At 58.1% G+C, this 115,343-nt stretch carries 79 protein-coding genes, 1 tRNA gene and 6 pseudogenes (1 of these 86 cut by a window edge); 46 read left to right on the forward strand and 40 right to left on the reverse strand.

The annotated features are described in order from the left end of the window. Positions 1-209: 209 nt before the first annotated feature. A complete protein-coding gene (locus tag ACRQ5Q_RS08140) occupies positions 210-902 on the forward strand; it encodes a glycosyl hydrolase (protein ID WP_439399724.1) in 693 nt (230 codons plus the stop codon). A gap of 357 nt (positions 903-1,259) precedes the next feature. Further along, on the forward strand, positions 1,260-2,207 hold the full coding sequence (locus tag ACRQ5Q_RS08145; protein WP_439396967.1) for an IS630 family transposase: 948 nt from the start codon (positions 1,260-1,262) through the stop codon (positions 2,205-2,207). Between the two features lie 1,897 nt (positions 2,208-4,104). Here the strand turns inward: ACRQ5Q_RS08145 and ACRQ5Q_RS08150 are convergent. The 5 genes from ACRQ5Q_RS08150 to ACRQ5Q_RS08170 all read right to left on the reverse strand — a co-directional run bounded on the left by ACRQ5Q_RS08150 (position 4,105) and on the right by ACRQ5Q_RS08170 (position 9,786). Beyond that, entirely contained in the window at positions 4,105-6,288 is a 2,184-nt protein-coding gene (locus ACRQ5Q_RS08150; RefSeq protein ID WP_439396969.1) for a hypothetical protein, read from the reverse strand. Positions 6,289-6,332: 44 nt separating this feature from the next. After that, positions 6,333-6,701: a hypothetical protein gene (locus ACRQ5Q_RS08155; RefSeq protein ID WP_439396971.1), complete on the reverse strand. Its 369-nt coding sequence runs from the start codon at positions 6,699-6,701 to the stop codon at positions 6,333-6,335. 232 nt (positions 6,702-6,933) lie between these two features. Beyond that, entirely contained in the window at positions 6,934-7,596 is a 663-nt protein-coding gene (locus ACRQ5Q_RS08160) for a CpaD family pilus assembly lipoprotein (RefSeq protein ID WP_439396973.1), read from the reverse strand. Between the two features lie 10 nt (positions 7,597-7,606). Continuing rightward, complete coding sequence (locus tag ACRQ5Q_RS08165) at positions 7,607-9,070, reverse strand: type II and III secretion system protein family protein (RefSeq protein WP_439396975.1); 1,464 nt, start codon at positions 9,068-9,070, stop codon at positions 7,607-7,609. A 26-nt stretch (positions 9,071-9,096) separates the two neighbouring features. Next, positions 9,097-9,786: a winged helix-turn-helix domain-containing protein gene (locus ACRQ5Q_RS08170; RefSeq protein ID WP_439396977.1), complete on the reverse strand. Its 690-nt coding sequence runs from the start codon at positions 9,784-9,786 to the stop codon at positions 9,097-9,099. 1,929 nt (positions 9,787-11,715) lie between these two features. On the opposite strand from ACRQ5Q_RS08170, the pseudogene ACRQ5Q_RS08175 reads away from it, so the two are divergent. Then, positions 11,716-12,852 (forward strand): annotated as a pseudogene (locus ACRQ5Q_RS08175) (IS4 family transposase). 215 nt (positions 12,853-13,067) lie between these two features. On the opposite strand, the gene ACRQ5Q_RS08180 reads toward ACRQ5Q_RS08175, so the two are convergent. Next, positions 13,068-14,048, reverse strand: coding sequence for a hypothetical protein (locus ACRQ5Q_RS08180; RefSeq protein WP_439396979.1), 981 nt, complete (start codon positions 14,046-14,048; stop codon positions 13,068-13,070). 746 nt (positions 14,049-14,794) lie between these two features. Between ACRQ5Q_RS08180 and ACRQ5Q_RS08185 the strand changes: the two genes are divergently transcribed. Continuing rightward, on the forward strand, positions 14,795-15,235 hold the full coding sequence (locus tag ACRQ5Q_RS08185) for a VirK family protein (protein WP_439396981.1): 441 nt from the start codon (positions 14,795-14,797) through the stop codon (positions 15,233-15,235). Between the two features lie 445 nt (positions 15,236-15,680). On the opposite strand, the gene ACRQ5Q_RS08190 is transcribed toward ACRQ5Q_RS08185, so the two are convergent. Further along, complete coding sequence (locus ACRQ5Q_RS08190; protein WP_439396982.1) at positions 15,681-16,589, reverse strand: hypothetical protein; 909 nt, start codon at positions 16,587-16,589, stop codon at positions 15,681-15,683. Between the two features lie 1,412 nt (positions 16,590-18,001). Between ACRQ5Q_RS08190 and ACRQ5Q_RS08195 the strand changes: the two genes are divergently transcribed. The 4 genes from ACRQ5Q_RS08195 (at position 18,002) to ACRQ5Q_RS08210 (ending at position 24,846) form a co-directional block, all read left to right on the forward strand. Then, complete coding sequence (locus ACRQ5Q_RS08195; protein WP_439396984.1) at positions 18,002-19,447, forward strand: pentapeptide repeat-containing protein; 1,446 nt, start codon at positions 18,002-18,004, stop codon at positions 19,445-19,447. Between the two features lie 189 nt (positions 19,448-19,636). Next, a complete protein-coding gene (locus tag ACRQ5Q_RS08200; protein ID WP_439396986.1) occupies positions 19,637-20,518 on the forward strand; it encodes a pantoate--beta-alanine ligase in 882 nt (293 codons plus the stop codon). 254 nt (positions 20,519-20,772) lie between these two features. Continuing rightward, a complete protein-coding gene (locus ACRQ5Q_RS08205; protein ID WP_439396988.1) occupies positions 20,773-22,014 on the forward strand; it encodes a cytochrome P450 in 1,242 nt (413 codons plus the stop codon). Between the two features lie 606 nt (positions 22,015-22,620). After that, positions 22,621-24,846 (forward strand): hypothetical protein, encoded by a 2,226-nt coding sequence (locus ACRQ5Q_RS08210; protein ID WP_439396990.1) that lies wholly within the window; start codon positions 22,621-22,623, stop codon positions 24,844-24,846. Between the two features lie 183 nt (positions 24,847-25,029). On the opposite strand, the gene ACRQ5Q_RS08215 is transcribed toward ACRQ5Q_RS08210, so the two are convergent. From ACRQ5Q_RS08215 to ACRQ5Q_RS08225, 3 genes are all read right to left on the reverse strand, one after another. Continuing rightward, positions 25,030-25,848 carry an NEL-type E3 ubiquitin ligase domain-containing protein gene (locus ACRQ5Q_RS08215; RefSeq protein ID WP_439396991.1) on the reverse strand — a complete coding sequence of 273 codons (819 nt, stop codon included), beginning with the start codon at positions 25,846-25,848 and terminating at the stop codon, positions 25,030-25,032. Positions 25,849-25,995: 147 nt separating this feature from the next. Further along, the gene (locus ACRQ5Q_RS08220; protein WP_439396993.1) at positions 25,996-26,496 is read right to left on the reverse strand and encodes a hypothetical protein; all 501 of its coding nucleotides are present in this window, start codon (positions 26,494-26,496) and stop codon (positions 25,996-25,998) included. A 25-nt stretch (positions 26,497-26,521) separates the two neighbouring features. Beyond that, on the reverse strand, positions 26,522-26,800 hold the full coding sequence (locus tag ACRQ5Q_RS08225; RefSeq protein WP_439396995.1) for a hypothetical protein: 279 nt from the start codon (positions 26,798-26,800) through the stop codon (positions 26,522-26,524). Positions 26,801-28,121: 1,321 nt separating this feature from the next. On the opposite strand from ACRQ5Q_RS08225, the gene ACRQ5Q_RS08230 reads away from it, so the two are divergent. Continuing rightward, positions 28,122-28,328, forward strand: coding sequence for a hypothetical protein (locus ACRQ5Q_RS08230; protein ID WP_439396997.1), 207 nt, complete (start codon positions 28,122-28,124; stop codon positions 28,326-28,328). Between the two features lie 369 nt (positions 28,329-28,697). Here ACRQ5Q_RS08230 and ACRQ5Q_RS08235 read toward each other — a convergent pair. After that, positions 28,698-30,042 (reverse strand): annotated as a pseudogene (locus ACRQ5Q_RS08235) (MFS transporter). A 1,689-nt stretch (positions 30,043-31,731) separates the two neighbouring features. Here ACRQ5Q_RS08235 and ACRQ5Q_RS08240 point away from each other — a divergent pair. Continuing rightward, positions 31,732-32,307: a hypothetical protein gene (locus tag ACRQ5Q_RS08240; RefSeq protein WP_439396998.1), complete on the forward strand. Its 576-nt coding sequence runs from the start codon at positions 31,732-31,734 to the stop codon at positions 32,305-32,307. A 2,080-nt stretch (positions 32,308-34,387) separates the two neighbouring features. On the opposite strand, the gene ACRQ5Q_RS08245 is transcribed toward ACRQ5Q_RS08240, so the two are convergent. Continuing rightward, positions 34,388-35,122 carry an SET domain-containing protein gene (locus tag ACRQ5Q_RS08245; protein ID WP_439397000.1) on the reverse strand — a complete coding sequence of 245 codons (735 nt, stop codon included), beginning with the start codon at positions 35,120-35,122 and terminating at the stop codon, positions 34,388-34,390. Between the two features lie 71 nt (positions 35,123-35,193). Next, complete coding sequence (locus ACRQ5Q_RS08250) at positions 35,194-36,453, reverse strand: DUF418 domain-containing protein (protein WP_439397002.1); 1,260 nt, start codon at positions 36,451-36,453, stop codon at positions 35,194-35,196. A 254-nt stretch (positions 36,454-36,707) separates the two neighbouring features. Here ACRQ5Q_RS08250 and ACRQ5Q_RS08255 point away from each other — a divergent pair. Further along, positions 36,708-36,800: pseudogene (locus ACRQ5Q_RS08255) on the forward strand (IS5/IS1182 family transposase); the annotation flags it as partial. A gap of 958 nt (positions 36,801-37,758) precedes the next feature. Here the strand turns inward: ACRQ5Q_RS08255 and ACRQ5Q_RS08260 are convergent. After that, entirely contained in the window at positions 37,759-39,096 is a 1,338-nt protein-coding gene (locus ACRQ5Q_RS08260; RefSeq protein WP_439397004.1) for a hypothetical protein, read from the reverse strand. Positions 39,097-40,352: 1,256 nt separating this feature from the next. On the opposite strand from ACRQ5Q_RS08260, the gene ACRQ5Q_RS08265 reads away from it, so the two are divergent. From ACRQ5Q_RS08265 to rpoN, 3 genes are all read left to right on the forward strand, one after another. Further along, positions 40,353-40,976, forward strand: coding sequence for a J domain-containing protein (locus ACRQ5Q_RS08265; RefSeq protein ID WP_439397005.1), 624 nt, complete (start codon positions 40,353-40,355; stop codon positions 40,974-40,976). Positions 40,977-42,068: 1,092 nt separating this feature from the next. Then, positions 42,069-42,854, forward strand: a complete 786-nt coding sequence (locus tag ACRQ5Q_RS08270) for an autoinducer binding domain-containing protein (protein WP_439397007.1) — start codon at positions 42,069-42,071, stop codon at positions 42,852-42,854. 767 nt (positions 42,855-43,621) lie between these two features. After that, positions 43,622-45,124: an RNA polymerase factor sigma-54 gene (rpoN, locus tag ACRQ5Q_RS08275; RefSeq protein WP_439399726.1), complete on the forward strand. Its 1,503-nt coding sequence runs from the start codon at positions 43,622-43,624 to the stop codon at positions 45,122-45,124. 390 nt (positions 45,125-45,514) lie between these two features. Here rpoN and ACRQ5Q_RS08280 read toward each other — a convergent pair whose 3' ends face one another. Both ACRQ5Q_RS08280 and ACRQ5Q_RS08285 read right to left on the reverse strand, forming a co-directional pair. Next, positions 45,515-45,697 (reverse strand): hypothetical protein, encoded by a 183-nt coding sequence (locus ACRQ5Q_RS08280; protein ID WP_439397009.1) that lies wholly within the window; start codon positions 45,695-45,697, stop codon positions 45,515-45,517. A 952-nt stretch (positions 45,698-46,649) separates the two neighbouring features. Continuing rightward, on the reverse strand, positions 46,650-46,898 hold the full coding sequence (locus ACRQ5Q_RS08285) for a hypothetical protein (protein WP_439397011.1): 249 nt from the start codon (positions 46,896-46,898) through the stop codon (positions 46,650-46,652). Positions 46,899-50,034: 3,136 nt separating this feature from the next. On the opposite strand from ACRQ5Q_RS08285, the gene ACRQ5Q_RS08290 reads away from it, so the two are divergent. Beyond that, positions 50,035-50,913 carry a hypothetical protein gene (locus ACRQ5Q_RS08290; protein WP_439397012.1) on the forward strand — a complete coding sequence of 293 codons (879 nt, stop codon included), beginning with the start codon at positions 50,035-50,037 and terminating at the stop codon, positions 50,911-50,913. A 124-nt stretch (positions 50,914-51,037) separates the two neighbouring features. Here the strand turns inward: ACRQ5Q_RS08290 and ACRQ5Q_RS08295 are convergent, their stop codons facing one another. Continuing rightward, positions 51,038-52,477 (reverse strand): IS1182 family transposase, encoded by a 1,440-nt coding sequence (locus tag ACRQ5Q_RS08295; RefSeq protein ID WP_439397014.1) that lies wholly within the window; start codon positions 52,475-52,477, stop codon positions 51,038-51,040. Between the two features lie 153 nt (positions 52,478-52,630). Between ACRQ5Q_RS08295 and ACRQ5Q_RS08300 the strand changes: the two genes are divergently transcribed. Then, on the forward strand, positions 52,631-53,830 hold the full coding sequence (locus tag ACRQ5Q_RS08300; RefSeq protein WP_439397016.1) for a prolyl oligopeptidase family serine peptidase: 1,200 nt from the start codon (positions 52,631-52,633) through the stop codon (positions 53,828-53,830). 222 nt (positions 53,831-54,052) lie between these two features. On the opposite strand, the gene ACRQ5Q_RS08305 is transcribed toward ACRQ5Q_RS08300, so the two are convergent. After that, positions 54,053-55,001 (reverse strand): IS630 family transposase gene (locus tag ACRQ5Q_RS08305; RefSeq protein ID WP_439396285.1). Its coding sequence is split into 2 segments (ribosomal slippage): positions 54,053-54,664 and positions 54,666-55,001, totalling 948 coding nucleotides; the frame shifts between segments, so codons are not numbered across the junction. A gap of 773 nt (positions 55,002-55,774) precedes the next feature. On the opposite strand from ACRQ5Q_RS08305, the gene ACRQ5Q_RS08310 reads away from it, so the two are divergent. After that, positions 55,775-55,963: a zincin-like metallopeptidase domain-containing protein gene (locus ACRQ5Q_RS08310; RefSeq protein ID WP_439397018.1), complete on the forward strand. Its 189-nt coding sequence runs from the start codon at positions 55,775-55,777 to the stop codon at positions 55,961-55,963. A 212-nt stretch (positions 55,964-56,175) separates the two neighbouring features. On the opposite strand, the gene ACRQ5Q_RS08315 is transcribed toward ACRQ5Q_RS08310, so the two are convergent. The 5 genes from ACRQ5Q_RS08315 to ACRQ5Q_RS08335 all read right to left on the reverse strand — a co-directional run bounded on the left by ACRQ5Q_RS08315 (position 56,176) and on the right by ACRQ5Q_RS08335 (position 59,785). After that, positions 56,176-56,667, reverse strand: a complete 492-nt coding sequence (locus ACRQ5Q_RS08315) for a hypothetical protein (protein ID WP_439397020.1) — start codon at positions 56,665-56,667, stop codon at positions 56,176-56,178. A 295-nt stretch (positions 56,668-56,962) separates the two neighbouring features. Then, positions 56,963-57,514, reverse strand: coding sequence for a MarR family transcriptional regulator (locus tag ACRQ5Q_RS08320; protein ID WP_439397021.1), 552 nt, complete (start codon positions 57,512-57,514; stop codon positions 56,963-56,965). Between the two features lie 401 nt (positions 57,515-57,915). Next, positions 57,916-58,089: a DUF6899 family protein gene (locus tag ACRQ5Q_RS08325; protein WP_439397023.1), complete on the reverse strand. Its 174-nt coding sequence runs from the start codon at positions 58,087-58,089 to the stop codon at positions 57,916-57,918. Between the two features lie 91 nt (positions 58,090-58,180). Further along, positions 58,181-58,738 (reverse strand): hypothetical protein, encoded by a 558-nt coding sequence (locus tag ACRQ5Q_RS08330; protein ID WP_439397025.1) that lies wholly within the window; start codon positions 58,736-58,738, stop codon positions 58,181-58,183. Positions 58,739-59,458: 720 nt separating this feature from the next. After that, positions 59,459-59,785: a hypothetical protein gene (locus ACRQ5Q_RS08335; RefSeq protein ID WP_439397027.1), complete on the reverse strand. Its 327-nt coding sequence runs from the start codon at positions 59,783-59,785 to the stop codon at positions 59,459-59,461. Positions 59,786-61,503: 1,718 nt separating this feature from the next. On the opposite strand from ACRQ5Q_RS08335, the gene ACRQ5Q_RS08340 reads away from it, so the two are divergent. Then, positions 61,504-62,690, forward strand: a protein-coding gene (locus ACRQ5Q_RS08340) for an IS3 family transposase (protein ID WP_225145105.1) whose coding sequence is annotated in 2 segments (ribosomal slippage) — positions 61,504-61,756 and positions 61,756-62,690 — 1,188 coding nt in all. Because the reading frame shifts where the segments join, the coding sequence is not laid out codon by codon here. Positions 62,691-63,622: 932 nt separating this feature from the next. Here the strand turns inward: ACRQ5Q_RS08340 and ACRQ5Q_RS08345 are convergent. Further along, the gene (locus tag ACRQ5Q_RS08345; protein WP_439397029.1) at positions 63,623-63,886 is read right to left on the reverse strand and encodes a hypothetical protein; all 264 of its coding nucleotides are present in this window, start codon (positions 63,884-63,886) and stop codon (positions 63,623-63,625) included. Between the two features lie 1,189 nt (positions 63,887-65,075). Between ACRQ5Q_RS08345 and ACRQ5Q_RS08350 the strand changes: the two genes are divergently transcribed. Together ACRQ5Q_RS08350 and ACRQ5Q_RS08355 are read left to right on the forward strand one after the other, a co-directional pair. Beyond that, complete coding sequence (locus tag ACRQ5Q_RS08350; RefSeq protein ID WP_439399728.1) at positions 65,076-67,388, forward strand: DPP IV N-terminal domain-containing protein; 2,313 nt, start codon at positions 65,076-65,078, stop codon at positions 67,386-67,388. A gap of 697 nt (positions 67,389-68,085) precedes the next feature. Then, entirely contained in the window at positions 68,086-68,820 is a 735-nt protein-coding gene (locus ACRQ5Q_RS08355; protein WP_439397031.1) for an IS630 family transposase, read from the forward strand. A gap of 844 nt (positions 68,821-69,664) precedes the next feature. On the opposite strand, the gene ACRQ5Q_RS08360 is transcribed toward ACRQ5Q_RS08355, so the two are convergent. Then, positions 69,665-69,958, reverse strand: a complete 294-nt coding sequence (locus tag ACRQ5Q_RS08360) for a hypothetical protein (RefSeq protein WP_439397032.1) — start codon at positions 69,956-69,958, stop codon at positions 69,665-69,667. Between the two features lie 477 nt (positions 69,959-70,435). On the opposite strand from ACRQ5Q_RS08360, the pseudogene ACRQ5Q_RS08365 reads away from it, so the two are divergent. The 10 genes and pseudogenes from ACRQ5Q_RS08365 to ACRQ5Q_RS08410 all read left to right on the forward strand — a co-directional run. Beyond that, positions 70,436-70,626, forward strand: a pseudogene (locus ACRQ5Q_RS08365) (FAD-binding protein); the annotation flags it as partial. 331 nt (positions 70,627-70,957) lie between these two features. Continuing rightward, positions 70,958-71,455: an Lrp/AsnC family transcriptional regulator gene (locus ACRQ5Q_RS08370; protein ID WP_439399730.1), complete on the forward strand. Its 498-nt coding sequence runs from the start codon at positions 70,958-70,960 to the stop codon at positions 71,453-71,455. Positions 71,456-73,164: 1,709 nt separating this feature from the next. Beyond that, the gene (locus tag ACRQ5Q_RS08375; RefSeq protein WP_439397034.1) at positions 73,165-74,550 is read left to right on the forward strand and encodes an ABC transporter substrate-binding protein; all 1,386 of its coding nucleotides are present in this window, start codon (positions 73,165-73,167) and stop codon (positions 74,548-74,550) included. A 69-nt stretch (positions 74,551-74,619) separates the two neighbouring features. Continuing rightward, positions 74,620-75,582 carry a carbohydrate ABC transporter permease gene (locus tag ACRQ5Q_RS08380; protein ID WP_439397036.1) on the forward strand — a complete coding sequence of 321 codons (963 nt, stop codon included), beginning with the start codon at positions 74,620-74,622 and terminating at the stop codon, positions 75,580-75,582. A gap of 11 nt (positions 75,583-75,593) precedes the next feature. Continuing rightward, positions 75,594-76,451, forward strand: a complete 858-nt coding sequence (locus tag ACRQ5Q_RS08385) for a carbohydrate ABC transporter permease (RefSeq protein WP_439397037.1) — start codon at positions 75,594-75,596, stop codon at positions 76,449-76,451. 14 nt (positions 76,452-76,465) lie between these two features. Then, on the forward strand, positions 76,466-77,389 hold the full coding sequence (locus ACRQ5Q_RS08390; RefSeq protein ID WP_439397039.1) for a ribokinase: 924 nt from the start codon (positions 76,466-76,468) through the stop codon (positions 77,387-77,389). Then, positions 77,386-78,156 (forward strand): SDR family NAD(P)-dependent oxidoreductase, encoded by a 771-nt coding sequence (locus tag ACRQ5Q_RS08395; RefSeq protein WP_439397041.1) that lies wholly within the window; start codon positions 77,386-77,388, stop codon positions 78,154-78,156. The genes ACRQ5Q_RS08390 and ACRQ5Q_RS08395 overlap by 4 nt, the downstream gene beginning before the upstream one ends. Further along, positions 78,149-78,976 (forward strand): HAD-IIA family hydrolase, encoded by an 828-nt coding sequence (locus ACRQ5Q_RS08400; RefSeq protein ID WP_439397043.1) that lies wholly within the window; start codon positions 78,149-78,151, stop codon positions 78,974-78,976. The genes ACRQ5Q_RS08395 and ACRQ5Q_RS08400 overlap by 8 nt, the downstream gene beginning before the upstream one ends. Next, complete coding sequence (locus ACRQ5Q_RS08405) at positions 78,976-80,082, forward strand: ABC transporter ATP-binding protein (RefSeq protein ID WP_439397045.1); 1,107 nt, start codon at positions 78,976-78,978, stop codon at positions 80,080-80,082. Before ACRQ5Q_RS08400 ends, ACRQ5Q_RS08405 begins: the two co-directional genes overlap by 1 nt. 133 nt (positions 80,083-80,215) lie before the next feature. Beyond that, entirely contained in the window at positions 80,216-81,895 is a 1,680-nt protein-coding gene (locus ACRQ5Q_RS08410) for a phosphoenolpyruvate hydrolase family protein (protein WP_439397047.1), read from the forward strand. A 4-nt stretch (positions 81,896-81,899) separates the two neighbouring features. Here the strand turns inward: ACRQ5Q_RS08410 and ACRQ5Q_RS08415 are convergent, their stop codons facing one another. Both ACRQ5Q_RS08415 and ACRQ5Q_RS08420 read right to left on the reverse strand, forming a co-directional pair. After that, positions 81,900-82,451: a hypothetical protein gene (locus ACRQ5Q_RS08415; protein WP_439397049.1), complete on the reverse strand. Its 552-nt coding sequence runs from the start codon at positions 82,449-82,451 to the stop codon at positions 81,900-81,902. Between the two features lie 874 nt (positions 82,452-83,325). Further along, complete coding sequence (locus tag ACRQ5Q_RS08420) at positions 83,326-85,038, reverse strand: recombinase family protein (protein ID WP_439397051.1); 1,713 nt, start codon at positions 85,036-85,038, stop codon at positions 83,326-83,328. Between the two features lie 541 nt (positions 85,039-85,579). On the opposite strand from ACRQ5Q_RS08420, the gene ACRQ5Q_RS08425 reads away from it, so the two are divergent. The 4 genes from ACRQ5Q_RS08425 to ACRQ5Q_RS08440 all read left to right on the forward strand — a co-directional run bounded on the left by ACRQ5Q_RS08425 (position 85,580) and on the right by ACRQ5Q_RS08440 (position 88,119). Then, complete coding sequence (locus tag ACRQ5Q_RS08425; RefSeq protein ID WP_439397053.1) at positions 85,580-85,882, forward strand: hypothetical protein; 303 nt, start codon at positions 85,580-85,582, stop codon at positions 85,880-85,882. Further along, positions 85,882-86,310: a PIN domain-containing protein gene (locus ACRQ5Q_RS08430; protein WP_439397055.1), complete on the forward strand. Its 429-nt coding sequence runs from the start codon at positions 85,882-85,884 to the stop codon at positions 86,308-86,310. The genes ACRQ5Q_RS08425 and ACRQ5Q_RS08430 overlap by 1 nt, the downstream gene beginning before the upstream one ends. A 276-nt stretch (positions 86,311-86,586) precedes the next feature. After that, positions 86,587-86,715, forward strand: coding sequence for a WGR domain-containing protein (locus ACRQ5Q_RS08435; RefSeq protein WP_439399732.1), 129 nt, complete (start codon positions 86,587-86,589; stop codon positions 86,713-86,715). A gap of 582 nt (positions 86,716-87,297) precedes the next feature. Then, positions 87,298-88,119, forward strand: coding sequence for a hypothetical protein (locus ACRQ5Q_RS08440; RefSeq protein ID WP_439397057.1), 822 nt, complete (start codon positions 87,298-87,300; stop codon positions 88,117-88,119). 85 nt (positions 88,120-88,204) lie between these two features. On the opposite strand, the gene groL is transcribed toward ACRQ5Q_RS08440, so the two are convergent. The 3 genes from groL to ACRQ5Q_RS08455 all read right to left on the reverse strand — a co-directional run bounded on the left by groL (position 88,205) and on the right by ACRQ5Q_RS08455 (position 90,692). Continuing rightward, on the reverse strand, positions 88,205-89,845 hold the full coding sequence (gene groL / locus ACRQ5Q_RS08445) for a chaperonin GroEL (RefSeq protein WP_439397058.1): 1,641 nt from the start codon (positions 89,843-89,845) through the stop codon (positions 88,205-88,207). Between the two features lie 89 nt (positions 89,846-89,934). After that, a complete protein-coding gene (groES, locus tag ACRQ5Q_RS08450) occupies positions 89,935-90,249 on the reverse strand; it encodes a co-chaperone GroES (protein ID WP_439397060.1) in 315 nt (104 codons plus the stop codon). A 119-nt stretch (positions 90,250-90,368) separates the two neighbouring features. After that, positions 90,369-90,692, reverse strand: a complete 324-nt coding sequence (locus tag ACRQ5Q_RS08455) for a hypothetical protein (protein ID WP_439397062.1) — start codon at positions 90,690-90,692, stop codon at positions 90,369-90,371. Positions 90,693-91,681: 989 nt separating this feature from the next. Between ACRQ5Q_RS08455 and ACRQ5Q_RS08460 the strand changes: the two genes are divergently transcribed. Beyond that, positions 91,682-91,879, forward strand: a complete 198-nt coding sequence (locus ACRQ5Q_RS08460) for a hypothetical protein (protein ID WP_128931001.1) — start codon at positions 91,682-91,684, stop codon at positions 91,877-91,879. A 725-nt stretch (positions 91,880-92,604) separates the two neighbouring features. Further along, positions 92,605-92,769, forward strand: a complete 165-nt coding sequence (locus ACRQ5Q_RS08465; protein ID WP_439397064.1) for a hypothetical protein — start codon at positions 92,605-92,607, stop codon at positions 92,767-92,769. A gap of 397 nt (positions 92,770-93,166) precedes the next feature. Here ACRQ5Q_RS08465 and ACRQ5Q_RS08470 read toward each other — a convergent pair whose 3' ends face one another. Beyond that, entirely contained in the window at positions 93,167-93,805 is a 639-nt protein-coding gene (locus ACRQ5Q_RS08470; protein ID WP_439397066.1) for a hypothetical protein, read from the reverse strand. 38 nt (positions 93,806-93,843) lie between these two features. On the opposite strand from ACRQ5Q_RS08470, the gene ACRQ5Q_RS08475 reads away from it, so the two are divergent. From ACRQ5Q_RS08475 to ACRQ5Q_RS08485, 3 genes are read left to right on the forward strand one after another with little or no spacing between them, the layout of a single operon-like run. Further along, a complete protein-coding gene (locus ACRQ5Q_RS08475) occupies positions 93,844-95,493 on the forward strand; it encodes a recombinase family protein (RefSeq protein WP_439397068.1) in 1,650 nt (549 codons plus the stop codon). Next, positions 95,493-96,392, forward strand: a complete 900-nt coding sequence (locus ACRQ5Q_RS08480) for a plasmid partitioning protein RepB C-terminal domain-containing protein (RefSeq protein WP_439397070.1) — start codon at positions 95,493-95,495, stop codon at positions 96,390-96,392. The genes ACRQ5Q_RS08475 and ACRQ5Q_RS08480 overlap by 1 nt, the downstream gene beginning before the upstream one ends. Then, on the forward strand, positions 96,385-97,323 hold the full coding sequence (locus ACRQ5Q_RS08485) for a plasmid partitioning protein RepB C-terminal domain-containing protein (protein WP_439397071.1): 939 nt from the start codon (positions 96,385-96,387) through the stop codon (positions 97,321-97,323). The genes ACRQ5Q_RS08480 and ACRQ5Q_RS08485 overlap by 8 nt, the downstream gene beginning before the upstream one ends. Before the next feature lie 200 nt (positions 97,324-97,523). On the opposite strand, the pseudogene ACRQ5Q_RS08490 reads toward ACRQ5Q_RS08485, so the two are convergent. The 8 genes and pseudogenes from ACRQ5Q_RS08490 to ACRQ5Q_RS08525 all read right to left on the reverse strand — a co-directional run. Next, positions 97,524-97,877: pseudogene (locus ACRQ5Q_RS08490) on the reverse strand (transposase); the annotation flags it as partial. Between the two features lie 820 nt (positions 97,878-98,697). Continuing rightward, entirely contained in the window at positions 98,698-98,889 is a 192-nt protein-coding gene (locus tag ACRQ5Q_RS08495) for a hypothetical protein (protein WP_439397073.1), read from the reverse strand. Positions 98,890-99,021: 132 nt separating this feature from the next. Continuing rightward, positions 99,022-100,614, reverse strand: coding sequence for a phosphotransferase family protein (locus ACRQ5Q_RS08500; protein WP_439397074.1), 1,593 nt, complete (start codon positions 100,612-100,614; stop codon positions 99,022-99,024). Further along, positions 100,611-102,776, reverse strand: a complete 2,166-nt coding sequence (locus ACRQ5Q_RS08505; protein ID WP_439397075.1) for a hypothetical protein — start codon at positions 102,774-102,776, stop codon at positions 100,611-100,613. The genes ACRQ5Q_RS08500 and ACRQ5Q_RS08505 overlap by 4 nt, the downstream gene beginning before the upstream one ends. A 1-nt stretch (position 102,777) precedes the next feature. Beyond that, positions 102,778-103,398 (reverse strand): hypothetical protein, encoded by a 621-nt coding sequence (locus tag ACRQ5Q_RS08510; RefSeq protein WP_439397077.1) that lies wholly within the window; start codon positions 103,396-103,398, stop codon positions 102,778-102,780. Between the two features lie 92 nt (positions 103,399-103,490). Next, positions 103,491-103,567 (reverse strand) — tRNA-Arg (locus ACRQ5Q_RS08515). 418 nt (positions 103,568-103,985) lie between these two features. After that, positions 103,986-104,126: pseudogene (locus ACRQ5Q_RS08520) on the reverse strand (non-homologous end-joining DNA ligase); the annotation flags it as partial. Between the two features lie 70 nt (positions 104,127-104,196). Beyond that, positions 104,197-105,849: a hypothetical protein gene (locus ACRQ5Q_RS08525; protein WP_439397079.1), complete on the reverse strand. Its 1,653-nt coding sequence runs from the start codon at positions 105,847-105,849 to the stop codon at positions 104,197-104,199. Positions 105,850-106,090: 241 nt separating this feature from the next. Between ACRQ5Q_RS08525 and ACRQ5Q_RS08530 the strand changes: the two genes are divergently transcribed. From ACRQ5Q_RS08530 to ACRQ5Q_RS08560, 7 genes are all read left to right on the forward strand, one after another. After that, a complete protein-coding gene (locus ACRQ5Q_RS08530; RefSeq protein ID WP_439397080.1) occupies positions 106,091-108,094 on the forward strand; it encodes a multicopper oxidase family protein in 2,004 nt (667 codons plus the stop codon). A gap of 154 nt (positions 108,095-108,248) precedes the next feature. After that, positions 108,249-109,613, forward strand: a complete 1,365-nt coding sequence (locus ACRQ5Q_RS08535; protein WP_439397081.1) for a tyrosinase family protein — start codon at positions 108,249-108,251, stop codon at positions 109,611-109,613. A 21-nt stretch (positions 109,614-109,634) separates the two neighbouring features. Beyond that, complete coding sequence (locus ACRQ5Q_RS08540; RefSeq protein ID WP_439397082.1) at positions 109,635-110,162, forward strand: hypothetical protein; 528 nt, start codon at positions 109,635-109,637, stop codon at positions 110,160-110,162. 101 nt (positions 110,163-110,263) lie between these two features. Beyond that, positions 110,264-111,307 carry a caspase family protein gene (locus ACRQ5Q_RS08545; RefSeq protein WP_439397083.1) on the forward strand — a complete coding sequence of 348 codons (1,044 nt, stop codon included), beginning with the start codon at positions 110,264-110,266 and terminating at the stop codon, positions 111,305-111,307. Then, a complete protein-coding gene (locus ACRQ5Q_RS08550; RefSeq protein WP_439397084.1) occupies positions 111,300-112,367 on the forward strand; it encodes a hypothetical protein in 1,068 nt (355 codons plus the stop codon). Before ACRQ5Q_RS08545 ends, ACRQ5Q_RS08550 begins: the two co-directional genes overlap by 8 nt. A 21-nt stretch (positions 112,368-112,388) precedes the next feature. Next, positions 112,389-113,738, forward strand: coding sequence for an IS701 family transposase (locus ACRQ5Q_RS08555; RefSeq protein WP_439397085.1), 1,350 nt, complete (start codon positions 112,389-112,391; stop codon positions 113,736-113,738). Continuing rightward, a complete protein-coding gene (locus ACRQ5Q_RS08560; RefSeq protein WP_439397086.1) occupies positions 113,735-115,096 on the forward strand; it encodes a hypothetical protein in 1,362 nt (453 codons plus the stop codon). The genes ACRQ5Q_RS08555 and ACRQ5Q_RS08560 overlap by 4 nt, the downstream gene beginning before the upstream one ends. Here ACRQ5Q_RS08560 and ACRQ5Q_RS08565 read toward each other — a convergent pair. Then, positions 115,093-115,343, reverse strand: partial view of a S8 family peptidase gene (locus tag ACRQ5Q_RS08565; RefSeq protein ID WP_439397087.1) — the 3' portion only. 1,006 nt of this gene lie beyond the right edge of the window; the window shows 251 of its 1,257 coding nt (coding positions 1,007-1,257); the start codon falls outside the window, past its right edge; its stop codon occupies positions 115,093-115,095. The genes ACRQ5Q_RS08560 and ACRQ5Q_RS08565 overlap by 4 nt on opposite strands.

Consider the following 115,343-nt stretch of genomic DNA (forward strand, 5'->3'; position numbering starts at 1 on the left):
TCGAGTTACGTGGCGGACGATCTGGCCGAGTGAGTCGACCAGAAGGGCATCCAGCGCGCGCTCTGTCTGACATAAAGACAAGAGGATTCGTCGTTCTCTAACTGGCCTCACTTTTGCTTGCTGCTCGTTCGCTGCAGGGCAAATCTGAGGTGGAGATTAGAATGTCTGCGTTGTCGACGCTGAACGTACTTGCGCTACCTTTTGCGACAATGATTGTGCTATTTCCAGCATCCGCAAAAGCGCCGATCTGGAGTTCGAGCGATCAGTACGGTACCTTCTCCCTTGAGGGCTATTCCTGGAACAACGACGTATATGGTCAAGGTGCTGGGTCTCAGACGATCTCGGTGTATTCGATCAATCAATGGAGCGTGTGGTCGAACCAACCTGATACTGGTGGCATCAAGAGCTATCCCCACGGAGCTTTCAATATCGGGAAACCGCTGAGCGCGATCAACGATCTCAGGTCAAGCTTTAATCAGAGCGTCCCGACTGGCGGCCGTTGGAACTTCGCCTACGATATCTGGGACAGCTCAAATGCCTATGAGATAATGCTTTGGACCAACTACACCGGAAATCCCGACGGAAGCGGTGATGTTAAGCCCATTTCTTACAAGTATAACTCTTCAGGGACCGCCGCGATTCCAGTCTACACAGGCGTGAATGTGGGGGGAGCCACTTGGAACGTGTTTGAAGGCTGGAACAAACACAAGGTCATTTCGTTTCTGCGCAGCTCCAAAACCAACAGCGGGACTGTGGATATCAAGAGTATCCTGCAATGGATAAAGTCGAAAGGATACTTCGGTGACATAATCGTCGGCAGCGTCCAATACGGCGTTGAGATAACCTCTTCCCCAGGTGGGAAAAACTTCGACGTCAATGATTGGGCTGTAATCTCGAAGTGACTACCTTGGGACCTACGATGAGATGATCGTCCGCCCACGGTATGGTGCACGCTGTACGCTTCGCACCGGACGGCGCCAGGCGCTCGTTGTGGGGCCGACGAAGATCGGCCGGGGTTCATGATGGGGGCGGCCATGGCCTCGCACGCCTCGTGCCGAACTGAATTCGCAGGTTATCGCATTCATTAATCGGAAGAGCCGCAATCTGCGCCAAATCACGGACTTCGGGTTGAACGATCTTGAGATTCTGTTTCTGCTCAACTCCACTAGAGCGGTTCACGGATTTATTGAATCGGAGGGGATTCCGGGTCTGGGACGAATATGATTCAAGATGCTGGCTGGGCTGGAGGCCAGCATCCGATGGTCCGACCAATTTCCAACGATTTGCGTAAGCGTGCGGTATCCGCTGTTGCCAAAGGTGAGAGCTGCCGATCTGTGGCGGAACGGTTTGGCGTTGCTGTCTCGTCAGTTGTGAAGTGGTCACAGCGTTATCGAACGACCGGCTCGGTAGCGCCTGGCAAGATGGGTGGTCACCGCAAGCCTGTGCTTGATCCGCACCGCGCCTTCATCGTCGAGCGGATCACTCAGACGCCGCACCTGACGCTGCATGGTCTGAAGGCGAACTGGCAGCCCGTGGGGTCAAGGTCTCACACAATGCGGTCTGGCTGTTCCTGCGCCGGGAAGGGCTGCGGTTCAAAAAAAACACTGTTCGCCCTCGAACAGGCTCGCGCCGACGTCTCTCGTAGGCGCTTGCGTTGGCGAGCCTGGCAGGCCGGGCTCGATCCGGGCCGGCTCGTCTTCATCGATGAGACCTGGATCAAGACCAACATGGCCCCTTTGCGAGGCTGGGGACCCAAAGGGGTGCGCCTGCGCGGCTTCGCTCCGCACGGTCACTGGCGTACCCTCACATTCCTCGGCGCGCTCCGCCATGACCAACTCACGGCACCCTGCGTCTTCGATGGCCCGATCAACGGTGAATGCTTCCGTGGTTACGTAAAGCACATTCTCCTGCCAACCCTGCGTGAAGGCGACATCGTCATTCTCGACAATCTCGGAAGCCATAAGTCGAAAGCCGTCAGGCAAATGATCAAGGCTGCTGGCGCCAGACTCTGGTACCTGCCGCCATACTCGCCCGACCTCAACCCAATCGAACAGGCCTTCTCCAAGATCAAACACTGGATGCGGCAAGCTCAGAAGCGCTCAATCGAGGAGACTTGGCGCCATATCGGTCACCTCGTCCAAGACATCCAGCCTCGCGAATGCGCCAACTACTTCGCCAGCGCCGGTTATGCTTCAATCAAAATGTGAAACGCTCTAGGCGATCGTTGCGATTGTCATTCTGGCTGCAATATTGACCCTGACGCATTTTTTTTTGCAGCTTCGATTGCTCCGCGCCGATCGCTCGCGCTGGACGAAAATCGATTTGCCGCGGCCGTACTTTGGCGCCTGATTAGTTTGAGGCGCGTCCATCTGCCCCCTCGGTCTGTCCGTTGGGCCAAGGCAAGGTGATCGCGGCCCGAACTGCCGGCAACAAGACTGGCACGAGCACGCTCGGTCCAGGATGACAATTCATCCCGGCGAAGGGACGTCAGCCTCTTGGCCCGCAGTCTATGCTTTGCCCATTCTCCGACGACACGAACAGAGCCCCCCGAAGCCGCGCGCCTGCAAGCGGCGCCAAAGTGCAAGATCGAGCGAACTCTGTCGTGTCAGAAAGTCATCATGGTTCACCATGGATCACCCGCCGATCAGCTTCCTTTTGCTTGTCAAACTGGAGCCATGAGGTGTGTTCATCAGTGCAAATGTGACGCCATGAAAGGCGTACGGAAGCTCTATGCCAAAACGAAGAGGCGACGTTCGGCTATGTGCTATGTAGGCACGCATTGTTTCAATACAAGTGACCTCAAAAACAGCAAACACATCCAGCTGAAGAGAGGATAAACGGGAGCCGGCGCTTTGACGATAGGTGTCGCAGGCAAATCAGCAGCTAAACTTCCGCTCCCAAAAGCGATCGTCCCGAACGCAGGATGCCCGCGAGCGACAATTTCTTGTTGCGCTTCATCCTAGAGTCCTCCTGCTGGGCACGGAAAGATATTGCTGGCTTGGCCCCAAGTTGTGGTTAGTTCGATAGTTGGTGCTGGCAGCCAGATCACCTCTGCAATCTGGTAGGCGGCAGCTTCTTGCTGCGACCGCGACAGCCGCTTCTAGCCGTGTCCGTTCCAGAAAGGCGAGCAGGCTCTGCTTTCGAGCCTTTACGTCGGTGCTCAGCAATCCTTTCGCGAAGATCCGTGACACCGCCGAATATCTCGGAGAGCAGTGGCCGTTTTGCAAAGCGACGCGGTGGAATTCTCGCGCCTCCCAACCGGACCGGCTGACGTTGGCCGACGTATAGCGCGGTATATCGTTAGTGGCTGTGCGTTGGTCTGGTTGTGAGCCCAAGCCCGCTCTTGACGCGACACACGATGGGAGTGGGAGGCTCGATGTTTTGGATGACTCGTGCGCTGCATTTCGTTGCCGTCGAACAAGTAGGAGATGTAAGTCCTCGCTCTGGCTTACCCAAAACGGCGCAAGCTGCAAGGGCACGCTGACGGTCCGAATTTCGGTCGCGGCGTTGGGGGGGACGGGCAGCGTCGCAATTGTCGAGGCTGATCCACAAGGCGCGGTTTCAAAATGGAAAGAGCGGCGCGGCCGTGCGGTTCATTCGCTTCGCCGATTTGGCCGAAATAGAAGGAGCGCGCGTCCCCCTTGAAGCCGAGAAATCTGGCCTACGGTTATCGATACCCCGACGAACAAAGCGGTGGCCATGCGCGCCATCGCCAGGGGCGCTGCCTGATCTTGTTGCGGCCGAGTCGGGCCGACATCGAAGCTGCCATACAAACGTTGATTGCTATTCGTAGGCTCAACCGCCAGTTTGCGTTCGTCCTCACTCGACCCCACGGCGGGGCTGCCGCGTAAGTGAAGCCGCAACGTCGCTCAATTCGCTCGGGGTGCTCGCGCTTACCTATGTGACAGCGTAATGAACATCAACACGCGCTTGGGGCAGGATTAGGCGTGACCGAGTGTGCGCAAGAGGGAAGAGCCTCGGAGGAAGTTCGTGAGCTGTGGCGAGATAGATCGTTGAAGCGGACTTCTAAGATATTCGGAAGGAGGATCAGACCTGGATTCAGGTCCGCCTGAGCAGCTGTCCGAGGTGCCGACGAGCCCTCATTCAGCCAAATTGTGGCTGATGGAAGAGAAGAACGCGGCCTCCCTGTAGGCTTTCTGCCGTGTAGAGCTGACCGTGGATAAAAAACGCGGTCATTGGGACGTCCCGGCGCGGCAGAAGGCCTAGGCTCTGCAATATGTCGATAACGGCAGGCGAAGCCTCTTGGGAGGCGTGCGTCCAGCCGTCGCCCAAGAACTCTCCCAGTTCAGGCACTTGCGGGACTGGCTGATGGCTTGATGCAGGTGCGGCAGACGGCAGAGGAAGGCTCGGCGCTAGCGCCGAGGGAGCGCTCCCACTCCATTCGAACGGTGCCGCCGAATCAAGGCTAGGTGCAAGACCGCCGTAGATATCTGAGGAAGTCCTCAGTGCCGCAGGCGTAGCTTCGCCCGGCAAAGCGGGCCGAGGGTGATGAATGAGCTGAACGTCCTTGGGCCCTGCCGGTCCCAATATCGCCGTGTACCGTTCGCCGCCGATCTCAAAGTTCATGATTGGATGTTCCGCAACAGGCAAGAAGTCCCAGTCGCCCAAGGTGGTCAGCATCATGTCTGGGGCCAGCTGGGTGCGATGGGAAAAATTCTTGGGAACGGCGAACGAAACATCGAACGTATCGCCGACAGCGGGCGACCGCAGATGGACGAGCTGAACATCATTGAGCCCTCCCGGTCCCAAGACGGCCATATAGCGTTCACCTCGAATATCGTAGGCTTTTACCCGCTGTGCTGCATCCGGCAAGAGGCCCCAGCGGCGAAGCCTGCGCATCATATTCGGCGCGGCCTGGGTCCCGTGGGAGAAATCTTCGGGGACGCTCAAAGACGCATCAAAGGCGTCGCCGGCTGTCACGAACGTCTGCTCAAGCACGGTCTGAGCCCCAGCGCCTTCGTTCATCATCCGCCCAGAGTGGTCTTCAGAGGTGGAATTCGGCTCCCGCGAGCTCGGCTGCCAAGTCGCGGCATCGAAAAGCTCTTCCTGAGCAACACTTTGCACCGGCGAGGGGATGTTTGAACTCATCATTGGCCAAGGCAGCAGGGCATCGAAGGTCGGCGCCGGCATGAGGTTCTCGCGATCCGCGGCATCGAAAAGCGCGTGCTGAGGGACACTTTGCACCGGCGAGTGAATGGTTGAACTCATCGTTGGCCAAGACACCGGTGCATCGGAGGTCGCCCCCGACAAGAAGTTCTCGTGGTCCGCGGCGTCGAAAAGTCCTTCCTGAGCGACACTTTGCACCGGCGAGTGGGGCATTGAACTAATCGTTGGCCCAAGCATTGTTGCGGGCAAGAGGTTCTCGCCATCAGCGGCATCGAAAAGCACGTCCTGGGCGACACTTTCTATAGGAGAATGGACCGCTAACCCCACTGCATGCCAGAGCTGCGGATTATTGAACCCCAGCGGCAATGAGCCGCGCCTATCCGCAACTTTCCCCATCGGCTGCTCATCGGCCGGCATAGGCAAGGGGGTGGACGGCTGAATGGCGTGGCTCGAACTGCCTCCTTCTCCGCCTAAATTGTGCTGCAGGGTAATCGCGCGATAATCGCGGAGGCCGTTCAAGGCGACGATGAGCAAGTTGTCCTTCGGAAACAATCTGTCTGCGTGGCCAAGCAATGCATCATCACTAAGCTTGGCAATCGACAAGGGTCGAAGCGCTACCGCCAACTTCCGCAGAGCGCTCGCATAGCTCTCGGCCGTTCCCTTACGGATCTGTCGACTAAAACCTGCCTCGGCGGCCTCCCTAATGAGACTCTCATCTTCCCTGGTAGGGCGATAATGTGTTGAAACGGGGCGAGCGTTGGCGTCGGGCTCGCGATACCGACTGACCATTGACAATGCTGGGGCGATGACCTTGTCGTTTGGCAGCAGCTTCTTGCCGTAAGCGAGTAACGTATCGTCATCGAGCCCAGCAAACGATTGGCCGTACTGCTTCAGCTCCTCGGCTAGTTTGCGAAGCCGACGATCGTAAATTTCGACGGTTTTCTCACTCGGCGGTTGCCCGCGATCGAGAGCAGCGCGGGACGCCGCCTGGATGAGGCGATCGTCTTCCTCGGTGACATCATATAGCTCCGCGTGTTTGTATACGGGGCCCGCTTCTCGCACGCCCGCCAAGTACTGCTCAAACGCCGCATTCGGCTGCTCCGGCTGTTCCACGGTCGCATCTGATGCACTGAACTCCTCACTTGTGTTCAATCGGTCCATGGTCAGTCCGCTGGCATCTTTCTCTCGTTACTTCGCTACTCACGTTAGCTTTCCAAAACCTGACGTGGCCAGGCGGAAAGCTCGAATGAAAGGGGAATGACGGCCGCCAATTGCCTTCTCTGCGCGCTGCAGCATCGCTCGCCGCGCCCAAAGAAGGCGCCCCCATGAAAATGAGGGTCTTCAACTGAGTGGCGGCACATTACATCCACATCGCAGCCGATTAGCTGAGCAGGTACGAAACCAAGTGGATCGCTGACATTATCGGGCGGCTCGGCGTCGCTCTGGGCGATCGTGTTTTGCGCTATAGCAAGGTCGGCGCAGCGTGGGCTCATTCCAGCATCGGTATCGATCAATATTGCATCGGCTTTGAAGGCAGGCTTGCTGCGAATGGTGCCATGGATGCAGAACGACAAAAAGGTCTTCGGCGGCACATTACGTGCGGGGCGTCCAATATCCCTTCCTACCCGGCTGGCCAGCAAAGCTTGAATACGACTACTTCGATTTCACTAGGCAAGACGTTACTCTTCCTGTGCCGGTAAACGGGGCAAGTGCAGACTGCTGGCGACGGGCCGACCGAGGGCGTGGTGTGACGGCGTTTGAGCGCAAGGTGTTGCACAGTGAGTTCGGATATGCGCCTAAAACCGCCTATCGGAGTGGCTGCACATTCTGTGTTGTCGTTCCCGCCGCGTCCGACGCTGCCGTGCCTGCTCCATCTCCTCCGTTGCTCTTGTTGGGCTGGGCGAGAGTAGGGTGGCTGGCAAGAGGAGCGGCAGCGCGATCGCCATTAACCGTGACGACAGACCGATTATCCACCAAGTCGAGCGGATCGTTGATCATAACTGCCAGATTGTTTTTGGTCGAGCAACCAAGCGTTGGTTCGAACGAATTGTCGTTCACTGCTGGTCCGACGATCAGAAGCGACGGACAGTTCGGAAGATGCGCTTGGAACGTGATCGCCTCGATCCTGACGCCGGAACGGCCGGCTAAATTGAGGGGAGAAGCGGACAGGCGGATGTTATAGGGAGCCACGCCCATGGCCCGGACCTCGTGCGCCACCTGCGCAATGAGCTCAGGGGAGCCGCTCACATCCACATGGAGCGCATCCCGCCGGCCGCCACTTACGTTGGCGATAAAACTACGCAGCTGAAGCCTCTCGGGCGCACGGAGGCTCTGCAGGAGCAAGACACGTTTTCTTTGTTCGACCTGGACTCCTTGTTCCGCAGGTTTGGAATGTATCGAGGCACTATTTGCGCAGCCCCCCAATGTTGCGGCAATGACAATCAAATTTGACAAATATCGCAGGGTCATTTGTCGATCCTCATTCGATGATAAAGCCGGCGTTGCCCGTCAATCCTGGTGCGCTCGTGCGCGGCGCATCGCGGCCTTGAGGCGGCCGTGCCAGCGTGTTCGTCAAAATGCGGCCTGGATCCGATGGCGGTGCGATGCGGTCGGTGGGCGCGCTTATACGACCTGGATTTGATCCCGGCCGCACGATATAAGGTGTGACAACGATAACTAGCTCGGTTTCGCGTTTTTGAAACGATGAAGAGCGAAAAAGCGCGCCCAGGATCGGTACATCGCCGAGCCAGGGAAACTCGCTGATATCAGTGTTGAAGTTGCGCCTGATGAGGCCGCCGATTGCAAAGCTCTGGCCGCTGGCGAGCTCGACCACGGTGCTCGCTCGTCGCGTCGAAAGGGCAGGGACCGCCGTACCATTGATCTTGACCTCGCCTTCGCTCGACAGTTCGCTGACTTCAGGCTTCACACGGACATTGATCTGGTTGTTGCTGAGCACCGTCGGGACGAATTCCAAGCTCACACCGAACTGCCGAAATTGGACCGAAACCTGCCGGTTATCCTGCATGACCGGGATTGGAAATTCGCCGCCAGCTAGGAAGCTTGCGGCTTCCCCGGACATCGCCGTCAGATTCGGCTCAGCCAGGATTGAGGCGAGGTGCTCACTCGCGAGAGCGTCGAGAACAGCGCTCAGGTTGATATTGCCGGCGCTCAACCCGACCCCGATCGTGCCGCCGCCGCCGGCCGCGCCGGCCGCGCCGGACCCGCCCGGTTTGCCGGTGATAAGGAAAGCGCCATTTGGACCGGAGGCGGTGAAGTTGATATTAAGATCCTTGACGGCGCTGCGGGAGACTTCTGCAACCCGCACGCTGAGATTTACCTGCAGTGAGCCCGCGACCTGGATCTTGTTGACCACCGGTGCGCCCGCGCCAACAAATTGCTCGGTCACCTTCCTCGCGGTCTCAACGACATCTGCATTGGGTGCCGTACCGCTAAGGATCGCGCCCCGCGGGGTATAGCTGACCTGAATCGGATAGTCGCCGACCTTGGCCTTGAGCGCGGCCCGCAGATCCTCGATCGGTTGGGTGACGACAACACGCAGCTCGGCAAGAGCCTCTCCGTTTTCGTTCAGGGCGAACAGGCTCGTCCGCCCGGACTTTTTGCCAAACACGAAAATTGTACTGCTCGAGGGAGCCTGGTAATCGGCAATCGTAGGGTCGGCAACAAAAATGGTCGCCGCCGGCGCGCTCAGATGAACCGTTCTTCCCTGCGACGATGTAAGGTTGAGTGTGCCCGTGGTGTTGCCAGGTACCGCACGTGGCATCTCTCCCTTGACGTCCCGCTTTGTCTCCGCTGAGGCGGCAAGCGGAAGCAGCAAAGCAAGTCCGCATAGGAGGTAGCAGAGGCGTGGTAGAGCGGCAGAGCGGTGTGGGTTGGTGATCGCAGGCGGCTGAAGAGCGCCGGCGGCATGATTAAGGACCTTCAAGCGATTGTTGCCTTCAAGTGAGACTGCTAGGCAGCCGATGCTGTGCCAACGAGTTCAAGAGTGTAACCGACGCCGCGCGCGGTCTTGATCCTGAGCGTCGCACCGGCCTGATTCAAATGCGCGCGTAAGCGATAAATCCCGACTTCCAGCGCATTGGTCGAGACCTCGTCGTCAAACGCGTACAAGCTATCCTCCAACGATGTGCGCGGCACAGTGCGGCCGGCGCGATTGAGCAGATGTTCGAGAATGCACACCTCACGCCGGGCAATCCTCAGTGTCCGACCACCGACCGAGACTTGTCTGGCGATCGGATCGAAATGCAGATTCCCGAATGTCACGACCGGCGCCGTCATTTGCGTTGACCGTCGCAAAATGGCCCGCATGCGAGCGATGAGTTCGTCGATCGACACAGGCTTTGGCAGGAAGTCATCCGCCCCGGCATTGAAGGTCGCAATTCTCCGGTTGAGATCATTGAGACTGCTCATCATCATTGCCGGCATTGATCGTCCTTCGCGCCGCAACTGCTTCAGCCAGTCCAAACTATCTCCGTCCGGCAAGACGGATTCGAGTAGTAAGATGTGGTAGTTCGCGCAATCCAGCGCGGCTGACGCCTCGTCCAGCGTGGGCGTCACGTCGACGGCGAACCCGCAATTCACGAGCGTTGCCTTCACGGCGCGGCCAAAGTCCGCATGATGATCAACCAGAAGAATTCGCATTCATCGCCTCTCGTCCGTCCTCGGTAGGACTTGAGCGTGTTAGGTTTGAGCATAAGATTCGGCGGAACCCAGATCCTGACGGTTTGGCGTGAATTCGAAAATCCGTAAACGATGTGCAAGAGCTTGGTGGCAGACGGTCGATGCATGCGTGTCCATCGTCACGACTTGCGACGGGTCGCCTGGGCGGGCGGCGCGGCTCAGCATATCCGTTACGCTGGCAAGAGCTTTGCGATGCCTCGCGGGCTGAAAGTCCTGGCGGCGTGCTGATACACTCTGTGGGCCGAGCATAGCCGTGCCTGCTTGCCCTACGCTAACGCCTGCAGTAGCAACCGCGCCAAGCCGGCGGAGCGATAGGAAGCTGGGGGCGAGAGTAGCTGTATTTGCCGCCGAACAGGCTTGCGAAACCGACATTTGAAACTCCCCAATCCGTCTCGATCCGCGGTCAGTCGTGCTTGGCTGTTGAGCACGTAGTGCCGTCAAGCCACACATTGCAAGTTTTCCGCGTCAAAGACACTTCACGCGCTATGTGTCGGCCAATGGGTCGTGAAAGGCCGAGATGCGACGAAACGATCAACGCGTCCTTCGGGACAGACGTTCTCTCGCTTGCCGGTGTTAACCAAGCAAGATGTCAACTTTTCCGAGGCTCGGTCGCTTCCGAGACCTTCTCCGCCCCCAGCCGAGCAAATGCTGCCAATGAGGACAAATTAGGCACGGCCTTGCTGTCGCGTATTGTCTGAGGCGGCGAGACCGGCTCCATTTCGTCAGACCTGGTGAACGGCGCAATAACTCAGCCTTTCGTCGGCATAGGCGAAGTAACGATTGCCCGCGTTGTTCTGGCGCGCTGGACCCCGCTCTGGCGGCGAAGAGAGCGCCTCGTCTTGCGCTAGCAGAGCAGATAAGCGGTGCAAGCTCTGACGAGCAGAAGTCGAGTAGTGTGACCAACCGGATCGGCCGAGCATTGAGGTTTTGAGACGTTCGCAATTTTTGCTACCTGTCAGGAAGAGTTCACGCGAGCGGATTGTGTCGCAAGACTGTCGGAAATCCTACAATCTGACGCGAGGTGAGATTCAAGTGCATTTGACTGCTCTTTGTAGCGGTGCCCTCAATTGTGAATCGTTGTGAGGTAACGGCGACACAGTTCGGTCATGTCGACGAGCTGCGCGTGACGTCCGTCTCGCTCTTGCAGGGTCGTGAGCATTTGTCGCTCCAACTAAGCGTAGAGTGGAACCGATTTGAAATGCACGAAGAGGCAGGCGTTCTCAGCAAGCCTTGCGTAAGCCATGACGCCAGGATTGCGGCGATCCGATCCGCCTCGTACCTGTCAATTTAGCGGAAAGACCGTGGCGAGGGTCGGACGTCCACTTGATGCACAGGAAGTAACGTTCGAGATGCAGACTGCCGATCGCTCGAGCCAAGTTGTTCGGCAAGGGATTGAGAAGAGAATCGATTGCCAGACGTCATCTTGAATGCCGCCTCCAGTCTGCGATCGACTATGAGGCTTTCAGGCGTCCTCTGCAAAATCGATTGTTTTGATGGAACGCATCCAGGTGGCGGATCGGCTGTCCTGTGGCAGCGCGGATTGCTGCGGACCAGTGAATACCCGATGCGATCGCGGCCGAAACATCAAGTGGTGGACCGCGCCGTCAATTTCAGGCCGAGTTAACTAGAGAAGGATGCCGCGCGTTCGGCGGCTTACCTTCACCAAAGCCATCAGCCAGCCGTGAGCTCGGCCGACAAATTGATGTCTTCCGAACAGCACAATGCATCAAGATACTAGAACGCCCGGGCACGGGAGAGAGGATGGTCGGGCGTCCTCCCGACCGTCGCAGGGCTGTCCGGGGAATGATTCACTGTGTCGCAGCGCATGCCCGGCTATTCCAGCAGGAAACCGGTACTTTCTGGTTGTCGAGACTCAGAAAGGGGCCGGGCATGCGTTTTAGGGATAGCATCTTCCGCAGCCTGCTTGAACCGGTCAACTGGATTGTTGTGGGGGTGATGCCTACGACAAGACGTTCTCGAGCTGGGATCTGGTGGCGCTGGTTTATGCGCAACTGAGCAGTGCTACCGGGCTACGGGAGACGGTGACCGGCTTCAATGCCAATCCTCAGCATCACTATCACCTGGTGACGGGGATGCTGAGGCGTTCGACGTTGTCAGATGCCAATGCCCGCCGACCTCCTGCCGTGTTTGCGCAGACCTTCGTCTGGCTGGCAGGGATGGCCGATCGGCAGATGCGGCGCGAGGGGGCGGAGATCATCCGCTGATCGATGCCGGTCCGATTCCTCTGGGAAAGATCTGTGACTGGGCGACGTGGAATGGCCGCATCCGCGGCATGAAGTTGCACGTGATCTATGATCCGAAGACGGACGTGCCGCGCCTCGTCGAGGTCACCGACGCCAATGTCAACGACATCAAATTCCTTGACCGGGTCCCGATCAGCGGGGGGCAACCTACGTGTTCGACAAAGCCTATTGCCGGTTCGACTGGTGGCAGCAAATCCACGCCAGCGAAGCCGTTTTTGTTACTCGGCCGAAACGGAACATGCGACTTCGGGCAACGCGGCATCGCTCTTTGCGCAAGCGCAAGGGTGATGGCTTCGAAATCCTGGCAGATGATGACGTCAAGCTGACCAGCAAGGGAGATTCGAAGCTTGCCATTCCCCTGAGGCGTATCAAGCTCGAGCGCGAAAACGGAGGCATCGTTACGCTCATCACCAACGATGTGAAGCGGACAGCCGTCGAGATTGCGGCTCTCTACAAAGGTCGATGGCAGATCGAGCTGCTGTTCCGCTGGATCAAACAGCATCTGGTCGTTCACAAGTTCCTTGGCAACAATGACAATGCGATCCGCCTGCAGCTCTTCGCGGCTATGATCGCCTACCTTCTGTTGCGGATCGCTGCGCACGTCCACCGCACCGCTCTATCTCCGCTACGTTTCGCCAAGCTCGTCCGCCAGTTCCTGCCGACCCGGCGTTCAATCGCAGCTATCGACAAACCACCACCCAACAATCCGACCAACCCAAGAACCAGCCGTGTTCCGGGCCAGATCGAGTTCTGCTATGCATAACTTCCCCGGACACCCCTGCGACCGTCGGAGTGCGTCTTGCGCCGGAGCCCTCAGTCGCTGTTACGCTCGATTGGAGAGTTGATCGGGCTGTCGGCCGCCCCACTATGCCTTAAGTGTGGTGCGTGGAGTTGGTGGGCCGCTTCCGGTTCTTCCTTGCGGGTATTTTGGTGCTTGAACGCCTACGAACCCGCCAAATGGTGCGGCCGAGAGACCATCTACTCATTGCTCTCCCGCTTGAAGGGATTTGCTTCGCTACCGGTGCGGTAGCCTTCCAAGTTTCCGCCCAGAAACAGGCGCTCGGTTTCCCGAGTTGGCGTTCTGCCGAGTGAGCACATCAGATCGACGTCGGCATCGATGTTGTCGTAATCTTCGGCATTCATTCTAAGCGCAATGCTGCTCAGCACGTCGTCGGGCGTCCAGACAGTGAGCTTTGGTACGGTGTAGGTGTGGATGGCGTCCGCATTGTTGGCGATCGCTCTCGCCCAATGATCGCGAGAAGCGGCGAGTTTCGCCGGATCTTCGACCAATGATACGAAGGGTGATGTTGTTGTCTTGCCCCGCATATGCCAACCAGCTTGGCGCGCCCGGTCAATAGGATACCGCTCCGGATGATCTCCAACGGAAGAATGATCCCGAGCCGTGTTGCGAACATGCAATATGGCGCTCGTATTGTCTTCCGTATGCGGCTTGCAATCACTATCCTGATTCTGGAAACGCCGCAGTGTGACATAAGACGACCTCACCACGTCATCGAATACGCGGTCTCGGTCAACGGCAGGTGCGCTCGCCGGTGACCAGCGCGCCGCTTGCTGCCCGGCAAGGTCGATCTCGTTCCGGAGCGCTTCAAGACTGGCACCAGTCAGTGTTGCGGCAAGCTGAGCGCGGGCACTGACAAAAGATGGCGCTGGATAGCTACTAATTTCCGAGGTCGCCTCGCTCGGCGCAGACGTAGAAGTTACAGCAGCGGAATTTGCCGCCGAGCGGACTGAAGTCGACGTTGTATAGACTGAATCTAAGTCGTCTGGATGCAAGTCATTCAGCTGCTGCTCGAAGCTTGCTTGATCCTCTGAATTGTGTGCTGGTGCGCTGGTCTGGCCGCCAAGCTCATCCTGTTGCCGCTCGACGCGGCCGGGCTGCTGTAACGCGTTTTGAACCTTAAAGGGAGTGTCTGCTGCGTTTCGTGGATCAACATTCATGTCTCTATCCCTTCGAAGTTCCGGGGATGCCGGTGTAGATTGTTGCAGGTGCAGCTTTCGAGAAGCTGACAGACCAGGAAGGGCCCATTTAGCTTCTGCTTTTTGGGGGAGTCCAATGGAGTCAGTCAGCGAGGCGAACAGTCAGCTGGACGGAAGCCGCGCAAAGCGCCGAATCAAATCGGTGCTGCCTTGTCCCCTCTGACATTGGTCCTCGATTAGGCCGAGATCGGGTGCCTTCGAGTTTGTTCGGACCGGCGCGTCAGGCTCGCTCCATCACTTCAGTGCGGACGCGTCATCTAAGGCCGACAGCGCTTGCACGGCAAGATGGACAAGCTGGTGCGTGAGGCGAGGGAAGGGTCGGTTCGGCAAGATCGCCAACAAGAAGGACGCCGGGGCAACGGCGGCGATGTAAACCAGTTGTTTGGTAGATCGTCTGCAGGAGTGAGAATTGCATTCTCTCGCTCGAGAAGCCTGGGATGGATCAGCGCAACCGGTTTCCGTTTGCTGTTTCCACAGACGACTGCATCAATTCGTTCTAGTCGACGCGCGGGAAGTTAAGCGACTTCCGCAAACCTGACCTACGAGGTTGTGATGTCGGATTAGCTATCACAACCACTTGCGCCTCGTTGCCATAGGCTGCCTTTGTACAGGGCGAGGGCGCTTGTTGTCTGGAATCAGCCAAACGCATCTTGAGCACGACGTCTTGGAAGCCGCAATCGGCGGTACTCATCGAGGGAGAAGAGCATATGAAGCTTACTGGCCGAGAACTAACGATTCTGTTGTCCTTGCTTTCGGCCGCGAGCGTGAGCCTGCCGGCGAGAGCCGACGAGCCTTCGCCGAAATACACCGAGGTGCTGAGTGCCCTCCAGGCGGGGAAGAACGTGAAGCTCATACTGGACATGAGCCGCTGTACCAACGCGGAGGGTGGCAAGCCTGCGTCGGCGACGCAGGCCGGTCTGGTCATCAATGCCTTCCGGGTGACCGGCCAGAACGGCATCAGCTTTGCCAATGCTCATCAAACGGTCGACAGCTCCGGACATGCCGTGACCGAGTACATCCGCCATAGCCTTAGCCGCGAAGGCAAGCTGACGGTGCGCGCCTCGAAACTTGTCGTCGGGACCACCGAACTCGTGAACCAAGGCGAATTCATCTGCGAAATACCGGATGGGGCAAAGTTCGTCTGGTAACGAAGATCACAGGGCGGGGCGGCGCTTCGAAGACTTGACCCTTTAATGATGTCGACACCTTCGCAGGGCATCGAGCGTCAGCACGGTCAGAGTGCTTCTGGCCGTGCTTTCGTCGGAAGGATCAAGTTGCCAGAATTTGCTGCTCAGGTAAACTCATGAGCGCCGCCGAACTCCATTCGATCTCAGTGGAGGATCGACGGCTCAGGCAGTCGTCGTGTGGGTTGGACCAAGACCTCTCGATTGAACGCTCCCGATGATCTCGCTACGTCCGCACGCTGCCCGCGGTCCTTGTGAGAACATCATCTGATCCGGCCGCGGGCCCGCGTTGATGACGCTCAGTTACCCCGCGCCGGCCAACCGGACCGGAGTATTATAGCGAGAGCGCTACTTTTCGACTGTTCGGAGCATCGACAAAGGCAAATCACTCCTTCCGGAGCCCGTGCCATCAGCCTCTTGCTCCTGACTTTCTGTATGGATTCGATGCGCTAGCCACCCGATAATCATCCAGATTCCCGCCGAGAAACAGTACCTCACGCTCCTCAGTGGGGGTGTCACTCACCCATGCCAGATTGGGTTCATCATTTTCAGTCCCGTCCTCGAGAATACTGACAATCTCTTCGGCGGTCCAAGTTGCGACCCTCGGCACAGTGTAGGTGTGCAACTCATTCGCGGTTTCCGCGATGACTTTGGCGCCAAACTCGTTGTCATCGTCCGGCGAAAGGAGCAGCTGTGAGGCCTCCTCGGACAGTGACACAAAAGGCGAAGAACTGGTATCACCCCTCATGTGCTCTGCCGCTGCGCGACCCAGATCAAGTCGTTGGCCTCCCCAGATATTCCAAGGGGCTTCGTCATAACGCAAAGCCGCCATGGAACGCAAATGGGCCATCGCGCTTTGACGGTCCAACGCATGTGGCTTGCAGTGGCTGGCGTGGTCTTGAAAGCGCTCCAGCTCCACGTATGACGATGCCACCACGTCGTCGTAAACGCGGCTACTATCGACGCGATCGGCTGACGATCCAATCGCTCTTGACCATTGTGCTGATCTTTGCGCGGCGAGTTCGATTTCTCTTCTTAGTTCCGCAATGTTCGCGCAGGTCAGCGTTGCGGCAAGCTGAGCGCGCGCTCTCACAAAGGATGCAGCCGCGCACCGTTCATTCTTCGAGATAGCTTGCGCTCTCTTATTGCCATCCGTTACCGTCCGGCTCGATCCGGGCCCCGGTGAAGCTGATGCTGCGAGGATTGGCTGAGACTCTCTAAGCTGATGCTCAAAGTCTGCTTGCGCTGCTTCCTCCTGTTGCGGCTCAAGGTAATGCACCCCAGCCTCGGATGGGTTGACGTTGTCAAATGGGCCCACTCCGTTCTCCCTTCTTTGGCCTTCAATATCATCGTACAAAGTTGATCGGATCAGGATCAGGAACCAAGACGCGCGCAGCGTCTGTAAAACGTACCAGGTCAGTCTGGTTCTCGAATCGGTCGTGTGTTGAGGCGTGCGGGTGGGACTGACAGGGAATCCCGGTCATTCTTCTCTTCCAGATTTTGAGCCATCGAGGCGGCCTCCTGTCCGGATCGAGATGTTGCTATGCTAGAAGGCTTAGCTGTCGAACAGCTGACCAGACTCATTGCTTGGAAGAAAACTCATGGCGATTGCGACTGTGCGGGCGATTCTGTTGTTCGTTGCAGAGCGGAGTTTGGCGGGATGGGCCACCTCGCTGTCCGTTTCACGGCCGCACCGTATGAAAGGTCCTGGAGGAGCAGCCCGGCGGAAGCTCAGCTACCGGTGAGCTTGAGCTGCATGGGAGAAGCCTGCCAGGGCCGGCTTGCATCGGTTCGCAATGAAGGTCTTTGAAATGCTATTCAAGATGCCGCTGTGATCCTAACAGCCGGGTCAGGCCGCGGCCATCGCGCTCTGACCCGGACGGGGTGGCGTGAAGCTCATTGTAGGGCTCCCGTCGGCGCGCGGGGTGTTAGTCGTAAAACAAGCCCGGGGCGTGCGGTCGATCGAGGCAGCACGGGCTCCCATAGATGGACCAGCCGGCGCGCGGAGCAGGCTTAGCCGAGCGCGAGCTTTGTCTAACCATGACGCCAGCGATCCTCACGTGTCGAATTGCACGTCATCGATTGCGTCAGGCGAAGACTGCGGCTTTTGCGCTCCTGCAAACGAACTTGGAGTTTCTGCTTTCGCGATGCCCTAGCGATCATAATGCGAGTCCTGACGGCGAGACCGTGTTTGTCAGATTCAGAACATTCTGCGTCAATTTCGATATTATGCCGCCTATTTGGCTCGCCAATTCCGACTGATGCGGCTGGCACGGTTGTTGCTGCCGATGGGGTAAGGCCAGGTCAAGTGCAACCCTAGATGCAGAATCACCTTTCTGCCCGCAAGCCGCGGCTCCATTCCGAAAAGACCTAGAATTTTGCACATGTTCCCAAGGGCTGACGAATTAAATCGCGCTTCCGGGCATATCGGCGCCGTCAAACGTCCGTGCGTGATCAGGGTTGGCGGGTTTAGTGGACAATTGCATCGAGTGGCTGTGGGGCGCATGACAAGAATTCGGCCGAAATGGTCAAGCATCGGCCGCGAGAGAGACCGACATAATAGGAGTCTCGTCGATGAGTCGTGTCACCAATTCGCAGGCGAGTTCGCCGCCAAGCGCACAGGCTGCGTCCAGGCCAAGCACAAAGTGATCAATAGCAGGCCCCTCGTAATCCTGGCAGTACGGAACTCTCGACATATCGCAAAGGATCGGCACTGATGGTGGGTGCACCGTGAACGAAGGGGCAGAGCACTGCTCAGAGTCGAAAAACGAGCTTTCATCAGATGGCGAGTTCGTTCGGTACTGGAGCCGAGCTGCCGACCGGCTGCTGGCCGTTGCTGCTGTTGGGAGGCGAACCGAGGAGGCGATCAGAAGGACCGGGGTTGGTTTGCAGCTATCCTCCGAGAACTTTAGTGGTCACGACCTGTCAGATTTCCCGTTGCGGCGCTGTACCCTCAATCGTGCGCAGCTCTACGGAACAAAGTTGGATCGAGCAGATCTTTCTGGGGCGAACCTTATCTGTCCCGGGCTCGAGCGCGCAAGTTTCCTCGGGGCCAAGCTCGACTTTGCCTATATGCATGCGATAGCAGCGCAAGTCTGCAACTTCGATGACGCCAGTCTGCGCAATGTAATTGATGCAACCGGCAGCCTGTTCCACGGTTGCAGCATGAAAAGAACACGCTTCGACAACGCGATGCTCAGCGGGCTGCTCATTTACCAGTGCGACGCGAGTGATGCTGTATTTGACGGCGCCGAATTACAGGGTTCAACCATCAATGAATGCTTCCTTCCTTCCGCTTCCTTCCGGCTTGCCAAGCTAAACCAAGTCACCATCACGAAGGCACATCTGGCGAATTGCTCGTTTTTCCAGTCAAAGGGAGAGTGTTTATCGATCGTGCGTTCCACCTCCATCGATGGTCTTGTCTTGGAAGGCGCTCATCTTCCTTATCTGAGACTCTCAAAGGTGAGCGGGCGGATTCGGGCAAGAGCGCTGAGCGCTCCATTTGCTGATCTTCACCTGTCAAATCTTGCCAGGGCTGAGCTGGAGCAGGCAGACTTGACCGAGGCGCGGCTTCTGTCCGTAAGCCTTTCCGACGCGAACCTCGCCGGTGCTGTGTTGAATGGTGCATCTATTCATTCCTGTCAGCTGGACGGAGCGGACCTATCTCGGGCATCAGGCGAAAGCATTTCCATAACAGAGAGCACAATGCGCGCCGCCAAATTCACCGGTTTTCGCGGCCGCTGCGCCTTTGTGCGCGACTGCGATCTCGAACATGCGGACTTATCCCAAGCTTACCTCTACAGGTCGATGATCACCGGTGATCCGCCGCAATCAATGGCATTGAATCGCGCAAATCTCGAGGGATCAAATCTCGTTCAGGCATATCTCGCCGCGGATATGACGGACAGCAACCTGGAGGCAACGCGGGCCGCATACGTTCGCATGAACCAATCGTCCCTGCGCGATGCGAACCTGAGTGGGATATCGCCGTTCCAGGCCAGCTTCGTAAAGGTCGACTTTTCGGGCGCTAAGATAACCACTTTCGAGCCACCGTTTTTTGTCGACCGTTGTCGGGGACTGCCCGCAGCTCTGGAGGGGGATCAGCCGCGCGAGCCATCAACCTATCTGGCTGAATTCTCATCGTTGATCAAACGTGGGCGAGAAGGCTCAACCTGACTGCTTCGAAAACTGCAAAATAGAAGTGGCTACAGTGCCCGTGAGCTTAGAACAGGTTCGTGCGGTGGTCGACGTGAAAGGTCTTTGGAGCTCGTCGGCACGCGCGGCCCCGCGAGAGGCCGGGCGGCGCACCTTCGGCGATCCGAGCGCTCCACTCTTGTTGGCGTTCAAATAAACTGGAGTAAGAAAATGCACCTGGCTGGTCTATCCGCAGGCAAGGCGTTTATCCGGGAGGTCGCAAGAACAGGTCAGACTATTGGGACGGTGCACACACTTGGCGCCCTGCATCTTGGGCATGCAGAACTGATCAGAAGAGCGGCATTGGAGAATGATGTCGCGATTGTCACAGTGTACCCGAACAAGATCCAGCTTATACCAGGTGGGGGTTACGATTTCAATTTGGACGATGATATTGGACTTGCCCTACGTTCAGGAGCAACTGCCGTGATTTCCTCGAACGATAACGAAATGTTCCCGACTGGCTATCGAACGTTTATATCGCAAGGTGACTGTCATTTGCGTCTAGGGGGGCCCGAGGCGTATTTGAAGGAAGCCGTTACTGGGGCAATCCGCTGGATCTGCTATGCGCGGCCAACTCGCAGCTACTTCGGCCTGAAAGATATCGGTCAGGCAATCATGGTGAAGCGCGCTGCGGCAGACCTCCTTCTCGATTGCGAGATAAGGTTTGTGCCCACCGTTAGATACAAGAACGGAGTTCCCGTTTCGTCGCGCTTGAGGCGATTTAGCCGCTCGGAGCTTGATGAGCTGTCGTGTCTCTCCAAGTCACTCAACCATTTAAGAGAGGAGATCGCCCGAGGAGCATCTAGCGTCAAGGATCTGGTAGCGTCGGCGAAATCTCGGGTCAAGTTCCGACGGTTTAAACTCGATTTTGTTCGAATTGTCGGCGCTGATAACTTCGAAGATTTAGAGCAGGTCAAGCTCCCTCTCATAATTTTTGGAGGGGCAGTGGCTCGTGGCGTCAGGATTTTCGATAATATCTACGTTCCAGATCAGGATACACTCCAAAACGGTGCTCCGGATCTTTGGATCGATCTGCCTGAGCGGTCCTAGCCAGACCGCTGTTGATAGCATGATCTTCATAAAACGAGTGCGCTATTTAACCAGTGCTGGCAGCTCTCAATGATCCATTGAGTAGAGAGTCCGAAAGTCAATGCAATTTCTACTGCCCCACATGGTAGGGCCAGGCCAGCTGACTGTGAGGTAATCTGGTCGAGAAGCCCGTCGCAGCCAAGCGCCGCGGCAGCTCGAAGCTGAGGCGCCCCTAGGCCGTAAGCTCTCGAGAGCAGAATCTGCAGAGATGATCAATGACCAGGCGATTGGAAGATTATAGGGCCGACGATACGTGTGTTATCCCGCTCAGCAATCTGGATGTAAGTGAGAGCAAGCGCTTTCAGGACGACAGCATATGGGCTTGCTTCGAGCGGTTGCGAAAGGAAGATCCCGTTCACTACTGTCAAAACAGCACTCATGGTCCATATTGGTCCGTAACGAAATATCGGGATATCGTAGCGGTAGATACAAACCACCACGCGTTCTCGTCAGAGCAAGGTGTCACTATTTTCGACGTGCCTGGTGAGCACTGGACCCAGAGTTTCATCAAAATGGGACCTCCCAAGCACGCCGAGCAGCGCAATACCGTGAGCCCGATCGTCGGACCGGAAAGCCTGACGAAACTCGAAACCCTGATCCGCTCTCGTGTTAGGTCAATTCTCGATGGGCTGCCTCGTAATGAAGATTTTAATTGGGTGAACAAGGTTTCCATAGAGTTGACGACGCAAACGCTCGCCACCCTGTTCGACTTCCCATTCGAGGATCGGCGACTCCTGACCTATTGGTCAGACGTAGCTGTTACCGCTCCTAAAGCAGGCCACGCGATCGACAGCTGGGACAAGCGAAGCACCATCTTGTCCGAGTGCCTGGACTATTTCACGGGGCTTTGGAACGAGCGCATCAATGCCGAGCCGCGCCTCGACCTGATCTCCTTGATGGCGCATTCGCCCGCCACACGCCATATGGAGCCAAGTGAGTTTCTCGGCAACCTAATTTTGCTAATCGTTGGAGGCAACGATACCACACGCAACTCGATTACCGGCGGCCTCCTGTTCGTAAACCAGTACCCCTCCGAATTGCGAAAGCTGACTGACAATCCCAAGCTGGTCTCGAGCGCTGTGTCCGAGATCATTCGATACCAGACGCCGATCGCACATATGCGCCGCACTGCCGCGATCGACAGTGTCGTAGGGGGGAAGCAGATCAGGAAAGGCGACAAGGTCGTTATGTGGTACATCTCCGGCAATAGAGACGAAGAGATCATTGAGAACGCCAACAGTTTCGTGATCGACCGCAAGAATGTGAGGCAGCACCTCTCGTTCGGATTCGGAATCCATCGCTGCCTTGGTCGACACCTTGCGGAACTGCAGTTGAGAGTCCTCTGGGAAGAGATTTTGCAGGCGGGATTCGAGATCCAGGTTGTCGGCGAACCAGAGCGAATTGCATCTAACTTCGTGCACGGCTATTCCGTTCTGCCCGTGCGGATTGAAGCCTAAACCCTGATTGTGCCAGTCTCGGCGCCGGCGCGCGGCGGGTGGATTGAACTATCTCGGCTTCTGCAAGCTGCGCAGATGGCTCGATCGACGCCAAACAATTGCTGCATGTCGGCGGCTACTCATCAACCAGGCAGACGTTTGAAGTGCCTGTGACAAGCGATACGTCAGGCGAGCGTCTCGACCTGCAAACGCCTGAGATGCCGAAAAGGGCTCCGATGCCGCATCACCGCATGTTGGGACGCGTGTTGCGAGCGCTCTCTGCCGATCAACATATGCTGGCCATTTCTGCTTGGCCAAAAAATCGCCGTTAAGGAGGCGGGCGCTCGCCTGGCTGCTCTCTAGCGTTTGGGATGACTTGGCCCAGTTCGCGTGCACAGAGCCACGGCATTGGGCCGGACTATCTCGCGGCAGGCACGTCGGGCCCCGGTCTCGTCTTAGCGGACACCGGGGCAGTGATGCGGTCAGCAACACAGGAGCTGCGATGGAGATGGAACACAAGGCCACATCTTCTTTCTTGCGCATGCGGATGAATGCTCTTGGTCAGCTAGTCGTCAGCGAGGCGGTCTATCCAGACGGGCTGCACTTTCGATTATTTGGAGATGATGTATGGCAGGCGTTGGCCGAGCTGATCGATCACGGGTTGAGCCCGCCGAGGTCGACAGGACTGGGGAATTGGGCCGTTCGAGCCCGGAACCTGGTCTCTTCCCTCGGGAACGTGGTCAATCCTTCGATGCTGTCCTGGAGCGGATGCGCTCTGCGGCGCTTGCGAGCCCGCCACCCACTTCGGATGTAGCGGCCCCAACGCGGCACGACTTCGAGGCAGCAGAGCGAAAATTGAGCAGCCTGGTTGGGGAGCTTGAAGCTTGCCGTCGAGCGGCCACGCACGCCCGAAACTTGCCCGAGAGGCAAGATCTGATGGATCAAGTCATCAAAGCAGGCTCAACACTTCTGGAATACTACGCGAATCTGCCCCCTGATCTGGCGCGCGGCATTCTGCCAGACGATCAGGCTCGCCGGCTCCGCGATGACACTGTCATGGAAGCTGACGAATGTAATAAAGTGGCGACCTGGATTATCTACGAGCTGGAGGAGAGCAGAAAGAAAGCACAAGGCGTGCTTGACGGGCTCAAAGACGTCGCTTCGCCCGACCAGCTAAGCCGCCTGTTTGCAAGCGTTGCGAACCACTATGTAGCGTGCATGGAGTGGTGGGGAAAGAAGGCGTTGCGCTTCGAGCGGACGCAGTCCGTCTGTGCCGCTACCGCCCACTTGCCAAGCAGCACGCCCGACATGCGCAACGCCGAAGATGCCGCACTGAGGCATCATACGGGCTGGGCGCTCTACACGAAGTGCATGTATCTGCAATCGCGGATCGCTCTCACGAAAGTCTTAGTCAACTCGCAAGCGAGGACGTTCGAACCAGCCGTACGCGACGCGCTCATAGACGAAAGCGGGCGTCTGCGGCTGCTTCGGACCTTCATCCAAGATGTTGTCCCTGCATTCCTTTCGACGTCCGGAGCCGTTCTGAACGGCGATGGAGCGGCGCTCGACGCGGAGCACCGCGCCGTTCTGGAAGGAGTGATGGAACGGCTTTCGGAGTTTGCATCGCAACTGAGCGGCATGCTTGACAGTCTGAGCGAAGCTGGAACGGCAGCTGACCTTCCGTTGCAGTTGCTGGACGAGATCGTGGAAGGTGCGTGGGTGACGGCGAACGAAGTCATGCGGCTGCTGGCATTGCAGCCAAAGATGGAAGCCGCGATTGAACCGCCGGCTTGGGCTGCGATGCCAGAGAATACTGTCCCGGCCGGCGAAGGCACTCCGGCGCGCAGAAAGGGCAAAGCAAGGCGCGCAGCAGCCGCAGGGGAGGGGAGTTCGACGGCCAGGCCACCCGCGCCGCAACTCGCTAGGCCCGATGCCGCCGGGCCCCCAAGGGGCAAGATCATCGTGCTCTCGGATCTCGGCACAAAGAAACTCGCCACGGCCGACGAGGCACGCGCGTCATCCTCTGCAGCCGATCACGTCCAGATGTGGCAGGCGCCGCCCTCCAGGAAAGCACTGCCGGGATTACTTGCGCGATTGGACGAGCTGCTGCAGTTCGATCTGCCTGCTCAGCAAAGCGCCGCCTCGCAAGCCCGGCAAATGAAGCCCGAGGACGCCGAACACGTCTTGGATGTCGTCATCAAACGCTTGCAGACGCAGTCCTCCGAGATTGAGGCCTGTGTAGCCGCGCTGGAGGAGCCTGGCCGACGGGGTCTGCTCACGGCTGCGCAACTGCCCGAAGTGCACGAAAAAATAATCCGGCTCAAAAGGATGTTGTCCGAGGTTCAGGGACAGGCAAACTCATTGAACGCCCGAAAGGCAGCAATCGCGAGCGATTGCATGAAGACCTATGCGTTTCCATCGCAAAAATACCTAGAACAGTTGCGGGAAGCGGGGGATCTGGCGTCAGTGGATCCACCGCGCGCCTTGAAGGGAGAGCCAGGGACGCTGTTCGAAATTAAGCTGCAGCCCAAGGCGCTGCGAAATGGTGCGATGCCAAGGCCGATGTGGGTGCACATCCATACCAAGCACCCGGTACATGCCTGGCAACTGGCAACGCTCGGCAATCGCGAATTCGCCGCTTGCCATGTGAAGTCCGACGAACAGCGCGGCTACAATCAACACTGGCAGAGCGCTCGAGCCGCCGAGGGACACGACAACGTCGTGATCCACCGGGGCAAGCTCACTCCTGCGTTCTGTAAGTCCTTGTTGAGCACCGCCGCTGGCCAGCCGTGGCAGCCCCTTCCGGATCCTGAGCACGCTTCAGCGCAGATGGCTCGCCTGGCAATCCAATGAGCTGGTCGTCTTGCGGTGGTGAGCCGTTCGATGGCAGCGTTCGTGTCTCCAGATCGGATCGGCGGACTGCCTGAGCACCGCCGCATCGGCGGAAGAGCAGGCTCCGTCGCCCGATCAGCTTTGGGGACTTGAGTGATGGCACGAGCTCACGACCGCAATCCGTATGCGGATCTGACCTATCTCTTACGGCTCGATGCCGTGCGCCCTAAGCACCCGGTGCATCACCTCGCTTTTGATCTCGCGGGCGATCTCGTTGACGATTTGAGGTCCGATTATCCGCTCGGCGTCGGCATCGCCCGCAAGACCCGCTTCGGCGAGCCGTTGGTTCAGCCGAATTTGAAACTCCTCGCCCATCGCATCGATGAGCCGATCGTCCATTGCTGCGTGCTCTTCGGGGGCAATGCGCCTCAGCACCGTTTCCCAAGGTTGCCAGCGCGTCGCTAGATAGTCCGCAAAACCTATCGTTTCCTGCTGCCGCACCGTTACCATCGCCCTCTCAACGTCGTCGCGGGTGACGCCAGAGACGGTCAAAAAGCGCATGTCGGGGGCGACGTGTAGCAGCTGCAGTGGATCGCGCGATTGCGTCTGGTAGGCGAGATAGACTTCGGTCTCGTCGACCGGCCTGGAGTGACGAAGGACATTGACCGTCTGGCGCGCTATTCCGTCCGGCGCCTCCAAGCGGAACATGACGCGGCATGCTGGAGCAACTCGGCGAGCCGATCGTCGTACAGGCCGTCCTCGATGTCTGCGTTCAGACGTTGCGGTCTGCATCCCGTTCCAGGCCAAAGTGATCCGATCCTGACAGCTCGCGCATGCATCGGAGGCCAACTGGAAAAACAACTCGCGCAGTCGAGGCCTCGCCGATGCCTGCCGCAGATCCTCGACCAGGGCCTGCCGGAATTCGCTATTGCCGTAGTTCACGGTGCGGGCAAGCCGGTCGAGGAAACGAACGTAGTCCTGCACACCAGGCTCGTCGGCGAAGCTTTGCCATGTTGCGATCATGGCTAGATCCTGCCCAAACCAGTCTGCGACAACCTCGTGCAGCGGCCGGGGCGTAGGTTCCATTGCGTCTTCGCTCAACGAGAAAAGGATTCGCGGGCCGGCATAGTCCGCAGCACTCCTTGCTCTCAATAGATTGCTCTGAACCAGCTATCGCAGCGGATTGTCCGTCAAATCGATGGCCGCATCGCTAGCTAGCTGCAGCAGGCTCGCCGGTACGTCCGTCAGCCGATTATTGCTAACATCAAGTACTTCGAGGGGAGCGGGGAGTTCCGGCAGCCGGACCAGTTGATTGCGGCTGGCCGCTAACAATTCGATCGCCGACGGGAGCGGCTCAGGCAGTTCGGTCAGCTGATTGTAGTCGAGAACCAGGCTTTCAATGCTGGCTGTAAGATCGGGCAGGCTGGTAAGCTGGTTGCTTGGCGCGACAAGATCCCGGAGCGTTGCCGGAAGCGCCGGCAGACTGGCTAGTTGATTGCCACCGGCGTCCAGGTTCTGAAGCCCGGCTGGAAGGTCAGGCAAGCTGGTCAGCTGCTTACTTGCAGCATGGAGCTCCTCAAGCGTTGCTGGAAGAGCGGGCAGACTGGTCAATTGATTATTATCGACGACCAGGCTCCGCAGCCCCACTGGAAGGTCAGGCAAGCTGGTCAAGTGGTTGCTTGCAGCGTAGAACTCCTCAAGCGTTGTTGGAAGAGCCGGGCAGACTGGTCAATTGATTATTCTCGGCGATCAAGCTCCGCAGCCCGGCTGGAAGCGCAGGCAAGCTGGTCAGGTGGTTGCTGTAAGCGCTGAGTTCCCGAAGGGTTGCCGGAAGGGCGGGCAGACTAGTCAGTGAATTTTCGCCGACGATCAGGGACCGGAGCCGGGATGGCAGGTCGGCCGGCAGGCTGGTCAGCAGATTGCGCGCTGCATTGAGCACGCGGAGCCCGTCAGGAAGTACGGGCAAACTCGCCAATTGATTGTCTCTCGCGTCAAAGACCTGAAGCTCGGGCGGGAGGGCGGCGGGCAATGCGGTCAGGGAGAGGGGGAGAGATTTAGCGCCGCACTACCATTTTCCGGCAAAACTCTCGTTTGAGTAATGGCGGTTTGGCGGTTCTCGTCTTCGTCCTGCCCCTCATCAGCCGTCCGCGCGTCCACAATGTGGTCCTGCGGCCCTGCCGCAGTGGGAGCGGACGGCCGCGCGTCCGTCAAAGCCTCGTCCCAATGCGCCGCAACGGGAGTGCCGGGTTCTGAGGCCTCGGATTGGGACGCTTCGGAGCCGGAAACTGAGAAAAAGCCGTCACCGTCAAGCTGCGTCCGATCTGTATTCATTGTTGTCGCATCCCATGGCAAAACGAAACAAATGCGCTGGAGCGCCGCTGCCGCAGAGCCCGTCTCTCATCGTGGCGACCATCCATCGAGAAGGCGAAGCGGCCGATCATGGAGCGCGGCCCAACTTGGAAGGGCCGAACACGCTGGCTGATCCGGCGCACCAAATATCGCGAGATGCCCGCACCAATCTGATTGTCGAAAGACTCGCTATCTTGAGGGGGGGCGGGCTGCTCCTCTTCCAGATTGAGCTGATCAGGTCGAGCCTCTTGTCTGGTTCGAGCTGTTGTCAACCTAGGACACTGAGCTGTCGAGAAGCCGACTAGTCTCATCGCTAGAGAAAGTCCGGGCCCTTGCAGCTGTGCTAGACGCCTGCTGTCAACGGCTGAGATGAGTTCAGCCGAGATGCGGTCATTGTCACCCTCGCCTCTTCGCTCCTCGGCTGACTAGTCTTACAGGATCGGGAAAGGGCCTGGGTCGACGCACCGCGGCCGATGGCACGTTCTGGCCCGGAATGTAGTCGCGCTCGGTGCCTAGCATGCCGCCGGGGTCGACTGCGTCGTAGCCTTGCGTGTGGCCTGCAGCGCAGCCGAACAAACGAATGAGTAAGCGGTTGTCGCGGTCCTCTCACTCGGTGATGAACAATCGCGCGACCAATTGTAACGCAAGTGCGTTCGGGCGCATGTGTCGACACGATGTAACCGACTGACGCTGGATCCGGACGATACGAGTCAGATTCAACAACACTCCTTGTCGGGTGCTCCGAGAAATGCATCGACCGAGGCCGTTCGAGCCTTCGACCATAAAACAGATTTTCAGGCTCCGAGCGGGTGGACAGAGCGATACTGTGATTACCCGAACTTATCCATTCGGTCGATAGATCTGATCAAGAAAATCAATTTTACCGCTTGCAGCCTCGTCATATAGACCGTCACGAGGGCTGGGCTAACTTAGGGAAGGTTTCTCAAATGAAAAAGTCTGTTTTGGTGACGGCGAGCGCCCTCGCGCTTGCAACCGCGGCGGTACCTCCTTTTGCTGCGGAAGTTGTCGCGCAACCGCTCACCGCCAGCATGCAGGTAGCCGATACATCATATCCTGAGTGCGCCGATGACCCGTTGAATGGTATCTGCGATCTGTTTTTTTGTTTGACCGATCCCTCGTGCGTCGTGCACTGACGGGAAAACAATCAAGCAGAAAATGAGGATCGGGCCTCGTCGCGGCCGCTGCTCTCTCAGCGGCCGCATCCTTATGCCGTGCGGTTACGCTGGCGGATCGTGCAAGCCGCGTCTTCTTGTTCTCTAAGGATAATCACCGGCTGGCGACGACCGCCAATCGAGCAACTGCCGCATCGGCGAACGTTCGGTAAGGGGGAAAAAGTCGTTTCAGAGCGCGACGCTGCCGTTCCGGCAGGAGCTCCTGCTCGATGTCAAACTGGTCCAATTTTCAGGATAGATTGCCCTTCGTGCTACGCCCCTTAGCGTCTTCCTGCTCGATGTTTCGCATTTCGGACGTTATAGATGTCATCCTACCCTGTTCGGCTACGCCTAGGGCTGCGGTCGTGGCGTTACGGACGTTCGTCTATGGCTGGGCACAAAATTCAGTGGCGCCGTCTCCGGCCTCATCAGCATCGCAAAGAGGCCGGCCGCGCTAGCGAAAAGTATGTACCAAGCGGGCGCGAGTGCGCTCCCGGTAACATAGATCAGCCAAGTGACGGCCAGTTGAGCTGTGCCTCCGAAAATAGCAATCGCAAAAGCGTAGATCGTCGCGAAGGCGCCACCACGAATATTCCTGGGCAAACTTTCGGCCATGCTCACGTACAAGGCGCTATACGGAATCGTTGCGATCAGGGTGAGCGCGCCGAGACCTCCTAGAAGTGCAAGGGCACTGCGGCTCTCCGCAATCCACAAGAATACTGGATAGGTCATCAGCAATGCAGTGGCCTGCGGCCATATCATGATGCGCGGACGGCCTGCGCGGTCCGCGAGCAGGCCGCCCAGCAGCGCTGCGGCAATGCCTGCCATGTTGCTGATGAGCGTGGCGCCGAAGGCGAGAGGTGCCGAAACGTGGAGGGTGGTCAACGCGTAGGTGGTCATATATCCGGTAACATAAGTAGTGATCGTGCAGCTGGCCAGGATGACAAATCCCAAGCTCATGATGCGGCGAGCGGCAGGCGGTCGCCTTACAGGCTGGGCGACCAGAAGCGGGGCCTCCGGGCGGTGCAACGTCTCGAGTAGGACGCTCCGCAACCAGAGTCCGAACGGCAACGTAGCGGCGCCGAGCAATAGCGCGATCCGCCATCCGTACGCATTGAGCGCCTCACTTGTCATGGTGAGCGAGAGAATTTCTCCAACCAACGCTCCAGCCGTCGCAGCAACCTGTTGGCTCGCGGGCTGAAAGGAGACCGCCAGACCGCGGGCTTCCACCGGGGCCGCTTCCATCAATTAGGCTGTCGTTGAACCGACTTCACCTCCGAGAGCAAAGCCCTGCAGCAAGCGTGCGAAGATGGGTAGCAACGGAGCGGCAAGTCCTATTGTCTCGTACGATGGCCTGATAGCCAATAACAGGACCGCGGCGCTCATCATGGCAAAGCTGACGGTCATCGCGGGCCGGCGGCCAGCCCGATCCGAATACGAGCCGAGCACGATGGCCCCGATCGGGCTGGTCACAAAGCCCAAGCCGAAGGTTCCGAGTGACAGCATGAGGCTGGCGAATTGGTTGGTTGCCGGGAAGAACGCCTGACCGATCTGTATTGCAAAAAAGCTATAGGTGCCGAAGTCGTAGAATTCGAGAATATTGCCCACGGTTGCGCCCAACACCGCGCGGCCCGTCAAGCGTTCCTCCCGGACCGCGGACCGGCTCCAGCCTCTCTCGAGTAAATTGCCTCGCCATCTTCGCCCCAATGTGGAGCGCGATCCCGGCTCCAACATTCCGACCAGACAGGTCGCGCAAAGTTGCTTTCCACTTGCCCGAACGCGTCCCTCACGGCCATTGCGCCTCCCGAAATGTAGGCTGGAGCGCGTCACGACGAACCTCACGGTGGCGTCTGCAATAAAAATGCCTGCCTTCCGCGGCCCATTTAACCCTTGATCTGATCGCTGGCCTTGCCGGCGAGACAAACATGAGAACCTGTTGCAGTTATCGGTCGCCGCAGACATTGCGCTGCTGCGGCGAGTTTGTGACAAAATTGGCTGGCGCCGAACACGATCGACGACAACTCAAGCCATCTCAGCGTCGCCTGGTTGCGTCGGCTCCTTACGGATCCAGTGGGCTACGTCTTCATCGCCCAGACGCTTGCCGCCAATCAGCGCGCCTGCGGCGGTCTCGCGCGCGAGCAAGATCACGATTCATCGGTGCTCCACCCTTCCGTCGCGGCCGGCTCGCCAGCGAGCGGGCGAACCGCCCGCTCACGGGCCGCTCGCGTCTGGCGACCATCAAGACCCAGGTCGTCCGTCATAGGGTGCGTTCGGCGCCGCTCGCCGTGCATCTTGGCTGTTCCTGCGCGAGCGCGTCACCCGGGACGGGCAGAAGGCCCGGCTATTCGGCCCCGACACCGAGGATGCCGACCTCAAGTCGTTAGGTGAGCGCGAATGTCAGGGCCCTACATCTTGGTGAACCACTTGCGGAGCCGTTAAGTCAAACCAGTGACGCTACACGGGCGAGCAAGAAGACGGCCCTACGTTTCTATGCCAACGGCAGCTTAAAGGGAGCGGACATTTCAGCGGCGACTTAGGCACGTGCACGAACTACGACGATTTTCCTTTAAGGACGCGGGTGAGTTCTCATGCTAACGCGCCGACACGAGCCCAACTGCCTGACGGAGAGCGTCAATAACGGCCGGGACAAAGTTTGCCATTCGCGTTGCCTCAGAGGATGTAACGTTCCGCTTGGTCGATGTAGCTCCGGCTATCAGCCGAGGCCACATCATGCGTCAGGATCGGAGGCACGGGGGACGTTGCGGAGTGCCCATTAGACGTCGCGGCAAACGCAGTCCCGCGGCACCGCCGCACCTTTGATCGATGCGCGGGATGATCGTCTCGGCTGCTTTGCGTCTGAGCAATTTCGTTCTTCATCTAACGATGGTGAAGAGTTCGCTCCGCGCTTGCCGGACTCTTCCGTAAGCACACTCTCGTGTCTTCTCTCGGCGGCGCGGCTATCACCGTCATTCTGGTTAGCGGCTCGAGCGTCGGCTCGGAAGTGTAAGCCGGAACGACTGGTGGCCGGCAGAGATCGAAAGACACATGGCCGGTCCAAAACTGGGGCTGGCTGCGGTCCGCATCGCTTGGACCTCCGAACCAGCCTTAGCGCCAGGTGAACGCGGGGCACGGCGCAGACCTGCGCGCCGACTGCGAGGTCAGGTGGAATGAAACTTGGCTCGGAGATGAGCGCATCAGACGTGGAAGATGCGGCCGCGGGTTTGTCTTCTTCGATCTCTGTCAGCTTCTCGAAAGCCGGCCTCTTTATTACTCGAACTTGGTCTCGATGACGAAGCCGCCCATGTCTGAGTTCGCGACGAACGTCAGCTCATTCCCTGGGGGATCTTCAAGAGGCCTTTGTTCTCATAACAGTAAGGAGAGCTTCATGGATCCGAACTCGATAAATAATGCCCGTTCACCAGAATCACCGACGGCGCACGTCTGGACACAGGAAGATCATGATTTGTTCAGTCAGATCATGAATGAAGCTGGACCATCATCATCTGCCGCACGTGAGGAAGCGGTAGATGTCTCGTTCGCCGCTCCCCAGAGATTTTCACACGGCTCGCAAATCGCCCCTGATTCGATGGTCGACAGGTTGTTTCACCGGGGTCTGTTGCCGGACTCTGACCAGCCGACGATGACCTATGAAATCAGAGGTCACCGCTACACGGCCGGTTTGGATGAGTCCAACCGTGTTCTTCTTGTTCATAACCCAGCGGACGACCAGGTCGTTAGGGCCGGCCAGGCGGGCGTACCGGACTTCGGAGCCTTCTTCATGGAAAACCGGCGCTACGGAACGCCGCTACCACAGCAATGGGCCTCAACTGCCCTCATGGACAAGCTGCGCGAAGAAGGTTTCATGCCGACCGCTAATCACCCTACAAGAATTCTGCTTGACGGACGGGCCTACGAAGCCGAGCTAGCCGACGGAGGGTTCGTTAAGCTTACCCGGGTATGAGACGCAACCCGACGGTGAACCGATCGCGCCGGACTGGAGCCCTGCGATCGCTTCGGTTGCCCTTATCTGGATAGACAATTCACTGCTTAGCGGTGGATTGTTCGCGCCGCCAGTGGGTACGCATCATCGGACCCACTGGTAGGCCACGAGATGCGCCGTCATCCTGACATTCGTCTGCCCGGTGCTGACCTATCATCTGGCCTGTGTTTCCTCCATTGCCTCACCCGAGGATGTTACTTTCGCTTGACCGATGTACCTCCGGCTGTCCGCCAGTCCGACGTTGCGCCATCGCGCGCAGGATCGGAAGGACTGAGGGGACGTCGCCGAGTGCCCATTGCACGCCGACGCGCCCCATTCCCGGGATCACTGGCCGGTGCCGCGCCTTTAAGCCGTGCGCCGGATCATCAACTGGCTTTGCATCTGGGCGATCTTAACAAGCACTGCACGAGGGTGCGCTGCGGGCCGAACTATTCGGGGCGTTGCTCCGCGAGGTGACCGACATTGCCAGTGCGGTCGTACGGGGTTGGCCCGCCAGCCCAGCGCTCGATGTCGGCTGAGTTCGCGCAATTGGGCAGCGAAACCGGTGACCGTCAGGAGCTCAATCGGAAACCAGCGAAGGCCTGCCGGTGCGAGCCTAGATAGTCTTGGCGGATGCGGAGGTATTCTCGAGGAGTGGCAGCAAAGGTCTCTCCCGCAACGACCCTCGCATGTGGGCCAGTTGCTTTGCGCAGCAGTGAAATCGTGTGAGCGTATTTATCGATGAGAATCCTTGTCAAATGGCACTACCAGATCTGGGCGTTTTGCAAGCAGTAACTCCGCCGTAGGATCAGATCAAGGTCGCATGCACATAGGCGTGTGCGAGCAGCTTCGAAAAGCGGAAAAGAACGCTATGGCGAATATCAATCTCAGCTTCCGATCTATTGCAGGTGCACGCGTCGGACAGCGAGCCATCACCGCCCAAAACGTCATTGAATGGAGAGCGCGGGCCTCGAGACAGCGAGGTTTCCAAATGATACGTGGAATGAAGCCGATGGTGCGGATGGTCGCAGCACTAAGGCGGGCGCTAGCCCTGTCGGATCTCGACCGGTGCTGCGCAGTTTGGTGGATCTATCGCCTCCATTTCGGTTTCACCGGCGAAGTGATGTTGGGGCTCGCCGCGGTCACGGTTGCCCAGGAGAGATCCCGCTGCGGAATCTAGGAACATAGGGCTCGAGCACCTTCCGTACTGGCTCGGCGGCCGAACGTTCCGCAGGTTACGCGTTTGGCTCCCGAGCAAAAGAGTGGCCCCGCGCCAATCGCCTCAAGTCTCCCGCCAGCCAACATGGCCGCAGTCACATCTAGCGCCGACGACCTGGGCCGATGGGTTGGCACCAACGACGGCGGTAAATACGATTAGCAGATCGCGAAGCTCGAACTTGTGCTCGCACTTCACATCATCAGCAAGCTGAAATTTAGGGGCTGATGATGCTGCTCATGGAGGTCCCAGCAGCCCCGGACGATAGCGCATAGCGGCGAGTGCCGACGTCAGGACGCTTCGGAATGCTTTTAAAATTCTGGCGATCGAGAGCAAAGACTCTCGGCGCATTCCAACTGGTGATCTTCTGCGGCTAGATGAAAGAAGTACCCCGCCTGAGTTCGCGTGACGATGGAAGGGGTGGGTCGACAGCTCGTCAAGCAGTACTGCCCGAGTGCGTTGCGCTGGATTGATCCTCGCCCAGAACCTCTCCATGCGCGAAAGTTAAATCGAGGCGCAAAGATCGAGCCGCTAGCGCCCCTCATCAAGAGCGTTTGTGAACAGCACATCTGCGGCTCTGGCATCAAGCGGCACAATCAGCGTATCCCAAGGATAATATCAGGATGTGCCGGGCCCATCTCAGCAGTGATTGGCAATTGATCGAGCGTCATCAATTCTAAAGTAAGTGCGAGATCGGGCACATCCGCGGAGATCTTGCCTAGAGTAGACGAGGCAGCCGGAAAAAGCTGGTGTCCGTCGATAACCTCAACGAGTTGCCGAAACTCTCCCGGGTAAATTCGCCGACGAAGTCGAAGTGGTCAGAACGCAAACTCAATCCACTGCCGCCTAGCCCGTTGGGGCATCAACATTCGCCGATGGTTCTTTATTCCACGATAAGTCACACTTTGGATCGAAGAACAAGTAATCGCAAGTCAGTTCTTCACCAGGTTGTACGTCACGCGCCGTTCGAATTCGGCAATGATTGTCTTGATATGTGTTTGGCTGATTGCTGTGGTTCATGAAGCGCGCGTTGTCAGCATTATACTCTATAACGCCATCGCTAGCCCTGTAGTCTCTTGGATAGGCATGCTTGTCTAGTAGAGCTTGAAATGTTGGAGCTAGAGCTTCGTATTGCTCAGGCGTCACCGCGATGTCAACGATAGGATTATGAATCCAAATCAATGAATCTTTAGCTAAAAGAGTAGCTGAGAAAAGCCCAATGCCGCCAAACTGGTCTGGTTTCAAAATAGTGTCAACGATCAACATTGAAGAAATCTCCCAGTCACTTTCACCGCAGGCTAAGTGACCTGAGCCCCGAAATCTCCTGCATAAATCGGTAGGTCGTCTGATCGCGCCTCCATCACATTTCGATTTCTCTGCATTTGTTGCCGGCTGCTGCGGATTGCCTTCCGTCGTACCAGCATGCTGGTGGTGCTGGAAATGGCCTGCGAGTACTGGAAGACCGAGATCCGCGTCAAGGGCGATGAGTTCATGTCGGGCGATCGCGACCTTTAAGCCTATCAGCGCGGCGACACGCGAGGCATTTTCGCGGACCTGCAAGCCGCCGAGAACGCTCGGCAATCATGTTGTCTCGGCGCTTGGCTTGGCGGCTCGTTCGCAATTTGAGTGGTCCTCAAACACTAGGCCGTGTGCTAATTAAACGACTGGCCGCCTGGTGTCCGCTCCCCGCCAATAGCGGCGGAAACCGTTGCCCGCATCGGCTGCGGTACCCCATACATGCAAGAGCGCCAGAGCCACTCGACAGGACCTAACCGATAGCGGCGCAGCCACCACGCACTGAACACCACCTGCGCGACATACACGAAAATGCCGATCGCCAGTGTCGTGGCCACGCCGAGGCGGCCAAATTGGCCTAGACCATAGCCGTAGAAGATCCAGCCGCAGATCACAGATTGCGCCAGATAGTTGGTGAACGCCATGCGGCCAAGCGGCGCGGCCCAGCCCAGCATCCTCTGCCCGCCCGCGAGGTTCACAGCCGCGATGACTGCGGCCGCATAACCGAGAGCCAACACGACCGCGCCCAGCTGTTCTACCGAAAAATGCGCGCGCCCGGGCGACGGCCAATCGAAGAGCTCTTGTCCTGCTGCAGCTAGACTCAATCCGCCGCCGAGAATAATGCCAAAGGTTGCGACGACGAACAGCAGGCGTCGGTTCGCCGGAGCTCGACGCAAAACCTCGCTGCGCCACGCGAAGGCGCCAACGAGGAACAGCGCGACAGTGCGCGGAAAGACCATGACGTGCGCCGGAAAAATCGCTGGCACCTCGCGGATCCGGAACGCGAGCACATCGAAAAATCCGCCCGTGCCGTAGGCACGCGTCGCGTCCGCGGCAAGAGCGGCCATCCCGGCTGCACTCGGCAGCGGCACGATAGGCGGGATGGTCACGTAAAGCCACAGGAGCAGCAGGGCTGCACCCGCCATGAGCCACCGCGCGCCGCCGAGGAAGGGCAGCACCACGAAGCCCGCCAGCGCATATTCGACCACAATGTCGCCGTTCCAGATGAAATAGAGATGCACTAGGCCAATCACCAGCAACACCACCAGCCTGCGCACGAGCAAGATCATGCGCCGTGCATTGCCGGCAAGCCGCTCGAATTGGATGGCGAGGCCGACGCCGAACAGGAGCGAGAAGAGCGCAAGCGCCTTCCATTCGACGGCGACCGTCAGCACAGCCGCCACCACCCGGTCGAGCGGCCCCGCCGGCTCCGCGTTCGGCAAGAACGGCGCGTAGAACGAGACCCGAAATATGGTCACGATGTTCATGGCGAGCACGCCGAACAGGGCCAAGCCCCGCAGCACGTCAATCGCGTCGAGCCGCTCCGACCGGCTCATGGGCTTTGGAGGCGAGTTACTCGCCGGCGGGGAGCGCGAGCCGATGCTTCCGCCGGTCATTGCAGGACTCCCACAGTTTCGATGCAGAGATTTAGAATGCCGCTTCGTGCCGCATCAAACTACCTGAATTGGGGGGCTTAATCGAACCGTGACAACTTGATTCACTGCCAATAAACATGAACTTGGATTGGCGAAATTTCTCCAATGGCCCAACCTGAGCTCCCGGTATTGCCGCGAGTGTTATTTCGGTACCGTTCGATAACAGTCGAGACGATAAAACGCGAAATCTCTGCTAGTACGGAGCGGTATCCTGTCTCTATCGAGCCCGGAATCTGGTCGAGCGCTTCTTCAACAAGCTCGAGCATTGTCGGCGCGTGGCAACGCGCTACGACAAACTCGCCGCCAACTAACTTGCGTTCGTCCAACTTGCATCAATCACGCTGTGGCTGCGCGTTAATAAGTCCACGTCCCAATCTGGCCGATTTGTTCAGCCGGATAGAGATCGCTGCGGCTTGCTCAGCTTCATTCTGCGCTCAAGCTCCTTGAGGCGCTAGGTCATCTCAGGTGGTCGTTTTCGACGGGCAGATTAGTGCCGAAGGCACGCGGCGCTGAACCGAATCCATGTCCCGAACGACGCAGCTCTCATAAAACGTCCGAGTCCGGAGTAGCGACAGATACTGCACGATCTATTCACGGCTCTTATAGGTTTCAGCGACTATCTCCGCCAAAACTTGCTGACCGGCTTTCCGCGGGGACGTTGAAGGCAGAATATACCAGTATAGGGGCGCTGGCGGCAGAGTCGGGGTCGCACCGTGTAAGCTGCGGAACTCGTCGGCTGGGCTAAGCGATGAAGATCGCACCGTATCCCGAGCACTGCTGACCTCTAACATACGGTACTGATTTTGAGGCGCCTCGTTCACGACGGGAGCTTTCTGCGGAATGCCACGACGAGGATGTGCATTCGAGGAATGGACGACCACATTCATCTGTAGCCAGCTAAGCTCAGCCGGCGCGTGTTCAATGGGGGCGCGCGAAGCAGCCTCTTTACTCGGAGGATGCTTATCCTGTCTCGGGGCTGAGGCCCCAATCAATGGCAATGCTGCAAAACGCAACGGCAATAACACCGTAGGTTTCCTTCGCAGCTTTGGCTGCCGGCTCTTCGCAAAGATCAAAGGGCGATGGCTGTGCGGCTCAACGAGGAGCCGCACAGCCATGATGCGCGCAAGCGGGCCGGGTAGCGCTCAGCCGCACCGCCCGGAACCGCGCCCAGCTCGCAAGAGTTGCTGGAGCAAGCTATGGTCCAATAGCAAGTCCAATATCAGAGCTATGCGGACGGGCTCCTAGCCTGGCATTGTCCCTCGGCATCTACCTTCTCGGGTGATGAATGAGCCGAACGTCATTGGGGCCTCCCGGCCCCAGGAGGGCGGTGTAACGCTCGCCGCGAATGTCGTACTCTTTTACTGGCTGCGCCTCGTTCGGCAAGAGGCCCCAGCGGCCGAGCTTCGAGCGCATCGTGTCCGGGGCGGGTTGGGTACCGTGCGAAAAATTCTCGGGAACGGCAAATGATGCAGCATAAATCTCGCGGGGCGCGGGGGCCGTCCTTTCAGCCCTGGAGGACGCCGGAGCGGCATGCTCCATCGACCGTCCAAGCAATGCTGGTGAGGCTCGATTCGCTGGCTGCGTGCTGGGCTGCGGCACGTTTTCCCGTCGAGATCCGAGAGGAATGGCAGCGCCTGGCGGATTGAATGGGGTGCTTCGCCTGATCGCCGCAGCGGGCACGAACAGCGCCGTGTAGCGGTCATTGTGAACGATAAAACTGTTGGGTCGGCTGTCCTGGCTCGGCGGGGCGTTGTTAAGGTCAAGCGCAGCGGACGCGTGCTGGTCGCCCTGCCGGAAATTGAAGGGTCGAACGACGGATTCTAAAGGCGCTTGGTGATGACCCTCGTTTGGCTCGAGAGACGACGATGGGCCGGCGTTTCCCACCATCGCCCACAGCAGATCCTGATCGAAGTCTTCCGCAGAAAGGACGGCCGGACCGCTGGCCTGAAACGGTGCGCCGACGTCTTCCATCAGCTCGCGAACGACTGAACTGCCGGGCTCGCTCACCTGGCCCCCGATGGCATCCCCTTCCGTGTGGCTTGGTGTTCTTTGTCTCTTCGCAGGCCTCAACTCCCCGGCGTAATCCGCACCCATCAGGACCTCGCGACTTGAAACGGGAGCGCTCCATGTCAGCTCGTACGGAGCCTGCTGGTAGCCGCCGCTCCAGTTGAACTGACGAACGGCTTCTCCGGGATGTCCGTGGTGATCGCGCACGCCTTGGTTGAGAGACGATGCTAGGATGGCTTCACTCATCAAGGGATCCTGATCATGACCTTCCGCAGGCGGTTCCTTCGGCCAAATCCAAGCTTCCCGCGGCGCGCTGTGCTGGGCAGCGGTGTCCGCGAAGTATCTGGTGACGGCGTCTTCGGAATGGGGACCGCGGGTGCTCTGGTGCCCAACTTCCAAAGCCTCGATGAGTCTACGATCTTCCTCAGACAGATGAGGATAGTAGCGATCTAACGAAGCAGCAATCTCTGGAACGGCTGGGGCATCAAGCTGCGGCACTTCATCCAAGTACGGCTCAAACTCCGCTTGCTGCTGTTGCGGTTGTGACACTGCGGCGTTGTCACGGTCGAATGGGTTGATGCTGTTAAATCGGTCCATGTCCACCCCCCGGGGTTTTTGTCGGTCGCAATACCGAGCTGATAGTCTCGCTCTCTCGCTTTATCAGGACCAGCTGTCGACAAGCTGACGCGCTTAGAGCATTACCGATTGCGATGTCAGATTAGTCATTTCGCGGCTCTTAACTGGACCGGTGACGGAGCCGAGCAGGCGGCATGGCTTTGTGTGTTCGGGACGAGCTCAATGGCGTTGGCACTCTGAGGCCGCGACGATCTCAGCAACTGATTGGGCCTCTTCAGTCAACCCAACATTTTCGACGCCACCTGGATCAGCTTGCAGCATCAATCTTAGGGTTTGTGGCGACAACGGTTCCCTGGCGCGCGCGCTCGTGTGTCGCACCGCGGCGGACGCTCCCGATCGGATTGTAGTTCTCAACCGGCTGTGGTGCCTCGGCAGGAAAGTAATGGAAAGCCAATAGGTCCTAGATTGGCGATCCTTGTCCGGTAACCAAGGTCACGCGCATATTCGTGCCATTCTCGACGAAGGTGTTCGAATGCATGCTCCGCGGCTGCGCGGCTGGGCGCCATTGAGATCCTGCATGGCCTCTTCTTGCCGCTCCGAACCAGCTCGGGATTTCTTTGAGCACGCTGACGGTCTTGTGTGTTGCCGGCGCTCGTATTTGCCGTGATTGGTCGTTCAGGCCCGAAATCACCGAAGGCGGAAGGTATCAGTGGCGATGTTGCGCGTCGGGCCATAGCCGGGCCGCATGGCCGGCGCGACCATCCGCGGCGGGTTCAGCTCGCCGGCGTCTGCCGAACGCGGCAGTTCCGTCTCAACAGTCCGGCGAGCAGATCACGCGCTCTGTTGCGGAATCTGTACCCTTGCATGATCAACCGCAGACGGCTGAGAAGGGCATAATGTTGATCCTCTCCTTCGGGCCGTATCGCCTCCTTGGATAAGTTCTCGCAGGTTCGCCATCCGCCTTGCCACGCTGCCTCTCTGAGCGCGTCATCACCGAGAGTGCTGCATAGCTCCCGCTTTCTTTGTATTCACCCGGTCCCCGTTCAAGCCCTCTATGTGCTGAGCCCGACAGCAAATTGCAATCGAGTCGATCTGAGATCGCAAAGAGGTGATGTCTGAACCAAGCTCGCGAGCCCTGGCATGTCGATTGCTACGAAGCGCCTGCTACATCACGCCAGTGGACCAGACGCGAAGGACGAGCCAGATCTGCCGTCCAAACCAATTCGTTAGCTTAGAAGCGGCGCTGTTAACTGCCGCTCCGCCAAGGGGGCCAAGTCATGCCGATCGACACATCCAAATTCTTCGCCTCCATTCGCATCAACAAGAAGGAAGCGCAGGAGCGGCAGACCGCGCCGATATGCGAATGGCCTGATTGCCAGAACAAGGCGACCCATCCCGCGCCAAAGGGTCGCGGTAATGCGCGCGAATATTGGCACTTCTGCATCGACCATGTGCGCAAATACAATCAGTCCTACAATTTTTTCTCGGGCATGGACGCTGAAGCGGTCGCGCGCTACCAGAAGGACGAGCTGATCGGCCATCGTCCAACCTGGAAGATGGGCGAGAGCATCAGCGCTCGCAAAATGACCGGCAGCGCGGCCGATTCCGAGGACGCCTGCGATGCTTTTTGCATGCTCGCCGAGCTGAGCGGACGCGCCAGTGCCCGCCCTCGCGCGGAGGCCAAGCCTGAGGAGCGCAAGATTTTCAATGCCAAGCGAAAAGCGCTGCAGGTGATGGGCCTGAATGTCGACGCGACGCTCGAAGATATCAAGGCAAAGTACAAGGCGATGGTCAAACAGCACCATCCCGATGCCAATGGCGGCGACCGCTCTAAGGAGGGCCGCCTGGTCGAGATTATCAAGGCCTACCATTACCTGAAGACCGTGGTGCGCGAGAGCTAGCCCGGACACGATTTGAGCGGCTTCACCCCACCCGCCGCTACGTAGACCTTGATCGTGTGAAGCTGCATCCGAGCTGGCGTGTAATCCGCTTCAGACCTCCACCCCGACGCCCGCAGGCAACATCTCCGCCAAGTCACCTCTTTACCAACTGCCTCCCGGATCAAACCACGACGAGCCTTCCGTGATTTCTTTCCTCATTCGCTCTTTCTCGGCTTGCCGAGGACGGGGCAACTCCTCGTGATGCAATAGGGCAGTTTGGAAAGGCGCGCCACAGCGAAACGCCGAAAGCGCCGGTCGTCTCAAAAACCACGCTAGACTAAACTGCTGCTCCGCTGCTCGATTCAAGGATGTACGGCTCGTCCTGGATTTGGCTCGCGCCGTAGAACCGCACTCACCGGCAGCGCCCATCTGCGTTCCGCGTCAATGCAGGTGAGGCATCCGGCCTTGCTGTTGATCCATATCAATTCGATGTCGTGCCTGAGACGTTGTCGCATGTTTGACGTATGCCACATCCGCTCAGACACCTCAGACGAGGCCGTTTTTCTCTGAGTGCTTCTCTTAGCGGGCCATTTTGTCGATCGGAAAGTGGTGCGAGAATTGCTGTGCCCATCCTGATGGTTCTTGGAAAGGCCTGAGGATCGCATATATGCTGTCGTCCTCATCAAGCAGCTATATCTCAACGTCCGCGAGTGGCGGCTGGACATGCGCAAGCGCTGCACCGGTCTCTGACTTGAGTTGTGCCGAGCTGCGCGAAGAGTTCTGTGCAGAGCTCACTTCCTTAACTTCCTTAGGTTGGCGCTCGGGATGCTGTTATGTTCTTGTGACAAGTAATGACCTTGTCCGCCGCAAAAGTTTCGTCATTTGCCAGCCACTCTTTCGAGAGTCTGGATGCGCTCGCGTCAATTTGGCACCTTGGACAGCAACCCGGCCGGTCAGTAACGAACAAATCAGCATCGCCTTGGCTCAACCGTCCGGCGCACGCCGGTTTGCGACCTGGTCAAACATTTCGGGCCCCGGCGCTTTCCTTCGCGCGCGAGCGTTCAGCTGCAGCAAGCGGACCTCAACATCTGTGTAAGCAAAATGGAAATCGAAATGGACGACCAATCGCACGGCAAAATGCCAATCTATTCGAGGGGACGGGAAAGCCGCGGTCCCGACCTATTCAGCTTCGTCGAATGCGCCATACAGACACAATCAATCAAAGCCCTGTTCGATCTTCTAGTGAATTGCTCGAGCAATGAAGGCTTCGATAAAGCCGCGTACGGATCACTCACCCGCTCGAATGAGCGTCGTCTGCCGGATTATCTGCCGCCCCCGCCAACTATAAACTTCCCGTCAGATTGGTGCCAACGCTATGCTGAGCAAGAGTATCGAGCGATCGACCCCGTGGTCCAGCGGACAGCAATGCTGCCAAGTCCCTTTCTTTGGGATGAGCTAACCAGTCGATATGAACTGCAGCCCCGTGAGCTGCGCGTCTTGCACGAGGCCAGAGAAGCAGGTCTTAAGCATGGCATAAGCGTGCCATTGTTTGGATCGCAAGGCCGATTGGCTTTCGTATCGTTTGCATCTCCCTTCGACGATGCCAATCCACAGAAGCGCATGGCTCATCTCACGACATTGGCGTCGGCGTTTCACAACGCTGTCGCGGAGATTACACCGCCGCTTGATGAAGGTTCCAAGTCAGACATTCCGCTAACAGAGCGAGAAACAGAGTGCTTACGCTGGGTCGCAGAGGGGAAGTCAGCTTGGGTAACCGGGAAACTTGTTGAGGTCAGCGAGAATACCGTTAATTTTCACATGAAGAACGTCATCAGAAAGCTAGGGGCGGCGAACCGGACAAATGCTGTAGCTATAGCAACTCGACGCGGCCTCATTTAATTCCATGCGCGTTTAAAGAACCGATCAAAGGCCCCCGTTCGCGGGCGAGCTCTTCTGTTATCATTCATCTGCAGCGGAGCAGGACATCCGATCTCAACCGGATTCAACGATGCACCGCAACGGAGCGGCTCAAACCAGATAACTGGGCGGGCAAGCGCATCAGGCGCGCATCTGCGATGTCCCTCAACAGTGCCGCTGGCGGCTGAAAAGCGGCCGGCTTTAGGCAGCCGAACGCGACGACACGCAATCTCTTTTAGCGCAACGCCGATCTTGCAGCCGGCTCAACCTGCTACCTCAACCATCTTTTGACTGCCAGCCTTAGTGTCAAACATTTGGGCAACGTCCTTCCACAATTGGCTTTAAAGTTTGGGGCAATTGCAAGCGCGCAGCAAAGCTCGAGATTGGTCGATTGTCTGAGCGGCGGGCAGGCACTGACCCGTCCTGCGGGATGATGGAGGATCGCGGCTATAAGTCACCGAAACTGCGGCGGATCGGCAAAGTCCTTCATGGGATTCGCGCCACGGTGAAGCTGGCCTGTTGGCTCATGCCGTCGGGTCACAGTGCCACATCCTAATCTCTTGTTCCTAGTCTCGCGCACAATGGGACTTGAAGAGGGATTACGACAAGTTTGTCGCCGTCCAGTTGTCCGCTGCCTTCATCAGAATTGTCACCTTGCATCTGCTTTTTTGCGCGACATCAAAGCGCGAGGATCAGCTACTGACTAGATGAGCAAAACGCGGACCAACTTCAGTAACGGTTCTTGCTTCATGGCGCTCACGCAAAGACTAGAGTTCCGGCAATCGCAGTCGTTGGTTATGTCGCCGCAGCTGATGCAGGCGATCAAGCTGCTGCAATTGTCCAATCTCGATCTCACGACCTTCGTGGAGGAGGAACTCGAGCGTAACCCCCTGCTGGAACGGGCCAGTGACGCTGCGGATGGCGACGAAGCGCCGACTGAGGTCCATCAGGTCAGCGGCGAACAGCTGGCCGACGGCCAAGCGCGCAACGCCCAGGACGCGCCACCGACCACCTATACCGAATGGGGCGGCGGCGCCTCGGGTGACGAAGACTACAATCTCGAAGCCTTTGTCGCGGCCGAGACAACGCTCGCGGACCATCTCGCCGAGCAGCTTTCGGTCGCCTTCACCGCACCCGCGCAGCGCATGATCGGCCAGTACCTGATCGACCTCGTCGACGAGGCCGGCTATCTGCCGCCCGATCTAGGTCAGGCCGCCGAACGTCTTGGCGCGTCGCAGCAGGAGGTGGACGACGTCCTCGCCGTGCTGCAAAAATTCGACCCGCCTGGGGTCTGTGCGCGGTCATTGAGCGAGTGCCTGGCGATCCAGCTCCGCGAGCTCGACCGCTACGATCCGGCGATGCAGGCCCTGGTCGAGCACCTCGACCTTCTCGCCAAGCGCGACATCGCGAGCTTGCGCAAGCTCTGCGGCGTCGACGACGAGGACATCGCCGACATGATCGGCGAGATCCGCCGCCTCAATCCCAAGCCCGGCATGAAGTTCGGCTCGGCCCGACTCCAGACCATGGTGCCCGACGTCTATGTCCGCCCGGGTCCGGACGGCGGCTGGCATGTCGAACTCAACAGCGACACCTTGCCGCGCGTGCTGGTCAACCAGACCTACTATTCCGAGCTGTCGAAGAAGATCGGAAAGGACGGCGACAAGTCCTACTTCACCGATGCGCTGCAGAACGCCACCTGGCTCGTGCGCGCGCTCGACCAGCGCGCCCGCACCATCCTGAAAGTTGCAACCGAGATCGTGCGCCAGCAGGACGGCTTCTTCACCCACGGCGTAGCGCATTTGCGGCCGCTGAACCTGAAGGCCGTCGCCGACGCCATCCAGATGCATGAATCCACGGTGTCGCGCGTCACCGCCAACAAGTACATGGCGACAAATCGCGGCACATTCGAATTGAAATATTTCTTCACGGCCTCGATCGCCTCGGCCGACGGCGGCGAGGCGCATTCGGCCGAAGCCGTGCGCCACCACATCAAGCAGCTGATCGATTCGGAGGAGCCCTCCGCGATCCTGTCGGACGACACCATCGTGGAACGGTTGCGGGCCTCGGGCATTGATATTGCCCGCCGTACGGTCGCGAAGTACCGCGAAGCCATGCGCATTCCTTCCTCGGTGCAACGCCGCCGCGACAAGGAGTGGTCAACGATCAACAGTCGAGCATCGGGCGAAACTGGCCTCGGTGAAGAAACTCCCAGCCCTCGATCTGGAATCCTGCGACGCCTTGTATTTACCTGAAAGCGGGCCTTTGGAGCGAGATTTGGTGATTAAACGAAGCCGCTGGTGCGGCATTTAGTAGTAAACGCCGACGGGCGCCTGAGAAGATCCAACGTTCTCAGAGCCGAACCCGCGCCACTTGGCGTACAAAACCCCGAGACTCTAACTGCCGCTGGATGAAAATGCAGTGGCAGGTCACGAGAGAGGTGCAGTAGACCCGACAAATTGGGGGGCGCCGATTGAATAATCGCGAGTTCCCCACCGTCAATGCGGGTTGAGCGGCTTGGGTTCGGCGCCGCCTTAAGGCTGACCGAGCGAGGTCCCAACTCCAGCCCAGCGCCGAGTTGGGGGCGCTCTTTTACGGTCCCGCCGGGAGCGAGGAGCCCGCGTTCCACTTAAATGAGGCGGCTTTCACTCGTTCTCAGCCTTGGCTTGCGCGATTGCATTTTCCAGCTCAGATACGAGGATCCTGTAGTGAGCGACCACCCGGTCGAAAGCCGCCCGCTTTATTGGCGACTTGGCCTCATCTCTCAACCGCTCGCACTTCCCGATCTGCTCGCGCAAGGTCGCGACATGTTCGAGCATGTCTTTCATCGCGCCCCCCATTCGGTGAGCTGCTGCCGGTTTGATGGACACCGGGTTAAGCTAATCCCACCTTGCGCTCGAACTCAACCGGGCTGAGATAGCCGATGGTCGAGTGCATTTGAGCCGGGGCCGACTTGGGCTTACCCTTGGGGAAGGCATCGGGAAAGTTGGAAATCGCTCAAACGTTTCCTGTCCTAATTTCAAAGGAGCGAATTTCCGGGATGATCCGGCACAAATTGCATAGCCAGCCCGAGACTCGACCTAGGTTAAATTAGTACATGGGCAAAGAACAGCTAGTGCTTGTGCTTGCCCTCGGCGCTGGTGAGGCGACAATGACAATGCGGCCTTGGATGTTGCATGCGCTGGCGTGGGGTGCGGCCGCCTTGGGTTTGGCAGCCATCATTTCCATGAGCATGTAGGGGGCGGCGCCGATCGCACGCTCGGGGCGGTGCTTCGATGTTGAGCTGGGGCAAGCTGCATATCAGGGCTTCTTCTGAGCGTGCTCGGCCTCGACGGCGCGGAGCAGGGCGGCAAGGCTGGGATATTCCACGCCATCGCGAGCGTAGCGGTTGATGCGCTCGACATAGCGGGCAGATTCGTCGGGCTCCGCGCGAGCTGAACAGCAGCACGGTTGTTGTGCAGGCGCAGAACGTGGCCGGCGCCATTACCGAAATACTTGCTCATGGCGTGGGGCTTCATGGCCGCGCGTCCAGCTTCGCCAGCTCCAACTCGCCCATTCCCGGATGAGCGTCCCGGCGGGACGTTCCTAGTTGTAGACGAGGAGAGATTCGGGGAGGGTGAACAGCTTCGCACTTCTTTGTTTTCAGGCGGACTGTCCAGCATGCCAGGCTGCCCCGGCGTCGGGAGCGCGAGCTCCGGGCTGCGCAGTACGTCCGGATCTCGATGCATCGGCAGCAATATTAGGTCGCGGCCGCCGCCAGCAGATCCTCGCAGAATCAGTTCAGTCTCTCAGGTAATTGAGCATACTGTCGCAGGCGTCCTTGGCCTCAGCGAAGCTCTGCAGCGGCGAGCCGAGCACCCTGATCGAGCCACGGCTCTGGTCAAGCGGACGCCACGAAGCGACGTAGCCGAACCTTCCGCGAAAGCCAGGACCGGTCGGGCTCTGCAAGCTTATAACGAACGAGTAGCCGCCGCTGGATGCAGCCCAAATTTCCATGTTTTTGACAGCGCGGTGGAACTGCAGGGGCATCACGCACCGTTCGCATGGGCAGCTCGACAATGAAATTCTTCCGGCGGACCAACTGGCGTACGAAATCCGAGACTCTAACCGCTGCCGGATGAAAGCGCAGTAACATGTCAGCTGGTCTGCCAGGCGAAACTGTCGTGCAAGTCCTCTTCAATCACCCCGGCCGCGTATAACTGATCGAGCAGGTCGGCTACTGCGAGCACGATCGCTCCGTCAGTCGTGACCTGCCTAGCCAGCTCCGACGCTGTGCACTTGCCTTAGGCGATTAGATGGCCGACGGAAGTCGGAGCGATGTCGTCCAGCACCCGGTGTTCCAAGTGCGGTCTTTCGCGATTCTTGACAAACCGTTCTACCTCGGCCTGCGACATAGCCGGGCCTCTGCTAAATGTTGCTACCTATCCGTCGCCTTGGAAGCGATCGGCGCTGACGCCGTAACAAAGCAATCCGCATACCAAACTGAAATTGCTGTTTTGCGCTCTGTCTGACCGTGCGTATCGTCAACTTTCCGACATTGGTCTCGAAACTAACTAGCGCTCAGTGTCGAAGTCGCCGCTGAAATGTCCGCTTCCTCTAAGCGCGCCCTGACAGGAGCGCCATCTGCATCACGCTGAGCGTCAATAGCAGCCGGCACAAAGTTGATCGTTCGTGCCTCACCTGAGATGTAACATGCCGCTTGATCGATGTAGTTCCGATTATCAGTCGGAGGCTGCATCATGGCGCGCAGGATCGGAGGCACTGGGGACGTCGCGAGTGCCCATTACACGCAGTGGCAGCCGCAGCCCGGGATCACCGGCACGGCCGCTCCTTTAGCCTTACGCAGGATGATCGGCTCGGCTGCTTTGCGTCTGAGCGATTTCGTTCTTCATCTAATTAGGTGAACAGTTCGCTCCGCGCTCGCCGGACTCTCACGTAGGTCGCGCTCTCGTCTGTTCTCGCGCTGGCGCGACTATGATTAGCAGCCCGAGCATGGCTCAAAGTGTAAGGCAGAACGACCGGTCGCGAGCAGAGATCGAAATTCACATGTTCGGTGCAAGACTGGGTCTGGCAGCGGCCCGCATCGCCTGGACCTCCTAACCAGCTTTACCGCCAGGTGAATGCGACGCACGACGCAAACCTGCGCTCCCACTGCGAGGTCGGGCGGAATTAGACTTTGCTCGGAGATCGCATCAGACGTGGCAGATGCGGTCGCCGGTTTGTCTCCCTTGTTTGACCTTTGTCAGCTTCTCGAAAACGAGCCTCTTTAACGCTCGAACTTGGCCTCTCGATGACGAAGCCACCCATTTCTGAATTCGTGACAAACTCAGCTCACTCCCTGGGAGGAGATCTTCAAGTGGCTTTTGTTCTCATCATAGAAAGGGGAGCTTTATGGATCCGAACCCGATCGATAATGCCCGTTCACCAGAATCACCAACGGCGCACGTCTGGACACAGGAAGATCATGATTTGTTCAGTCAGATCATAAATGAAGCTGGACCGATCATCATCTGCCGCACCTGAGGAAGCGGAGATGTCTCATTTGCCGCTCCCGCTTCCACACGGTTCGGAAATCGCCCCTCACTTGATGGTTGAGAGGCTGTTCCACCAGGGTCTCTTGCGGGATTCGGACCAGCCGACGACGACCTATGACATCGCTACGCGGCCGATTTGGATGAGTCCAATCGCGTTCTTCTTGTTCATAACCCTGCGGAGGACCAAGTGGTTGGGGCGCCGGGCGAGGGTACCGGACTTCGGAGCTCTCTTCACGGAGAACCGGCGCTTCGGAACGCCGCTACCACAGCAATGGGCCACACCTGCCTAATGGACAAGCTGCGCGAAGAAGGTTTCATGCCGACCGCTAATAACCCCATAATAATTCAGCTTAACGCACGAGCCCACGAAGCTGAACCAGCCGAAGGAGGGTTCGTTAGGCTTACGCGGGAATGAGACGCAACTCGACGGTGAAGCGATCGCGCCGGCCTGGAGCGCTGAGGTCAATTCGGTTGTCCTTACCTGAATCTGAATAGACAACTCACCGCCTAGCAGTTGGCGGTGCCAGCCTACATAGTCTTGGCGGACGCGGAGGCATCCTTAAGAAGGTGGCACCAAAGGTCGCGTGGTCCAACCGACCGTCGAAAGTGGCGCAGTCGCCTTGGGTAGCAGTGGGATTGCACTGATTATCCGATGGGAGTCCTGTCAATTGGCCCTACCAGATCTGGGCGTTTTGCAAGCAGTAGCTCCGCCGTAGGGTCGCGGGAGATCGCATGCACATAGGCGTGTGCAGCCAGCCTCGACACGCGGAAAAGAGCGCATGACGAACATCAATCTTAGTTGCCGGTCCATTGCGGCTGCCCACGCACAGCGAACCATCACGATCGAAACACGAAATGGAAAACGCTGGCCCCCGAGACGCCGAGGTTTCCAAATGATACGGGGAGCCGGTCGTAGCATAAGGCGTGCGCTCGAAATGTGCGATCTCGACCGTTGCTGCGCAATTTATCGTCTCCATTTGGATTCACCGGCGACGTGGTGTTGGGGTTCGCCGCTGTCACGGTTGGTCAGGAGAGATCCCACTGCGGAATTTAGGAATGGTGGCGCCCAGCGCCTTCCATACGGGCTCGGCCGCCAACCTGCCGCAGGTTACGCGTTGGGCTGGCGGACAAAGGCGTTGCTCAAGGCCATTCGCCTCAAGTCTCTCCCAGCCAACTCAAATCACATCGAGTACGGGCGACCTGCGCGGGCACTGATGGTGCCGGCCAGGCGATCAGCAGGCCGCGAAGATCGGATGTGTGCTCCCACTTCACACCTAAAGTCGAAAGTGTCGACGGAGGATGCTGCCGATAGCCGAGTTGTGAGTGGCGGAACGGTGGCGCAAGCGATCGTGGAGGATTTTCGTACTGCGACGATGAGCAAGGCGGCCGCTGCGCAACATGCCGCCAAGGACCGATTATCAGGTTTGAGACGGACGTCGAAAAGTCGACACCATAGGATGGAAGCGACTGGAAAACCTCCGATTTTCAAGCGGCACGCTGCTTGCACAATCGAAGGCCAGCGGACGCAGTTCCCGCATGGCCGCTCTTTCAAACCGAGTATGCATTTTCCGAATGCTCCCGCTCTCCTAGCAAGACGCCCAAGTCCAGCTGGCTAATTCAGGACAGCTACCATGAAAAATGCGCTTTTTCTCGCAGCGTCGCTATCCATGAGCTGTTTGGTGGCCACGGGACTGTCCCAGGCGCTAGCGCCTGCGAGCGGGGCTGAGGATCCTTTTCTTTGGCTTGAGGAAATCGAAGGGCGGGGCGCATTGGCTTGGGCTCGCACCGAGAACGACAAGACACTCAGTGCGCTCCAATCTGATCCACGTTACCCGCGCTTCTACGGGAAAGCGCTCTACGTTCTTCAGGCCAAGGACCGGATTCCGTACGTCTCATTGGGACGGCGCGGGCTTGATAATTTCTGGCAGGACGAGAACCACGTGCGCGGCGTCTTGCGGCGTACGACGCTAGAAAGCTATCGCACCCAGAGCCCTCGATGGGAGACCATCCTCGACGTGGATGCTCTTTCTGACGCGGACAAGAAGAACTGGGTTCTTAAAGGGGTGAGCTGCCTTCCGCCCGAAGAGCGCCTATGCTTGCTCAAGCTGTCCGAGGGCGGAAAAGACGCTGTGTTCGTCCGGGAGTTCGACGCAGTCGCCAAAACCTTCGTTACGAACGGCTTCGCACTTCCGGAGGGAAAACAGGAGGTCACTTGGGTAAACAGGGACACGGTCCTGATTACACGAGATTGGGGCGAAGGGACGCTGACGCAAGCCGGTTACCCTTTCGTTGTGAAGGAGCTCAAGCGCGCTCAGTCGCTCGCGGAAGCGCATGAGGTCTTCCGTGGCGAGCCGACCGATGTTGCGGCCAGACCCTTAGTGCTGCGCGACACTGAAGGCACGATCCATGCGACGGGCGCCGTCCGCAGCATCAGTTCGTTCGAGCATGAGTATGTTCTCTTTGGGTCTTGGCCGCGTGAAAACGTTTCATTGCGGGGGACGCCGCTTTGAACCGCCCCATGGGTCCCGATTGGCCCCAAAATTTCTGGCGAAGCGCCGGAAGCGAGCCCAGTGGCTTGCTCGAGTTGCTGTGATCGGATGATGGGGTTGGCGGCACGCGCGACAGCACTCCTCCTCAGGCCTGAATCGCCGCGATCAGCGCACCAGCACCCATGATGTTCATCACGCGCGTGAGATTGTAGGCGAGCACGTGCAGCGCCATCTCAGTGGCGACCTTCGACAAGCGCTTTGTCAGGAAGTGCGTCGCGCCCATGCGCATCTTCAGTGTGCCGAACGGGTGCTCGACCGTCTCGCGGCGGCGACGCATCGCCTGAGGATCAGCGTCGAGCCGCTTCTGGACATCCTCCATGACGTGCTCATGCTCCCAACGAGAGATGACGCGGTTTTTGGCCGTGGTGCAGCGCGCCTTCAGTAGGCAACTCCCACAGGCTTTCGTGACGTAGCGCCGAATGGTGCGTTCGCCATCCACTGTTGTAAGCCAATATGCCAGCAACTCGCCAGCCGGGCAGCGATACACATCCTGCTTGGCCAGATATGCGAAGTCGTGCTTTCCAAACTTGCCCTTCGCCTCCATGCCGGTCGTGTTTGGCTTCGGTAGAGTCACTAGGATATCAGCGTCGGCGCAAGCCTTGATCTCCTCGCCTGCGTAATAGCCGCGATCGGCCACCGCCTCGAGTTTGTCCACGCCGAGCACGGCCTTGGCCTGTTTGCCCATATTTGCCAGTTGAGCGCGATCCGAGCCGCTATTCGTTACTTCGTGCGCGATGATGAGATGATGCTCGGTATCTACGGCAACCTGCACATTGTAGCCAACGACGCCCGAGCCACGGCCACTCGTTGCCATAGACCGACTGTCGGGATCGGTCAGCGAGATCTGTTGATCTGGTGATGCCAGCATCGCCTCTTCGTAGGCTTCAAGCTTGTGCATCTCGCTCTTGAGCTTGGTGAGCTTTTCCTTTAGATGCGCTGTCTTCGCAGCGAGAGTCTCAGATGGCTCCTGCAGATCTGCCGTGTCGAGCTGTGCGAGATAACGCGAGACGCTCTCCTCCAGTTGCTGGCGACGGCGCTCGACCTTGCCCTTTGTGAAGTTCTTGTCACGCGTGTTGACTGCCTTGAACTTCGAACCGTCGATGGCGACGCTCGCCTGCGTCAGCAATCCCATGCGCCGGCAAAGCTCAACGAACTTCGCGCACACCTTCCTGATACCGAGGCCGTTGTCGCGACGAAAGTCGGCGATCGTCTTGTCGTCCGGCGAAAGCCGTTGTAACAGCCAGATCACCTCGAGATTGCGTCTTGCCTCGCGCTCCAGCCGGCGGCTCGACTGGATGCGGTTGAGATAGCCGTAGATGTACAGCTTGAGCAGCACCGCTGGATGATAGCCGGGTCGCCCTGTCGGCAACGGTTCGATGTCCTCAAAACCCATCTCGTCAAGATCAAGTGCTTCGACAAACGCATCGACAACACGAACAGGATTGCTCTCAGCGACCCAATCATCGAGGCATTCCGGCAACAACGTCGATTGATTGCGATCCGCGCCTTCAATGAACCGTCGCATCGACCGTCTCCGAAAAGCCCACAGACGATCTCTATCTGACTCGTTGTTTTCACGCAGCCAGGGTCCAGGCCGACTAAGCTCAATCTGCCAAAGAAGGCCACCATCGGGGGCATCGCGAGTGGTCGCCTGCTGGTGACGCTAAACGAAGACTGGATGCCACCGTCTGGAGACACCCCCTTCTCAGCCGGCTCGATCATCTCGTATGACGTGGCCGAATGGAAGCAGGATCCGCTGCGCGCCAGACCCACGCTCGTTTTCAAGTCTGGGCCTCGACAAGCGCTCGGCGGATTCACCGCCACAAGAAACTTGTTGATCCTAACGGTTCTCGACAATGTTCAGAGTAGGGCGTTCGTCTACAAGTACCATCAGGGCGCCTGGCAGGCCACGCCGATCCCGCTTCCAGAGAATGCGAGTGTCAGTCTGGCTGCGGCATCGCATGAAACGGACGAGGTGATGTTCACCGTCTGCAGCTTTCTTAGCCCGACGACGCTCTGGTATTTCGACGGTGCGACCGAACGCCTTGAGACACTGAAAGCGACACCTCCTAGGTTCGACGCCTCGAGACTTGTCGTCGAACAGTTCGAGGCAATCTCGCGCGATGGCACTCGCATTCCTTACTTTCTGCTACGAGCCAAGAGCGCAAGGTTTGACGGATCAACTCCAACTCTTCTCTATGGCTATGGTGGGTTTCAGACTCCGCTCATCCCCTCTTACGTAAGCCTCACCGGACGACTCTGGCTCGAGCAGGGCAACGCGTATGTTGTCGCGAACCTGCGCGGCGGGGGTGAGTTCGGGCCCCAATGGCACCAGACTGCCCAAGGAGCAACGAAGCAGCGCACATGGGATGACTTTATCGCAGTCGCGGAGGACTTGATCCGGCGCAAAATCACTTCTCCCCGCCGGCTTGGAGTAGTCGGCGGTAGCCAAGGAGGCCTCTTGGTAGGGACCGCAATCACCCAACGACCCGAGCTCTTCCACGCGGCCATCTTACAGGTTCCGCTGCTCGACATGGTTCGGTTCACCAAGCTGGGCGCCGGAGCCTCCTGGATCGGGGAGTATGGCGATCCCACCATTCCCGAACAGCGCAAGTGGCTCGAGGCCTACTCGCCATATCAGAGGTTGGTGCCAGGCAAGACTTACCCGGCCCCCTTCATTCTCACGTCCACCAAGGACGACCGCGTGCATCCAGCGCATGGCCGCAAGGCAGCGGCGAGGCTCGCTGCGTTGGGCCAACCGTACCTCTACTATGAGAATACCGACGGGGGGCATAGCGCCGCCGCCAACCTCATTGAACAGGCACGCCGGATCGCTTTAGAATATACCTATGCATCCCGGCGGCTTGTCGATGAGTGATGTCGAGGAGTAAGATCTACTCCAATGATGACGGCTGGCGGACGACGTTATGGGCAGCGGTGCGCGGCAAGCCGGTTTTGCTCATTCGCCACGACTATGCTGCGGACGAAAACGAGTCATCAGCTACGCCCTCAGTCTCGCCTATTACTCCGGGTAGGTCACTCAAGGCCAATTTCCCGTTAATACCCACTAGGCATTCGTGTGAACAGCCCTTAGAGCGTTTCACATTTTGATTGAAGCATAACCGGCGCTGGCGAAGTAGTTGGCGCATTCGCGAGGCTGGATGTCTTGGACGAGGTGACCGATATGGCGCCAAGTCTCCTCGATTGAGCGCTTCTGAGCTTGCCGCATCCAGTGTTTGATCTTGGAGAAGGCCTGTTCGATTGGGTTGAGGTCGGGCGAGTATGGCGGCAGGTACCAGAGTCTGGCGCCAGCAGCCTTGATCATTTGCCTGACGGCTTTCGACTTATGGCTTCCGAGATTGTCGAGAATGACGATGTCGCCTTCACGCAGGGTTGGCAGGAGAATGTGCTTTACGTAACCACGGAAGCATTCACCGTTGATCGGGCCATCGAAGACGCAGGGTGCCGTGAGTTGGTCATGGCGGAGCGCGCCGAGGAATGTGAGGGTACGCCAGTGACCGTGCGGAGCGAAGCCGCGCAGGCGCACCCCTTTGGGTCCCCAGCCTCGCAAAGGGGCCATGTTGGTCTTGATCCAGGTCTCATCGATGAAGACGAGCCGGCCCGGATCGAGCCCGGCCTGCCAGGCTCGCCAACGCAAGCGCCTACGAGAGACGTCGGCGCGAGCCTGTTCGAGGGCGAACAGTGTTTTTTTTGAACCGCAGCCCTTCCCGGCGCAGGAACAGCCAGACCGCATTGTGTGAGACCTTGACCCCACGGGCTGCCAGTTCCGCCTTCAGACCATGCAGCGTCAGGTGCGGCGTCTGAGTGATCCGCTCGACGATGAAGGCGCGGTGCGGATCAAGCACAGGCTTGCGGTGACCACCCATCTTGCCAGGCGCTACCGAGCCGGTCGTTCGATAACGCTGTGACCACTTCACAACTGACGAGACAGCAACGCCAAACCGTTCCGCCACAGATCGGCAGCTCTCACCTTTGGCAACAGCGGATACCGCACGCTTACGCAAATCGTTGGAAATTGGTCGGACCATCGGATGCTGGCCTCCAGCCCAGCCAGCATCTTGAATCATATTCGTCCCAGACCCGGAATCCCTTCCGATTCAATAAATCCGTGAACCGCTCTAGGGCGAACCGGTGCGTTAGCCTCTCGATCCCGTGGCTAACTTAATTGTCAGTCGGATGCGGATAGGGATAGCGCCTTTCTCATCAAGTCCCCTCGAGGGCCCAAGGTCGCATCCGCGCTGCTTTCCATCTATTGCTGACCCGCCTTACGTCGCTCAGTCGTGCGATGCTGCATTTTCTCTCGCATCACAGAGCCTACAATGGTCCGCGACCGACAATGTCTCACTGATCAGCAGCCTGAACCGTCCGGGTGATCCTGAAGTCGTGACGGGCTGACAGACTGAGAGCATGTCTGAGTGGTTGCAGGAATTACGTCGCAGATCGAGCGGGTATTGATAGCTCGACCATTGACCGACTGCGCAAAGGCCTGGCTGTCAGCTTGCGGTAAGCTATCACAGATACAGAGCCCTTTACGGTTAGCGGGAGTGGCGGGGACAGCGCTATTGCTCCAGATCGATCAGCGCCGAGTCACCTTTCCGCAAGTCTCAACGGCAGTGCGGATGGGGTAGGAACTAGTTGGCCTGGTCTTAGCCCCCGGGCGGTTAGCACCGAACCGCGACCGCACTGTTTTACATCTCGCTCCGACCCATCGCGGTGGCTTTGCAGGGACTCTGGCAAAGGTCGGTACACCACCTGAAAAGGTGAGGACCCCGAAGCTCCATTTCTGCCGCAAGCCCGCGCGATGACTGGCGTTGGACACTACATCCCGCCACGAGAGCCGCCCGATCGCGAGTTCGGCCGCAAGCGCTTCGGCGATGAAGGCTATGCCATGGAAGGGTTAGTCGCAGAGTTTGGCGCGGCCTTCCCGTCCGCCGATCCCGGCCTGACACCGGAGATCAGGGAGGCGCACGCCTCCTATATGCCCTGTTAGATCAAGGTGCTGAAGAACAACAAACGCGCGATCTTCAAGACCTCGTCCAATGCCCAGCAGGCGGCGAACTTCCTGTATCGGTTTCAAGCCAAAATTCCGCCTCGGCCTGAGCCGCGGCGCGCCTTATTGAGTTGCCCTTCTAATCGTCGTGCTGGCTGGTCTCACGAAATTTCATTCTGAATCGGCATTCTTCCAAGACTTCCGGGGTATTTTTAGTCTTGCGTTGGCCCGAAGTCGCTCGCCAGGAATTGCTCGTGGGTCCATTGCTTCAGCGCATCGTCGTTGAGTACCGAGTTGACCAAGGCATTCCAATTCTCACCAGCCTCTCTCCACTTTGTTTTTCGGTCGGGAATGTTCCGGAGCAATCGAAATGCCGTCGTTGCGATCTTGCTTGCCTCTTTCCCTTCAGCAGCCTCGCGGATCACATCTTTGAATAATTGTTCGGGAAAGGTCCAGCCGGCGCACGTGAAGCGGTCGGCAAACATGTATTCGAACGAGGCGCGAAACACGACCGCCGCTAACGCGTCCTCATGTTCCGAGCCCGCGCTGCGCAGGTCGAACCATTGCAGCAGTCTTCGAACGGCTGCAGCAGGCGAAAACTGGCAGTCCCCCAACGTGAGAGATACGAACATATACGCGATGTCTGTTTGAAGTTCATCGTCCAGGGACACGTACCAACGTTTGATTGCTTCAATAGGGGTCATGTGAAATTGCTATGAAAACGCAAGAACAGGATGCGCCCGATCCGGCGCGCCTGTTAACGTAGTGCCATGGCTCTCAATACGCCCGACTGTCCGCAGAGGCCCCAGTTGTCTAGGAATCCCTGCTTCTCTGCTGTAAGACATCGACGACGGTACTGCCGCAATTCGATCGCACGTCGAGGTAGGCTGCAAAACAATGCGTTCTTAACAGAAGAGAAGTATCAAGCAAACCCAGATTTGGGTGCGCTCGCTCTGAGCGTCGCGGCGAGTCGGCTCGTGGTCTCAAGTTGTTGACCAGTTAGGCGTCGCGCAGTTGCTGCTCTCTTGAAGGTTCTTGCATCTTTAACGCGGCGTGCAGGCGCGCCTTTTCCAGTCGTTGCCTGACTCCGCTAAGGCAACTAGCCAGCTTTGCAAAGTCCGCGATATCGAGATAACCAGAAACAAACTCATCAAGTTCTTCCTGCTGAGACGCGATGCTCGCAAGTGCTCTGCGAGCGCTGTCGGTTAGCGACAGGTTAACGATTCGTGCATCGTTCGCGCAGCGCTCGCGTCGCACGAATCGCTTGTCCTCAAGCTGTTTCGAATGCTTCGTAATGAAGGCCGACTCAACCTTCATCAACTTTGCAACCACGTTGACTGGAACACCGCCGCCCTGTTCCAAGTCGAGCAATGCCATCAAGATCATCATTTGTGGTGCAGCAATGCCCAGCGCATGCGCCTGGAAATAGCGAAGGTCGTCCAAGCACACGTTAATGGCTCTGATCTCCCACGTGAATCGCCTGAGCACATCCTGACGTACGGTAAGGCTCTTCCCGAGCCGTCTTTTCGATCCTGGCAGCTTGGACGGCATCAGATTTAAGGGAGCTCCATCCTCAAACTATTCCGGGCGAGCAGAGCTCAGTTGGCGGGGACTACATATGCGCTTACCTCGAAGCGTCAAATCTCGGGCCAATAAATCCCACCAAACTCCCTTCCGTGCCAGGCTTCTTTGCAGGTCGCCCGTTGGCGAAGCGGCCTAGGTGCAAAGCACCTTCACATACTCGCCACGGTGAAATTGCTCAAAAGCTAAGCATTACACGCAGAATTCCGGCGTCATGAACTGCTTTTGACGCAGTTACAGCGTGTGAGGCCCTTAAGGTCGCGAGTCCGCTCCCAAAGCGGCACCTGCCGCGCCGCGCGCTTGGACGGCGAGAATTTCTACGTCATCGATAGTTGCTCACTGAATCACTAGAACAAACGTACGCCGCAGAATCAACCTGTCGGAGCCGGCTCCAGGCTTCGAAACCAGGAGCCGGAGAACAACGCATGCCGAAGGCTTGGGTACACGTCGCCGCTATCCGCAATCTTGGCGTCCTCATAGGGCGCCGCAACGCGGCGGTAGAACTCAGCCTTTGCGCCGTCCAGCGCACCCAACACGTCGTTCATGTGCTGATACCGCAGCCCATGGTTTTCAATGTAGTTGCGCGCAACTGACGACGGCAACGCCTATGTAGTGAAAAGCCGACATCGAGCCACGTCAAACGCCTCTCCATTCAGCCTTCACCAGTCTTTTCGAAGCTAGACTCAACGAGCGCACCATTGTCCCGTAATCGCTGCATACGAACCGTCCATCCAACAGCCCGAAATTCTCAGGCTTCAAGTCACACAAAAACTCGGGGATGCGCTTGGGCAATTCGTGAAGGCGCAATGGCTGGACGCGACGCTGTATCAGCATCGTTCCAGAGTCGGAGATCATCTTGCAGGGCGCGAACCACCTCTCCATGGGATTGCCACGCACGTAAGACCAGATCTCCCACTCGGCGACGTTCTGGAAGGATTGGGCCGTGATTTCAAGCTTGACCACGAAGTCGGGATTTGGCTTGAGCAGGAACACCTCGCTCGCCGTACCTTGGCCTAAGCGTTCTCCGCAGAGGATCGACCGCGCCTCGTCGTAAAGGAACTCACTCATCGCGTCGTACGATAATCTGTCCGAAAACATCAAACCAAGCGGCACCAAGCACTTCGTATTGCCAGCGCTGCTTAGCGTGCCGCCAACGGCGACAGACGGCCCGACCATCAACAATGCCGCGGACATGCCAGCTCTTGCCCTGCGCCGAGAACGCGGCGCCGGGTTTCACCCACTCCGGAAGAAAGTTCATGCTATTTGCCATGCTTGATCGTGTCGGCTTCCCACTCTAGAGCCTCCTAGGTCATCGGTGAGGTTCCCGCCGTACGTGGGTTGCTGCTTCCACTTGTCAAGAGGCTCGCCGACGAAGCGTTGCTCTACTTCGCACAATAGCGCATCAGCCGCCCAGCTTCGGCCGTCACTGTGCACCATCACTAGCTTGTCAATCAACGGCGGCTGATTGTCGGCCTTGACATTAGGCGAACCATGCGGCGTGAAAACCAGACCAGCGCAGCCAACACGGCGTATCCCGCATTTTTTGCTTGCCCCGGATCGTGACGGGGCGGACGATCACTCGCGCCGGTCGCGGCTTGCGGTGGCTGGGGTGGGCCCTCCGCGCGCACACGCTCATAGCTGAGCCATTCGCTGGGCGTGCGTGGGTTGCGCTTCCATGTCTCGCGCCACGTGTCACCGCCTTCCGACACATAGCCGGTGACAATTCGCCGCGCCTCCGGACGGCGGCCGGGGACACGCGAAGCGGAGCGCTAGCCCCACTTGCGAGAGGTTGCCCATGAATTCGTCCGGCACCTTCGTGACCCGCTGAAGAATCTCCACGATGTCCCCGCCGCGCACTTCGTCGCATACTTCGGCGACTAGATCAGAAATCGGCTTACGCTTCTTAGTCATTGGTCAATCTCGATTGTTGATGTAGGTCAGCCAACCTGCGAACTCTCGGAGCGCAAGAACGGCGAGCACGCCGCCAGCTCCTAGCAGAAAGCACGTCATCGGCGATCCTCCTTTGATGCGTTCGCGCCCTTGGGCGGCCTTGATTGTCTCCCCAGCGCTGGTGATGTCGCCTAAGAGTCTCGCCACGAGAGGGTCGCGCTTCAGACGCTCTAACCCTTCGGCGCTACGGTTGGGACAGTTGTTGAGAAGCCTTAGCCACTCCCATTCCAGATGCCGCAGTCCAAGCTCGGCAAGCTCAATAATGGTTTTATGCTTGCGTGCCTTCGTCATCGGCGATCCTCGTTTGGAAGCCACACGGCCGGGTCCATCACCACGGCCCAATAGATGAACCACAGCATTAGTCGGCCTTGGCGGCGAGCTGCTTTGCGCGATAGGCGTTGATTGCGCGACCGGTGGTCTTGCGTGAGCGACCGGACTTGTGGGTTTCAAGGTCGCCGCTTGCCAGAAGGCTGTGTTCCAAAGCTCCATGGCCTCGCGGACGTCGAAACTTTGCTCTTCAAAAGGCACGTCTAACATTGCTCGTAACTCAAATTTCTTTGGTTGAGATAAATCCGGCACCCTTCCCAATAGCGGCCGATATTGCGGCTTAGGATGGGAGCCGCTGCGATCACGCCGCCGTCGCGCACGGCGACACCCGCAACGATGTGAGGCGCGTGGACCTGATAAAGGCACTCCACGCGCAAACGGATCACGCGCACAATTCATCCGCGTGTCGGGTGAGCGCATCACGCCAGTGCTGCCACTCAATGACTTCAAGCCCGAAGTTTTTAGCGGCACTTCGGCACTACAGCCAAGTGAGTGCTCCCAACCGAGTAACAGCACGATGGTGTCCGCCTCCGTGCAGATGAACGCGCACATTCTGCGAGCGCGCGGCGCTTCGGAAACGTCGCTTCCGTCCAAGTGGATTCGAGAGGGTTGTAGACGGGGTGCCCAATCGCCCGAAGAGACTTGCTCTGAGGACGAGGTAATCGGATTTGGAGCAGGGCGCTTCGAGCCCCTCCATTCCCGGAGAGTACCTGCTCTCAATCCCAGTGCGGGATCAGGATTTACACTGCGGTCGAATCTCAGTTCACCAGCAAGCGGTCCAATAGTTTCCGTTGGAATAACGAACGAGTCCTGGTGTCAGCCGGTCCTACCCGTTGTCGTGTAGTGCGGAGCACCCTTAGCAGCCTTGAGTGCAGCTTTCACATCTGAGACAGGGCTGCTGAGCCTCGCTCCCGCTTTCAGGAGTTGATCGGCGGCCTTAGCTGCCGTCAGAAAATGTTCTCGCGGAATAAGTTTCGACTTTCTGGACCCATTGAGTGCGAGATATTGCACCTCATAATAGCTGGAGTCAGAGTCTTGATTAGTGACGGTTGCCACAATTTTGAGCGCGGTGGCCTCTGTGGTGCTATCACCCTTGATGACGGCGCTAGGTTCGGATTTGACATTCGGCGACGCTTTTCTGGATTTTCGCTGGCTATACCTTGCTTCCGTGGTCGTTGTGCTCCGAATCGCGTTGTCAGCTGCAGTTTCTTTTCGAGGCGAGCACAAGCTGGATCTGTTTCCCTTGCAGTGTGTCACTATAGCGTGCCATGAGCAGGTCGCCCCGTTGCACCAGTGAATGAGCATTTGATTTAGTTGTTGAACCGATCCGCGTATCGAAAGTTTGTAGGCGGCAATCACAGCCTTGCGCAGGCCCTCACCTTTGCGTCTGCGAAGTTCGATTGGGAAATTTGCCTGGAGTTTTTCGATTAGTACGACAGGTCCTGCTGACTTAAGGCGATCCCGATTGGGGTGATTTCATTCCCGCTTTCTCTAGATGCTTGAGAACGAGAGCCGCCCAAATCAACCAGACTTCGTTCTCGTATCCGCGCCTTCAGCACAATTTTGAGTTCATCGGCATTCGTTTCGGCTGCACGCTCCGGATCGCCTTCGGGCGGCACTGACCTGCCACTGCGTATTTCCTCCAGAAGGAGTTAGAGTCCGGCCCGAAGAAGGACGGACAGATGAAGCGAGCAAGGTTCACGGAAGAGCAGATTATCGCGGTATTGAAGGAGCATGAGGCTGGGGCGAAGACAGCCGACCTGGCTCGCAAGCACGGTGTTTCCGAGGCGACGATCTACAATTGGAAGGCCAAATTCGGCGGCATGGACGTTTCCGAAGCGAAGCGGCTGAGGGCCTTGGAAGAGGAGAACGCGAAGCTGAAGAAGCTTCTGGCCGAGCAGATGCTCGATGCGGCCGCCCTTCGCGAGCTCCTTTCAAAAAAATGGTAGGGCCCGCCGCCAAGCGCGCTGCGATCGCGCATCTGCAGGCCGTCATGAGCCTGTCGGAACGGCGGGCCTGCTCGATTGTGGGCGCGGATCGGAAGATGATCCGCTATCGCTCCAGCCGGCCGCCGGACGCAGTTCTGCGTGGCCGATTGCGCGATCTCGCCAACGAGCGGCGGCGTTTCGGCTATCGCCGGTTGTTCGTCTTGCTGCGGCGGGAGGGCGAGCCATCGGGGATCAACCGGATCTACCGGCTTTACCGCGAGGAAGGGCTCACCGTCCGCAAACGGCGGGCTCGGCGCAAGGCCGTGGGGACCCGTGCCCCGATCCTGGTCGAGGCGAGGCCGAACGCGCGCTGGTCGCTGGACTTCGTCCACGACCAGTTCGCCAATGGCCGACGCTTCCGCATCCTCAACATCGTCGACGATGTCACCAAGGAATGCCTGGGCGCCATTCCGGAGACGTCGATCTCGGGGCGGCGCGTGGCCCGCGAACTGACGGCAATCGTCCAGCGACGCGGCAAGCCAGGAATGATCGTGTCCGACCATGGCACCGAATTCACCTGCAACGCCATGCTCGCTTGGTGCAAGGACGCAGCCATCGATTGGCACTTCATTGCGCCGGGAAAGCCGATGCAGAACGGCTTCGTCGAGAGTTTCAATGGCCGGATGCGCGATGAGCTACTCAACGAGACCCTGTTCTTCGATCTCGATGACGCCCGCGCCAAGATCGCCAACTGGGTCGCCGACTACAATCTCCAGCGTCCCCACTCGTCGCTGAAATACCTGACCCCCGCGGCCTACGCCGCCCACCTCACCGCAACGGACGATCGGCTGCGCAACCCCGACCAGCTCCGCCGATCGTCCGTTGCTCCATCCGCGCCACTTGGCGTACAAAACCCCGAGACTCTAACTGCCGCTGGATGAAAATGCAGTGGCAGGTCAGCACCGCTATCGTGGTCATGCTGGAAACGGGCTCAGGTCGGCGGGATGCCGAGCAAAGATCAGCGCCTTTCAAGGAGGCGAGTTCGTGTCGCGCGATCGCGACCTGTGGACTCTCAGCGGGGCGGCACGCTGGACTTTCTTCCTGCAAGTTGTCCACCAAGGCCTTCAAGAGCAGGGGCCGAATGCGTCAATGCCCATCCGTTCCTGTGCCTTGCCACGAAAGAAAGTGAAGACATGGGCAGACATTATAGCGACGAGCGGGCACCTCGCCGCAACCAGCCCGCCGACGTGATCACGCTCTTTACAAACAAAAAGGCGCCACGGCTGTTCGGCTCAACAAGGCCCCCCCTAAGCGATGGCGCCCGCAAGTTCATCGGGGCCGGCAGCGCTCATCCGCACCGCCTAGAATCTCACTAAGCTCGCAAGAGACGCTAAAGCAAGCTATCGTCGATCAACAAGTCCGCTATCCGACCGCGTCCTCGATGACGCCTGGGTGCTGGTCCCAGCGCGGTTCGCGCAGCCTATGTTGGGGCCGCACCGCGGCCGCGCATTGGGATCTAACCGAACGAAGTTTCAAGGACGTGGTGGTGAGGATCGGGCCCTTCGCCAGAAGCATCTGACGGGACAAAGAGTTGAATTCACGCCTTCTCATTGCGCTTGCAGAGCTGCAAGCGCTTCGAGATCAGATATATTCAGTCGACCTCATGGTATTCGGCCCGGTCAAAATCCGAGCCGAACAGCGCTGCCGCGGCGTCATAGAGCGCTACCGTATTGAAGGTTGACTGCATGGCGTACCAGGCGCCGCAACGCCTCGATCGCCGATGCATGGGGTTGCAACGGGGTTTGGCAATCGAGCACCTCCAGCTTAGGCGCCTTCCGCTTCATGCTGCTCTCGAGGATATTCCGATCCAGTGTCATTTCTCCGCCTTCGCCACCCTAGTTGGTCCGCCAGGCTCTATGCGCTTGCTACCAGCCTGCCAGTCTGCGCCGTATTGACGAATCATTTCGCCATGGGACCGTTTGATGGAGGCGCGTTCAACGCAAAAGCCGGCGGTGACTGAAGCGGCTAGCGCTAGGCCGCACGCGACGTAGTCATCCAGCAAACTCCAAATAATGTTGCTGCCGGCGACGACGACAAAAGTGAGTGCCATGACGGTACTGCGAAATGCCTGAGCCATGCTTGTTCCCCCAGCCGATCGGCGACGGATATTAACATTGCAACCAAGACGTTCCGCGGCGTTTGAAGGCAGGATTCGTCGTATTTCTGCTAAATCAGCTCGATGTCGCGCGGCGGTAGTCAGCGGTGCGCCAGTTCGCGCGAGGGGATCTAGAAGGCATTCCGGGCTCATTGAACCCCTCGCCGGCTTGAACTGCCTGCGACGATGTCATGCAGCCCCAGGCCAGACGAACGACTCAAAAGAAGTGGTGGCGGACGAAGTCGAAAAGCCGGTGACTGACACGGGATGTGATCGCCCGGCGCGATGTTTGTCGCGCCGAACCAGCATCGGCAGCCCACAGCAATCCACTGCAATTCCTGTTCGTGGAGTGGCCTTAAGCAGCTGGACGCTGGCCGTCCAGCAAGGGGGAATTTCCCGAGCGGTAAAATTTAGCCCTGGGAGGGGTTTAAACCTTCTCTTTTCTCGTTCCAATTCGAGCGGTTCGCTTAACCCAACCAATCGTCACCTCGTTAGCGAGCTTACGGGCAGAGGTGCTCGGGTTCAGTTTCTCAAGGAGATATGTTCCTGGACCGGTCCAAAGCCTTCTGGTGGAATCGCTGCTCACTAAGCGTCGCCCGCGCCAAGAGTAGCGGCCAAGGCAGCATTGAAGCACTTCAGCCAAGGTTGCATCAAACACACGTTGGATGTCATTCGAACAAATATCCACGAGACCGCAGCTGACATCCGCGCCCGCTCGGAGGTTCTGGCAACTACCTGCCACTTGAAACTGCGCGCTGTGGCGCAAATGCGCGAGGTCGCGTGTGCTTGTATGCCCTCGCATTCGCGTCTGAAGCAGGTTCATATTTCTCGAGAGTGGTTCAGGAGACGACCGCTGCCTAACCTTGTTCGCTCGACCTGCCGCTACTGCCGACTCCGAGTCTGTGTTTGATTTTACACATTCGTGCTCGCGTTACTCTTTGTGCGCTTGCCGACAAGGGGATCAGATAACAACGTAATAACGCCTGCAGCTTCGATGGCATCATTTCTGCAGGGAGGACTTGGACGGAGCTCAAGGGGGATTGAACCGAAAGGGCACTGGAGATCTGTCGGCCCACGACTTAGCCCGGCACGCAATCAGCGAGTCTTATTGCTCCTTTCGTATACGAGGCACCTTAACGATCGCTCCACTAGCTCAGATGAGGAGGAAGCCCTGGACCGCCGGAAAGATACACTGGGACACGAGATCCTGCAGGTAGCGGATTACGAACGAGCGCTCTCGATCAACGGCTACTATGCTCAGCTCACGGTCAATGTCGCGGACGTGCCGTTTTGGATGTCAGATGCTGAGGCCTTTGCTTATTGCCGAAGGATAAGGGGCCGGCGCCAATTCATCCTCGTGAACGCTGTCACGGGCGCAAAACAGCTGGCCTTTGATCATGAAAAGCTTGCTGCCGCCCTGACCCGAGCAACGCAGAGGCGTTGCGACGCTGACAATCTGCCGTTCCGTCGCTTTGACCTGGCTAGCGATGGTCGCGAGATCAGCTTCGAGATCGATAGCATCAGGTGGACCTGCGATCTCGTGAGCTACACTTGTCTAACCCAGAACGCTTCCTCCAAAGTCAATGAGGAGAACCCCTATGCCAGCCCTCCGGTAGAAAATGATCCGAAGGAAAAGAGCGCATCTCCTGATGGTAAGTGGCGGGCCTATATCAATAGGCACAATCTATTCCTGTGCAGCGAGGATGGCTCGCAGAACATCCCTTTGACCTGGGATGGATCGGAGAGCAACTACTACGGGTTGTCCACACTGAGGTGGTCTCCGAACTCGCGCTATCTTGCGGGATACCGGTTCCGCCCCGGACATGAGCGTAAGATTCATTTCGTCGAATCGTCGCCGACGGACCAGCTTCATCCTAGGCGCCGGACCATGACATATCCTAAACCTGGCGACCTGTTGACAGTATCACATCCGGTACTCTTTGAGGTCGGCAGCCGTCGCGAGATCCAACTCGACAACAATCTATTCCGGAATCCTTACGAACTTTCGCCGATCGAGTGGTGGGAGGACAGTCGAGGTTTCACTTTTAATTATAATCGACGAGGTCATCAGCTCTATCGCCTTCTAGAAGTGGTAGCAGCCACGGGAGAAGTCCGCTCGCTGATCGATGAGTGCAGCAAGACCTTCGTCGACTATCAGCCGCTGGACATGGACCAAGAGTGCACTGGCAAAATCTTTCAGTATAACGTCGCAGACGGGAAGGAGATCATCTGGGCGTCCGAGCGCGACGGATACGAGCATCTTTACCTATTCGATGGCCGAACCGGCGAGATTAAAAATCAGATCACCAAAGGCGAGTGGGTGGTCCGCACGGTCTATTTTGTCGATCCGGTGACGCGCCAGATCTGGTTTGGCGCGAGCGGAATGAACGCAAGCGAAGATCCTTACTTCATTCATGGCTACCGAATCGAATTTGACGGGACGGGCCTGACTGCGCTCACGCCTCGAGCGGCAAATCATCACATCGCGTTCTCGCCAAATGGCCACTACTATGTAGACTTGTGTTCACGAATCGATCTTCCGCCGAGCTTGGTCTTATATCGAACCACTGACAATTCGGAGGTCGTGCAGGTCGAAAGCGCCGATATTTCGGAGCTCGTGGCCGCTGGCTGGACGCCGCCGCTCAGCTTTCATGCGAAGGGGAGAGATGGCGAGGCTGATATTTGGGGGGTCATTCACCTTCCCATTAATTTCGATCAAACCAAGCGATATCCGGTCGTTGAGAGAATATATGCTGGCCCTCACGGTTCTTTCGTTCCGAAGTCATTCTCACCTGTGGCCGAGCCGCTCACGCAACTGGGATTCGTCGTTGTACAGATCGATGGAATGGGGACGAACAACCGTTCGCGAGCGTTCCACGACGTTGCCTGGAAGAATCTGAAGGACGGTGGGCTTCCCGACCGAATCCTGTGGCACAAGGCGGCGAGCGTAAACTATCCGTGGTACGATATTTCAAACCTTGGCATTTTTGGTGCGTCCGCCGGTGGTCAGAATGCGGTGAGCGCACTCCTCTTCCATTCTGAGTTCTACAAGGTTGGGGTCGCCAATTGCGGTTGCTATGACAACCGAATGGACAAGATCTGGTGGAATGAGCAGTGGATGGGCTGGCCGGTCGGCATCGAATATTCACAATCCTCCGCCGTCGATAACGCGCACCGCTTACGAGGTAAGCTGTTGCTGATTGTCGGCGAACTGGATGAGAACGTCGATCCATCATCCACCTACCAGCTTGCCGACCGTCTGATCGACGCAGGGAAATTCTTCGACATGCTTGTGGTGCCGAACGCGAACCACGGAGTGCCAGGCAATTACTCCGAACTAAAGCTCGTGGACTTCTTCGTTCGCAACATTCTTTGGCAGACACCGCCTAACTGGAACGCAACTTCGATCGAGTCGCTGAGCCGGTGCTCGATGCGAGGACGTGATGGCCAAAAACTAATTAGCTCGATCGAATCTCACAAGTGATGTCCACGTTCGCAAGCGGTGGCGGCAACGTCGGACAGCACGCTCTCAGCTTCGAAAGTCGTGGCGCTAAAGCGATAGGGGTCGCGCTCGGTTATCCCGACCATTGCTGATCCCGAAGATACGGCACAGACAGAGTCGATGCGGATCGACGACGCCGCTGCGCAGCGCGGCGTTGGCCAAAAGAACTTTCTGCGGAAAGCCGCGACCAAGATGTGCATCTGGGGCCAATGGAAGACCACACCCATCTGTAGCCAGCTAAGCTCAGCCGACGCGTGTTCAATGGGGCGCCGGAAGCAGCCTTTTACTGCCAAGATGCTTCCCCTGTCTCGGCGCTTGAGGAGGCCCGGATTAATGACAATGCTGTGAAACGCAATGGCAATAGCACCGTCGGTGTTCTTCGCAGCTTTCGGGCCGCCGGCGCTCCGCAAAGATCAAAGGGCGATCGCTGTGGGGCTCAAGGAGGAGCCGCACGGCGATGAAGCGCAAGTTAATCCGGACGGGTAGCGCTGACCCGCACCGCCCGGAACGCGCCAAACTCGCAAGGGTCGCCGGAGCGTATGGTCCATTAACAAGTCCAATACCGAAGCTATGTGGACGGGCTCCTAGTGTCCCGAGTCGCAAGTTCGCAATCGTAGATTCGCATTACATTCGCGTTGCTGTGCCAGAGATGGCGGCCGCAACAGCGACGGAGGATCTGATGGCGGCCCAGCGACTTGCGCCGTTGGTATTGAGCGATGATGAGCGTGCTGAACTTCAGTCGCTGACAATGCGGCGAAAGACGGCGCAGGGGTTGGCTCTGAGAGCCCGGATCGTGATGGCTTGCGCGGAAGGCGGTCAGAACAAGAAAGTGGCGGCCAAGCTAGACCTGGAGCGGGGGACGGTGGGCAAATGGCGGCGCTTTGTGGAGCAGCGCGTGGCTGGGCTGCACGATGAGCCGCGCTCGGGAGCACCGCGCACCATTAACGATGCCCGCATCGAAGCCGTGATCGTGCGGACGCTGGAAAGCTGCCCCGAGAACGCCACTCATTGGAGTTCTCGGGGCATGGCGAAGGCCAGCGGCCCGTCGGTGTCGACGGCGCAACGCATCTGGCGGGCCTTCGCGATCAGCCGCACCGGCTGGGAGACATTCAAGCTCTCCACCGATCCGAACTTCGTCGCCAAGGTGCGCGACGTCATCGGCCTTTACGTCTCGCCGCCGGCACATGCCATCGTTCTGTGTGTAGACCAAAAGTCCCAAATCCAGGCGCTGGACCGCTGTCAGCCGATGCTGCCGATGCGTCCCCGTCAGCCGGCTCGAAAGAGCCATGACTACAAAAGGCACGGCACCACATCGCTGTTCGCCGCCCTGAGTACAACACGACGCGATGTTGCGAACTTCTGGTTCAGGACACTAGCTTGCCCCTCGGCATCTACGTTCACGGGTGATGAATGAGCCGAACGTCGTTGGGCCCTCCTGGCCCCTGGACGGCGGTGTAGAGCTCGCCGCGAATGTCGTATTGCTTTACCGGCTGCGCCTCGTCCGGCAAGAGGCCCCAGCGGCCGAGCATCGAGACCATCGTGTGCGAGGCGGGTTGGGTGCCGTTCGAAAAATTCCGGGGAACGGCAAATGATGCAGCATAAACCTCGCGCGCCGCGGGGGACGTCCTCTCAGCCCTGGAGGACGCCGGAGCGGCTTGCTCCATCGAACGTCCAAGCAGCGCTGGTGAGACTCGATTCGCTGGCTGCGCTGGGCTGCGGAACGTTTTCAGGTCGAGATCCGGGAGGAATGGCAGGGCCTGGCGCATTGAGTGGGGGGCTTGGCCTCATCGTCGCCGCGGGCACGAATAGCCCCGTGTAGCGGTCATTTGTAAACGATAAAGCTGTTGGGTCGGCTGTCCTGGCTCGGAGGGATGGCGCTACCGTCAAGCGCAGCCGACGCGTGCTGGTAGCCCTGCCGGAAGTTGAAGTGACTAACGACCGCTCCTAAATTCAGGGTCTGCCGATGGCCCGCGGTTGGCTCGAGAGACGATGATGGGCCGGCGTCTTGCACCGTCGCCCACAGCTCATCCTGATCGTAATCTTCCTCAGGAAGGACCAATGGCGAATCGACCGCGGGCCCGAAAGGCGACGGTGCGCCGGCGCTTTCCATCAGCACACGGGGCATTGAATTGCCCGGCTCGCTCAGCTGGCGCTCAATGGTATCAGTTCCGGCTGGCTTAGGGTCCTCTGCCTCTTCGCAGGCCTCCAACGTAATCCTCAGCCATAAGCGCCGCGCGACTCGAAAGGGGGGCTCCCGGTCAGTTCGTGATCGCTCCAGTTGAAGTGACGAACGGTTTCTCCGGTGTCCGGTGCTTGGTTCGCGCGGTTGGGTTGAGAGACGATGCTAGCGCTTCGCCCATGATCCCTCGCAGCGGATCCTGATCGTGACCTTCCGCTGAAACAGGAACCCCTGCGAGCGCAGCGGTATCAAGCTGCGGGACTTCATCCAAGTACGGCTCAAACTCCGCTTGCTGCTGTTGCGGTTGTGTCACCGCGGGGTTGTAAGCTGCGAAATCCCGGTCGAATGGGTTAATGCTGTTAAATGGGTCCATGTCCCGTCCTCGTTTGAGTCGGTTCGCAATCGAGCCGATGGTGTCGCTCTCTGGTTCTCGCTCATTAGTGTCAGCTGTCGACAAGCTGACGCGATTACAGACTTAAGTGAGCCATTGGCCAGGCCGACAGCCACACTCACTCGAGGAACCCGCGGAAGGATTCCGGATTGCGATTTTTGGAAACACTGACTGGTAAGTCGGACGGCGAAGGACGCGCAGCCGGGCCACCTTATAGGTGGAGAGCATATATTCGCATAGAAAGAGGGATGCCGCCCTCACGCAGAAGCTCTTCCTCCTTTGCCGTGGTCACCACCGGTGGACTGCGCCCGACGAGCGCGAGTTTGGATCTTACCCAATGTTACCCAACGTTGGTTTGAAACTCGCCTTGAGGCGGAAAAATGAAGGATTAACATCCCTGCACCGCGACCCTGGAGAGGAGGGCAAAACTGGCGCCAGTTGATGTCGTCCGCTCTGGCCGTCCTGGATGCACAAGGCAACGCAATCCAGGGTCTTTATGCTTGCGGCAACGACATGACGTCGCCGATGCGCGGAATTTATCCTGGGGCAGGCATAACAATCGGTCCCGCCATCATATTCGCATATCGCACCGTCAACGCAAAAGTGCTTTCCGCTGATCAGGAGCAAAAGCCGTCGCCGCCGGAGCTTGACCGTTTACCACACTCGTCTGTGGCGGGAAATATGTGCTCGGCTCCGGCTGCGCGCATCGATAGAAATGTCGGCCCCGACCCGCGACATCCTCGAGAGAGCGGCCGGGTTCGAGTTTGGTGAGCCCCGGCGGAGGGGGAGATCTCCGCATCAACTGTCTTCGATGTATCGCAAAGAGCTGGGCTCCCAACAGGTGTTCCAAGACATATGACAGCGGGAGAAATCAATCGTTCAACAGGTAGGCGGCGTAGTGAGGAGTCGAAAATGTCAGGACAAGCGGCGCAGGCGTCTGCTTCCCCGACGCGATCGCAATCCGCTGGCCGCGAGGCAGTGATGCAACTCGACAAGATCGATTTTCGTCTTCTTGATCTCGTTCAACGAGACAATCGCCTCTGTAGTGAACAACTTGGAGGGAAGGTCGGCCTATCCGCATCCGGAGTTCAACGTCGGCTGAAGCGCCTTCGATCGACGGGCGTTATAGAGGCCGACGTTTCCATCATTTCTCCAAAAGCAATTGGGCGGAATGTGACTGCAGTGGTTCTCATTTGCTTGGAGCGCGCGCGTGCCGATATCGTTGATCGTCTAAAGAGGCACATTAGCAAGATGCCTGAAGTGATGAGCGCATTCTACGTTACAGGTCTGGCTGACCTCGTCCTGCTAGTTACCGTAAACGATATGGAAGATTACGATCGGTTTACCCGGCGCCTTACAGACGAAAGTTCAGACATAAAGCGCATTGAAACAATGGTTGTCATGCATCGGTTCAAAACAGGATTTACTTTGCCAATAGCGGAGCCGAGCTGCTTGCTCCGGCTATCAAGTGCCAAATGATCAACTAAACCGAGCAGATAGCCCATTGGCTCGGGCCGCCACGGCTGCTTCGAAGCACGTACGCTTCGATGCTGCGAGGCGTCTTATCATGGTTGAAAAGCTTCCGCTCCTCATTGCCTCGACCCTCGCTAGGGCGAGCCTCTAATCGTCGGGCTCCAGAAGGACAACTTCCACAGTAAGTAGAGAAGCGCAGCTATGGCCCCGCAGAAAAGTATGCCGCGGAGCGAGCGCCATGTTAATCGCCGTCTCGCCCAAGCCGCTGCGCCATGGCGATTCCATCGATCGCGTCTGCCAGTCCTTTTAAGGAAAACCCTACCATGCATCATCATCTTTTGTATGCGCCTTGGCAAAGCTCTATAGCAGGCAGCTCGTCTTCCGGATGAGGACACAAGCCCCGCAATCTTGATGTTGGCAGAGCTCGAATGTTACACCACGCTCAAAGCTTTTGAAGAGATTTGCGGCCTTATCCGTATCAGCGAAGATCGATGGGCGCGAGTTTGATGCCGCCGACGAAATCAGCAGTCAAAAGAAGCATGCTCTCGTGGACCAGGCGAATGTGCTATGCCGGGTCAACTCTGACATTGCGGGTACTATCGAGATTCTAAAGCAGAGCGCTGGCTTATTGCCATGCTTTCTTCTGAAGGCAGTTTGATCAAGAGTGACGCGACATGCGGCCAGAGTGGAGTGCAGAAAATCTAGCCAAAGAAGCGAGCGAGAACCGCGGGGCGAAAGAATAAGACCAAATAGCCCCTGCTATGCCCGCGCACCACCCTGAGTTCGGTCCTGGTGAAACGCCGCGCCTTGTCCCATCGGAACGCCGCATGCAGCGCAGCATGATGCGCAGTGCGCGAAGCTGTTGCCGGACTTGTGGACGCTTCGCCGAGCACAATGAAGAGCAGAGTTTCCCGTGGTTCCAGATGTTGGGACGCTTCGGGGGCTCTCCGCCCATCCTCTGCCTGACCATATCGCCCATCACGTCCATGGCGATATCGGCGCCAAGCTCAACGGTGCCCTTCTCGGTCTCCAAGGCTTAAGCGAAGCTCTTCAGTTAATCCGCGTTTTGCTTGACGCCCTCGTTCAATCCGGAAACGGTGATATCGAGGCGATCAGGCGGTGACTTTCATCCGATCATACGCGGACCTCTTCAAGCGGCATATCCACACCGGTCGAATAACGCCCTCTGCAACGCAAGCTCGGTTGGGGCATCGGCGCCCGTGTTGGTCGGATGACACATCCAATAGTGTTTGCGATGCTTAACCAGACTAGATGATGAACGGATGAAAATCGTCGCTGCGCCGTGCACAAAAGTGAGCGACCTCGGTCCCGACCCGCATGCGGAGATCGAGAAGCGAAACGCGACCACTTAGCGCATCGACCCGCGTGCAATAGAACAAGATCGCCGCGTCTGTGACGAGCGGCGGGATCAATAGAGAATTTGAACCAGCTACTGATGCAAAAGCGCGAGCAGTTCGCCAGGATCGCCCCTTCTTTGCGGAGCTAGCTTCGCGGGGCCTGAACATGCGCCTGCATTGATCATCTCTCACTATGGCGCTCCTGTGATGCTCTATCTTGACTTACCCAATGTTACCCAACTTCGATCTGAATGGGTGCATATGGGCGGAAAATGACGGTTAGCGTTCCCAACACTCGCGGCCCCAGATGAGGAGGGCACGTGAATTTGCGGGCCAATGAGCCCGGAGGAGGGACTAATGCCAAGGACGCCAGCCGCTCTGTGCGGCCATTCGGCTCATTTTGTCAAAACCGCTCTGATTTGCTCAACGCTCGTCGCCGGTGCAGCCGCATCTTTCGGCCACGCCAAAGCGGAGGATATCAATTGGCGCCAGTTCGAGGGCGCTTCGATTGTGTGGGCATACGATATCCATCCGTATGCTGACGCAGTCGCAGCACAGCTGCCCGAGTTCGAGAAGTTGACAGGCATCAAGGTGACGCCCGAGCTTTATCCGGACGACGCCTACTGGAATAAGCTGACCATCCAGCTGAGCACAAGGTCGCCCTCGTGGGATGTCGTCGGCACTGGGATTCAGCCAGCTTGGGATCTCGCGCCCGGACAACTGCTCGAGCCGCTCGATCGATACCTCAACGATCCCAAGCTCACCCCGGCGAGCTATGATTACAAGGACTTCTTCCCCGCACTACGTGATGCGCTGACATGGGAGATCAAGGGCGGGCAGATCGAGGCCGGCCGGGGTCAGGTGTGGGCCATCCCGCACGGTTTCGAAAACATCCAATTGTTCTACCGCAAAGACATTCTCGATAAGCACAGTATCAACGTCCCGACAACTCCGCCGGAAATGTCTGCAGCTTGTGAGAAGCTGAAGTCCGCCGATCCCGGGATCACACCTCTGGGCGTGCGGGGAGTGCGCTTTTGGAGCAGCATCCACACGGCCGCAATCTCGATCGCCAAGTCGTATGGTGTGCACGACTTCGTCGTCAAAGACGGCAAGTTGGAAACCGGTCTCGATTCGCGGGAGTCGATCGCCTTCCACAAGGACTATGTGGAGATGATCAAGAAGTGCGCTGCTCCATCCTTCGCCAATGACAACTGGTATCAGGTGGTCGATGGCATTAATTCGGGCCGGACCGCTATGGCGATCGATTCCAACATGTTCGGGTTCTGGAACGATGTTGGGGGCAAGCCGGCTTCGGGCAAGATCGCATTCGCTCCTCCGCTGCGAGCTCCGAACAGCAAGAACTTCGAATCGAACATCTGGATCTGGTCCCTGGCAATGAATGCTGCCTCCCAGAAAAAGGGGGCGGCCTGGCTGTTCATTCAGTGGGCGACGTCAAAGCAGGTCGAGCTGAACGGAGCCGTCGCCGGGAAGCTCGTCAACTCTCCGCGCGCTTCAACCTGGAGCGACAAGGTTTGGCTCGACTATGCGGCCAAACCGGAATTCACGAACTTCGTGGATACCTTCAAAAGCGTGCAGGACAGAGCAGCGCTCGCCTTTACGCCGCGCGTAGGGTTTGCCGAGGCCATGAACGCCTGGGCTGTCGCCATGCAGAAAATGGTCAATGGCGCGGACGTGAAGGCGACGTTGACCGACCTCGCCTCCGAGATCCGCTCTTCCATGTAAGGCAATCGGGGGGCGCCATAAGGGTTTGCTGCTCCCCATTACGCCCGAGTATCTTTCGAGAAGTGAGAGATGGACCTTCGAGGCACCGAGGCAACCGTGACGTTAGAATCATCGGCAGGCCAACTGGCACCATCCAAAAACGAGCAGGTGCAAAGCGCCGAGCAGCATGCGCTTGACTGGTGGAGCCTTGCTGCGATTGCGCCCGCCATCATCATCCTGCTTGGATTTCTTTTTCTGTTTTTCTATGGTCTCTTTCAATCGCTGACCGATCTCAAGTTTGGTCGTCCTCTGGTTCGCTTCATTGGATTCACCAACTATGAAGTGGCGATCAAGAGCCAGGATTTCTGGAACAGCGTGCGGGCGACTATGGCGTATGCCTGCTCCGCGGTGATCGCGGAAGCGTTGTTTGGGCTTGCGCTTGCCAAATTGTTCGCAAGTGGGGTGTTACTTGCCCGGCTGATGCGACCGGTCATTCTCCTTCCGTTGGTTCTGCCGCCAATGAGCGTCGCCTTGATGTGGACCACGATGATGGATCCGCAGAATGGGATCCTGAACTATTTGCTCTCGCTTATTGGGATCGGCCGGTTCGGATGGATTTCAGACGCCAGCACGGCGATGTTCTCGCTGGTTCTCATCGACATATGGACTTATACGCCATTTTTCGCGCTGATCATCTTCGCCGGCTTGCAGGGCATCAACGATGAGGTCAGAGAAGCTGCGCGGGTCAATGGGGCGAAGGGATGGGCAACGTTCCTCCATGTCGAGCTTCCGCTCATCGCGCCATACATCCTGATCGCCGCGGTATTTCGGCTGATCGAATCGCTTAATCAGTTCGATATCATCTTCGGAACAACGCAAGGAGGCCCGGGTGACAGTACCTCCGTGCTCTCGGTCCGCGCCTATATCACGGCCTTTCAAAATCTTGCCTTCGGGCGTGGTGCAGCGCTCATGGTCGTCAACTGGTTGATCGTGCTTCTCGGGACCTTGGCCATGGTGAAATTGTGGCGCTCGGTGCGGCAGCGTGTAAGCTAGAGGAGGCTGAGATGCGGCTAAATCGCTCAACGCTTGCAAGCGTGCTCCTCAATTTGCTGGTTGTCGCCTGTACGCTGATCCTGACATTTCCGCTGGTCTGGATCGTGATGATGTCGCTGAAGCAGGCGGAGGTCATGACCTGGCCGCCGCGCTTCATCTTCAAGCCGACTTTCGAGAACTTCCGCGTTTTGTTCGATGCAGCTCAGGCCGGGGCAACAAGCTACGGCACCATCAAGGTTGATTTCCTGACGCCTGTCACCAATAGCGTTGTGATCTCGCTTGGCGCGGTGCTCGTATCGCTGCTCGCGGGGGTGCCTGCGGGCTACGTTCTGGCGCGGCGTGATATCCCCATGAAGGAGGACATCGCATTCTTCATTCTGGGCTTTCGCTTCGCGCCGGCGCTTCTTGTCGTCATACCTCTGTTCAGTGTGTTCCAGACAGTCGGTCTTTATGACACCTATTTCGGTATGATCTGGGTCTATCAGGTCGTCACGCTACCGATGATCATCTGGCTGAGCCGTTCATATATCGAGGACATCCCAAAGGAAATTGAGGAGGCGGCCGCCATGGACGGTGCAAAACCATTCCGGGTTGTCTGGCACATCGTCCTTCCGCTTCTAAAGCCCGGTTTGATAGGCGCTTCATTGCTCATTTTCCTGCTTGCGTGGCACAACTTCGCACTCGGCCTGATCCTCAGTTCGACGAAAGCACCGGTCACCGTCGCCCTCCTCAAGCTGCTCAATCCGGGCGTTCAGTTCTATCCGCTAATGGCTGCGGGTCTGGTGGTGACCATGATTGTGCCAGTCGTGCTGATCATCCTTGGCCAGCGTCATCTCGAACGTGGTCTTACCTTCGGGGCTGTGAAATGAGCCCGAGGCCATTGATGTTCTTTGGAACGACGAATCTCGACCTCTGCTTCAACGTCGAGCGGCTTCCAACGCCCGGTGAAAGCCTGATGGGAAGCCTGAAGCGGCATGCGGGAGGCAAGGGCGCCAATCAGGCGGTCGCCGCCGCTCGATTGGGCCTTCGGCCGAGCTTTTACACCCGTCTTGGCGATGACGACGACGGTCGATCGTTGCTGCAAGCGCTGCGTGAGGCAGGTGTCGGCCTCGATGCAGTGGCGGTGTGCCCAGGGGAGATATCTGGGTCAGCCCTCGTCCTGGTCGGTGACGATGGCTCCAACATGATCGTCATTGACCCCGGAGCCAACGCAAATGTCACACCAAGCATGGTCGAGAAGGCCGCCGAATTCATTGAGCGGGACGCAATTGTCGTTGCCGAGATGGGCATGCCGGTCGGCGCGCTCAATCACCTTTTTGCAATGAAGAGCGTCAAAGGGTTCGAGCTCATTTTCAATCCGGCCCCCGTGAGGGCCGGCCTATCGGCGGCGGCGTGGAGGAGTGTTGATTTCGTCACTCCAAACCAGACCGAGGCTTTCGAGCTCACCGGCGTCGAGGTGCACGACTTCGACACCGCCGCTCATGCGGCCGGAAAGCTCCTTGATCTCGGCCCGAGAGCAGCCCTGATTACGCTCGGCGCGCAGGGAGCCTACTATGCCGATGCCAACGCGTCTTTTGCGCTCCGGGCATTTCCTGTGAAGGTCGTTGATACGACCGCCGCGGGCGATGCCTTCAATGGAGCCTTCGCAGCCTCTCTTGCTCAACGGCTACCGATACGGCAAGCGGTCAAGAAGGCCCTTGCAGTGGCAGCGCTGTGTGTGACGCGACGCGGCGCGCAAAGCGCAATGCCAAGCAGCGAAGCCGTCGACGAGTTTCTCAAATCGCAAACTATCCTGGAGTTGGAATGACCGAACAGTTCTCAGTTGCAGACAGGACCGTGCTCGTGACCGGTGCGGGTGGAGGCATTGGCTCAGCCATTGCTAATGCTTTCCGTCAAGGCGGTGCGAACGTCCTGGCAACCGACGCAAATGTGGAAAACCTCCGGCACATTCTGACGCGCTTGCGGTACGGCAACGGCATCCTGCCGATGAGCATGGATGTGTCACGAGAAGACGATGTCGGTAAGGTGCTTGATGAGATCGCCAAGCGCTTCGGTAGGCTCGACGTCCTCATCAACAACGCCGGAATAAAATCGGCTCAGCCGCTTCTGACCGGAAATGCCGATCGAATCGAAAAAACCATCCAGATCAATTCCGTCGCGGTTCTGCGCTGTGCCAAGCTGGCGATCGATCGCTTCATGAAGAGCAAGGGCGGCCGCATCGTCAACGTCGGGTCCTCGTTGTCATCTCAAGGCGCTGTTTTCAACTACCAGGCTGGCGGCGCCGACTATTGCTTGTCAAAAGCCATCGTGCACGATGTGACAAAGCTGCTCGCTTATGAATGTGCTCCGCTCAAGATCAACGTCAACGCAATTGCACCCGGGATTATCGACACGCCCATGCACGGCCGTCCTAGGGAAGAGACCGAAGCGCGTCATAGTGGCCGGATTCCACTGGGCAGGGTCGGATTGCCGGAGGATATCGCAGGGCTCGCGGTGTTCCTGGCTAGCCCCGCAGCCTCCTACATGACTGGGCAGATCGTCCATGTGAATGGCGGGATGCTGATGAATGGCTAGCACCGCCTCCAACATCAACTGGCCGCCAATAGAAGGGATCATCTCCGACCTGGATGGCGTCGTCTATCGTGGCAGCACGGCAATTGCGGATGCCATAGAAGCGTTCACTGGATGGCAGAAGGTCGGCGTGCCGTTCTGTTTTGTGACGAACAATTCGACGCATACCCCCGAGGACGTCGTCCGCAAGCTGACAGGATTCGGGCTTGCGATCGCGCCGTCACAAGTTGTGACAAGCGCCATCACGGCTGCAGAACTCATTCGAGCAAATTATCCGCAATTGACGCGAGTCTATGTCATCGGCGCTCCGTCGCTTGTCACAGCCATGCGCGATGTCGGGCTGGAGGTCACTGACCAAACCCCCGAAGTTGTTGTGATGGGGCTTGACCGGGATATTACTCACGAGAAGATGCGAATTGCCGTTGAGGCGATCCTCAATGGCGCTGTCTTCATCGGAACAAATCCCGACCTTCTGTTGCCGACGGCCAGCGGGTTCGAACCTGGGGCTGGTGCGACGATTGCAGCTGTAGCTGCCGCGACGCAAGTACAGCCTTCGATCATCGGAAAGCCGCAAGTGCCGATGGTCGAGACGGCGCTCTCACGGCTCCGTACGCACCGCGCTTCGACGATTATGATCGGGGACCAGGTTCCGACGGATATTCAGGCCGGAAAGAGGGCAGGGCTTGCCACGGTGCTTGTTACAACCGGCGTGCCGATGCGTCAGGATTCGTCCCTGATAGCCCCCGACTTCATCGTATCGAGCTTGCGCGACGTTGAGGTAAGTGCCGCTCGCGCGGCTCGCCCGCAACAGAGGAAGGCATAATGGCCAATGTTCGCCTGGAAGGTCTGAAGAAGGCCTATGGAACGATCGAGATCCTGCGCAATATCGACCTTGCGATTGATCACGGCGAATTTGTCGTCTTCGTCGGTCCATCCGGCTCAGGCAAATCCACGCTTTTGCGCATGATTGGCGGGCTCGAGCCCATCAGCGGAGGGCGGCTCCTCATCGACAATGAGCTCGTCAACGACATCGATGCGGCCGATCGCAACCTCGGCATGGTCTTTCAAAGCTACGCTCTCTATCCGCATATGACGGTCAGAGAGAATCTGGCCTTTCCTCTGCGCATGGCGAAAGCCTCGAAGGCAGAGATCGCCACCAAGATAGCCAAAACTGCGTCGCTCTTGCAGATCGACCATTTATTGGATCGCAAGCCTCGACAACTTTCAGGCGGGCAACGCCAGCGCGTCGCAATCGGGCGCGCCATCATGCGGGAACCAAAAGTGTTCCTGTTTGATGAGCCGCTCTCCAACCTGGACACCGATTTGCGCGTGCAAATGCGAGTTCAGGTCGCCAAGCTCCATAAGCAGCTCGGAAATACCATGATCTACGTGACGCATGACCAGGTCGAGGCGATGACCATGGCTGACAAGATCGTGGTGCTCAGGGACGGCAACATCGAACAGGTCGGCAGCCCGCACGATCTCTATCACAATCCGGCGTCGCGCTTTGTGGCAGGATTCATCGGCTCGCCCAAGATGAACTTCCTGGGCGGCAACGTCGAAGCAGCTCATGAACATGGCATGGACATCCGGTTGGACGCCGGGCCCACGATCTCCGTTCCGGTCCAGCCGGACCAGATGCTGGTTGGCAAGCCGGTCACTGTTGGAATTCGCCCGGACGACTTCTCCTCATCAATGCCCGGGCAGCAGGAGATCTCGATTGACGTCGATTTCGTCGAGCATCTCGGCAGCGTCACGTACATCTACGGTAATGCCGGAAAAGAAACTGTCGTCGCCAGGGCGCCACAATCCGGTTGGCCCAAAGGCGCCAATAAGCTCATCCTCACGGCCGCTCCAGCCGATTGGCACTTGTTCATGAGCAATGGAAAGGCGGTACGGCGGTTGCACGCACCGGCAAGTTGGAGCTAGTCTCGACGTAGAGCCGCGCGATGATGCGCGGCTCAGGATCGACAGGCGGACGGCTGAGGTGAAGGGAGCCGGTATCAGGCAGTTCTTCCGCAATTCCCGTTCGTTTGTCCTTGGTGCGGGGATCGGGTCGGGCATGACCGCCAGGGCCGCCGAGCGGGCGGGGGCCGATTTCGTGCTCGCGCTCAATGCGGGCCGTTTTCGGGCCATGGGTGGGGCCTCGCCTGCCTCGATCCTCCCAATCCGCAATAGTAACGAATTCGTGGCAAGCTTCGGACGGACCGAAATCCTGCCTAGCACGAAACTGCCGGTCTTCTTCGGCACCTGTACATTCGACCCCGAGCTCGATCTTGATCGTTGGCTCGATCGGATCATCAAATGGGGATTTGCCGGTGTGACCAACTTCCCATCGGTCATACACATCGACGATGAGCGCAGGTCATTGCTCGAGAAGTGTGGTCTTGGTTACTCCCGGGAAATCGAGCTCCTCGTGAAAGCTGCAGAACGCGGCCTGATGACCATTGGCTATACGCGCAGTCAATCCGAGGCGCGTCGAATGGTCGAAGCGGGCGCCGAGGCCATTTGCATCAACTTCAATCTAAACCGCGCGGTTGAAAGCGAGTCCGATCCGTCGATCAGCCTGTCTGAACTTGCAGCCCGTACGAATGCCGTTGCGCGCGTTGCTCAATCCGTGAACAAGAGCACCATCTGCCTGCTTGGTGGGGGCCCGATCACAAAGCCGGACGAACTCCTCGACATCTGTCGCGAGGCCGGAATCCAGGGGTTCATCGGAGGCTCTTCGCTGGACCGCGTGCCTCTGGAGATGTCGGTCCTCGAGGTGACGTCCGGCTTCAAGACCATCCACCTGTTGCGCGAGAAGGTGGATTTACTCGAACGGCAGCTGCAGTTGAGTGGTTTCAGGCACGGCGTGATCGCGCAGTCCTCGGCAATGAAACGCATCCTTGAGATCACCAAACGCGTAGCGGCGACCCCACGCCCGGTCCTCATCTGGGGGGAGGCTGGCTCTGGCAAGCGTAGAATAGCAACCCTGGTTCACGCGTTTAGCGACCGCAGGCACGCCAAGACGGCGTTGTTTCATTGCCGCCCCGGTCCGGCGATGGATATACTTGGCCCGTTGTTCGGCGCCGAGCGTCTTGAGAGCGGCAGACGCCAATTGTCACTCCTGGAGGCGTCGAGTGACGGTGCCGTCGTGCTATTGCATGTCGACCAACTCTCGCGCGATGGACAGGAGCGCCTTGCCGATTACCTCGAGACAGGCGGATTTACCCCTCTGAACGGGGTAACTATCGTGCGTTCCAATGCCCGGATCATTGCGACCGCGACCGTGGCCCGAGGCGCTGGCCTTGAAACGGTTCTGTGCGCGCGGCTTCTCGACCTTTTTACCGGGCTGGACGTCCACTTACCTTCGCTACCCGACAGGCTTGAAGATCTGCCGCAACTCGTTCAACACTTCACCGTCGAAGCCAAAGGAGATTCCAGCGCCCAGACGCTCACGATAGAAAACTCTGCATTCCTTGCGCTCGCCGGGCACGATTGGCCAGGTAATTTGCGCGAGTTGCGGCAGGTCGTGAACCAGCTCGTGGTCCTGCCATCAAGTCACATCACAAGTGAGGTGCTAAAGCCGTTGTTGGAGCCACCTTCAGGCGCACGGCCCGCGGCCTCGCTGTCCGAGCGAGACTGGATCATCGAGGGCCTGAAGAGAAACCGGCTTCACCGCGGCAAGACTGCTCGCTCTCTCGGGCTTTCGCGCAAAACCCTCTACAATAAAATCAAGAAACTGCGGATCCTCGAATAAGGCCTCATGCCCGTCGTAGCGGCTGCTTGGCCGTGGCGGCCTGCTCCAGGGAGAACCTCGGTACCGACGACCGTCCATGAGAGCCAAGACTTACGAGCCCGATATCCGATCCAATCGGCAGCGCAAGCGCCTCGGGTCGCAGATAGACGGACCCATCCAGCTGTGAACCTAGCCGTTGCTCCGCTGTTGTCATCTTTGCCTCGTCCGAAGCGACAAACAGGACTTTGAGCCCTCGGCTTGCAAACCACTCCATCCGGCGAAGCTCGAGCTCCAGTCCGCGCTCGAGCGGCACTCCTGCCGGTGTCCGTTCAATCATGGAGGCAGGCGGAAAGTTCGTCACTCCGGTCATCCTTGCATCTTCCAACAAATCACCAAGATCTTCCCAGCATGCAAACGGGTCGATCATGACAATCGCCGCATAGCAGGAAGGGGGCACTTTGGGTCCCGCTTGCAAGTCGCGCAGGAGACAGTCGTTCCAGTCGATGACGGGAAGCGTGGCCATGACCAGCATGGCGTTCTGTGGAAGGGTCCGCAGTGACGGCGCATAGATCGTCATCTGATAACCGCGGGACGAGGAGAGACTTGCGGCAAGGCGACCTAAGACATTGGCTCTCACGGCTTCTACCCAACCCTACCCAATTGATGCTTCAGCCGATCTTACACGCCGCTTCATCCAGGTCTAGATCACGACATCGATCGTTATCGGAGCACCGTCCCGCTTTCTTTGCCGCAGGAGCCATGTTCGGCTGGGAAGAGATGGTCGTCGGCGCCGTTTCCTCCTGGCTGCTTAACTGGGCTCTCCGCGCCCGTCCTGAGTGCCGGATGCGACTTGCTGCGGGGAACTGAGCGAGCTCCGCTCGCCGTGAAAGAGGCCCGTGAAGCGTCTCGGGTAGAAAAAATTCGGGCGAGCTATCTGCGCCCTGCGGATCCGCTAGCAGACCGGCTCGTCTGCTTCCTCCCTGACTGTGCCGCTGCTGGAAACTCCGGCAGCGGCATCTTTTTGACTCCGAGCGCGCCTCGCCGCGCGGTCGGGAACTGGTGTCGCGGAATTGGACGGCTCGCAACCATGCGGGAGCCCAAATCCATCAAAGATCCGCCAGCTACGCTTGCCCCAATCTGGTTTTAACCGGGGAGGCGGCTTCCAATTCACACGGTGGCGCTCAATCACCTTCGTTTCGGAACTGCTGTACCTCATCAGGCGCCTTCATCGAAACACAGAGGGGGCCCCGTCAGGTCGCTCCATTGCGAGCGGTCCTTACGATGATGCGGCAGGCCGCGCTGGACGCAGCGCGCTGGCCTGGCGCCCCAGCAGCAATCGGCCGGTCGATGGCTCGACTTTGCGAGGGACCGCTGCAAAATGCTCCATCTGACACAGATCTGACATCGCGGACCAATTTTCAGGGAATAATTTCTTGGCAAACTAAGTATCTCTATAAAAAGCAGGTTCTCCTTGCCGAGATAGAGCAGCCCGGTTGCTCGTCAGGGTCATACCTGAAGGTCATAGGTTCAAATCCTATCCCCGCAACCACCGATGCTCGCGATAGCAAGCCATCCAGAGCCCCGGCCTCCGAGAGGAAGTCGGGGTTTTTCTTGCCCGCTGAAAATCGCAGGATCGCAGCCAGGTCGCCGCGCAGCACGATGGCGAGTTGTTCCGCCTCGGGCACGAGCGTCACCTGGTCGACCAAGGTACGGAACACCTCCGCCGCTTCGGATCTCTCCTCTTCGCTCTGCAGGCTTTCATAAAGCGCCGAGATGCGCTGCCGATAGATCTCCGCCATGCTCGGGTGCAAGAGCGGCGGGGGGTCTTCGGCGTTCGCGAGCAGATCGGTCAACTCCGCCTTGCGAGCTTCGAGCGCATCCATCTCAGCCTTCATCGACGGTTGATACATGCCATCTTTGATCGCGGTGATGATGCCACGAATCTGCTTTTCGACTCTTCCCAGCTGGCTCTGCCAAGCATCCTGATCGGTTCGACGTTCGATCCGCAGCCGGTTCACTTCACGGGTGAATTCCTCGCAGAACTCCTTGAACAATTCGGGCTCCATCAAGTGCGTCCGTAGGCCGCTCAATACGGATGTCTCCAGCGCATCGCGCCGGATGTTCAGGCGATTATTGCACGTCCCCTTGTTGCGCGCCGTCGCGCAGCCGAGCAGGTCCTTCGAGATCATCGTGTACCCGCCGCCGCAACAAGCGCATTTCACCAGGCCGGCGAAGAGATACCTGGGCCGCCGGCGGTCATTGAGCTTGTTCTCGCCGGGGGCCGAGGGCTCGTAGGCGAGTGCCTGCTGACGCGCCTTCACAGCGTCCCAGGTATCCTGATCGACGATGCGCAATTCGGGGACGTCCAGGATCACCCACTCGGATTCGGGGTTGAGCCGAGAAACCCGTTTGCCAGTATCGGGGTCCTTCAGGTAGCGAAGCCGGTTCCACACGAGGCGGCCGACATAGAGTTCGTTGTTGAGGATGCCAACGCCGCGCTTTGGATTGCCGTGAATGGTCGATGGTCCCCATTCGGCGCCTTGAGGTCCGGGCACACGCTCGCGGTTCAGTTCGAAGGCGATCGTGCGCGAGGATTTGCCGCAGAGGTAATCTGTGAAGATGCGGCGGACGACAGCCGCTTCGGCCTCATTGATCGTGCGATCGCCGCGGATTGGCTCGCCATTGGCAGCGAACTGCTTGACGACGTCATAACCGAAGCACAGTCCCCCGCCGGACTTGCCGTCCTCAATGCGGCCGCGCAGACCTCGCCGCGTCTTGTCCGCCAGGTCTTTCAGGAACAGGGCATTCATTGTGCCCTTCAGGCCGACGTGGAGATGCGTGACGTCTCCCTCCGAGAGGGTGACGATCCGCACGCCGGCGAAGGCCATGCGCTTGAAGAGCCCAGCGATGTCCTCTTGATCACGGCTGAGGCGGTCCATCGCCTCCGCGAGCACGATGGCGAACTTCCCGCGAGTTGCGTCGCTGATCAGTTCCTGGATGCCGGGGCGAAGCAGCGATGCACCGGAGATCGCCCGGTCCGTGTAGCTGTCGCCGACAGTCCAACCTTGCTTCTCGGCGTGCAGGCGGCAAAGCCGCAACTGGTCCTCGATCGAAGCGTCACGCTGGTTGTCGGAAGAATAGCGGGCGTAGAGCGCAACCTTCATGACGCCTCCTTAGTCCGGGAGACAGTCACGCTTTCGGCTATCCGTCTCGGCTTGGACGAAATCCCGCGCGGCTTGCCGAGCCAGCAGCCGCAGATTGATGAGGCGCGGATCAGGCCTTGACGTAACGGACACAACCGAGGCTCCGGGTGCCGCATCGGCGACCACGCGAAGCTTTTCTGCCGTTGTTCCTCTCGGTCGCGCCACCGCGGCGTCCTTGCTGCTGCGCGGATCGCTCCGCATCGTGACAAAGATGGCCAGTTGCATCCGCAACGCAAGAAAAAATATCCAGTTAGACCAATGTGTTGTAGCGTAGGCCTGCGCTGTTTCGAAATGCGAAGCGTAGCGGATCGGGAAATCGCAAAGTCGAGCGCACGAAAAACACTTTCGTGATCACCTCTGCGAGATGCAATTTGGTTGACCCCGACGTCGGACAACGCACCGCCCTCATATTCAACCGCTGCCAACGTAACACGAGACTGGCGCGGTCTTGCGGCCAGCCCGAGATTCGGCTATATAACCAGATATACTATGGAGACGGTCGGTGAGCAATAGCGCGCAGAAAAGGGCGATCGAAAATTACCGATCCCGGCTGACCAAGCGGGGTATCGTCCGGTTCGAACTCCAAGCCCTCGAGAGCGATCGAAACCTCATCAGAACGCTTGCTCGCAAGCTGACCGAGGAGGGCCCAGAAGCTGGGCGTCTCCGGCGTATCGTACAACAAGCCGTTTCTGGCGAGCCGACCAAGCGCGGTGGCATCTTGACCGCGTTGCGTCGCTCGCCGCTAGTCGGCGCCGATCTTGATCTGACGCGTCCACGTGAAGAAGGGCGCGAGGTCGATCTCTAATGCGCTTCCTGCTCGACACTAACATCATTAGCAATGTCACCAAGCCGACGCCCTCCGAGGCGCTCCTGGCTTGGATGGCCGATCAGACGGACCGGGATCTCTACATCTCCTCGCTCACGGTGGCAGAGATTCGCCGCGGCGTGCTCGAGAAGCCAGCCGGCAAGCGCCGTCGCGAGCTCGAAGCGTGGTTCTCAGGGCCTGAAGGTCCGCAGGAGCTGTTTGCTGGCAGGGTGCTCTCATTTGACGAGAAGGCGGCTCTCGCCTGGGCCAAGTTGATGGCTGACGGCAAGGCGCGTGGACGCCCCCGCAACGCGCTCGACACCATCGTCGCCGCCATCGCCGAGGCGAACGACTGTGTCGTTGTCACCGACAACGAGAAGCATTTTGAAGGCGTCGAATTCATCAATCCCCTCAGGGGGACGATATAGTCGTGGCCGCCACTTATCCACTAAAGATCCTTCTGGCGTTTCGGAGTGGTGGCGTGTGCGCGTTCCCGAAACGCGGAAAGCAGCTTACCTAAAGAGCAGGGCGACAGCCCTGCGCCGACGGTGAAAGTCGCTGCTCGGATTCCATATCCGAGGAGAGAGGCCAACGGCCGCCCGCGACGACGCACCGATGACTGATGAAGATTGGCGCTCAAGCTTGGCGGGACGTGCAAGGCGTCTCGTTTCACGAACGTCACCCGCATCGACGACCGCCGCAATATGGCGCGGTCCTATAAACTGGATATCCAGCCCACGCTATTTGGTGAATGGTCATTCGTGAGGGAGTGGGGCCGCATCGGCGTGCCGGCACCGTTCGGGCACAAGTGTTCATACGCGCGGTCAAGCTGATTTGGCCCTGGCTTCAAATTGGACGTTGAAGCTCAAAAAGGGCTACCGGTAAACTGAGCATACGTCCGAGTCGCTCATTTTTGGGAAGTTCAGAATGATAAAGTTTTCGATCGGCGGCAAAACGATAGACCACCGCAACCTCAAAGACGCAGTCATGGCCTCGCTTCTTGATGCCGTTCGAGAGGAAATAGAAGAGAAGGTGGGCAGTATACGTGACCCCAAGAGGTGAATTTCCAACTATTGTGGTTCGCGCGGACAGCCTCGATGATCTGAAAATCCAGGTCGAGGGATCTCCCGAACTGATCGATTTGGTGGCTTGGCGGGGAGGCCGTGGATCAGCCGAGTGAAGTACCCTCTACGACGCCGCATGAGTTTCTCAGCTACACATCAGATGATGGGGCTCTCGCAAAGCGGGTGGCAGAGGCGCTTCAAGGGTGCAGGCATCGAGGCGTGGTGGGACAAGTGGTGCATTGCTGCAGGTGATAGTCTTCGACGCAAGATAGATGAGGGGATCAGCGGGTGCACACACTTTCTCGCGCTTCTGCCCCTCGGTCGATATCCAAGCCTTGGGTCAACCAAGAAATGGATGCTGGCCTTGTTCGCAAGCTGAACGATCAATGCCGGTTCCTGCCCGTCCGGCATGAGTTGCCTGCGGCTCAGCTTCCGCCCTTGCTATCGGGCGCTCTTTCACCGGCAATCGATAGCGATGAAGCCATCTCCCAGATGATCAATGATATTCACGGCGTCGTCAGGCGCCCGTCGCGGGGCTCGTTGCCTGAGTCGGTCAAAGTCAGTGTAGATACGCAGACCGGGTATTCGGCTGCGGCCAACGCGGTAGCCCGTCTCTTCGTCGAGCGATCGGAAGGGGGCCTGTTCGGCGATCCTATCGTCGACGTAGAGGAGTTGGCGAAAGGAGCTCGGCCTGAGTATCGAGGACAACGAGGATGCCGTTCACGAACTTTCAGTTTTTTGAAAGTGTCGCCACCTCACGTTATGGCTAAGGCCGCTCTCTTTTCTGAGTTCGATCGCTATTGTAAGCCGTGGAATCCTGCGAAAGATGCTCTGCGGCTGGCTGCGGACATTATGAGCGACCGGAGTTTCCCGTCAGACTGTCGAACAATCGCTGATGGCTATCGGTGGGAGCCGCGCCGGTTTAACGCAGCCATCCAGTATCTCTTTGAAAGAAATCTCATCGTTGATTATCAGGGCATAGGCACAGCCCCGTGGGCGGTTTTTCGTGTCGTCGGTAACGACAATATGCGCCGCTTTGTAAAGAGTCGAAGCTGGCGGCAACGGAGAAATAGATCATGCCGAACTTGGCCGACGATGTTCTCTCCGAACTCGGCAGCGTTGGCGGTTAAGGTGATCGTCATTTCCGGGGCGCGCGGAGCGCGAGCCCGATGACGAAGTGGAAGTTGCGAGAGCGCACAAAAAACCCCGGCATCGCTGCCGGGGGGGGCACATTTGGTCGTTCGCCGGAACGGCTGGATCAGAAGTCCATGCCGCCCATGCCGCCGCCGGGAGGCATGGCGGGCGCGGGAGCGGCCTTCTTGGGCAGCTCGGCGACCATGGCCTCGGTGGTGATCAGCAGCGCCGCCACGGAGGAGGCGTTCTGGACTGCGGTGCGCACGACCTTGGTCGGGTCGATGATGCCCTTGGTGACGAGGTTGCCATACTCGCCCGTCTGGGAGTCGAAGCCGTAGGAGTACTGATCCTTCTCGAGGATCTTGCCGACCACAATCGAGCCGTCTTCGCCGGCGTTGATCGCGATCTGGCGAGCCGGCCAGGACAGCGCCTTGCGCACGATCTCGACGCCGGTCTTCTGGTCGTCGTTCTTGGTGCGCAGACCCTTGAGCTGCTCGGAGGCACGGAGCAGGGCGACGCCGCCGCCCGGGACGATGCCTTCTTCGACGGCCGCGCGGGTCGCATGCATCGCGTCATCAACGCGATCCTTGCGCTCCTTCACCTCGACCTCGGTCGCGCCGCCGACGCGGATCACCGCGACGCCGCCCGCGAGCTTGGCAAGACGCTCCTGGAGCTTCTCACGGTCGTAGTCCGAGGTGGTCTCCTCGATCTGCGCCTTGATCTGGGCCACGCGCGCCTCGATGTCGGCCTTCTTGCCGGCGCCGTTGACGATCGTGGTGTTCTCCTTGTCGATCATCACCTTCTTGGCGCGACCGAGCATGTTGAGCGTCACGTTCTCGAGCTTGATGCCGAGATCTTCCGAGATCGCCTGGCCGCCGGTCAGGATCGCGATGTCCTGCAGCATGGCCTTGCGGCGATCGCCGAAGCCCGGAGCCTTGACGGCCGCGACCTTCAGGCCGCCACGGAGGCGGTTCACGACGAGAGTCGCGAGCGCTTCACCCTCGACGTCCTCGGCGACGATGACCAGCGGCTTGCCGGTCTGCACCACGGCCTCGAGCAGCGGCAGCAGCTCGTTCAGCGAGGAGAGCTTCTTCTCGTTGATGAGGATGTAGGCGTCGTCCATCTCAACGCGCATCTTGTCGGCGTTGGTGACGAAGTAGGGCGAGATGTAGCCGCGGTCGAACTGCATGCCCTCGACGACGTCGAGTTCGGTCTCGAGCGACTTGGCTTCCTCGACGGTGATGACGCCCTCGTTGCCGACCTTCTTCATGGCGTCGGAGAGGAACTTGCCGATCTCGGCATCGCCGTTGGCCGAGATGGTGCCGACCTGAGCGATTTCCTCGTTCGAGGTGACCTTCTTCGAGTTCTTCTCGAGGTCTGCCACGACGGCCTCGACCGCGAGGTCGATACCGCGCTTGAGGTCCATCGGGTTCATGCCGGCGGCAACCGCCTTGGCGCCTTCACGGACGATCGCGGCCGCGAGCACGGTGGCGGTGGTGGTGCCGTCGCCGGCCGCGTCAGCGGACTTGGAGGCGACTTCGCGCACCATCTGGGCGCCCATATTCTCGAACTTGTCGTCGAGCTCGATCTCCTTGGCGACGGTGACGCCGTCCTTGGTGATGCGGGGAGCGCCGAACGACTTGTCGAGCACGACGTTGCGGCCCTTCGGACCGAGCGTGACCTTCACCGCGTTGGCGAGAATGTCGACACCGCGCAGCATTCGATCGCGGGCGTCGACGCCGAACTTGACTTCTTTGGCTGACATAATGGGTTTCCCTGAGTGGTTACGTCTGTCTCACCCTTGGCGGGGCGCCCAGCAGGCGCTCCTCAGGGTGAGCGGTGCGAGCGGTGGATTTAGGCGGCCTTCTTCTTGGAAGACACGTCGGTGAGAACGCCCATGATGTCGCTCTCCTTCATGATCAACAGCTCCTGGCCGTCGATCTTGACCTCGGTGCCCGACCACTTGCCGAACAGCACGCGGTCGCCGACCTGGACGTCGATCGGGATCAGCTTGCCGGAGTCGTCGCGGCCACCGGGGCCAACGGCGACGACTTCGCCCTGCGAGGGCTTTTCCTTGGCAGTGTCGGGAATGATGATACCGCCAGCGGTCTTCTCTTCTGCGTCAATGCGCTTGACCACGACCCGGTCGTGAAGCGGACGGAATTTCATGCAGCCCTCCTAAGTATTTGCAAGACTTGAGGATTTCAGGATTGTTAGCAGTCAATGCCTGCGAGTGCTACTCGCGGGCCGAGCTGAGATAGGACAGGATTTTTGCGGGAGCAAGGGCTCTAGCAGAAGAAATTGGCACTCCCGCCGCGCGATCGGTTAACGATCGCCATCGCGTCCCAGCCCTCGAGATCGAGCTTCTTCAGCACGACATCCAAGATATCCGGTGCCGGCTTGGACTCGTCGACGTCCTCTGACCACGTCGCGACATTCATCCGGTCGGCGATAGCCGCTGCGTGATATATTTTTTTCAATTCGTATTTCTTGGCGAACGAGGCAGTGGCGATGCGAAGACCGGAGCTCCACGCGCGCCGCAGCAGGACGGCGACCGCCGAGAATCGACCAATGACAGCATCTGCGTCGACTTGAAGCGCTGGACGCGCCACCCGTCGAGCTTCTTTCCGTAGTTCCACTTCTCGTCCTCGGACAGGAACACCGGACATCGGTGCAACGCGTTAGCTCTTGCGAGGCAGAGCCACAAATCCAACCGCTCTCGCGGCGCTGGATCAGAGCGGGATTAATCGTCAGATTCGCATTTGAAGCAGCGCCACATAGGGGCTCCCTTACCATCACGACTTGTGGACAACGTCATCGGCTTCTTGCAACGAGGGCAGACGGGAATGGCACTGGAACGCGGCATGTGGGGTCGGTGAAGAAGGAGGCGTGTAGAGACTAACTGAGAGGGTCCGCCGGATGCTCGGCGAAATCAGGTGAACCAGACGGGCTCGAAACCGACCCCACCGAGCCCCCCGCGGCGAGCCTTTCGACTTGTTCGACAAGTTGGTCTCTGGCCCGTTGATCGCGTATCCGGAAAAAAGCGCGGATCAACCTAAGTCCCTGCAGGCTTCGCGCTGAAGGCGCGTTGTCATTCATTTTCCAGCTCCCTGCCCTTTCTGTAGGCGATCCAAGTGGCAAAGTGCAACGAGGTTCCGCTTCGTGCATAGGTTGCAGTGCAAATTTGGGAAAAAGGAGAAGCCCCTAGGAGCAACTACTCCGACAATCGGCCCTGGAGCTCCCCTGGATACCGATGCAGATTTCGTTCGAGGCTAGTTGGCCGGAGGCCGCAGGGGGCTGTCCGCCCACTTGCGGGCGGAGGATCGCGCAGCGGATCGTCCTGACAGGCGAGACAGACGTAGCGCTGCCGCCGTTCGCCAATATCGTCGGGCACGGCCGTCATGGGCTTGCCGCACGACGGGCACAGCTTCCGGCTCGAGTAGAGCGCAGTCATCGGATTTCCCCTGCTGAGGGAGCATAGTTCCATGCGCCCCGCGAACACAAGCGGATCGCCGAAAGTTTGTCCGGCTGCGTCAAATCACTTGACGCGAAGCGCGCTCACACTGACATTCACTTTCAGTGATGTTGCGGGGGTCACGTCGTGGAAGAGTTCTACAGAGGCTTCGCGCAGCGGGCGCGCGATCTGGCCGAGAAGGCGGACCCGTTCACCCGGCGGCGCTTGCTTGATCTGGCCCAGAGGTACGACCTCAAGAGCAGACCTGGAGCAAGTCGCGGACGGCCGCCGGCGCCACGCGCAACGCCGCCAACCCTGCTCTTCTCCGGATCCGGCGAAGCCTGACGCGAGACAGCTGGCGCGCGCCCGGCGCAGAGCGCCTTCCATCTTCTCCTTCTGCCTCTCCCAGCTCTCCAGGCCTGCAGCGTGGCCTTCAGAAGGCGCCACGATTGCAAGATCGTAGAACCTGTGCGAAGTTTTGGTACGTCTTGACTTTTCCTGGTACCGCAGCCGCCCGTTAACTGGACCAACCTCTTATAGCCAGCGGAGGGACGACCGCCGCTACCATGCGACGATGCCATGCCGATCCTGGTTTGCAGGCCAAGTCAATTCCGTCCGATCGGCGTCTCATGCAGCGCGCTGCAATTTCAATCGCAACCGACGTCTCGCCCTGGCGCAGCCTAACACAAGCGACTTTCAGGAGCGCTTCCCGGGCCCGCCGCGCCTGTCCAAACGGCCAGTGTAGTGATCGAAGACGCGTGCGACCTGCTGATCGACGAAAGCGCGGCCGCCGGTGACTGAACTTCGCGCCGTGCGTCGCGACGAACTCGAAGCGATCGTCCGATTATCATCTGCAGGATCGGAGGCAGAGCGTCCATGCAGCGGACAATCCCGCGACGGGGTCTCCTACTGACCGGATGTCTTAAGCCTCTTCGTGTTAAGGTCTTCGCGGCCTGCTCCCGGCCGACGCCCCGGCGCAGCGCTTCCGGCAGGTCAACGACATTGCCGGCAGCTGGTCGCTCCTTCGGCGTGATCGGCCTGCCCACGCAGATACTTAGCCATGCGTCGGCTTGAGCATTCTCGATGCCGATCGTCCGGGAGCCATTGTTGCCGGTGGTATTGGCGAGGTGCCGAATGATGGCCAGGCTACGTTCATGGGACTCGGACTGAGCCCGGGGCAGTTTACTACGCCCAAGCTCAGCCTTCACAACATCATCGTCAATGATCAACATTGAAGCTCACTGCTCAGCTTGGAAGCGACTTCGAAGTTGGTGATGTCTTCAGGGTGGGCTACCGCGGAACCATCGAACAGCCACGAAGATCGGGGGTGTCAAAGTTCCCTCGAATGCTCACCGAGGTGCCCGGGCTGGTTCGGCGTGTAGTCACTCAAACTGTGCAAGACTGGAGCGCCCAGCGACGCCAATATACCAAATCTACGCGTCAAGCCAATCCTTTAGCTCTCGGACGTTCACGCGGGGGCAGCGTTGGGCGGTCCCGCTAAGGCAATCAGTGGTCCGGCAGAACCAGCGACCACTTTGTTAGCGAGGCGTGAGAGCCCTCGAATTCGAAGGCCTCGAGAAACGACTTGGCTCGCCTCCGCAGCGTCGATGAAGCCAGTGGCCGTCACGGTAGCTACGACGCCGTCTGTTTGTGCCGATATCGTCCTTTTCTGCGCGATCCGACGTACTCAAGGAGTTGCGCTTTCTGAAGAGCACCAATGTCCCGACGCGCAGTTTTCAGACATACCTCCCATTCCGCTACGATTTCCTTGGCGCCGCACCGACCTCCTTCCGCCAGACGTGCCAGAAACCAGCGTTGTCGTTCGCTGAGCTCAATTTGATCAGGGACATTTATGGGGACACGTTTAGGGACACGTTCAGGGTCATCTTTTTGCGCAATTGCTAGCGGCTTCCTGCCAGCGGCTTCGCCAGCGACATAGGCCTTTCGAGCTGTGGCGAGCGAGAAGCGATCAACCGGATCGGATGGCGGATGTGCCGCCGGGCTTTCGATCAGACCAAGAACGAAAGCCCTGATGATGGGCGACGAAACTACGAGACGTAGGAAATACACTGTATCCGGGCCATGCTGTGCCGACAGCCAGTGCTTGACGCTTCTCTCGCTCGCGTCGGTTTGGTGCATGAGTTGTTTGATCGCCCTATGGCTGTCACCGTGCTCCTTGCGCAGTAGATCAGCCATAGCCCGCGCGTAGGGCTCGCGCCCGCCGAGAACACCCGTCCATATGGGTAATCTCCTGCCCTTTTTCAGCAACATCTTCCGTTCCCTCCGCGGCTAGATTTCTTCCTTGCTGAATGGCTGCACAAATCAGTTACGTGCTGTGGCGGAAATTCGCCGGGACCTCCGTTGCCGGAAATCAGAAGGCGCAAGTTGTGACGAGCCGGACCTTCTACGAAAGTAACCAGTTCAAACAGCCGGAACATCCTATTTGGGCCGCAGAATACGTTCGCATGTCGACGGACCACCAGAAGTACTCGACTGAAAATCAGTCGGATGCAATCAAGCAATATGCCGAAGCCCGCGGGATCAAGATTGTACGAACATATGTTGACGCGGGAAAAAGTGGCTTGAAGATCGAGGGGCGTGATGCGCTCCGACAGCTCATCAAAGATGTACAATCCGGCAACTGCGATTTCACGTTGGTTCTTGTCTATGATGTCAGCCGCTGGGGCCGATTTCAGGATGCCGACGAAAGCGCCTATTATGAATATATCTGTCGTCGCGCGGGCATCGCCGTCGAGTACTGCGCGGAGCAGTTTGACAACGACGGCAGCCCGATCTCGACCATCGTCAAAGGCGTCAAGCGCGCGATGGCCGGCGAATATAGCCGTGAGCTTTCTACCAAAGTGTTTGCGGGTCAGGGACGACTGATCGAAAAGGGCTACCGTCAGGGTGGTGCGGCAGGATTTGGCTTGCGGCGGACCTTGATCGACGAACATGGCGCGATCAAAGGAGTACTTGGGCGCGGCGAGCAAAAGAGTATCCAGACTGATCGCGTGATCTTGACCCTCGGCCCCCAGGAAGAGGTCGCTCTAGTTCGCAATGTTTACGAGGCTTTCGTTCATAAGGGGCGCAGCGAGGGAGAGATTGCTGCCGATCTCAATGAACAGGGTATCACAACCGATCTTGGACGTCCCTGGACCAGGGGGACAGTCCATCAACTTCTGATCAATGAGAAATATGCCGGGGACAACGTTTGGAATCGTTGTTCCTTCAAGTTGAAGAAAAGGCGAGTGCGCAACGAGCCGGGCATGTGGATTCGGGCGTACAATGCATTCGATCCGCTCGTCGAACGCGAGCTTTTCGAAGCTGCGAGAACGATGATTCACGCGCGCTCGTTCCGCCTTAGCAACGAAGAGATGCTGGAATCGTTGAGAGTTCTCTACCAGCAGAAAGGATTGCTATCGGGAATTATCATCGACGAATGCGATGCTCTGCCGTCGAGCAGCGCGTACAGTAGCCGCTTTGGTAGTCTACTTCGGGCCTATCATCTGGTTGGATTCACGCCAGATCGCGATTATCGCTATGTCCAAATTAATCGCGAGTTGCGGGAACTACACCCGTCGATTCTAGGTGGTGTACTCGATGGATTGCGCGCTACCGGCAGCGATGCTCAACAGAATCTCCAAACCGACCGAGTGATCGTCAACGGCGAGTTTAGCGTCTCCGTGGTGATCGCCAAAAGCTTAGAAACGCCGACTGGTCTTTTGCGCTGGAAGCTGCGGTTCGACACATCGCTTGCGCCGGATATCACAATCGTCGTTCGCATGGACAGCGCCAATCGTATGCCGCTCGACTATTATCTCTTCCCACGGATCGACATGTTCTCAGAAAAAGTTCGCCTGACTGAAGCTAATGCTCTTGATCTCGACGCGTATCGCTTCGATGATCTCGCTCTTCTATTCAATATCGCAACGCCCATCGCGCTCGCGGAGGCTGCCTGATGTCTGCCGTTCATCAGAATCAAATCGAGATGATCCCTATTTCCCGGATCAACGTGCTGAATCCCCGCGCACGCAACAAGCGCCAGCATCGAGAGATCGTAAATAATATCGAAGCGATCGGCTTGAAACGGCCAATCACGGTAAGCCGTCGCGATGGGGACGGCGGTCTCAGATATGATCTCGTCTGCGGTGAAGGCCGGTTGGAGGCGTTCCAGATGCTCGGGCAGACCGAGATCCCGGCCGTCGTTATCGAGGTCAGCGAGAGCAAATGTCTGGTGATGAGTTTGGTCGAGAATATCGCGCGCCGCACGCCGCGCCCTATCGACCTCATGCGGGAGATCAGCGCTCTTCGATCGCGTGGCTACAGTGATACGGCTATCGCCGAAAAGATCGGAGTAGGCTCATCTTGGGTGAATATGACCGCCTCGCTCCTTGAGCGCGGTGAGGAGCGTCTAGTGGCCGCGGTCGAGACAGGCCTCATACCGATCACACTCGCAATGGAGATTTCTAAGGCCGAAACGGAACAGGCCCAAAACCTTCTTCTTGACGCTTATGAAACGGGACAACTGAGGGGAAAGAAGCTTGCTGCTGTCCGGCGGATGCTTGACATGCGGCTGCGGACTCAGGGCAAGGGGTTGCCGGCAGGGCGCCTCGGACGGAAGACGAGCAGCCGGCGGATGACGGCCAGTGACTTGATGCAGGTCTATCAACGTGAAGCAGAAAAGCAACGTTTGCTGGTAAAGAAATCGGACTTTGCCCAAACCCGGCTCCTCTTCCTCGTTGAAGCACTGAAGGATCTGCTCGCCGACGAGAGCTTTATAAATCTGCTGAGGGCGGAAGGGCTGGCTACGATGCCTCGAGCGCTTGCTGCCCGCGTCTCGGGAGGGGATCATGCTTGAAGCTCAAGAAATTCGGCAAGATAGCTCGATCCGCCTCGCTTTTGAACGGAACTTCGTAACCATTCCCGTGTCAGCCATCGTTCCGCTTAAGACATTGCCGGATGGCGCTAGAGAAAGCAGGACGTACTCTCAGGTTTTGAGCTCCATAAAAGCTATCGGTTTGATCGAGGCGCCGGTTGTCATGGTAGCTCCGAAGAAGTCGGGAGCGTGGTTTCTTCTCGATGGCCATCTACGGCTTGAAGCGTTGAAGGAGCTTGGCATCGCTGAAGTCGAATGCCTACTAGCTACGGACGACGATACCTACACGTATAATAAGCGCGTTAATCGCATTCCACCGATCCAAGAGCATCGGATGATCGCTCGCGCTATGGAGCGGGGAGTGTCTTCTGCGGACATCGCGAATGCCTTGAACCTCCAGGTCGAATCTGTCTTGCGGCGATTTCGGCTGCTGGAAGGAATTAGTTCAGAAGCTGCTGACATGTTGAAAGATACACCCTGTTCGATGAAGGTTTTTGATATTCTGCGTCAGATGTCCGCCGTGCGTCAGATCGAGGCTGCGGACTTGATGATCGGTCAGAACAATTTCACACTAATGTTTGCTCGAGCGCTGAGGGCGGCGACACCGGAGAGCCAGCTTGCTGCCACCAAGAAGGGAAGAGGAGCCGGCGCCTCTACACCTTCAGGTCAGCAGATTGCACGCATGGAACGGGAATTGGCTGCGTTGCAAACTCAAGTAAAATCGGTCGAGGATACCTACGGAATTGAAAACCTGCACTTGACGGTAGCGCGTGGCTATATCGCAAAGCTTCTAGCCAACAAGAGGATTGTTCGCTGGTTAGCAAATCATCAGCAGGATTACCTTATCGAGTTCCAAAAGATTGCTGAGATTGATACGCTCGGCGCGATCGAACCTCGGTCGGCTGAAGGATGAAGCTAAAGAGGCCACTGTTTTTGTTTGCAGTTCCTTAACGACCTCTTCAACGGTGTATCTCACGGCTAGTCTTCCGGGTCGTCGGTCTTGGTCAGACGAAGCCATTCCGCTTCGCCGGCCGGGGTGATGCGATGCTTCCCTTCGGCAACCTCAATGTAGCCGCATGTGACGAGGCGGCTTATGATCTGACCTCGTGCTCCTTAACGTGGACGGCTCACCTCGAGCTCGGCAAATGCTCCGAGCGCCGCAATCTCGCATTCCTCTGAGGTAAAGGCATCGAGTGCGTGGCCGATTGCTGCGCAGACAGCGTCGACGGTTCGCGCGGCAGCTTTGCGGATCAAGTGCTTAAGCTTGGCAAAGACTTGTTCGATCGGGTTCAGGTCTGGCGAGTATTTTGGCAGGAAGAAGAGTTTGGCGCCGACCAAACGGATGAGCTGGCGAACCACTTTGCTCCTGTGGCTACCGAGATTATCCAAGACGACGATGTCACCGGGCTGAAGGGTCGGCAGGAGAACCTTCTCGACATAGGTGCGGAAATCATATGAATAAATTGGTTGTCGGCGTAGAGCGACATCACAGCATCTGGGTCTAACCCGCCGGATTTCAGCCCGGTCATAGTGTTTGTCGCCTCAATCGCGGCGCCGATCATGACGTCGGCCAGTTGGACCGCAGGGCTGGTCTTGGAGTCGACCTGGGTGACTTCCGTGAGCTTCAGCGGGAATTTTAGGGACGCAATCTCCGTCTGGTGAAACTCGACATTCTGCTCATGATCGATGAAGCTCTGAGGGAGCTCGTGGTAAGTCAGCAGATTTTTCGATTGATCGTGTTCAACCCGGTACGCACCCTCGGCCATCGCTTCCATTCGATTGATGAGCGACTGTAAGACAACAAGGGCAGCGTCGGTGTTCACGCCAGGCGTCGCAGTTGCCGCCAGACATTCTGGCGCGGCATATTTAGCAAGGGGTCCTAAGGCCTCCGGCAGCTCTTGCCATCGGGTCGCGCGCACGGCATCGACCAGGGCCGTCAAAGCTTCTGGTGTCTTCGCCTTGGCGGCGTGCTGGAACGCTGCCAGCATGGCGTCGAACGCAGCTTCTCCGAGGATTGTTGGCCCCGCCGTCGTGAGCAGTGATGCCATCGCATAGTTCTGCCCATCCTTATAAAAATCGACACCGCGCTCATAGTAGAAGGGCTCGTCGGCATAATCCACGAACATAAGCAACAATAGAAAGCGCTTATCGCAGACGTAAGTCACCGCTTTGAAATGCGACAGGACATCCCGTTGCAGAGCGAGCAGCGGCTGGTGATTGGCCGATCGACGCGAGAGTGTGCGGTACTTGAGTTCCGACGCCTGCAGCCTCGGAAGGTGCTGCTTTATCAGCCGAGGGCATCATCGTCGCTGATCGCAATGGCAGAGGCGCCCTGGAAGCGCTGATCGAGGTTGAGAAGATCGAACCCCGTGTATCCGCTTTCGTCGATGCGAAAGCACTCTATATCCGAGCTTGCTGACACTGTTTTGCGTCCTTCGTTGTTGCGGCGCTCAATCCTCTCGCAGATCCGCGACGCCAAGATCGCGCGCGAAGCCTCCATCTCGCTAGGCGGTTCGCTGGCGCGTCGCCCGCAGCTCTGAGTGGATGGCAGCCGGCGGCACGCAGGGTGTCGCGCCTCCGGCTGCTGGCGAACAGGTATGAGCCCCGACGGCTAACCTTCCGCACAACGCGCCGAAGCGAGCGCAGCGGCCGCAAGAACCTTCCTTTGGTCAGGACGCCAGCCTGCAGAGACCCCCAGAAGCTTCAGCGAATGCAATCCGACCGCGACAAAGTAATTTAGGGCCAAGGGCCTGCTAAACCGCGCGACTGCTGCCTTTCGCAACTCCCGGATCGGCTCGACATATTCCGGTGCCCCGGCAATGACCTGATCGGGGCCTCGGAACAGTTTCATCTCGACTTCGACGAGATCCATCAGCTTGAAGTCCGGAAACGCTGTTTTTCTGAATTCAAGTCGGATCGATGATTCGAGTGATACGAAGTCCTTGTAACAGTGGTCGAGACCAGCGTATTCAAAGTCGATCATTGCAAGGTTTCGACCAGAACTATCAATGAAGATATTATTCGCGTTCAGGTCGCCATGACCGAAGCACAATTCAATCTCTCCGGCCCCCTTCTTAGCAAGGGTGCGGCGTAGTGATCCGCACTCGAATGTGCCGAAGCGGATTGCATCCGTTGATACGGTGCTCGACACACCTTCCTCGGCGCCCACCTCCGTAAGAACGCCGCGCAATCCGGCCAACCTCCTATCATCCTTCGATAGCCTATATTCTTCGGAATTTGAGAAGTAGTCGTCGAGCCGCTGCGGCTTGGCTTTCTTCAGCGTGTACCAACCGGTGGTGTTCGACGAAAAGATCCTTTGAACCGCCGTTGTAACGGCAGTCCCGTCGCCCTCCTTGAGCTTATCGGTAAGGGTCACTACGCCATCAGCGCGCCCAAAGGCGAACGCGTAGCAAGCCCCCGCCCATTCTCCTGCCTCACCATACCCGATCAGGTCAACACGCATATCGTGCGACAATTGCAGGCGCACGAACGAATTGTAACGTGTCGCTTCGTTCGAAACATTCGCCTTGCGGCTGAACTTGAGGATGAACGGGATATTTTCGTAGCGCGTGGACCCAAAGAACTCCAAGCGGAATACACTTGAACCCGAAAACCCGCCGGTCAGTTTATGAAGACGGACCTCGATGACTTCGTCGTCGAGCTCGTCATTCAGGAAACCTGCAATGCACTGCTCGATGATCGAGGCGAGCTCTGGCTCGACATCCGCAAACTCAGGTCGCACGGAGGGCGTGGTGAAGCTTAGATTCTTGAATGGCAGGCGTTGTACCCGCGATGCCAATGTCTTTCCGAGGTAGTGTTGGTATTCAATATTAGAAAGATGCGTCTTTGTGATGAGCATATCGGGGTTCGGTATGCGTACCCCGAGTTGGTCAATACTGAAGGTTGCCAGGCTGTAAAGCGCGAACACCGTGTCGGTGTGGTCGGGCTTCAGACGGCTGATCTGCTCTATGCCGAGATTATCCCTTGCCTTGCCTGGACCGCCCCCAGGCACTTCGAAGACATTGTCAAAGATGGCGATATGAGGCCGCTTCTTCAGATGGGAGGCGACATCATCAAAGTTTTCCTCGACGTGAATGTCGATTTCGACACCCGCGGCAGCGAAGGCAGCCTTCCAAACCGCAATAAAGCGGTTCTTGCGATCGCGGTCGTCCTCAACAAGCAAGACTCGAAAGTGACGCTTCATACTGCACCTTCGTTGTCGTTTAGGGGAATGGAGAATGCCACGCCGAAGAGCGAATTGCCGAATCCGTCATCAACCATGGGAGCGGCTGACGCACTGCCGCCGACCATCCGCAATTGAGCGGCCAACAAGAACAGACCGAAATGATAGGTCGCCGACCGGCTGTCTTTGATCGGTGAGATGCAGACTTGGGAAAGGCGGACAGCCTGCTGCAACGCGGCTTTCGGCCTGTAAAGGATCTTCATCGTCGCGATTTTGGATGGCTCATCATAGTCTGTCTCGATACTCACATCTTCGATCAGAAGAGGTGAATGACCGGCATTGGAGCCCAAGGTGTCGAGAATTTCCAGGACGAGCCCGTAGGAACGCGGCGATGCTTTGTGTTCGCTTCCTTGCTGACTGACCTTCTCGCACAGGGTCCTCATGAGAGGGGAGGTCGTCAGGGTTGACATCGCGCTTACCATCGCATCCGCCAGTTCATCGATATTATCGACGTTCCGGAAGCGGTTTTCGCTGTCTTGAACAATCGAGTAGGAGGACAGGAGGGAACGGAGCTGGTCCGCCCGCTGTTCGTCCGTCTCCTGTATCTCTCTGATGATCGCTTCAATCCGATGACGGGCTGCATGTACGTAGGACATTCGCGATAGCCACGAACGGTCATTGGCCAGCTCGATCCTCCGGATGACTTCTCCACATGTGATCGACACGCGCTCGAAATATTGTCCCTCAGTGACCAGTCTCTTCGCGCGCGACGAGGCAAACTCGATCACGGCGCTTTTGGTGCTGCCCACCCAGATCGGCCTCGCATGGGTGGCATCGCTGAATTTGCCGATATCGTTCGTGAGGAGGGGCTGCTCGCCCGTCTCGGCCGAATACTGATCCCGATGCTCCTGCCATATCGGCTGATCCGTGACATACGATTTGACGCATAACGAGACGTCGTTCGTCTGAGGGATCGTAAGGTGGCGATAATTCGACGGAAAGCCTACCGAGGCGATCTCGACGAACTCCTTGTTGAAGGGGTCAAAGCGCCAGACCGCTATTTTTTCGGCCTGGCTCGCTTGGATCACTTCGCGAAGGAACGGTTCCAGAATGTTGCGGATTTCGCGTTCAAGGGCCGCACGAGTCTCGACTGGCGAAGTTCCGAGGCGCTCCTCCGCATCCTGCGACGACCTCATGACTTTGAATAGCGGATCTTCTCGTTCAGCAGATGCCTGCTCACGCAAGCTCGTTGAAATGAGTTTCGTCGCATTATGAACCGCATCAAGACTAAGCCGATCGCCACCCTTTATGAAGATCAGAACCGCTTGCCGAGCAACCTGAAAAGCCGTGTCCTGACTGCCGCGATCCAAGAACAGGTGCTCTTCGGTCAGGGTGTTGATGCAATAATACGTCTTTGGCTTATTGATATAACCATAGTTGATGGACTTCCGCGCGATCGAACCGAAGAGATCCTTCAGGAAGTCCTTGTTTTTCGAAATGCTTTTCAGCACCTTGGACGAGCCGCGGTCGATATCGATGATATCTTCGATCTTTTGGACGTCCTCCAGTTTTAGAAACGGGTTTTTCTGAAGCCCGAGCAAAATATCTATACCCAGGCGTTGCCGGATTTCGCCGAAATGGTGATCGTAATCAATGATCTCGCGGCCCGTCTTGCTCCTTACAAACTCGCGCACGAACCGTCTGGAAACACTTTCGATGAAGTGCTCCCGGGACCCGCTCACGTGGTAGAATACCAAAAAGGTGCGTCGCACCTGCTCCACGAAAAACCGGCTGATTTCCGGGTGCGGAACCCAGCGCACGACCGCGCTCTCGGAGAGAACTTCTTCCGTGTATTCCTCCGCGACCTCTAAAGCTCGTTTCTGAAGATCGGTTCTGTGACCGAATCTGCAAACCTCTCCATCGCAGATCTCGAACGCGAGATAAGGAAAGAGCAGATAAGGCGTCTCGGCGGCATGTGGGTCGGAGAAATGGCGCGGTTGCCGCATATAGAACAGAAATTTTCCGTCCTGCGGGATTGCGCGGGCGATTTCTGAGATCACCTCGTCGACGATGTACATCTTGTTTGAACTGAGCAGTTCATCTTGGAGATGCAAAATTGATTGCAGGCTATCTTCCACGTTAAACTCGCTTTGATGGGCAACCAGTGCGCGAATATCCGTCAATCTAGAGGGGTCTTGAGGCCAAGGTAAAGGCCAATCGTGATGGCCATCGCAGGTTTACAAGCGTCTGAAATGTTGCTGTTATTTGGAGACCCGGTCGGACCGCGATCTGATCTGTAATCGCGTGTCCGCTTCGTGGAGCGGCGCCCGAAGGGTCGCATTCGGAAGGGCCATGGCTCATCACCGAGTGGCTTCGGAAATGATCACATCCGCGAACCAGCAGCGCCATTACGATTGCCATTGCTGACGGCGTTTCCGACCTGAGATGCTGATTGAGCGCCAGGCGGCAAAGAGCGAGTCCGCCGAGGGCCGGCTGCTGGCTCTGCAGAAGGAATTGACCGACTGCGAAGATCGCACGAGGCGGCTTTATCGCTCGATTGAAGACGGCATCGTCGAGCTCGACGATATCCTGCGAGAGCGCACCGCCACTTTGAAGGCTCAGCGCGACCGGGCCAAAGCGGTCCTCGATCATGCTCGCGGTCAATGCGGATTGGCGGCCGCTGTCAATGCAGAGAAGATCGACGCCTTCGCGCGACTGACGAACGCGAAGCTGGACGCGGGCGACACCAATACACGCAAAAGCTATATCCGCTCGATCGTCGACGCGGTCGAGGTCAACGACCAAGCCATCCGGATCATCGGCAGCAAGGATATCTCCAAGCCGCCATTGCCGGCAAACAGACCGAGAACGCAAATGTTCGTGGTTTTGTACGCAAATGGCGCACCCGACACGATTCGAACGTGTGGCCTTCTCCTTCGGAGGGCGACGCTCTATCCAGCTGAGCTATGGGTGCCTACTGCTTACGCAGTGCTTACGCGGATTTTGCGTATGAGTGAACCTCAACGCGCAGGCCTCGCAAGCCATTGCAGTACAATACTCTATCTTCGTCACTTTTCGCACCAGCCGGCTTGACACCTGCCTTCGGAGAGCAACGATGCCAGTCGTGATCATTCCCTCGATCCGCCAGAAGTACGAGGCGAAGATCACGCTCGATCACCGCCTAAGTGTGCTCAACTATGAATGATCGTGAGGACGGGCCGCGAGTGGGATTGTTGTGCAACTGGGGTATGTGTCTGGGTGGGCGCTGTAATACGTGACCGTTCGTGTTTATCCCAATATCTCAAGCCTCGTCCCGCACGATGCTCCTATAGCACGGCAAATCACGGGATTCATCCGATGCCCTGCCTTTCGCCCAGCGAGCGGATAAAGGACTATCTCCGCGGCCGCTCGCCTTCGCTCACGACGTCCTTCGGCTGCTTGTCGTCCCTGAGTCCGAGATAGGCGAGTTGGCGAAGTTCGCCTTTGCTCGTCCATTCCGCGAACTTCACCTCGGCCGCCAACGCCGGCCGGACGCACCGATCTATCACGAGGCAGGCCAATACTTCGATAACCCTATGTTACATTTTGCTCTTGTCGGACCCGTTACCGCGTTGGCAATTGCAGACTGGTAAGCGTTCGCTGCGCGACTTCGGCGCCAAGGCCCCAAAGGAATAGCCCAAGGTATTCGTACATTCCTGCGGATCCGAAGGTCGGGACTTTAATGTAAAGCGAATAGAGGCCGGTCAGGCAAAGTAGCAGCAGCAGAGCGAGCCCGAGCACCGGCCTCAGGATCCAAAATCGAAACTTCGTGCCGACGGGCGAGTCTCCGGACAATACAGCGATAAATCTCGCAAACCGATCGCTCCACGTGGGCGACCCGTCGTTGGCAGGACGCTGACTAGCCGGGAGGCCTGGTGTCACGGACAAGAGAATATGATCGAATACGACGCGAATGTCAGGCGCCTGCAAAGCCGGCTGCGGTGCTGCGGCTGCGTCACGAACCTTTTTCCTGATCGCGTCAAGGTTCTCCAAAGCTTTCGCGCGATCGCCCGCCATGGCGGTGTTCCGCGCAGCGGTCAAGTCGGGAGCGATTGCAGCACTTAGCCCGGGGATCTTCAGCGCCTCGACTTCGGCCGAGTCAAGCCGAGCCAAGACGTCCACTTGCTCATCCAACTGGTTTAACCTCTCGACGAGTTGCTGCTCGGTTGCTGAGCCTTTTTCGATTAGATGTTCGAGCAGATCCGCCTGCTCCTTGAGGAAACTGGCGCTTACCGCGCTTCGCACGCGGTTCATATCGGATCGTATCCCATACAATCGCTGCAGCGCTTTCATTTGCGCCTTGATGGCTGGCGAATCCAGTTCTCGCGCCCATCTACCGACGATAACGCCGACCAAAATAAGAAGCAGCGGCAGGATCGGCCCGTCTCGAACATTGACGATCAGCGGTACGGTAAGGGCTTCATCAGTTGCCGGCACGCGAAAGCGGACCGATCCGTCATAGGTATCGGCAGCCAGCGCGTTATAGTTGATTGTTATGGGGACTTCGGCGGTGCCGCTGCCCGGAATTGTCCCCACAGGACCGAGACTCACGTCTCGAGTAACATCGTTGCTCTTGTTGTTGGTGCCGCGCAGGAGCACCAGCGTATCGATGCGCTGGGCCGGAAGGGGCGACTGATTTTCGAGCCTGATTGGTTGCGTCTCCGCGGTGGCCGAGTTGCTTATGAATTCACGCGCTATCCAGCAAGTCCACGCCCAATCACATCGAATGAGATTCCATTGTGGAGCGGTGCCGAGTTGTGCCAGCATAGGGCGGATGCCGACCTCGACCTCAATGCGGACGTTCAGTGCATTGGCTTCGTCGCTGTTGGCCCAAAGCTTTAGCATTCCTTTGTAGTGGCCAGGTCGCGGGATATTGGCAACTGTGATCCGCACATCCTGCACGGCGCCCGCGTCGATCTTAATGCCGGCTTGAATAGTGACATCCGCGCGATTGATGAAAATCTGATCATTGCCCTCAAGCGTTAGATGGGTCGACCGCATATTTAGGTCGATCTTCACAGCAGAGGAAGTTTGCAGCAGGAGGTTACCAAAGAGATTGGAGATCGCCTGTCCTTTTTGGAACGTCCCCCTAACAATCAGTGGATTTTCTTCCGCGTTTGCCAGCACGATGGACGGCTCTGCGAAGGATACGCTCGACGTCATCGCGAAGTAAAAAGCCAAAACACTGACTGCGGCCACGCGCAGCATCATAAACATGTCGATTCGTCCAAAGTCTGCGGCCGAATTGCTGTCCGAGCCAAATTAATGTTCAAGCCAAACATCAGGCTTGGTGAAATTAACGTGTCGCGATCATAAGTCGCAAAGAGGTGGGTTGCAACCGGGTGCAAACCATTGCATGATCCGTGATGGGTCCGCTGGATTGGGAAGTGTTCACGGCGAAGGCACAGGCCGCCGGGCAGGCGAGATTTCCATCCTGCATCCCACATGAGGGGAGAGAATGCTGTTCGCCGCATTGCCATGTCGCATTGCAATACTCCACGTGAGCGTGCGGGCTATGCGCCGGATGCTGTTGCTTCCCGCCAGTGCATTGTTCCTCTGCACCCCTCCCGGCGTCGAACAGCATGCCTCGGCACAGAGCAGCGAACGCATTGTCGTTGCGCCTCCTACCGCGCTGACGCACCGGCCGCGCACTGGCACGGTACCCTCTCCCTTCTTTGCCGGGACAGTTAACGCAACCGGCGGTGAGGCGCGAATCGAGTTCAAGATCGACTACAGCAATGCCACGATCTACAACCCAGAGACCAACAAGAACGATCCGGTACGGCTGCGCAGTTATCGCGACCTCCACGAGACGGCAGCGCCTGCGATCCCATTCGTTTCGCCTACCATCGAAGTCGCGCCGGGCGAAACTGTGCGCATCACGCTCAAGAACGACCTGCCATCGTCTGACTCGAGCTGTCCGGCGTCGATGCCTGACATCAACGTCCCGCATTGCTTCAACCGTACCAATCTACACGCCCATGGACTCTGGGTGAGCCCGACGGGAAATAGCGACAATGTCCTGCTGAGCATCGCCCCATCGGTGAGCTTTGAATACGAATACAACATATCTCTCGAGCATCCGGCCGGAACGTTCTGGTATCATCCGCATTTGCACGGATCGACAGCCTTGCAAGTGTCAAGTGGAATGGCCGGATTTCTTATCGTGAGAGGATCGCGGCTGCCGAGCGCGCAGACAAGCGGCGATGTCGATACGCTTCTGAAGGGTGCCGACGGCCTGCCATTTACAGAGCGGCTTGTGCTGCTGCAGCAAATTCAATATGCATGCCGTGATGCTTCCGGCACCGTCCAAGAGACCGTGACGGGCAAGTATGTCTGCCAGCCGGGGCAGGTCGGTGAGATTGAGGGATACGACCAGTTCGGGCCCACAACATGGCCGAAGTCAGGTCGCTTTACCACGATCAACGGCCAAGTAGCTCCGGTTTTTACGGGCGCGCAAGTTGGGCGTATTGAGCGCTGGCGAATGGCTCACGCCGGCGTGCGCGACACCGTCCAACTGCAATTCAAGAAAATGCGACCCGGTGCGCCCGACTTCGCATCGCTCGACCCGACCCAGCAACTGAACTGGATCGAGCAGAATTGCATTGGCGCTCGCCTACCCCAATTTGGGTTCGCCAGTGACGGCCTTACACGAGCAAAGATCGGCGAACGCGACACCACCGTGTTGCAGCCTGGCTATCGGGAAGATCTCTTGATGGTCTTCCCGGAGGCGGGCGATTATTGCGTGCTTGATGACATGGCGGGTCCGTCCGGCACCGTGAATGCCACAACGAAAATTCGGAAATTTCTCGCGCGCGTAAATGTCGCCATGGGTCAAGCGGTGGGCGCCGACGCCAAGGCGTATCTCCAGGCAGAATTGATGGCGGCCGCCAACCGTACCATGCCGGAAACGATCCGACAGAAGGTGCGGGACGATCTTGCCAATGATATGCGGCTCTTCTCTTTTGTGCCGCATCCAGATGTTGCGGATTCCGAAGTCAAGGGACGCCAGACGCTTCAGCTTAAGATCGACGTCAGTTCCGGTCTCAAGTTCTTGGTCGATGGTAAGGCTTACGATGCCACGCGGATTGATCGAACCTTGCCGCTGGGAAGCGTAGAAGAATGGTCCCTGACGTCAGGTACTAGCCCCCCGGTCGGACACCCATTCCACATCCATGTGAACCCATTTCAGATCGTGAAAATTCTTGATCCGGGCGGCAACGATGTCAGCAGCGCAGGCGAGAGCAACGATCCTCAATACGCCAACCTTAAGGGAGTCTGGAAAGACACGCTGTTCGTCAAGCCCGGTTATCAGGTTGTCATCCGAACGCGCTATCGCCGTTACATTGGTGATTTCGTCCTACATTGTCATATCCTGGATCACGAGGATCAAGGGATGATGCAAAACGTTCGCATCGCTGTTCCTAATGGGGCCGGTGGTGTCGTGACGAATCATCATTAGAACTGTTGTCGCGCAGTCAAGAAGTTTAGAGTATTCTTTTCCATGAGAAGAGGCCCGGCCGTCAGCAGTCGTGCTCGCCGCAAGATGTTTTACACCATGTTCTGATGTGCAGGTTTGGCGCCCCGGGGGGCGCGCATGTGTCGAGGAGGAAAAAGTGCCCCTTTTTTTATATCGCTTTCTTTCGGCATCAATCGCGCTGCTCCTGGTCGCATCATTTGCCCACGCGGCAGATCTCCGTACCAGAAAATCCATCGATGACCTCTCGGCCGATGAACTTGAAACGTACATCCATGCGGTCAAGAAGGTCCGCGACAAGAGTACTACGGACCCGCTTGTGCAGTTCAGCTACGCGCATATGGCCGGGCTGCACAATATACCCGCGCTCTTTAACGGTGCGTGCATGCACCACACCTACAATTTCTGGGCTTGGCATCGCGCGCACCTGATCAATTATGAGGATGCGCTACGGGCAAGTGATCCGCCACGAACCGCAAACGTAATGGTCCCCTATTGGGATTGGACTAAAAAGCCGAGTGGCAAGCGATTTCCTGTCGTCTTTGAGAATGATACAGCCGCAGTGACAGCCCACTATGGGCGCCCCATCGATCCGGCACTGCTGACGATTCTATCCAATCCTCCGCGCAACTCAGCGCCGAGTCAGCCATGGTTCCCGTGGCCGGTCGTCTCCACGGCGGCTCGAACAGGGACGGCTTCCTTTTTGGGTACGGCATCGGATGGCGGCGATTTTGAGAAAGATATCCATGATGCGATGCATGGCTTCGTAGGCGGTGCGCTTTGCTGCCCGTCATCGGCAGCGGACGATGTGATCTTCTGGTCGTTTCATACGTTTTTCGATGTGGTCTGGTGGTGGCGCCAGCAATCGATCACCGATGTGCCGCCATGTGAGGATTGCGTTCTGAACGGCATGGCGCCGCAGACAGCGCTGCGTCCAGATGGGCCGACAATGGCCAAGAACGTGACCAACCCCGCAGCGCAACTCGGTTATACATACCAGTTCACGCCTGATGCGGCTCCGGTCGTGCTGGCATCGACCTATAGCGATCGGCTACCGGTCCTGGCCGAACTGTCGTTGCAAAGGCCGGCCTTGGTGCGCGAATTTTCGGTGAATGCCCCGGCGAGCACTTCCGGCAAGATCGCAGTCGCGCTTCAGCAGGTGGCCGCTCCGGCCGATATAGCCTATATGGCGTTCGTGTACGTTTATCCCCGAGGTGCGGCATTCACCCCCGCGGACGCTCAATTTCGCAACCGCTATCTCGTTGGTCACGTCGCGCGCTGGCCCAGCCAGCATGCGCAGGCCGGTCATGCGGACTCCAGTGACTATTTGATTTCGGTCGACCTCGCTTCGTATCCCGCTGTGCAGGCCGCAGCCAGCGGCCCGCTCACTGTCTCGGTTGCGATCCATCCGCAGGCGCAAAAAGGGGGGCCTACTCCGTTGGCGCCACAGGCGGATGCCGATTTAGAGCGCAACACAAAGATTGGGTCCGTGTCGTTCAAATAGCCGCAATCTGAGTATATTCTGATGTCAGTCACCCCTTACTTCGAATTGCACATCAAGCCCATGTTTCGCGCCATCGATCGCGACCACATGCTGTGGAAGCTTGACCTCTGGGACTACGACAAGGTCGTGGCTTTGGCGCCGCGGATTGCTGAAATGCTGAGGAAGCCTCCTCCGAATTCCATGCCCACCAAGGCTTCGGGCGGTCCATGGCCTGAGGGATGGATTCAGGTTTTCGAGGCATGGGCTGCGCAAGGCTTTCAGCGGCTGCAGCGAACTGATGGTCAGTACTCCGCGCGGAGGCTCGGCAATGGGCAGGTCATGGTGAACGTCTCAGTCCAATTGCAGAACGGCGGCGCGGATGCCTGGATGGAGCGCGAACAATCATTGTCGCCGTCGGACGTAGAATATACGCTGTGCCTAAGACCCGCCCCGCAAGGCGTTAACGAAGCGCCGAGGACCAATCAGTTCACCGAGATGCTGGGATCAACGGTTCAACAGGTGTTCATCACGGATACAACCGGGCGCCGCAACATCGTAATCCAGACTTGATGCCCATTCGGCGAACTCTCGAGGCGCAGACAGAATGAATTCGATACACGCGGGCGAGATGGCTGCAGCGAGCACTCAGACTTTTGGGTGGGAGAGACTTGGTGCCCAACGATGACGACTACGCCATCGTCGTAGGCATCGCCACGTATGCCAGCTACCAGGCCATCGATGCGGCTGAGGGCGATGCGCGAGATTTTGCGAAGTGGCTGTGCGACCCCCAGGGTGGTGATCTGCCCAAAAAAAACGTCAGTCTGGTTCTCTCCAGCGATCTGCCGCCGCAACTACGGATCGGCCGTCCGATACGAGACGACGTGGAAGACGAATTCATCAAGCTTTTGAATAACCGAGTTGGCCGCATAGGACGTCGGTTCTACTTCTATTTTTCAGGCCATGGCTGTGCACCGTCCTATGACGAGATTGCGCTGATCATGGCGAACTCTTCGAAGGGCGTACCGAACCGCAATATTGGAGCGCGGCTATACGCGGCAACTCTTGTAGAACGCGCCAACTTCGATGAACTGGTGTTTTTCCTGGATTGCTGTCGCGGTGTAGACGATACGGTCGACCCGCAACAGCCGCCGTTCAAGCGGCCTCAGCCTGCAGTCGACTACACGAATGTCAAATTGACGGTCGCGGTAGGCAGCCAGATTGGGCAACTCTCAAACGCGCCGGACTCCCCGACCCAACGCAGTTTCTTCACCGAATTTCTTCTTGAGGGCTTGCGGGGCGCGGCAGCGGCAGGCGATCAATCGATTTCGGTAGAGTCGCTGATGCAGTACGTTAAGCCAAAGGTGACTGCGAAGGCACTCAACTACGGCAAGCGGCAGGTTCCTGAACTTGCAAAGCCCGCTGAAATCATTTTTCGAAAGGGAATAAACAATCAGCGACTCATCACGTTGGGTATAACGCCGGGCTGGCCGCGGCCGATTGAACTACAGCGAGGCGATGGTACGCTGGTCCGGCGCAGCAACGTTGGTGACACCAAACTGCAGGCGGTGCTCGCCCCGGGGCTTTATCAAATTGTATTCCTTGGCGACTCCGGAACCGGGGAACCGGACGTCCGTCAGATCATTCGAATCAACTTCGGTACGACCGGCGCTACCGCAGAACTCGATCACCAGAGGACGGTCGAATATAATGTCTGATCCGAACCCGACGTCAGGTTCTATTCCGCTGACTGTCGAAGGACCGACGGCGGGAGCCGAACTCGGCATCTACGATTCCTCTTTCAAACTCTTGACGCGTGGCGTCGGAGAACTGAGGGCGGATCTAGCTCCGGGGCTTTACGATCTCGAAGCGAAGATCGCCGGTAGTTCCGAGCGCAAGAGTGTCATGCTTGGTGGGAGCGCAGTGAAAATCGCCGCCAGCGATTGGCAACTCCAATACAGGACGTCCGCACCACTTCCGCGCTCTTCGATAGTGCGCGAAGGACATGATACGGCCGCGCAACGCTACAGCACCACCGTAACGCTCCGCGCTCATCCCGTAGGACCTTGTCGGCTTTTGGTTTTTGGGCGTGTCCTGGTGCGGGGAGAGGACAACCAGTGGGTAAAGACGACAGACCCGTTCTGGCGCGAAATTAGACTTACCGACACTGCGGGTCACCAAGTTACCGATTTTTCAAGTGGAGTAATGAGCAATCTGGACGAGGGTTGGTGCGCGTTGAGCGTCGATCTGGCAGAGGGCGGATATATCCTTTCCGCGCCGGCACCCGACGGCGGCGAATACTGCCTGCCGCTTTGGTTGCAACCTAACTATGGGACCTTCGTCTTCTTTCCCGTTTTTCACCAGATTGCGTTGGACGGTTGCTCGATTGTGATGGCCCCTAAATCGGAGGGATTTGTACCGGAGCGTCAAACCGAAGCGGAATACGGCGAAACGCTACTTGGCGGTTTTCGCCGCGCCAAGATTTTGGTTAACGAAGCGGCCGTTCGGCAAATGCTGGATCGAAAGTTCTACAATCCATTTGCGGCCATCATCGCGGCTTACGCCCTGCTGCAGAGAACCGATCGTCCCGTCGACGTCGATCTGATACGAACCGTGGTTTCAAACTTGCGCTCGGCCCTTGGCAGCCGTCAGCCGGATATTATTGCGCTTTCGTCAATGCTTTTTCGCATCGATCCGGCTAGTCAAACCGACGAGAGCCAATTGTCATTTCCGCCTAACACTACTTTGGCAGATTGTTGGATTTGGGCTCTTTATTAGGATTCCCGAATCGATTTTTCAATGATTCATGGGTGGTCGGCTCTTGGAGGGCTGACCATGGCGGAATGGGAAGACGAACTCGAACGCTGGCTGAAGCCGTTCCTGGACCGGTTGGGTCATAAGACTCGGCAGCGGATGTGTCCCCTGTACGTTGCGGGATTGATCGGCCCGGGCGATCGCAAGAGCGTTCAGCCGATGGCAGAACGCCTTGCAACCGGCAACTACGATCAGCTGCACCATTTCATCGCCGACGGTGTCTGGGACGCATCACCGCTGGAATCTGAGCTGCTCAACCAGGCGGATCGGCTTGTCGGCGGCAAGGATGCGGTATTAGTCATTGATGACACCGCAATGCCGAAAAAGGGCGAACGCTCGGTTGGTGTCGCGGCTCAATATGCGTCCTCTCTTGGCAAAACGGCAAATTGCCAAACGCTGGTGTCGCTGACCCTTGCGCGCGGCGAAGTGCCCGTGATGGTCGCATTGCGTCTCTTTCTGCCCGAGAGTTGGACAGGCAATGTGTCTCGTTTGATGCGTGCTCGGGTGCCGATCGAATACCGAACGGCAAGATCCAAGCCAGAAATCGCTTTGGCTGAGGTTGATCGAGCGATGGCAGCCAACGTGCGCTTTGGATGTGTGCTGGCGGATGCAGGATACGGGCTCAGCGCACCATTTCGACAAGGGCTAACAGAACGCGGATTGGCCTGGGCCGTCGGCATCCCTCGGCACCTCAAGGTGTATCCGGTTGATGTGAAGCTCATTTGGCCGATTACCAAAGTCCGCGGGAAACCACGAAAGCACCACGTGCCGGATATCTTATCGATTGCGGCAGAACACATGCTGGCGAGCGCCAAATGGAAAACCGTGAGTTGGCGCAGCGGGACAAAAGGTCGGCTGAAAGCCCGATTTGCTGCTCTCCGTGTCCGCACCGCCGACGGCCCTCCGCAGCGAATCTGGGATAAGGGTCAGCAGCATCTCCCGGGCGACGAAGCTTGGCTCATTGGCGAGCAGCGTGCCTCAGGGGAGAAGAAATACTATCTCGCCAACCTCCCTGCGGCGACGGATCTGCGCACACTGGCCGCCACCATCAAGGCACGATGGATTTGTGAGCAGGCGCATCAGCAGTTGAAGGAGGAGCTTGGGCTTGATCACTTCGAAGGGCGATCATGGCAGGGTCTTCATCGCCACGCCCTGATGACAATGATTGCCTACGCCTTCTTGCAGCACCGTCGCCTCGCACATGCGGGACGGAAAAAAAAGAATCAATGGGCCTCCGCCTCAACCAACCATGCCCGCCGTACGCCACGCCATCGTCGATCTCATTCTCCGGCCGCCATCGCAGCGATGCCCGCACTGCAGAAGACGAATCCGTGAAAAACCACAGCACAAACCAAATCTGCCAAAGTAGTGCTAACCTGCGTATCGGTTTCGACGCGGTTCGTGCCCGCTCGGCAGTGGTACCTGCTGTTCTTCAATTGAACCCCGTCGTTTCGGAAGCATTGCAAAATTTGCTGCCAGGTCAATACACAGTCTGGCGGCGAGACGCCGCCGGAAGCCGCCCGTTCTTAAGCAAGGTGGCAGAGCAAGCCGGCAGGCTGCTGCAGAAGGTACCAGGCCTTGTGCAGAACTTTCTGAAGGCGCCGCCGGCGACGCCCGACCTCAATGCTGCGATTCAGCGCTTTGAGACGTGGATCCGCGACAAGGATTCGACGCAACTGGCGTCTGACCTCGGTCTGCCGCCGGCGCTGGTCGAGAGTGCCAAAGACAAGACACAGCGGCTGCTCCGCGCGGCTCAAAATTTTCCGCAAAGCAGCGCCGGTCAAGCTTTGCAGCGATTGCCGACAACTGCAGCTGAGGCCATTGGCTCCATTATCCTGAATGCTGCCGACGCCGGGTTATCACGTCAGCCTGTATCGGATCGCGACCGGAAAACGATCGGGTCCATTGTGGATTTGTGGATTCCTGAAGATTCAGAGAGAAACCTGCAAGCCTCAACGGTCGCTCGAAGCAAGCGGCGGATGGTGCTGCTGAGCGGAACTGCATTGAAGGCGTGCGAATTGCTGGGGCACGATACGCCCGAAGCCGACGATGCTATGCTGCTGGCTGGCATGCTGGGTGGGCTAGCGACGGGCTTTTTTCCGTTTCTGCTAGTCGGACGCAAACTTGAAATAAGAATACGATCAGGCTGGTTCGTGAAACTCAAGGCCCAGGACTATCGCGGTACAATCTCAGCGACCCCGCTGGGAGCAAAATTTGAAGGCCGTATTTCGCAACTATTGTATGGCCGCTGGTATGGCTACGGGCCGGTCGAAGCGGAAGCGTTCGTGCCCGTCGCCGTGAGGGGTGACATCAATGCTCGCTTTCTCAATCTCCAAGACGAGTATTGGGCGATGGCAATCGACGAACTAGATGCAGCTCTTGTCGGCGATCAGGAAATTGACAAAACAAGTCCGGCAGCGCTCGAGACGTGGAAAGCGGGACGATTGATCGATCTCGCGTCGGTGATCGATCATGCCGCCTGTGATTTTGTCGATATCGTTAGGGACGCTGATGATCCCCGCAATCTTTCCCGAACGCCAGCGTTGAGCAGCCTCCGTGAAACCATCAGACCGCTACGCGAAAACGTGCAAGCTTCTATCGAAACGGTGCCGGGGACTAACGTGGCGCCTTCACTTGGGCCGCTCAGGCTATCCTTGCCGGCGCCCGCTAGCCCAATCGGAGCTAAACGCTAAGCGCCGGGTATTGCTTCAATCGCTGCGGCCAAAGCTTGCTCACAGTCGATCATGCCGGCACCCACACATGTCTGGGGTCCGGAAAGCTTTTTCGCCGTCTTACGGATAATGTCAGCGACCTGAGCGGGCTTGAGTTGGCTATTTTTCGACAGCATCAGCGCGGCGAGTCCCGCGACCTGAGGACACGCACCACTTGTTCCCCACCATTCCATCACTTGGTAGCCGTCTTTCCAGACGACCTCACCGA

The organism is Bradyrhizobium sp. PMVTL-01 (assembly GCF_051861855.1).
Classification (GTDB): Bacteria; Pseudomonadota; Alphaproteobacteria; order Rhizobiales; family Xanthobacteraceae; genus Bradyrhizobium.

Excerpts from the sequence above, each read along its gene's own strand:
- ACRQ5Q_RS08140 (WP_439399724.1), top strand. The coding sequence starts at position 210 with ATGATTGTGCTATTTCCAGCATCCGCAAAAGCGCCGATCTGGAGTTCG.
- ACRQ5Q_RS08145 (WP_439396967.1), top strand. The coding sequence starts at position 1,260 with ATGGTCCGACCAATTTCCAACGATTTGCGTAAGCGTGCGGTATCCGCT.
- ACRQ5Q_RS08150 (WP_439396969.1), bottom strand. The coding sequence starts at position 6,288 with ATGGACCGATTGAACACAAGTGAGGAGTTCAGTGCATCAGATGCGACC.
- ACRQ5Q_RS08160 (WP_439396973.1), bottom strand. The coding sequence starts at position 7,596 with ATGACCCTGCGATATTTGTCAAATTTGATTGTCATTGCCGCAACATTG.
- ACRQ5Q_RS08170 (WP_439396977.1), bottom strand. The coding sequence starts at position 9,786 with ATGCGAATTCTTCTGGTTGATCATCATGCGGACTTTGGCCGCGCCGTG.
- ACRQ5Q_RS08180 (WP_439396979.1), bottom strand. The coding sequence starts at position 14,048 with ATGAATGTTGATCCACGAAACGCAGCAGACACTCCCTTTAAGGTTCAA.
- ACRQ5Q_RS08185 (WP_439396981.1), top strand. The coding sequence starts at position 14,795 with ATGAAGCTTACTGGCCGAGAACTAACGATTCTGTTGTCCTTGCTTTCG.
- ACRQ5Q_RS08200 (WP_439396986.1), top strand. The coding sequence starts at position 19,637 with ATGCACCTGGCTGGTCTATCCGCAGGCAAGGCGTTTATCCGGGAGGTC.
- ACRQ5Q_RS08205 (WP_439396988.1), top strand. The coding sequence starts at position 20,773 with ATGACCAGGCGATTGGAAGATTATAGGGCCGACGATACGTGTGTTATC.
- ACRQ5Q_RS08210 (WP_439396990.1), top strand. The coding sequence starts at position 22,621 with ATGGCAGGCGTTGGCCGAGCTGATCGATCACGGGTTGAGCCCGCCGAG.
- ACRQ5Q_RS08215 (WP_439396991.1), bottom strand. The coding sequence starts at position 25,848 with ATGATCGCAACATGGCAAAGCTTCGCCGACGAGCCTGGTGTGCAGGAC.
- ACRQ5Q_RS08230 (WP_439396997.1), top strand. The coding sequence starts at position 28,122 with ATGAAAAAGTCTGTTTTGGTGACGGCGAGCGCCCTCGCGCTTGCAACC.
- ACRQ5Q_RS08240 (WP_439396998.1), top strand. The coding sequence starts at position 31,732 with ATGGATCCGAACTCGATAAATAATGCCCGTTCACCAGAATCACCGACG.
- ACRQ5Q_RS08250 (WP_439397002.1), bottom strand. The coding sequence starts at position 36,453 with ATGACCGGCGGAAGCATCGGCTCGCGCTCCCCGCCGGCGAGTAACTCG.
- ACRQ5Q_RS08260 (WP_439397004.1), bottom strand. The coding sequence starts at position 39,096 with ATGGACCGATTTAACAGCATCAACCCATTCGACCGTGACAACGCCGCA.
- ACRQ5Q_RS08265 (WP_439397005.1), top strand. The coding sequence starts at position 40,353 with ATGCCGATCGACACATCCAAATTCTTCGCCTCCATTCGCATCAACAAG.
- ACRQ5Q_RS08270 (WP_439397007.1), top strand. The coding sequence starts at position 42,069 with ATGGACGACCAATCGCACGGCAAAATGCCAATCTATTCGAGGGGACGG.
- rpoN (WP_439399726.1), top strand. The coding sequence starts at position 43,622 with ATGGCGCTCACGCAAAGACTAGAGTTCCGGCAATCGCAGTCGTTGGTT.
- ACRQ5Q_RS08280 (WP_439397009.1), bottom strand. The coding sequence starts at position 45,697 with ATGAAAGACATGCTCGAACATGTCGCGACCTTGCGCGAGCAGATCGGG.
- ACRQ5Q_RS08285 (WP_439397011.1), bottom strand. The coding sequence starts at position 46,898 with ATGCCCCTGCAGTTCCACCGCGCTGTCAAAAACATGGAAATTTGGGCT.
- ACRQ5Q_RS08290 (WP_439397012.1), top strand. The coding sequence starts at position 50,035 with ATGAAAAATGCGCTTTTTCTCGCAGCGTCGCTATCCATGAGCTGTTTG.
- ACRQ5Q_RS08295 (WP_439397014.1), bottom strand. The coding sequence starts at position 52,477 with ATGCGACGGTTCATTGAAGGCGCGGATCGCAATCAATCGACGTTGTTG.
- ACRQ5Q_RS08300 (WP_439397016.1), top strand. The coding sequence starts at position 52,631 with ATGCCACCGTCTGGAGACACCCCCTTCTCAGCCGGCTCGATCATCTCG.
- ACRQ5Q_RS08310 (WP_439397018.1), top strand. The coding sequence starts at position 55,775 with ATGACTGGCGTTGGACACTACATCCCGCCACGAGAGCCGCCCGATCGC.
- ACRQ5Q_RS08315 (WP_439397020.1), bottom strand. The coding sequence starts at position 56,667 with ATGACCCCTATTGAAGCAATCAAACGTTGGTACGTGTCCCTGGACGAT.
- ACRQ5Q_RS08320 (WP_439397021.1), bottom strand. The coding sequence starts at position 57,514 with ATGCCGTCCAAGCTGCCAGGATCGAAAAGACGGCTCGGGAAGAGCCTT.
- ACRQ5Q_RS08325 (WP_439397023.1), bottom strand. The coding sequence starts at position 58,089 with ATGAACGACGTGTTGGGTGCGCTGGACGGCGCAAAGGCTGAGTTCTAC.
- ACRQ5Q_RS08330 (WP_439397025.1), bottom strand. The coding sequence starts at position 58,738 with ATGTCCGCGGCATTGTTGATGGTCGGGCCGTCTGTCGCCGTTGGCGGC.
- ACRQ5Q_RS08335 (WP_439397027.1), bottom strand. The coding sequence starts at position 59,785 with ATGACGAAGGCACGCAAGCATAAAACCATTATTGAGCTTGCCGAGCTT.
- ACRQ5Q_RS08345 (WP_439397029.1), bottom strand. The coding sequence starts at position 63,886 with ATGGCTCAGGCATTTCGCAGTACCGTCATGGCACTCACTTTTGTCGTC.
- ACRQ5Q_RS08355 (WP_439397031.1), top strand. The coding sequence starts at position 68,086 with ATGGCGGCCCAGCGACTTGCGCCGTTGGTATTGAGCGATGATGAGCGT.
- ACRQ5Q_RS08360 (WP_439397032.1), bottom strand. The coding sequence starts at position 69,958 with ATGGACCCATTTAACAGCATTAACCCATTCGACCGGGATTTCGCAGCT.
- ACRQ5Q_RS08370 (WP_439399730.1), top strand. The coding sequence starts at position 70,958 with ATGCAACTCGACAAGATCGATTTTCGTCTTCTTGATCTCGTTCAACGA.
- ACRQ5Q_RS08375 (WP_439397034.1), top strand. The coding sequence starts at position 73,165 with ATGCCAAGGACGCCAGCCGCTCTGTGCGGCCATTCGGCTCATTTTGTC.
- ACRQ5Q_RS08380 (WP_439397036.1), top strand. The coding sequence starts at position 74,620 with ATGGACCTTCGAGGCACCGAGGCAACCGTGACGTTAGAATCATCGGCA.
- ACRQ5Q_RS08385 (WP_439397037.1), top strand. The coding sequence starts at position 75,594 with ATGCGGCTAAATCGCTCAACGCTTGCAAGCGTGCTCCTCAATTTGCTG.
- ACRQ5Q_RS08390 (WP_439397039.1), top strand. The coding sequence starts at position 76,466 with ATGTTCTTTGGAACGACGAATCTCGACCTCTGCTTCAACGTCGAGCGG.
- ACRQ5Q_RS08395 (WP_439397041.1), top strand. The coding sequence starts at position 77,386 with ATGACCGAACAGTTCTCAGTTGCAGACAGGACCGTGCTCGTGACCGGT.
- ACRQ5Q_RS08400 (WP_439397043.1), top strand. The coding sequence starts at position 78,149 with ATGGCTAGCACCGCCTCCAACATCAACTGGCCGCCAATAGAAGGGATC.
- ACRQ5Q_RS08405 (WP_439397045.1), top strand. The coding sequence starts at position 78,976 with ATGGCCAATGTTCGCCTGGAAGGTCTGAAGAAGGCCTATGGAACGATC.
- ACRQ5Q_RS08410 (WP_439397047.1), top strand. The coding sequence starts at position 80,216 with ATGACCGCCAGGGCCGCCGAGCGGGCGGGGGCCGATTTCGTGCTCGCG.
- ACRQ5Q_RS08415 (WP_439397049.1), bottom strand. The coding sequence starts at position 82,451 with ATGACGATCTATGCGCCGTCACTGCGGACCCTTCCACAGAACGCCATG.
- ACRQ5Q_RS08420 (WP_439397051.1), bottom strand. The coding sequence starts at position 85,038 with ATGAAGGTTGCGCTCTACGCCCGCTATTCTTCCGACAACCAGCGTGAC.
- ACRQ5Q_RS08430 (WP_439397055.1), top strand. The coding sequence starts at position 85,882 with ATGCGCTTCCTGCTCGACACTAACATCATTAGCAATGTCACCAAGCCG.
- ACRQ5Q_RS08435 (WP_439399732.1), top strand. The coding sequence starts at position 86,587 with ATGGCGCGGTCCTATAAACTGGATATCCAGCCCACGCTATTTGGTGAA.
- ACRQ5Q_RS08440 (WP_439397057.1), top strand. The coding sequence starts at position 87,298 with ATGGATGCTGGCCTTGTTCGCAAGCTGAACGATCAATGCCGGTTCCTG.
- groL (WP_439397058.1), bottom strand. The coding sequence starts at position 89,845 with ATGTCAGCCAAAGAAGTCAAGTTCGGCGTCGACGCCCGCGATCGAATG.
- groES (WP_439397060.1), bottom strand. The coding sequence starts at position 90,249 with ATGAAATTCCGTCCGCTTCACGACCGGGTCGTGGTCAAGCGCATTGAC.
- ACRQ5Q_RS08470 (WP_439397066.1), bottom strand. The coding sequence starts at position 93,805 with ATGTTGCTGAAAAAGGGCAGGAGATTACCCATATGGACGGGTGTTCTC.
- ACRQ5Q_RS08475 (WP_439397068.1), top strand. The coding sequence starts at position 93,844 with ATGGCTGCACAAATCAGTTACGTGCTGTGGCGGAAATTCGCCGGGACC.
- ACRQ5Q_RS08480 (WP_439397070.1), top strand. The coding sequence starts at position 95,493 with ATGTCTGCCGTTCATCAGAATCAAATCGAGATGATCCCTATTTCCCGG.
- ACRQ5Q_RS08485 (WP_439397071.1), top strand. The coding sequence starts at position 96,385 with ATGCTTGAAGCTCAAGAAATTCGGCAAGATAGCTCGATCCGCCTCGCT.
- ACRQ5Q_RS08500 (WP_439397074.1), bottom strand. The coding sequence starts at position 100,614 with ATGAAGCGTCACTTTCGAGTCTTGCTTGTTGAGGACGACCGCGATCGC.
- ACRQ5Q_RS08525 (WP_439397079.1), bottom strand. The coding sequence starts at position 105,849 with ATGTTTATGATGCTGCGCGTGGCCGCAGTCAGTGTTTTGGCTTTTTAC.
- ACRQ5Q_RS08530 (WP_439397080.1), top strand. The coding sequence starts at position 106,091 with ATGCTGTTCGCCGCATTGCCATGTCGCATTGCAATACTCCACGTGAGC.
- ACRQ5Q_RS08540 (WP_439397082.1), top strand. The coding sequence starts at position 109,635 with ATGTCAGTCACCCCTTACTTCGAATTGCACATCAAGCCCATGTTTCGC.
- ACRQ5Q_RS08550 (WP_439397084.1), top strand. The coding sequence starts at position 111,300 with ATGTCTGATCCGAACCCGACGTCAGGTTCTATTCCGCTGACTGTCGAA.
- ACRQ5Q_RS08555 (WP_439397085.1), top strand. The coding sequence starts at position 112,389 with ATGATTCATGGGTGGTCGGCTCTTGGAGGGCTGACCATGGCGGAATGG.